Source organism: Micromonospora sp. SD19 (assembly GCF_054462275.1).
In genome coordinates this window covers 226,255-340,562 of record NZ_JBTLMN010000006.1, presented here as the reverse complement: position 1 = coordinate 340,562, position 114,308 = coordinate 226,255, and the positions used below count along the sequence as shown (strand labels likewise).

100 protein-coding genes and 1 pseudogene (2 of these 101 only partly in view) are annotated in these 114,308 nt (G+C 71.5%); 51 read left to right on the top strand and 50 right to left on the bottom strand.

Annotated features, from left to right (window positions below; all coding sequences use genetic code 11):
- On the bottom strand, positions 1-931 hold the 5' portion of the coding sequence (locus ACX27O_RS21665; RefSeq protein ID WP_458939977.1) for an ArnT family glycosyltransferase. 755 nt of this gene lie to the left of the window's left edge; the window shows 931 of its 1,686 coding nt (coding positions 1-931); it begins with the start codon at positions 929-931; its stop codon lies beyond the left edge, outside the window.
- A gap of 172 nt (positions 932-1,103) precedes the next feature.
- Here ACX27O_RS21665 and ACX27O_RS21660 point away from each other — a divergent pair, with 172 nt between their 5' ends.
- Entirely contained in the window at positions 1,104-2,144 is a 1,041-nt protein-coding gene (locus ACX27O_RS21660; protein WP_036412232.1) for an App1 family protein, read from the top strand.
- A 13-nt stretch (positions 2,145-2,157) separates the two neighbouring features.
- Here ACX27O_RS21660 and glgB read toward each other — a convergent pair whose 3' ends face one another.
- On the bottom strand, positions 2,158-4,260 hold the full coding sequence (gene glgB, locus ACX27O_RS21655; protein ID WP_458939976.1) for a 1,4-alpha-glucan branching protein GlgB: 2,103 nt from the start codon (positions 4,258-4,260) through the stop codon (positions 2,158-2,160).
- Positions 4,248-6,542, bottom strand: coding sequence for an alpha-1,4-glucan--maltose-1-phosphate maltosyltransferase (locus ACX27O_RS21650; RefSeq protein WP_458939975.1), 2,295 nt, complete (start codon positions 6,540-6,542; stop codon positions 4,248-4,250). Before ACX27O_RS21650 ends, glgB begins: the two co-directional genes overlap by 13 nt.
- 227 nt (positions 6,543-6,769) lie before the next feature.
- On the opposite strand from ACX27O_RS21650, the gene ACX27O_RS21645 reads away from it, so the two are divergent.
- The 3 genes from ACX27O_RS21645 to ACX27O_RS21635 all read left to right on the top strand — a co-directional run bounded on the left by ACX27O_RS21645 (position 6,770) and on the right by ACX27O_RS21635 (position 8,586).
- The gene (locus tag ACX27O_RS21645; RefSeq protein ID WP_458939974.1) at positions 6,770-7,714 is read left to right on the top strand and encodes an inositol-3-phosphate synthase; all 945 of its coding nucleotides are present in this window, start codon (positions 6,770-6,772) and stop codon (positions 7,712-7,714) included.
- Positions 7,715-7,792: 78 nt separating this feature from the next.
- Complete coding sequence (locus ACX27O_RS21640; RefSeq protein WP_358130754.1) at positions 7,793-8,191, top strand: fluoride efflux transporter FluC; 399 nt, start codon at positions 7,793-7,795, stop codon at positions 8,189-8,191.
- Entirely contained in the window at positions 8,191-8,586 is a 396-nt protein-coding gene (locus tag ACX27O_RS21635; RefSeq protein ID WP_458939973.1) for a fluoride efflux transporter FluC, read from the top strand. Before ACX27O_RS21640 ends, ACX27O_RS21635 begins: the two co-directional genes overlap by 1 nt.
- On the opposite strand, the gene glgA is transcribed toward ACX27O_RS21635, so the two are convergent.
- Positions 8,583-9,788, bottom strand: a complete 1,206-nt coding sequence (gene glgA, locus ACX27O_RS21630; RefSeq protein ID WP_210859028.1) for a glycogen synthase — start codon at positions 9,786-9,788, stop codon at positions 8,583-8,585. The two genes, ACX27O_RS21635 and glgA, sit on opposite strands and share 4 nt — an antisense overlap.
- Positions 9,789-9,860: 72 nt before the next feature.
- On the opposite strand from glgA, the gene glgC reads away from it, so the two are divergent.
- Together glgC and pgm are read left to right on the top strand one after the other, a co-directional pair.
- Entirely contained in the window at positions 9,861-11,093 is a 1,233-nt protein-coding gene (gene glgC, locus ACX27O_RS21625) for a glucose-1-phosphate adenylyltransferase (protein WP_030335777.1), read from the top strand.
- Between the two features lie 31 nt (positions 11,094-11,124).
- On the top strand, positions 11,125-12,768 hold the full coding sequence (pgm, locus tag ACX27O_RS21620) for a phosphoglucomutase (alpha-D-glucose-1,6-bisphosphate-dependent) (RefSeq protein WP_458939972.1): 1,644 nt from the start codon (positions 11,125-11,127) through the stop codon (positions 12,766-12,768).
- A 140-nt stretch (positions 12,769-12,908) separates the two neighbouring features.
- Here pgm and ACX27O_RS21615 read toward each other — a convergent pair whose 3' ends face one another.
- Positions 12,909-13,832 carry an NAD(+)/NADH kinase gene (locus ACX27O_RS21615; protein WP_387221958.1) on the bottom strand — a complete coding sequence of 308 codons (924 nt, stop codon included), beginning with the start codon at positions 13,830-13,832 and terminating at the stop codon, positions 12,909-12,911.
- A gap of 100 nt (positions 13,833-13,932) precedes the next feature.
- The gene (locus ACX27O_RS21610; RefSeq protein WP_458939971.1) at positions 13,933-17,040 is read right to left on the bottom strand and encodes a M14 family metallopeptidase; all 3,108 of its coding nucleotides are present in this window, start codon (positions 17,038-17,040) and stop codon (positions 13,933-13,935) included.
- A gap of 345 nt (positions 17,041-17,385) precedes the next feature.
- On the opposite strand from ACX27O_RS21610, the gene ACX27O_RS21605 reads away from it, so the two are divergent.
- The 4 genes from ACX27O_RS21605 to ACX27O_RS21590 all read left to right on the top strand — a co-directional run bounded on the left by ACX27O_RS21605 (position 17,386) and on the right by ACX27O_RS21590 (position 21,225).
- Entirely contained in the window at positions 17,386-18,066 is a 681-nt protein-coding gene (locus tag ACX27O_RS21605; protein ID WP_210857611.1) for an acyltransferase, read from the top strand.
- A 108-nt stretch (positions 18,067-18,174) separates the two neighbouring features.
- A complete protein-coding gene (locus ACX27O_RS21600) occupies positions 18,175-19,122 on the top strand; it encodes an NAD-dependent epimerase/dehydratase family protein (protein ID WP_358130738.1) in 948 nt (315 codons plus the stop codon).
- The gene (locus ACX27O_RS21595) at positions 19,122-20,645 is read left to right on the top strand and encodes a lipopolysaccharide biosynthesis protein (protein ID WP_210857612.1); all 1,524 of its coding nucleotides are present in this window, start codon (positions 19,122-19,124) and stop codon (positions 20,643-20,645) included. The genes ACX27O_RS21600 and ACX27O_RS21595 overlap by 1 nt, the downstream gene beginning before the upstream one ends.
- Positions 20,608-21,225 (top strand): DapH/DapD/GlmU-related protein, encoded by a 618-nt coding sequence (locus ACX27O_RS21590; protein ID WP_305797930.1) that lies wholly within the window; start codon positions 20,608-20,610, stop codon positions 21,223-21,225. Before ACX27O_RS21595 ends, ACX27O_RS21590 begins: the two co-directional genes overlap by 38 nt.
- A gap of 10 nt (positions 21,226-21,235) precedes the next feature.
- On the opposite strand, the gene ACX27O_RS21585 is transcribed toward ACX27O_RS21590, so the two are convergent.
- Complete coding sequence (locus ACX27O_RS21585; protein WP_358130730.1) at positions 21,236-22,540, bottom strand: glycosyltransferase; 1,305 nt, start codon at positions 22,538-22,540, stop codon at positions 21,236-21,238.
- Positions 22,541-22,702: 162 nt separating this feature from the next.
- Here ACX27O_RS21585 and ACX27O_RS21580 point away from each other — a divergent pair, with 162 nt between their 5' ends.
- Positions 22,703-23,788 carry a glycosyltransferase gene (locus ACX27O_RS21580; RefSeq protein ID WP_210857615.1) on the top strand — a complete coding sequence of 362 codons (1,086 nt, stop codon included), beginning with the start codon at positions 22,703-22,705 and terminating at the stop codon, positions 23,786-23,788.
- On the top strand, positions 23,785-25,110 hold the full coding sequence (locus ACX27O_RS21575; protein ID WP_210857616.1) for a glycosyltransferase: 1,326 nt from the start codon (positions 23,785-23,787) through the stop codon (positions 25,108-25,110). Before ACX27O_RS21580 ends, ACX27O_RS21575 begins: the two co-directional genes overlap by 4 nt.
- Here ACX27O_RS21575 and ACX27O_RS21570 read toward each other — a convergent pair.
- Positions 25,081-26,406, bottom strand: a complete 1,326-nt coding sequence (locus ACX27O_RS21570) for a hypothetical protein (RefSeq protein WP_051708717.1) — start codon at positions 26,404-26,406, stop codon at positions 25,081-25,083. The genes ACX27O_RS21575 and ACX27O_RS21570 overlap by 30 nt on opposite strands.
- 596 nt (positions 26,407-27,002) lie before the next feature.
- Here ACX27O_RS21570 and ACX27O_RS21565 point away from each other — a divergent pair.
- From ACX27O_RS21565 to wecB, 3 genes are read left to right on the top strand one after another with little or no spacing between them, the layout of a single operon-like run.
- Positions 27,003-28,043, top strand: coding sequence for an SDR family NAD(P)-dependent oxidoreductase (locus tag ACX27O_RS21565; protein WP_030335135.1), 1,041 nt, complete (start codon positions 27,003-27,005; stop codon positions 28,041-28,043).
- Positions 28,037-29,176: a polysaccharide biosynthesis C-terminal domain-containing protein gene (locus ACX27O_RS21560; protein WP_210857617.1), complete on the top strand. Its 1,140-nt coding sequence runs from the start codon at positions 28,037-28,039 to the stop codon at positions 29,174-29,176. Before ACX27O_RS21565 ends, ACX27O_RS21560 begins: the two co-directional genes overlap by 7 nt.
- Complete coding sequence (gene wecB, locus ACX27O_RS21555) at positions 29,173-30,297, top strand: non-hydrolyzing UDP-N-acetylglucosamine 2-epimerase (RefSeq protein ID WP_210857618.1); 1,125 nt, start codon at positions 29,173-29,175, stop codon at positions 30,295-30,297. Before ACX27O_RS21560 ends, wecB begins: the two co-directional genes overlap by 4 nt.
- Positions 30,298-30,500: 203 nt before the next feature.
- On the opposite strand, the gene ACX27O_RS21550 is transcribed toward wecB, so the two are convergent.
- From ACX27O_RS21550 to ACX27O_RS21530, 5 genes are all read right to left on the bottom strand, one after another.
- Positions 30,501-32,375 carry a nucleoside-diphosphate sugar epimerase/dehydratase gene (locus ACX27O_RS21550; RefSeq protein ID WP_358130721.1) on the bottom strand — a complete coding sequence of 625 codons (1,875 nt, stop codon included), beginning with the start codon at positions 32,373-32,375 and terminating at the stop codon, positions 30,501-30,503.
- A 251-nt stretch (positions 32,376-32,626) separates the two neighbouring features.
- Positions 32,627-33,877 carry a glycosyltransferase family 4 protein gene (locus ACX27O_RS21545; protein ID WP_051708716.1) on the bottom strand — a complete coding sequence of 417 codons (1,251 nt, stop codon included), beginning with the start codon at positions 33,875-33,877 and terminating at the stop codon, positions 32,627-32,629.
- Between the two features lie 100 nt (positions 33,878-33,977).
- Positions 33,978-35,078 (bottom strand): NAD-dependent epimerase/dehydratase family protein, encoded by a 1,101-nt coding sequence (locus ACX27O_RS21540; RefSeq protein WP_210857620.1) that lies wholly within the window; start codon positions 35,076-35,078, stop codon positions 33,978-33,980.
- Positions 35,047-36,084 (bottom strand): MraY family glycosyltransferase, encoded by a 1,038-nt coding sequence (locus ACX27O_RS21535; RefSeq protein WP_210857621.1) that lies wholly within the window; start codon positions 36,082-36,084, stop codon positions 35,047-35,049. The genes ACX27O_RS21540 and ACX27O_RS21535 overlap by 32 nt, the downstream gene beginning before the upstream one ends.
- A 291-nt stretch (positions 36,085-36,375) precedes the next feature.
- The gene (locus ACX27O_RS21530) at positions 36,376-36,831 is read right to left on the bottom strand and encodes a hypothetical protein (protein WP_358130713.1); all 456 of its coding nucleotides are present in this window, start codon (positions 36,829-36,831) and stop codon (positions 36,376-36,378) included.
- Positions 36,832-37,441: 610 nt separating this feature from the next.
- Between ACX27O_RS21530 and ACX27O_RS21525 the strand changes: the two genes are divergently transcribed.
- Positions 37,442-38,389, top strand: coding sequence for a DUF389 domain-containing protein (locus ACX27O_RS21525; protein ID WP_030335119.1), 948 nt, complete (start codon positions 37,442-37,444; stop codon positions 38,387-38,389).
- Between the two features lie 198 nt (positions 38,390-38,587).
- Here ACX27O_RS21525 and ACX27O_RS21520 read toward each other — a convergent pair whose 3' ends face one another.
- The gene (locus ACX27O_RS21520) at positions 38,588-41,062 is read right to left on the bottom strand and encodes a Tex family protein (protein ID WP_458939970.1); all 2,475 of its coding nucleotides are present in this window, start codon (positions 41,060-41,062) and stop codon (positions 38,588-38,590) included.
- Between the two features lie 140 nt (positions 41,063-41,202).
- On the opposite strand from ACX27O_RS21520, the gene ACX27O_RS21515 reads away from it, so the two are divergent.
- The gene (locus ACX27O_RS21515) at positions 41,203-42,714 is read left to right on the top strand and encodes a deoxyguanosinetriphosphate triphosphohydrolase family protein (protein WP_458939969.1); all 1,512 of its coding nucleotides are present in this window, start codon (positions 41,203-41,205) and stop codon (positions 42,712-42,714) included.
- A 13-nt stretch (positions 42,715-42,727) separates the two neighbouring features.
- Here the strand turns inward: ACX27O_RS21515 and ACX27O_RS21510 are convergent, their stop codons facing one another.
- From ACX27O_RS21510 to ACX27O_RS21480, 7 genes are all read right to left on the bottom strand, one after another.
- Complete coding sequence (locus ACX27O_RS21510; protein WP_030335114.1) at positions 42,728-43,822, bottom strand: MBL fold metallo-hydrolase; 1,095 nt, start codon at positions 43,820-43,822, stop codon at positions 42,728-42,730.
- 160 nt (positions 43,823-43,982) lie between these two features.
- On the bottom strand, positions 43,983-44,987 hold the full coding sequence (locus ACX27O_RS21505) for a serine hydrolase (protein WP_357638595.1): 1,005 nt from the start codon (positions 44,985-44,987) through the stop codon (positions 43,983-43,985).
- Positions 44,988-45,088: 101 nt separating this feature from the next.
- Entirely contained in the window at positions 45,089-46,018 is a 930-nt protein-coding gene (locus ACX27O_RS21500; RefSeq protein ID WP_210862300.1) for an SDR family NAD(P)-dependent oxidoreductase, read from the bottom strand.
- Positions 46,019-46,034: 16 nt separating this feature from the next.
- A complete protein-coding gene (locus ACX27O_RS21495) occupies positions 46,035-47,219 on the bottom strand; it encodes a zinc-dependent alcohol dehydrogenase (RefSeq protein ID WP_030335107.1) in 1,185 nt (394 codons plus the stop codon).
- A gap of 733 nt (positions 47,220-47,952) precedes the next feature.
- Complete coding sequence (locus ACX27O_RS21490) at positions 47,953-48,717, bottom strand: succinate dehydrogenase/fumarate reductase iron-sulfur subunit (protein ID WP_210860989.1); 765 nt, start codon at positions 48,715-48,717, stop codon at positions 47,953-47,955.
- Entirely contained in the window at positions 48,714-50,651 is a 1,938-nt protein-coding gene (locus tag ACX27O_RS21485) for a fumarate reductase/succinate dehydrogenase flavoprotein subunit (protein WP_210860987.1), read from the bottom strand. The genes ACX27O_RS21490 and ACX27O_RS21485 overlap by 4 nt, the downstream gene beginning before the upstream one ends.
- A 1-nt stretch (position 50,652) precedes the next feature.
- Entirely contained in the window at positions 50,653-51,336 is a 684-nt protein-coding gene (locus ACX27O_RS21480; protein WP_081883961.1) for a succinate dehydrogenase cytochrome b subunit, read from the bottom strand.
- 83 nt (positions 51,337-51,419) lie between these two features.
- On the opposite strand from ACX27O_RS21480, the gene ACX27O_RS21475 reads away from it, so the two are divergent.
- Positions 51,420-52,349, top strand: a complete 930-nt coding sequence (locus ACX27O_RS21475; RefSeq protein ID WP_030335099.1) for a LysR family transcriptional regulator — start codon at positions 51,420-51,422, stop codon at positions 52,347-52,349.
- A 6-nt stretch (positions 52,350-52,355) separates the two neighbouring features.
- Here the strand turns inward: ACX27O_RS21475 and hrpA are convergent, their stop codons facing one another.
- On the bottom strand, positions 52,356-56,402 hold the full coding sequence (hrpA, locus tag ACX27O_RS21470) for an ATP-dependent RNA helicase HrpA (RefSeq protein WP_458939968.1): 4,047 nt from the start codon (positions 56,400-56,402) through the stop codon (positions 52,356-52,358).
- A 155-nt stretch (positions 56,403-56,557) separates the two neighbouring features.
- On the opposite strand from hrpA, the gene ACX27O_RS21465 reads away from it, so the two are divergent.
- Positions 56,558-56,950 (top strand): cytidine deaminase family protein, encoded by a 393-nt coding sequence (locus ACX27O_RS21465; RefSeq protein WP_458939967.1) that lies wholly within the window; start codon positions 56,558-56,560, stop codon positions 56,948-56,950.
- 11 nt (positions 56,951-56,961) lie between these two features.
- Here ACX27O_RS21465 and ACX27O_RS21460 read toward each other — a convergent pair whose 3' ends face one another.
- Positions 56,962-57,321, bottom strand: coding sequence for a YciI family protein (locus ACX27O_RS21460; RefSeq protein WP_030335093.1), 360 nt, complete (start codon positions 57,319-57,321; stop codon positions 56,962-56,964).
- Positions 57,322-57,481: 160 nt separating this feature from the next.
- Here ACX27O_RS21460 and ACX27O_RS21455 point away from each other — a divergent pair, with 160 nt between their 5' ends.
- Genes ACX27O_RS21455 through ACX27O_RS21435 form a run of 5 tightly spaced genes read left to right on the top strand, consistent with a single transcriptional unit; the run spans position 57,482 to position 63,039 of the window.
- Entirely contained in the window at positions 57,482-58,930 is a 1,449-nt protein-coding gene (locus ACX27O_RS21455; RefSeq protein WP_458939966.1) for a multicopper oxidase family protein, read from the top strand.
- A gap of 60 nt (positions 58,931-58,990) precedes the next feature.
- Positions 58,991-60,037, top strand: a complete 1,047-nt coding sequence (locus tag ACX27O_RS21450; protein WP_030335090.1) for a FecCD family ABC transporter permease — start codon at positions 58,991-58,993, stop codon at positions 60,035-60,037.
- Positions 60,034-61,221 (top strand): FecCD family ABC transporter permease, encoded by a 1,188-nt coding sequence (locus ACX27O_RS21445; RefSeq protein ID WP_358126377.1) that lies wholly within the window; start codon positions 60,034-60,036, stop codon positions 61,219-61,221. Before ACX27O_RS21450 ends, ACX27O_RS21445 begins: the two co-directional genes overlap by 4 nt.
- Positions 61,222-61,240: 19 nt before the next feature.
- The gene (locus ACX27O_RS21440; RefSeq protein WP_210865520.1) at positions 61,241-62,092 is read left to right on the top strand and encodes an ABC transporter ATP-binding protein; all 852 of its coding nucleotides are present in this window, start codon (positions 61,241-61,243) and stop codon (positions 62,090-62,092) included.
- Complete coding sequence (locus ACX27O_RS21435) at positions 62,092-63,039, top strand: ABC transporter substrate-binding protein (protein ID WP_030335085.1); 948 nt, start codon at positions 62,092-62,094, stop codon at positions 63,037-63,039. Before ACX27O_RS21440 ends, ACX27O_RS21435 begins: the two co-directional genes overlap by 1 nt.
- A gap of 151 nt (positions 63,040-63,190) precedes the next feature.
- Here ACX27O_RS21435 and ACX27O_RS21430 read toward each other — a convergent pair whose 3' ends face one another.
- From ACX27O_RS21430 to trmB, 3 genes are all read right to left on the bottom strand, one after another.
- Positions 63,191-63,835 carry a hypothetical protein gene (locus ACX27O_RS21430; protein ID WP_030335083.1) on the bottom strand — a complete coding sequence of 215 codons (645 nt, stop codon included), beginning with the start codon at positions 63,833-63,835 and terminating at the stop codon, positions 63,191-63,193.
- 156 nt (positions 63,836-63,991) lie between these two features.
- Positions 63,992-66,505, bottom strand: a complete 2,514-nt coding sequence (locus ACX27O_RS21425) for a DEAD/DEAH box helicase (protein WP_210865523.1) — start codon at positions 66,503-66,505, stop codon at positions 63,992-63,994.
- Positions 66,506-66,606: 101 nt separating this feature from the next.
- Entirely contained in the window at positions 66,607-67,314 is a 708-nt protein-coding gene (gene trmB / locus ACX27O_RS21420) for a tRNA (guanosine(46)-N7)-methyltransferase TrmB (protein ID WP_210859193.1), read from the bottom strand.
- A 130-nt stretch (positions 67,315-67,444) separates the two neighbouring features.
- Here trmB and ACX27O_RS21415 point away from each other — a divergent pair, with 130 nt between their 5' ends.
- Both ACX27O_RS21415 and ACX27O_RS21410 read left to right on the top strand, forming a co-directional pair.
- A complete protein-coding gene (locus ACX27O_RS21415) occupies positions 67,445-68,152 on the top strand; it encodes a hypothetical protein (protein ID WP_210865560.1) in 708 nt (235 codons plus the stop codon).
- A 307-nt stretch (positions 68,153-68,459) separates the two neighbouring features.
- A complete protein-coding gene (locus tag ACX27O_RS21410; protein WP_358136276.1) occupies positions 68,460-69,125 on the top strand; it encodes a class F sortase in 666 nt (221 codons plus the stop codon).
- Between the two features lie 155 nt (positions 69,126-69,280).
- Here ACX27O_RS21410 and ACX27O_RS21405 read toward each other — a convergent pair whose 3' ends face one another.
- Together ACX27O_RS21405 and ACX27O_RS21400 are read right to left on the bottom strand one after the other, a co-directional pair.
- Entirely contained in the window at positions 69,281-69,508 is a 228-nt protein-coding gene (locus tag ACX27O_RS21405) for an alpha/beta fold hydrolase (RefSeq protein WP_458940016.1), read from the bottom strand.
- Positions 69,509-69,549: 41 nt separating this feature from the next.
- Positions 69,550-70,038: pseudogene (locus ACX27O_RS21400) on the bottom strand (alpha/beta fold hydrolase); the annotation flags it as partial.
- 432 nt (positions 70,039-70,470) lie between these two features.
- Between ACX27O_RS21400 and ACX27O_RS21395 the strand changes: the two are divergent.
- Complete coding sequence (locus tag ACX27O_RS21395; protein WP_210865526.1) at positions 70,471-71,439, top strand: zinc-binding dehydrogenase; 969 nt, start codon at positions 70,471-70,473, stop codon at positions 71,437-71,439.
- 191 nt (positions 71,440-71,630) lie between these two features.
- Here ACX27O_RS21395 and ACX27O_RS21390 read toward each other — a convergent pair whose 3' ends face one another.
- From ACX27O_RS21390 to ACX27O_RS21380, 3 genes are read right to left on the bottom strand one after another with little or no spacing between them, the layout of a single operon-like run.
- Positions 71,631-71,948 carry an antibiotic biosynthesis monooxygenase family protein gene (locus ACX27O_RS21390; RefSeq protein ID WP_358126389.1) on the bottom strand — a complete coding sequence of 106 codons (318 nt, stop codon included), beginning with the start codon at positions 71,946-71,948 and terminating at the stop codon, positions 71,631-71,633.
- Positions 71,949-71,965: 17 nt separating this feature from the next.
- Complete coding sequence (locus tag ACX27O_RS21385; RefSeq protein WP_030335068.1) at positions 71,966-72,763, bottom strand: exodeoxyribonuclease III; 798 nt, start codon at positions 72,761-72,763, stop codon at positions 71,966-71,968.
- Positions 72,764-72,800: 37 nt separating this feature from the next.
- Positions 72,801-73,721, bottom strand: coding sequence for a proteasome assembly chaperone family protein (locus ACX27O_RS21380; RefSeq protein WP_030335067.1), 921 nt, complete (start codon positions 73,719-73,721; stop codon positions 72,801-72,803).
- A 419-nt stretch (positions 73,722-74,140) separates the two neighbouring features.
- Between ACX27O_RS21380 and ACX27O_RS21375 the strand changes: the two genes are divergently transcribed.
- The 3 genes from ACX27O_RS21375 (at position 74,141) to ACX27O_RS21365 (ending at position 76,053) form a co-directional block, all read left to right on the top strand.
- On the top strand, positions 74,141-74,995 hold the full coding sequence (locus ACX27O_RS21375; protein WP_458939965.1) for a peptidase M23: 855 nt from the start codon (positions 74,141-74,143) through the stop codon (positions 74,993-74,995).
- A gap of 106 nt (positions 74,996-75,101) precedes the next feature.
- Entirely contained in the window at positions 75,102-75,248 is a 147-nt protein-coding gene (locus tag ACX27O_RS21370) for a hypothetical protein (protein WP_167337326.1), read from the top strand.
- Positions 75,249-75,297: 49 nt separating this feature from the next.
- Positions 75,298-76,053 carry an EcsC family protein gene (locus ACX27O_RS21365; RefSeq protein WP_210865528.1) on the top strand — a complete coding sequence of 252 codons (756 nt, stop codon included), beginning with the start codon at positions 75,298-75,300 and terminating at the stop codon, positions 76,051-76,053.
- A gap of 15 nt (positions 76,054-76,068) precedes the next feature.
- Here ACX27O_RS21365 and ACX27O_RS21360 read toward each other — a convergent pair whose 3' ends face one another.
- Entirely contained in the window at positions 76,069-76,923 is an 855-nt protein-coding gene (locus ACX27O_RS21360) for a GDSL-type esterase/lipase family protein (protein WP_030335062.1), read from the bottom strand.
- Between the two features lie 119 nt (positions 76,924-77,042).
- Entirely contained in the window at positions 77,043-77,636 is a 594-nt protein-coding gene (locus tag ACX27O_RS21355) for an antibiotic biosynthesis monooxygenase (RefSeq protein ID WP_030335059.1), read from the bottom strand.
- A 122-nt stretch (positions 77,637-77,758) separates the two neighbouring features.
- On the opposite strand from ACX27O_RS21355, the gene ACX27O_RS21350 reads away from it, so the two are divergent.
- Genes ACX27O_RS21350 through ACX27O_RS21330 form a run of 5 tightly spaced genes read left to right on the top strand, consistent with a single transcriptional unit; the run spans position 77,759 to position 82,331 of the window.
- Positions 77,759-78,022, top strand: a complete 264-nt coding sequence (locus ACX27O_RS21350; protein WP_030335057.1) for a DUF6343 family protein — start codon at positions 77,759-77,761, stop codon at positions 78,020-78,022.
- A 12-nt stretch (positions 78,023-78,034) separates the two neighbouring features.
- The gene (locus tag ACX27O_RS21345; RefSeq protein WP_357638565.1) at positions 78,035-79,450 is read left to right on the top strand and encodes an NADP-dependent succinic semialdehyde dehydrogenase; all 1,416 of its coding nucleotides are present in this window, start codon (positions 78,035-78,037) and stop codon (positions 79,448-79,450) included.
- A 52-nt stretch (positions 79,451-79,502) separates the two neighbouring features.
- Positions 79,503-80,468 carry a TIGR03885 family FMN-dependent LLM class oxidoreductase gene (locus ACX27O_RS21340; protein ID WP_030335052.1) on the top strand — a complete coding sequence of 322 codons (966 nt, stop codon included), beginning with the start codon at positions 79,503-79,505 and terminating at the stop codon, positions 80,466-80,468.
- Between the two features lie 37 nt (positions 80,469-80,505).
- A complete protein-coding gene (locus ACX27O_RS21335) occupies positions 80,506-82,077 on the top strand; it encodes a Na+/H+ antiporter (RefSeq protein ID WP_358136291.1) in 1,572 nt (523 codons plus the stop codon).
- Positions 82,074-82,331, top strand: a complete 258-nt coding sequence (locus ACX27O_RS21330; protein ID WP_279517376.1) for a UBP-type zinc finger domain-containing protein — start codon at positions 82,074-82,076, stop codon at positions 82,329-82,331. The genes ACX27O_RS21335 and ACX27O_RS21330 overlap by 4 nt, the downstream gene beginning before the upstream one ends.
- Before the next feature lie 474 nt (positions 82,332-82,805).
- Here the strand turns inward: ACX27O_RS21330 and ACX27O_RS21325 are convergent, their stop codons facing one another.
- Positions 82,806-83,720 (bottom strand): hypothetical protein, encoded by a 915-nt coding sequence (locus ACX27O_RS21325; protein ID WP_358126398.1) that lies wholly within the window; start codon positions 83,718-83,720, stop codon positions 82,806-82,808.
- A gap of 209 nt (positions 83,721-83,929) precedes the next feature.
- Between ACX27O_RS21325 and ACX27O_RS21320 the strand changes: the two genes are divergently transcribed.
- Positions 83,930-84,586 (top strand): HAD family hydrolase, encoded by a 657-nt coding sequence (locus tag ACX27O_RS21320; protein ID WP_210860168.1) that lies wholly within the window; start codon positions 83,930-83,932, stop codon positions 84,584-84,586.
- A 65-nt stretch (positions 84,587-84,651) separates the two neighbouring features.
- Here the strand turns inward: ACX27O_RS21320 and ACX27O_RS21315 are convergent, their stop codons facing one another.
- Positions 84,652-87,261, bottom strand: a complete 2,610-nt coding sequence (locus ACX27O_RS21315) for a glycoside hydrolase family 9 protein (RefSeq protein ID WP_458939964.1) — start codon at positions 87,259-87,261, stop codon at positions 84,652-84,654.
- A 273-nt stretch (positions 87,262-87,534) separates the two neighbouring features.
- Here ACX27O_RS21315 and ACX27O_RS21310 point away from each other — a divergent pair, with 273 nt between their 5' ends.
- A complete protein-coding gene (locus ACX27O_RS21310; protein WP_030335040.1) occupies positions 87,535-88,260 on the top strand; it encodes a PP2C family protein-serine/threonine phosphatase in 726 nt (241 codons plus the stop codon).
- Positions 88,261-88,268: 8 nt separating this feature from the next.
- Here ACX27O_RS21310 and hrpB read toward each other — a convergent pair whose 3' ends face one another.
- From hrpB to ACX27O_RS21295, 3 genes are read right to left on the bottom strand one after another with little or no spacing between them, the layout of a single operon-like run.
- Complete coding sequence (gene hrpB, locus ACX27O_RS21305; protein WP_458939963.1) at positions 88,269-90,809, bottom strand: ATP-dependent helicase HrpB; 2,541 nt, start codon at positions 90,807-90,809, stop codon at positions 88,269-88,271.
- 28 nt (positions 90,810-90,837) lie between these two features.
- Positions 90,838-91,038, bottom strand: a complete 201-nt coding sequence (locus ACX27O_RS21300) for a DUF397 domain-containing protein (protein WP_210863774.1) — start codon at positions 91,036-91,038, stop codon at positions 90,838-90,840.
- Positions 91,039-91,079: 41 nt separating this feature from the next.
- Positions 91,080-91,946, bottom strand: a complete 867-nt coding sequence (locus ACX27O_RS21295) for a helix-turn-helix domain-containing protein (RefSeq protein WP_280940610.1) — start codon at positions 91,944-91,946, stop codon at positions 91,080-91,082.
- A gap of 141 nt (positions 91,947-92,087) precedes the next feature.
- On the opposite strand from ACX27O_RS21295, the gene ACX27O_RS21290 reads away from it, so the two are divergent.
- From ACX27O_RS21290 to ACX27O_RS21280, 3 genes are read left to right on the top strand one after another with little or no spacing between them, the layout of a single operon-like run.
- Positions 92,088-92,714, top strand: coding sequence for a GOLPH3/VPS74 family protein (locus ACX27O_RS21290; protein WP_458939962.1), 627 nt, complete (start codon positions 92,088-92,090; stop codon positions 92,712-92,714).
- Between the two features lie 48 nt (positions 92,715-92,762).
- Entirely contained in the window at positions 92,763-94,271 is a 1,509-nt protein-coding gene (locus ACX27O_RS21285) for an APC family permease (RefSeq protein ID WP_458939961.1), read from the top strand.
- Positions 94,268-94,858: a GNAT family N-acetyltransferase gene (locus ACX27O_RS21280; RefSeq protein WP_458939960.1), complete on the top strand. Its 591-nt coding sequence runs from the start codon at positions 94,268-94,270 to the stop codon at positions 94,856-94,858. Before ACX27O_RS21285 ends, ACX27O_RS21280 begins: the two co-directional genes overlap by 4 nt.
- A 109-nt stretch (positions 94,859-94,967) precedes the next feature.
- Here the strand turns inward: ACX27O_RS21280 and ACX27O_RS21275 are convergent, their stop codons facing one another.
- Positions 94,968-95,792, bottom strand: coding sequence for a SigB/SigF/SigG family RNA polymerase sigma factor (locus tag ACX27O_RS21275; protein ID WP_030335027.1), 825 nt, complete (start codon positions 95,790-95,792; stop codon positions 94,968-94,970).
- A 377-nt stretch (positions 95,793-96,169) separates the two neighbouring features.
- Here ACX27O_RS21275 and ACX27O_RS21270 point away from each other — a divergent pair, with 377 nt between their 5' ends.
- Complete coding sequence (locus ACX27O_RS21270; protein WP_458939959.1) at positions 96,170-96,919, top strand: hypothetical protein; 750 nt, start codon at positions 96,170-96,172, stop codon at positions 96,917-96,919.
- On the opposite strand, the gene ACX27O_RS21265 is transcribed toward ACX27O_RS21270, so the two are convergent.
- On the bottom strand, positions 96,868-98,457 hold the full coding sequence (locus ACX27O_RS21265; protein WP_458939958.1) for a phospholipase D family protein: 1,590 nt from the start codon (positions 98,455-98,457) through the stop codon (positions 96,868-96,870). The two genes, ACX27O_RS21270 and ACX27O_RS21265, sit on opposite strands and share 52 nt — an antisense overlap.
- Before the next feature lie 134 nt (positions 98,458-98,591).
- Between ACX27O_RS21265 and ACX27O_RS21260 the strand changes: the two genes are divergently transcribed.
- Entirely contained in the window at positions 98,592-98,720 is a 129-nt protein-coding gene (locus ACX27O_RS21260; protein WP_285794172.1) for a hypothetical protein, read from the top strand.
- Positions 98,721-98,783: 63 nt separating this feature from the next.
- Here ACX27O_RS21260 and ACX27O_RS21255 read toward each other — a convergent pair whose 3' ends face one another.
- Both ACX27O_RS21255 and ACX27O_RS21250 read right to left on the bottom strand, forming a co-directional pair.
- Positions 98,784-99,770 carry a pirin family protein gene (locus ACX27O_RS21255; RefSeq protein ID WP_458939957.1) on the bottom strand — a complete coding sequence of 329 codons (987 nt, stop codon included), beginning with the start codon at positions 99,768-99,770 and terminating at the stop codon, positions 98,784-98,786.
- 11 nt (positions 99,771-99,781) lie between these two features.
- On the bottom strand, positions 99,782-100,264 hold the full coding sequence (locus ACX27O_RS21250) for a MarR family winged helix-turn-helix transcriptional regulator (RefSeq protein WP_458939956.1): 483 nt from the start codon (positions 100,262-100,264) through the stop codon (positions 99,782-99,784).
- Between the two features lie 157 nt (positions 100,265-100,421).
- Between ACX27O_RS21250 and ACX27O_RS21245 the strand changes: the two genes are divergently transcribed.
- The gene (locus ACX27O_RS21245) at positions 100,422-100,955 is read left to right on the top strand and encodes a GNAT family N-acetyltransferase (protein ID WP_458939955.1); all 534 of its coding nucleotides are present in this window, start codon (positions 100,422-100,424) and stop codon (positions 100,953-100,955) included.
- Between the two features lie 34 nt (positions 100,956-100,989).
- On the opposite strand, the gene ACX27O_RS21240 is transcribed toward ACX27O_RS21245, so the two are convergent.
- On the bottom strand, positions 100,990-101,478 hold the full coding sequence (locus ACX27O_RS21240) for an FBP domain-containing protein (protein WP_458939954.1): 489 nt from the start codon (positions 101,476-101,478) through the stop codon (positions 100,990-100,992).
- A gap of 48 nt (positions 101,479-101,526) precedes the next feature.
- Between ACX27O_RS21240 and ACX27O_RS21235 the strand changes: the two genes are divergently transcribed.
- Positions 101,527-102,096, top strand: a complete 570-nt coding sequence (locus tag ACX27O_RS21235) for a TetR/AcrR family transcriptional regulator (protein WP_357595416.1) — start codon at positions 101,527-101,529, stop codon at positions 102,094-102,096.
- 33 nt (positions 102,097-102,129) lie between these two features.
- A complete protein-coding gene (locus ACX27O_RS21230) occupies positions 102,130-102,717 on the top strand; it encodes a DUF1684 domain-containing protein (RefSeq protein ID WP_458939953.1) in 588 nt (195 codons plus the stop codon).
- A 45-nt stretch (positions 102,718-102,762) separates the two neighbouring features.
- Here ACX27O_RS21230 and ACX27O_RS21225 read toward each other — a convergent pair whose 3' ends face one another.
- Positions 102,763-103,353, bottom strand: a complete 591-nt coding sequence (locus ACX27O_RS21225) for a general stress protein (protein ID WP_458939952.1) — start codon at positions 103,351-103,353, stop codon at positions 102,763-102,765.
- A gap of 112 nt (positions 103,354-103,465) precedes the next feature.
- Here ACX27O_RS21225 and ACX27O_RS21220 point away from each other — a divergent pair, with 112 nt between their 5' ends.
- Complete coding sequence (locus tag ACX27O_RS21220; RefSeq protein WP_458940015.1) at positions 103,466-105,295, top strand: glycoside hydrolase family 15 protein; 1,830 nt, start codon at positions 103,466-103,468, stop codon at positions 105,293-105,295.
- A gap of 92 nt (positions 105,296-105,387) precedes the next feature.
- On the top strand, positions 105,388-105,888 hold the full coding sequence (locus ACX27O_RS21215; protein ID WP_458939951.1) for a metallophosphoesterase family protein: 501 nt from the start codon (positions 105,388-105,390) through the stop codon (positions 105,886-105,888).
- 9 nt (positions 105,889-105,897) lie between these two features.
- Here the strand turns inward: ACX27O_RS21215 and ACX27O_RS21210 are convergent, their stop codons facing one another.
- Complete coding sequence (locus ACX27O_RS21210) at positions 105,898-106,110, bottom strand: DUF3072 domain-containing protein (protein ID WP_030335005.1); 213 nt, start codon at positions 106,108-106,110, stop codon at positions 105,898-105,900.
- An 84-nt stretch (positions 106,111-106,194) separates the two neighbouring features.
- Between ACX27O_RS21210 and ACX27O_RS21205 the strand changes: the two genes are divergently transcribed.
- Complete coding sequence (locus ACX27O_RS21205; protein ID WP_030335003.1) at positions 106,195-107,148, top strand: NAD(P)/FAD-dependent oxidoreductase; 954 nt, start codon at positions 106,195-106,197, stop codon at positions 107,146-107,148.
- A gap of 76 nt (positions 107,149-107,224) precedes the next feature.
- Here ACX27O_RS21205 and ACX27O_RS21200 read toward each other — a convergent pair whose 3' ends face one another.
- From ACX27O_RS21200 to ACX27O_RS21190, 3 genes are all read right to left on the bottom strand, one after another.
- Positions 107,225-108,520 (bottom strand): cation:proton antiporter domain-containing protein, encoded by a 1,296-nt coding sequence (locus tag ACX27O_RS21200; protein WP_030335001.1) that lies wholly within the window; start codon positions 108,518-108,520, stop codon positions 107,225-107,227.
- A gap of 106 nt (positions 108,521-108,626) precedes the next feature.
- Positions 108,627-109,304 carry an HAD family hydrolase gene (locus tag ACX27O_RS21195; protein WP_030334999.1) on the bottom strand — a complete coding sequence of 226 codons (678 nt, stop codon included), beginning with the start codon at positions 109,302-109,304 and terminating at the stop codon, positions 108,627-108,629.
- Between the two features lie 31 nt (positions 109,305-109,335).
- Positions 109,336-111,465 carry an ATP-binding SpoIIE family protein phosphatase gene (locus tag ACX27O_RS21190; RefSeq protein WP_030334997.1) on the bottom strand — a complete coding sequence of 710 codons (2,130 nt, stop codon included), beginning with the start codon at positions 111,463-111,465 and terminating at the stop codon, positions 109,336-109,338.
- A gap of 198 nt (positions 111,466-111,663) precedes the next feature.
- Between ACX27O_RS21190 and ACX27O_RS21185 the strand changes: the two genes are divergently transcribed.
- Positions 111,664-112,473, top strand: a complete 810-nt coding sequence (locus tag ACX27O_RS21185) for a mechanosensitive ion channel family protein (protein ID WP_051708712.1) — start codon at positions 111,664-111,666, stop codon at positions 112,471-112,473.
- Positions 112,474-112,546: 73 nt separating this feature from the next.
- Here the strand turns inward: ACX27O_RS21185 and ACX27O_RS21180 are convergent, their stop codons facing one another.
- On the bottom strand, positions 112,547-112,900 hold the full coding sequence (locus ACX27O_RS21180; RefSeq protein WP_210860689.1) for a DUF6401 family natural product biosynthesis protein: 354 nt from the start codon (positions 112,898-112,900) through the stop codon (positions 112,547-112,549).
- A gap of 163 nt (positions 112,901-113,063) precedes the next feature.
- Here ACX27O_RS21180 and ACX27O_RS21175 point away from each other — a divergent pair, with 163 nt between their 5' ends.
- Complete coding sequence (locus tag ACX27O_RS21175) at positions 113,064-113,513, top strand: hypothetical protein (protein ID WP_210860698.1); 450 nt, start codon at positions 113,064-113,066, stop codon at positions 113,511-113,513.
- On the opposite strand, the gene ACX27O_RS21170 is transcribed toward ACX27O_RS21175, so the two are convergent.
- Positions 113,510-113,719: a hypothetical protein gene (locus ACX27O_RS21170; RefSeq protein ID WP_030334989.1), complete on the bottom strand. Its 210-nt coding sequence runs from the start codon at positions 113,717-113,719 to the stop codon at positions 113,510-113,512. The two genes, ACX27O_RS21175 and ACX27O_RS21170, sit on opposite strands and share 4 nt — an antisense overlap.
- A gap of 158 nt (positions 113,720-113,877) precedes the next feature.
- Here ACX27O_RS21170 and ACX27O_RS21165 point away from each other — a divergent pair, with 158 nt between their 5' ends.
- A protein-coding gene (locus ACX27O_RS21165; protein WP_030334987.1) for an MFS transporter crosses the window boundary here: on the top strand, positions 113,878-114,308 show its start. The gene runs 868 nt beyond the window's last position; 431 of the gene's 1,299 nt are visible here — the first part of the coding sequence; its start codon is at positions 113,878-113,880; its stop codon lies beyond the right edge, outside the window.

Genomic DNA, 114,308 nt, shown 5'->3' with positions numbered 1-114,308 from the left:
GCACCGCGAGTGCCGCGCCGGCCACCAGCAGCACCGGGTACAGCACGCCGAACCACTGTTGCCAGCGTCCGCAGCCGTCCACCGGGCAGAGCCCGTGCGCCAGCGGCACCCCCTCCAGCAGGCCACCCCGGATCCGGTCGGACCACGGTGGCTGCGGCCCGGTCTTGGTGCTGACCTCCCGGAACACCGACAACGAGTCCTCACCGGGCCCGGCCCGCAGGTTGTCGACGATCATCGGGGCCACCCCGACGACCGCCCCCGCCACCAGCAGCAGCCCGGACCAGCCGAGCAGCTCCCGCCGTACCGCCCAGAGCAGGGCCAGCCCGGCCACGGCGAGGTACGGCAGGATCAACCAGTCCGACCAGACCGACAGCCCGACGAGCAGCCCGAACAGCCCGATCGCGAGGCGTCGGCGGTGAACCGTGCCGACGGCCAGCCCCACGGTGATCAGCAGCATCAGCAGCACCGCCGGCTTCACCTCCGGCCGCCCACCGACGACGGTGAGCTGGTCGCGCACCACCCGTTCCGGCCCGAGCGCGAGCAGACCCACCACGAAGGCGGCGAACCACGGTGTGCAGAGCCGGCGGGTCAACCGGTGGATCAGATAGAGGAAGACCGCGTACAGCACGAGCATCGGCAGCCGCAGCACCGGCCAGCTCGGCCCGAACACCGCCACCAGGGGAGCGGCCAGGTACGACTCCAACACCCCCATGTAGTGCTGGCCGTAGAGGAAGATCGGGCGTTCCCGGCCTTGGGCGATGTGCAGCGCGGCGAGACCGAAGGTCGCCTCGTCGCTGTTCGACACCGGCACGGTGAAGAGCGTCAGAATCAGCCGGTAGACGACACCGGTGACCCCGAACAGCAGCGCGACGAGCGCCGGCCGGTCGAGTCGCGGACGCCATCGCCCGCGGTGCTGCTCTGGATGCGACACGACCAACGCCCCCGTCGTCGTCCCGACCGGAGTGTTTCACGTCCGGCCGGGCCGCCGAGGTGGATCGGCGCAGCCGGGGCTGGCGGGGCCGGTGCGGCCGGGGCTGGCGGGGCCGGTGCGGCCGGGGACGGCTCGCGTGGCCGTGACTGCCGACGTGTGGCAGGGTTGGCGCGTGCCACCCACTCCCGCCGGCCAGCTGGCCGTACCGAACCTGCACCGGGCCGCGCGGATCGAGGACGCCGTGCACCAGCTCGTCGAGCGTCGGCTGCGGCGCACCGGCTGGCGGATCAACATCGTCGCGTACACCGGTTACGGCGCGCCGGGGTGGGTGCGGGTGATGTGTCGGGTCCTGCTGGGCCGTCCGGACACCCGCCAGCGGGGTCGGCTGGACAAGGTCCGCGGCTGGCGCAGCTTCACCACACTGCCCGCCAAGCACGTCACGGTGACCATCGAGGCCGGCGGGGTGTGCCACGAGACGCGGGCCGACCGCAGCGGCTTCGTCGACACGCTTGTCGAGGCCGACCTGCCGCCCGGTTGGGGCACGGTCCGGCTCAGCGTCCCGGACGCCGAACCGGTCGACGCGCCGGTGCGCATCCTCGACCCGGACGTCAAGTTCGGCATCCTCTCCGACATCGACGACACGGTGATGGTGACCGCGCTGCCCCGACCGCTGCTCGCCGCCTGGAACACGTTCGTGCTCGACGAGCACGCGCGCAACGCCGTGCCCGGCATGGCGGTGCTCTACGAACGGCTGGTCACCGCGCATCCCGGCGCCCCGGTCTTCTACCTCTCCACCGGCGCGTGGAACGTGGCGCCCACGTTGACCCGCTTCCTGTCCCGACACCTCTACCCGGCCGGGCCGCTGCTGCTCACCGACTGGGGGCCGACCGCCGACCGCTGGTTCCGCAGCGGCATGGAACACAAGCGCAGCACCCTGGCCCGGCTGGCCAAGGAGTTCCCCGACGTGCGCTGGCTGCTCGTCGGCGACGACGGCCAGCACGATCAGGAGATCTACCGCGAGTTCGCCGCCGCCCACCCGGAGAACGTCGCCGGGGTGGCGATCCGCCGACTCTCCCCGACCCAGTCGGTGCTGGCCGGTAGCCTGCCCGCCCCGGCCGGCCGCCCCTCGTCGGGGCCGGTGGGGCAGAAGTGGCTCTCCGCCCCGGACGGCGCCGGCCTGTGGCAGTTGCTCCGCGACGCCGGCCTGGTCTGACCGGCGGGTCGCATCAGCTTTGGCGGAGCCAGATCGCACCCAACGGCGGCACCTGGAGGGCCGCTGACGCGACCATCCCGTGCCACGGCACGTCCTCGGCCCGCACCTCACCCAGGTTGCCCACCCCGGACCCGCCGTAGTGGTGGGCGTCGGTGTTGAGCACCTCGGTCCAGGTGCCACCGGCCGGCAGGCCGATCCGATAGTCGTGCAGCGGCTGGGCGGAAAAGTTCGCCACGCAGACCAGCGTCGAGCCGTCCGGGGCGATCCGGATGAACGACACGGTGTTGTTGGCGACGTCGTCACCGGCGATCCAGCGGAAGCCAGTCGGCTCGGTGTCCTGTGCCCAGAGCGCCGGGGTGTCCCGGTAGATCCGGTTGAGGTCACCGACGAGGCGTTGCACGCCGGCGCGGGCCGGGTCGTGCAGCAGGTACCAGTCGAGGCCGCGTTCCTCGCTCCACTCCCGGTCGTCGGCCAGCTCGGAGCCCATGAAGAGCAGTTGCTTGCCGGGGTGCGCCCACATGTACGCCAGCAGCGCCCGCACGTTCGCCAGCCGCTGCCAGGTGTCGCCGGGCATCTTGCCGGCCAGTGAGCCCTTGCCGTGCACCACCTCGTCGTGGCTGATCGGCAGCACGTAGTTCTCGCTCCAGGCGTACGCCAGGGAGAAGGTGAGCTGGTGGTGGTGGTGCTGGCGGTAGATCGGGTCCTTCGAGGTGTAGAGCAGGGTGTCGTGCATCCAGCCCATGTTCCACTTGAACCCGAAGCCGAGCCCGCCCTCGGCGGTGGGTCGGGTGACCCCCGGCCAGGCGGTGGACTCCTCGGCGATCATGACGACGCCGGCGTGGTGCTTGTAGACGGTGGCGTTGACCTCCTGAAGGAAGGCGATGGCCTCCAGGTTCTCCCGGCCGCCGTACTGGTTGGGGGCCCACTCGCCGTGGTTGCGGGAGTAGTCCAGGTAGAGCATCGAGGCGACCGCGTCGACCCGCAGCCCGTCGACGTGGAACTGGTCGCACCAGTAGAGCGCGTTGGCGACCAGGAAGTTGCGGACCTCGTTGCGGCCGAAGTCGAAGACGTACGTGCCCCAGTCGGGGTGCTCGCCGCGCCGCGGGTCGGGGTGCTCGTAGAGCGGGGTGCCGTCGAACCGGGCGAGGGCCCACTCGTCCTTGGGGAAGTGCGCGGGCACCCAGTCCAGCAGGACGCCGATGCCGGCGGCGTGCAGTTGGTCCACCAGGTACCGGAAGTCGTCCGGGTCGCCGAACCGGGAGGTCGGCGCGTAGTAGCCGGTCACCTGGTAACCCCAGGAACCGCCGAACGGGTGCTCCATCACCGGCAGGAACTCCACGTGGGTGAAGCCCAGCTCGGTGACGTACGCGGTGAGCTGCTCGGCCAGCTCGCGGTAGCCCAGGCCGGGCCGCCACGAGCCGAGGTGCACCTCGTAGACGCTCATCGGCTCCTGGTGCGGCTGCCGTTCGGCCCGCCGGGCCAACCAGTCCGCGTCGTTCCACCGGTACGTCGAGTGGTGCACCACCGAGGCGGTGGCCGGTGGCACCTCGGCGTACGCGGCGAGGGGGTCGGCCTTGTCCCGCCACTGCCCGTCGGCGCCGAGCACCCGGTACTTGTAACGGGCCCCGACCCGCGCGTTGGGGACGAACAGCTCCCACACCCCGCTGGAGCCGAGCGAGCGCATCGGCCAGCCGTCGTCGGCGCCCCAGCCGGTGAAGTCGCCGACCACCCGCACGCCCTGGGCGTTGGGCGCCCAGACGCTGAACGCCACGCCCTCGTCGAACACCCGGGCGCCGAGCGCCTCCCACAGTCGCTCGTGCCGGCCCTCGCGGATCAGGTGCAGGTCCAGGTCGCCGAGGGTCGGCGGGTAGCGGTACGGGTCGTCGTGCGCGGTGCCGTCGACCTCCACCCGGTAGTCGAGCACGACGCCGTCGACCTGCGCCTCGAAGACGCCCACGTCGTGGACCCGCTTCATCGGGTGCCGCTCGTCGCCGACGAGCAGCATCACGTCCCCGGCGCCCCGGCGCATGGTGCGGATCGTCGTCGACGAGTCGGCGGGGTGCGCGCCGAGCAACGCGTGCGGGTCGTGCGTCGCGCCGGAGATCAGCTGGTCCATCGGTCGTCCTTCGGGGCGGGAGCGGTCGGCGCGGAACGGGACGGGCGGGTGGCGGCCGCACGGGCCGCCGCCCGGGACGCCAGGGTGGCCGGCGTCGCCGCCACGCTGGCCGGGGGCCCCGGAGCGGCGGTTGGGGCCGATGGCGCGGTGGCGGGGGGAGACGGTTCGGTGGCCGGGGCCACCGGGGCGGTGGCGGGGGCCGATGGCGCGGTGGCGGGGGGCGACGGTTCGGTGGCCGGGGCCACCGGGGCGGTGCCGCCGGACAGGTCGTCCGGCACGTCGGCGACGGTGAGGTCCGCCGGTTCGGCGCCCGCCAGCGGCGGCGCGACCGGCGGGGTCGGGCGACGCACCGTCAACACGTGCGCGGGTTGCAGGTACGGGTCGAGGCGTACCGCGTTGCGTTGACCCCAGTCGTAGCTGGTGCCGGTCAGCTCGTCGTACACCGCGAAGCGCTCGTGCCAGTCGAAGCCGAGCGCCGGCATGTCGAGGGTGGTGTTGCCCCACTGCACCTCGCGCGGGTCGAACGAGCAGATCACGATGACCGTGTTGCCGGTCTCCGGGTCGTGCTTCGACCAGCACAGCAGCGCCGGGTTGTCGATCTCGTGGAACCGCAGGTTGCGCAGCTGGTGCAGGGCCGGGTTGTCCCGGCGTACCCGGTTGAGGGTGGTCAGGAACGGCGCCAGCGAGCGGCCCTGCGCCTCGGCGGCGGCCCAGTCGCGGGGGCGCAGCTCGTACTTCTCGTTGTCCAGGTACTCCTCGGCGCCCGGCCGGGCCACGTGCTCGAACAGCTCGTAACCGGCGTAGAGGCCCCAGGAGGGGGAGAGCAGGGCGGCCAGCACCGCCCGGATCTTGAACATCGGCGGGCCGCCGTGCTGCAACGACTCGTGCAGGATGTCCGGGGTGTTCGGCCAGAAGTTCGGCCGCATGTAGTCGGCCGCTTCGATCAGCTCCTCGCAGTACTCCCGCATCTGCGCGGCCGTCGTGCGCCAGGTGAAATAGGTGTACGACTGGGTGAAGCCGATCTTGCCGAGGCCGTGCATGATCGCCGGCCGGGTGAACGCCTCGGCCAGGAACAGCACGTCCGGGTCGACAGTCTTCACCTCGGCGATCAGCCAGTGCCAGAAGTCGAACGGCTTGGTGTGCGGGTTGTCCACCCGGAAGATCCGGATGCCCTCACCGACCCAGTGCAGCACCACCCGCAGCACCTCGGCCCGGATGCCCTCGGGGTCGTTGTCGAAGTTGACCGGGTAGATGTCCTGGTACTTCTTCGGCGGGTTCTCCGCGTACGCGATGCTGCCGTCGGCCCGGGTGGTGAACCACTCCGGGTGCTCGGTGACCCACGGGTGGTCGGGCGCGCACTGCAACGCCAGGTCCATCGCCACCTCCAGGCCCTGTGCGGCAGCCGCCTGGATGAAGGCTCGGAAGTCCGCCGGCGTACCCAGGTCGGGGTGGATCGTGTCGTGGCCGCCCTCGGCGGCGCCGATCGCCCACGGCGAGCCCACGTCGGTCGGGCCGGCGGTGAGCGCGTTGTTGCGGCCCTTGCGGTTGATGCGGCCGATCGGGTGGATCGGCGGCAGGTAGAGCACGTCGAAGCCCATCGCGGCGACACCCGCCAGCCGTTCGGTGGCGGTCGCGAAGGTGCCGGACCGGCCGCCCACCGCCCCTTCGGAGCGGGGGAAGAACTCGTACCAGGCCGAGTAGAGCGCCCGCTTGCGGTCAACCCAGATCGAGTACGTGTCACCGGCGGTGACCAGTTCTCGCACCGGGTGCTCCCAGAGCAGGTCGGCCAGGGCCAGAGCCGGCCCGACCCGCTGCGGCAGCGGCAGGTCGGTGTCGACTAGCGCCGTGAGCGCGTCGGCGACCCGGGGCCGGTCGGCGGCCGGGACGAGGCTGCGGGCGGCGGCGAGTACCCGAGCGCCTTCGGCCAGGTCGTTGGCCAGGTCCTCCGGGCCCTGCCCGGCGGCGACCTTCTTGGTCACCGCGTTCTGCCAGGTCAGGTACGGGTCCTGGAACGCCTCGACGGAGAAGGTCCACGAGCCGACGGCGTCGGGGCAGATGGTGGCGTGCCAACGGTCCTGACCCGGCTCGCCGGGGCGCATCCGGGTGAACGGCCGCCGCTCGCCGTCCGGGCCGGCCCACACCACGTTGCAGCCCAGCGCGTCGTGCCCCTCCCGGTAGGCGCGCGCCGACACCGGGACCGGTTCGTCGACCACCGCCTTTGCCGGGTACCGCCCGCAGGAGACGACGGGGGAGACGTCTTCGATCGGGAACCGTCCAGTCACCCCGCCAACCTACTGCGCGAGATCCGTTCGCGCGCGGCCAAGCGTGCCGCTCTGTCCCACACCCGGTGCACGGAAGGTGTCGCGACGATCCGAAGGACGCAAGATCGCGCAAAATCCTGGTTCTAGTGGTGTCGGAGCCTCGGCGATGCCACTAGATCGTGGTTCCAGCGTGATCTTGACGGCGGCGGAACGGGATCACCGAGCCGGAGGTGCCGTAGCCTCCGGCCATGATCGAACGGGTGAAGGTCGCGGTCGTCGGTGTCGGCAACAACACGTCAGCGCTGGTGCAGGGGATCGCCCTGCACCGCCACAACGGCAGCCTGGTGGGTGTCCGTAGGCCGATCGTCGACGGGATCGCGGTGGGCGACATCGAGTTCGTCGCGGCCTTCGCCACCTCCCCGGAGAAGATCGGCAAGGACCTGACCGAGGCGATCTTCCTGCCGCCCAACAACGTCCCCCGCCTCGACTGCGACCTGCCCGAGGCGGGTGTCCCGGTCACCGAGGGGCTCGTCGACGCGACCGGGGTGGACCGGGTGGCGGCGGCACTGGCCGGGGCGGAAGTGCTGCTCTACTCGGCGCCGAGCGGCCGACCGGAGACCGCCCGGGCGTACGCCGAGGCGGCGCGTACCGCGGGCGTCGCCTTCATCAACACCACCGCCGACCCGATCTCCCGCGATCCGCAGGTGATGAGCCGGTTCAAGACAGCCGGTCTGCCGCTGCTCGGAGACGACCTGGCCAGCCAGTTCGGCACCTCGGTGGTGCACAACGCGCTGTTGCGGCTGCTGCGCGAACGGGGCCTGACGCTGGTCAGTTCCTACCAGGTCAATCTGGGCGGTACCGAGGACTTCCGCAACCTGGTCGAGAACCCCAACACCAAGAAACAGTCCAAGCTCAACGCCCTGCCGGACGCCGACAAGGTCGAGGTGGCTCCGCTCGGCTACCTGCCGCACCTGCGATCACAGAAGGTGGCGCACCTCAACATCGAGGCGCAGGGCTGGGGTGAGACGACGCTGAGCCTCGACGTGAAACTGAAGGTTGACGACCCGAGTGGCGCGGCCGGGGTCAACATCGACCTGATCCGCATCGCGGCCGGCGCGCTCCGCAACGGGCACGGCGGTCACCCTGAGCAGGCGACGTCGTTGTTCAAGTCCCCGCCCGGAACGCCGATCTGACCGGGCGGACGTCGACCGTACGGGTGAGGTCCGCCCAGCCCGGGCGTCAGTGGCGTACGACGGTGAGTCAATGGGCCACTGACAATCCTCGCGATCGTCGTCGGCGGTGGTATCGGCGCCACCCTGCGGTACCTGCTGGGGCTCGGCTTCGCGCCGTCCACGCCACCTGACTTCCCCTGGGTCACCTTCGTGATCAACATGGTGGGCGCGTTCGCGCTCGGCGCCGTGATGACGCTGCTCGCGGCACACCGGCTGCCGGGCCCGTGGGGCAAGCCGTTCCTGTCGACCGGGCTCATCGGCGGGTTCACCACCTGGTCGCACTTCATCGTCGAGAGCGACCAGCTGATCGGGGCGCGGCGCAGCGGAATCGGCATCGTCTACCTGGTCGTGTCCATCGTCCTCGGAGTGCTCGCGGCGGCGCTCGGCGCCCGCCTGGTGGAACTGCGCACCGGGCGTCCAACCGGAAGGAGCGCCTGATGTGGGTGGGCATCGGGGTGTTCCTGGCCGGCGGGCTCGGAGCGCTGAGCCGCGCCGGCGTCGACGCGTTGGTGAAGCCGTGGTGGAGCAGGCGGGCCACCGGGTCCAGCAAGGCGTTCCCGGCGAGCACCTTCCTGATCAACGTGTCGGGCGCGTTCGTGCTCGGCATCGTCACCGGCTACGCGGTGAAACACACCGCTACCGGCGCGCAGGACTTCGCCACCGTCGTCGGCGTCGGCTTCCTCGGCGCGTACACCACCTTCTCCACCGAGGAGTGGCACACCCTGGGACTGCTGCGCAAGAACGCCGCCGTCGAGGCCTTCAACGTGCTCGGCAGCCTCTGCGCGAGCCTCGTGCTGACCGCACTCGGTCTGTGGCTCGGCAGCCTGATCTAGCGGGCCAGCACGGAGCGGTAGACCTCCAGGGTCTGCCCGGCGATGGCGTCCCAGGAGAAGTGCTCCACCGCGCGTCTCCGGCCGGCCAGGCCGAACCGTTCGGTGCGCGCCGGGTCCGCCAGCAGCGTGTTGATCGCCGCCGCCAGGTCGGCCACGAAACGGTCCGGGGCCAGGGGCGTGCCGGAGCCGTCGGTGGCCTGCTCGATCGGCACCAGCAGCCCCGTCTCACCGTCGGCCACGACCTCGGGGATGCCGCCGGTGGCGGTCGCCACCACCGCCGTCTCGCAGGCCATCGCCTCCAGGTTGACGATGCCCATCGGCTCGTACACCGACGGGCAGGCGAAGACGGTGGCGTGGGTGAGCACCTGGATCACCTCGGGCTTGGGCAGCATCTCGGCCACCCAGACCACCCCGGAACGGTTGGCCCGCAGCTCGGCCACCAACTCCTCGACCTCGGCGGCGATCTCGGCGGTGTCCGGCGCGCCGGCCAGCAGCACCAGTTGGGTGTCCGCCGGCAACTCCCGGGCGGCGCGCAGCAGGTACGGCAGCCCCTTCTGCCGAGTGATCCTTCCCACGTAGACCACGCTCGGCCGGGACGGGTCGATGCCGAGCCGGTCGAGCACGTCGGTGCCGGCGTCCGGGGCGTACTGGATGGTGTCGATGCCGTTGTAGACCACCCGGACCCGGTCGGGGTCGATCTGCGGGTACGCGGTGAGCACGTCGGAGCGCATCCCGCCGCTGACCGCGATGATCGCGTCGGCCGACTCGTACGCCGTGCGCTCGATCCACGAGGAGAGCGCGTAACCACCGCCGAGCTGCTCGGCCTTCCACGGCCGCAGCGGCTCCAGGCTGTGCGCGGTCACCACGTGCGGCACCCCGTGCAGCAGCTTCGCGGTGTGACCGGCCAGGTTCGCGTACCAGGTGTGGCTGTGCACCACGTCGGTGCCGGCCGTGCCGGCGGCCATCTCCAGGTCCACGCCCATGGTGCGCAGCGCGGCGTTCGCGCCGGTCAGGCCGGGCGGTTCGGGGTACGCGGTGACGCCCGGCTCGGTGCGCGGCAGGCCGAAGCAGTGCACCCGCACGTCGGTGCGGCGGCGCAACTCCCGGGCCAGGTACTCGACGTGCACGCCCGCGCCGCCGTAGACCTCCGGTGGGTACTCGCGGGTGAGCAGATCGACGCGCGGCGGGGTGGGTTCCGTCATGACCCCGCACCCTAGTGCAGAAGACTCCCCGTACGAGTGGTGAAGTGGGGCGAGGGTGGATAGCGTCGGGGCATGGCTGCCAAGGTGCTCGCGATCGTCCTGGCGGGTGGGGAGGGCAAGCGCCTGATGCCACTCACCACGGACCGGGCCAAGCCGGCCGTCCCGTTCGGCGGGATGTACCGCATGGTCGACTTCGTCCTCTCCAACCTGGCCAACGCCGGCTATCTCAAGATCGTCGTGCTGACCCAGTACAAGTCCCACTCCCTCGACCGGCACATCACCAAGACCTGGCGGATGTCCACGCTGCTCGGCAACTACGTCACCCCGGTGCCCGCGCAGCAACGTCGCGGCCCGTGGTGGTTCGCCGGCTCGGCCGACGCCATCTACCAGAGCTTCAACCTCATCAACGACGAGCAGCCCGACTACGTGATCGTCTTCGGCGCCGACCACATCTACCGGATGGACCCGCGGCAGATGGTGGAGGACCACATCGCCTCCGGCGCGGCGGTGACCGTCGCCGGCATCCGCCAGCCGCTGTCGATGGCCGACCAGTTCGGCGTCATCGAGGTCGGCGAGGACGGCAAGCGGATCCGCGCGTTCCGCGAGAAGCCCACCGACGCGGTCGGCCTGCCCGACGCGCCGGACGAGATCTACGCCTCGATGGGCAACTACGTCTTCACCACCCGGGCCCTCTGCGAGGCGGTCGAGCGCGACGCCGAAGACAAGACCAGCAAGCACGACATGGGCGGCAGCATCATCCCGATGCTCGTCGAGCGCGGCGAGGCCAACGTCTACGACTTCCGCGACAACGAGGTGCCGGGCAGCACCGACCGCGACCGCGGCTACTGGCGGGACGTGGGAACGCTCGACTCGTTCTACGACGCGCACATGGATCTGATCAACGTGCACCCCGTCTTCAACATGTACAACTTCGACTGGCCGATCTACACCGAGCAGCCGCCGTGGCCGCCGGCGAAGTTCGTCCACCAGTGGGGTGAGCGGGTCGGCCGGGCGGTCGGCTCGATGGTCTCCCCGGGTGTGGTGATCTCGGGCTCGCTGGTGGAGAACTCGATCGTCTCGCCGAAGGTGCGGGTGCACTCCTGGGCGCACGTCGAGGGCTCGGTGCTGATGGAGGGTGTGGAGATCGGCCGGCACGCGGTGATCCGACGGGCCATCCTGGACAAGAACGTGTTCGTCCCGGAGGGCGTCGAGATCGGCGTCGACCTGGAGAAGGACCGGCAGCGCTACACCGTCTCCGACAACGGCATCGTGGTGATCGGCAAGGGCCAGAAGGTCGTGCCGTGAGCGTCCCGCACTTCCCGAGGAGGATCCCGCAGTGACCCACCCCCGTGCCGGCCAGCCCGCCGAGCCCGCCGACCTGGTCGACGTGCCGCGCCTGGTGACCGCCTACTACGCCGAGCATCCGGACCCCGCGGACCCGGCCCAGCAGGTCTCCTTCGGCACCTCCGGGCACCGCGGCTCCAGCCTGCGCAACGCGTTCAACTCCGACCACATCCTCGCGGTCACCCAGGCGCTCTGCGACTACCGACGCGAGCAGGGGTTGGACGGGCCGCTCTTCCTCGCCCGGGACACCCACGCGCTCTCCGCGCCGGCCGCGGTGGACGCCCTGGAGGTGCTCGCCGCCAACGGGGTCACCGTGCTGGTGGACAGCCGCGACGGCTACACCCCGACCCCGGCGCTGTCCCACGCGATCCTCACCCACAACCGGGGGCGGACCAGCGGCCTCGCCGACGGCATCGTGATCACCCCGTCGCACAACCCGCCCGACGACGGCGGTTTCAAGTACAACCCCACCAACGGCGGGCCGGCCGACACCGACGTCACCCGGTGGATCCAGGACCGGGCCAACGCCATCCTCGCCGCCGGGCTCAAGGAGGTCCGCCGGATCACCTACGCGCGGGCGCGGGCCGCCGACACCACAGGGGAGTACGACTTCCTCGCCAGCTACGTCGACGACCTGCCGGCGGCGATCGACATCGACGCCATCCGCGACGCGGGGATCCGCATCGGCGCGGACCCGCTGGGCGGGGCGAGCGTGGCGTACTGGGGTGAGATCGCCGAGCGGCACCGGCTGGACCTGACGGTGGTCAACCCGACCGTCGACCCGACCTGGCGGTTCATGACCCTGGACGGCGACGGCAAGATCCGGATGGACTGCTCCTCGCCGAACGCGATGGCGTCGTTGATCGCCGCGCGGGCCGATTACCAGATCTCCACCGGCAACGACGCGGACGCCGACCGGCACGGCATCGTCACCCCGGACGCCGGGCTGATGAACCCCAACCACTTCCTGGCGGTGGCGATCGGACACCTGTTCCGCACCCGCACCGAGTGGGGGCCGGCGGCCGCCGTGGGCAAGACCCTGGTCTCCTCGTCGATGATCGACCGGGTTGCCGCCGACCTGGGCCGGCCGCTGCTGGAGGTGCCGGTCGGCTTCAAGTGGTTCGTACCCGGCCTGCTCGACGGCGCTGTCGGCTTCGGCGGTGAGGAGAGCGCCGGGGCGTCGTTCCTGCGCCGCGACGGCTCGACCTGGACCACCGACAAGGACGGCCTGCTGCTCTGTCTGCTCGCCGCCGAGATCCAGGCCACCACCGGCCGCAGCCCGAGCGAGCACTGGGCGGAGTTGGCCGAGCGCTTCGGCGCTCCCGCGTACGCCCGGATCGACGCCCCCGCCACCCGGGAGCAGAAGGCAGTGCTCGGCAAGCTCTCCCCGGACCAGGTCACCGCCACCGAGCTGGCCGGCGAGCCGATCACCGCGACGCTGACCACCGCCCCGGGCAACGGCGCACCGATCGGTGGCCTGAAGGTCAGCACCGAGTCCGGCTGGTTCGCCGCGCGGCCCTCCGGCACCGAGGACGTCTACAAGATCTACGCCGAGTCCTTCCAGGGCCCCGACCACCTGAAGAAGATCCAGGAAGAAGCCAAAACCCTGGTAGACCAAGCCCTAACCCAGGCCTAACCCCACGCGCCCCCTCCTGCCCCCCTCTACCCCGGTTGATCAAGAGGTTTGCGTCATGCCGACCGGCGTGTCGTGACGCAAACCTCTTGATCAACGGCGTCGCGGGGCAGGCAGCAGGGGGGCAGCGGGGTGGGGGGTATTCAGCAGGGTGGGGGGTCGGCGGGTGGGGGTAGTTGTTGGCCGCGTCGGCGCAGTTCTTCGGGGAGTAGTTCGCGGAGTTGCTCGGGGAGGAACGGCAGGTCGAGCAGCGTCATCTTCAACTGGTTGCGCTCCTGGTAACGCAGCGGATCGAAGCGGACCACCAGACCGGCGTCGCGGCGGTACGAGATGTCCACCGTCCCCTCCGTCGCCGCGTCGCGGAACACCAACCCGTCCATCTCCACGACCACCGGCGACGAGTTGGGCTGCAACTCCAACCGGATCTTCTCGTCCGGGGAGAGCACCACCGCCCGGGAGATGCCGGCCATCGGCGCCGCCGGCGTGATCACCACCGAGTCCGCCGCCGGGGAGATCAGTGGACCACCGGCGGCGTAGCTGTACGCCGTCGAGCCGATCGGAGTGCTGACCACCACGGCGTCGCTGCGGTAGTAGCCGTACTGCTGGCCGTCGATGGCGAGCGTGACGCTGACGAAGCCGGCCCCCGGCTGGCGAACCAACGCGATGTCGTTGAACGCCACGATGTCGTCACCGCAGACGTCGCAGGCGAGGCAGGCGTGCGACTCGATGGTGAAATCCTTCGACAGCAGCCGGCTCAGCGCTTCGGGCAACTCCGGCGGTTCGACTTCGACGAGAAACCCCAGACGACCCAGGTGTACGCCGAGCACCGGCTTGGGGTCGCCGATGGCGGAGCGCAGCGCACCCAACATGGTGCCGTCACCGCCGATGCTGATCAACGCGTCGGCGCGGGCCGCGACCTCACCCGCCGGCACCGGCTCGACGGCGGACGGGACACGGTGCTGGTCCTCCTCGCGCACCATCAGCGTCTTGTGGTGACGCGTCGCCCACCGCTCGATGATCCCGACCACCTCGGTGACATCCCGGGTGGGGTGCAGCACAAGTCCCAGCCCCGACACCCGTACAGCTCATCACATCGCTGGCGGGCGCACCCGGCGTACGCCGAAGGTGTGCCGGCGGCCCGCGGACCGCCGGCACACCTCGCCACCGTCAGGGGCGGGGCTGACCGGTGAGGTGGGTCAACGAGCGGGCGACCAGGTCATCGCGGGCCGCCGGAGGCAGACCCTCCAACCCGAAGCCCAGATACACCGTGTCCCCGGTGACCACCACCGAACCCTCCTCGAACGCCTGCTGGCTGCGCGACCAGTCGTTGGCGTTGCCCGCGGAGCCGGGCGGCGGACCGGCCACCGTCCAGCCCCCCAGGTCGGCCGACTCGAACGAGGTCTCCGCCACTGTCGACCCGTCGACAAGCACCCGGGCGTCGTCCAGGAAGACACCCAGCCCCTGGGTGCCCCAGTCCGAGGCGTACGTGATCGACACCTCGACCTGCTTGCCGGCGTAGCCCGACAGGTCGACCACGAACTCCTTCCAGCCACCCGACGACCCGGTCGCCGCGTTCCAGCTGCCGGTGCTCCCGGTGGGGGAGCAGTCCGCGCCCTGGTAGTGCGCGAGGAACGGGTGCAACTGCTCCACCCACCCTTCGGTGCAGCTGTCGCCGGTGACAGTGCCGGTCTTGCCGTTGACGTCCGGCAGGGTCGTCCAGTCGTCGCTGCCCACCTCGTGCGCCTCGACGAACATGAAGTCCCAGTCCTGCTCGATCTCGTAGGAGGTGAAGAAGCGCAACTCCGCGCTGCCCGCCCCGGTGAGGTCCACCGTGCGGGTGAGCCGCTTGTACGACTCGTCGGTCTGCCCGCTGTACAGGTACCACTCACCGGTACGCGGATCGAACGGCGCACCGCCCGGTCGGGTCCAGCCCACCGGCGCGGAACTGGCGAACTGCGGGAACTCGTCCGGCGGCAGGAAGCTCGACGTGGTCAGGAACGACGCGGTGTGCGCCTGGTTCTCCGCCGAGCCCGAAGCGTTCAGCTGCCCGGTGAAGCCGGTGAACGCCGCGTCGGTCCCGGCGACCGGGAACGGTTCCCCCGCCGGGCTGGTTCCGCCGTCGCTGACGTAGGTGTGCGCGCCCAGCCAGTACTGCTGGAAGTCGTTCAACAGGGGCAGACAGCTGGCGGCCCCGGCGTCGGTGCACTCCGGTGGCGCGTCCGGGTGATAGACGTACGACCCGTTGGCGCCCTGCGCGAACAACGCGTACTGGCCACTGACCAGCAGTTTGCCGCCCTCGTTCAGGTAGTCCCGAACGGCCAGCTCGGTGTCCAGGGCCGCCCTGGCCGTCGTGCCGGCCACCTGACCGGGGGAGCGCAGGATCACGTCGTCGCCGGTCTCCCAGACCACCGCCCGGTAGTGCGACAGCACGCCCAGCGGATGCGGCGCCTTGCGGCCCATGACGTCGAAGTCGTACACGTCGCTGCTGCGCCCGGCGGCGCTCAGCGACGCCGCGACCTCGTCGGCGTACTTCGCGGTGCTGCCGGTCTGCGCCGGGCTGAGGCCGGTGACGTCCTCCATCGCGAGAACCAGCACGTCACCGCCGATGTCGTCGTGCACCCGATAGGTGAAGTGGTCGCTGGCCACCACCCCGGCACGCGGTTTGTTCCCGGTGAACCAGACCTCTACCCGGTCGCCCGGCTTAGCGCCGCTGACCGTGCCGCGTAGCTCGGCGTAGTAGTCGTCGTGCGTGTCGCCGTACCGTTCGCCGCCGCGCCACTCGCGGACCGCGACAGTCTTCGGCCGTCCACCGTTGACCATGTAGTGCATCCGCACGTTCTTCAGCGCCCGACGGGTGATCGAGGCGACCTGCTGGGTGCGCCCGTACGAGGTGTCGAAGGCGTCCACCACGAAGTCCGGGGTGCTGCGACCAACCACCGACACCGGCTCGTCCGGGTCCGCCGCGGACCGGGCCACGGCCAGCGCGAACGGCAGGTTCTTGCCCACCTCGCCGGCGATCAGCGCCTCGTCGTCCGGGAAGATGAAACCGCTGACGCAGTCCTCCGGGCGCCACTGGTCGTCCGGGTCGACGGCCGAGGCGGCCTCGCAGGTCGACATCTCCGGGGTGAAGCCCAGCGTGCCGTACTTGACGGTGGCGTGGCTGTCGGTGTCCCCGTTGGTGGTGTACAGCTCCGCCGAGATGTCCGGGTCGTAGCCGGGCACCGCCGGGTGCGCGTCGTCCCCGGCCATCGCCTTGTAGATCTCGTCGTCCGGGGTGGGGGTGCTCACCTGCCAGCCGACGCCGTAGAGCAGCAGCTCGGCCGCCGAGTGGTAGTTGACGAAGAACTCGAACCCCACCCGCTTGAAGAGCCGGTCCAGGGCCACCGTCTCCGGCTCCGAGTTGGGGCCCGGACCCCGGTAGGTCTCACTGTTCGGCTCCGGCGACGAACCCTCGTTGTCGTACCCCCACTTGTAGCTGAAGTTGCGGTTCAGGTCGACGCCGTCGCCGGAGCCGATCTGCCCGTCACCGTTGTTGTCCCGCAGGTTCTTGCGCCACAACCGGTTGCCGGGGGTGAAGGTGAAGTCGTAGCCGTCCGGGTTGGCGACCGGCAGGAACCACAGCTCGGTCGTGTTCAGGAGCTTGGTGATCTCCGGGTCGGTGCCGTAGCTGTCCAGCACGTGGTGCATGAGCCGGCGGGTCATCTCCGGCGTGATCCACTCACGGGCGTGCTGCGCGCCGGCATAGAGCACCGCCGGCCGCTTGCCGTCCGCGACGGTCCGCGCGTTCTTGGTGACCTTCACCGCGACGATCGGCTGCCCCTGCTGGCTGCGACCGATCGTCTGCACCTTGGTCAGCTTCGGATATCGGGCCGCGGTGGCGTTCAGCTCGTCGCGCAGGCCGCCCGGCTCACCGTAGGGACGGAAACTCGTCCAGCCGGCCGCGCCCTGCTCCCGCAGCGCCTGCGACGCGTCCTTGCCGCGAACCTTCTTCACCGACAGCGGTACGCCCTTGTCGGTCAACCGCTTCGCCTGCCGTCGGCTGAGCACCGTCTCGACAGTCGTCCGGCCCGACGAGTCCGTCTTCGCGTCGTGGCCGAGGTCGACCCCCGCCGCGCGCAGCTGCTCCCGCTGTTTCGCGTCGACGGTGCCGACGTACACCTCCAGGCCGTCGCGGGCGCCCGGGTCGGACGGTGGCCGCGCGCTGGCCGGTGGGGTGAGTGCCAGTGCGCCGAGCAGGGTGACCACGCTGGCGATCGCCAGTCGTCTCGGTCTCATCGCGCCTCCTTGGGTGAAGGACCTGTAGGCGCGAGCCTTCGGTGCGGCGTGATCGATGTCAATGGTTCGATGGGAGGAACGTCGCTGAACGTGTCGACGTAACTTCCTGCCGTGACGACCGGTTGTGTGGGGTGGCCGCCTGAAAAAGTCGGCGCTGACGTCCGGTCCCGTGCAATGTCCCGAAGCAAGAGATGGGCATTCGTACATAAAGCCGACTATCCACACGTACGCTCGCTCCTGTCCGCAGCAGTGGTGACGAAGCCACATGGGGGAACAGGTGTCGATGCGTCAGATCCGTGGTCCGGTCCGGCAGGGCGTCATCGTCGCGGGGCGGTGCCGAGCCTGATGCGCGTGTCGTCGCAGCACCCGGGGCGGATGGTCACGGCGATTGCCCGCCTCCTCGACCTGATCTGGGTCAACGGCTCGCGGGCTCGCAGGGCCGTGCGGGGCGTGGCCAGCGCTCGCCGGTTTGCCGCCCATGGAGACAACTTCACCTTCGACCCGGACGGCGTCTACACCTACGAGACGATCGAGGTCGGCCGCAATGTCGATCTCGGTCACCGTCCGGTCATCATGGCTGCTCGATCGCGGATCCGCATCGGTGACAACGTCATGTTCGGGCCCGAGGTGACCATCCGGGGTGGCAACCACCGGATCGACCGCCTCGGCGTGCCGATGATCTCCGTCGAGAAGTGTCCCACCGACGGGGCTCTCGATCGGGGAGTGACGATCGGCGACGACGTGTGGGTGGGCACCCGTGCCGTCATCCTGCACGGAGTGACGATCGGTCGCGGTGCGGTGATCGGGGCGGGCGCCGTGGTGACCCGTCCGGTGCCGCCCTACGCGATCGCCGCCGGCAACCCCGCCCGAGTGATCCGGTTGCGCTGGCCGGTGGAGGCGATCGTCTCGCACGAAGAGCAGCTCTACCCGCCGGAACGCCGACTGACGCCAGCGGAGCTGGCGGTGCTGTCGGATCTTCCAGGGTCCGCCGCGCGGCCCGACTCGTCCGTCGCCATCGTCCCCTGACGGCGCGGCGCATCATCGTGCCGTAGTCGCACGATGACGAAGCGTGACAGTCGTTGGAGAAACTCGTTGGACCGGTTGACCAGTAAACGGGGCATGGAGGCGGGACGCATGCGACTACTCATCACCGGCGGTGCGGGATTCATCGGCTCCAATCTCGCCCGCGCCGCGGTCCTGCGGCGCAGCGTCACCGACATCCGGATTCTTGATGACCTGGCGACCGGGCGGATGAGCAACCTCGACGGCCTCGACGTGGACACGATTCCCGGTTCGATGCTCGACGACGAGGCGCTGGACCGGGCGATGGCCGGCCGCGACGCGGTGGTGCACCTGGCGGCGCTGCCGAGCGTGCCGCGCTCGTTGCGTGATCCGATCGCCTCACACCACGCCAACGCCACCGGCACGCTGCGGGTTCTGGAGGCAGCGCGCCGGCACGACGTGGGCCATGTCGTCGTCGCCTCGTCCTCGTCGGTGTACGGCGCGAACCCGGTGCTGCCGAAGACCGAGCTCGCCTGGACCCGCCCGCTCAGTCCGTACGCGGTGAGCAAGCTGGCCACCGAGGCCTACGCACTGGCGTACCAGACGTCCTTCGGTCTTCCCACCCTCGCGTTCCGGTTCTTCAACGTCTTCGGTCCGGCCCAGCGGCACGATCACGGGTACGCGGCTGTCATCCCCCGCTTCATCTACGCGGCACTGCGCGGTGAGCCGACCGAACTCCACGGAGATGGTCGGCAGTCACGCGACTTCACCTATGTCGAGACGGTCTGCGCGGTGCTGCTGGCCGCTGTCGAGCGGACGGTCACCCATCCTCAGCCGGTCAATCTCGCCTTCGGCGTTCGTGCGGAGCTGCGCACTGTGGTGTCCGAGTTGGAGCAGATCATCGGCCGCCCGATCATTCGGCGGCACGTGGCGCCCCGCCCCGGGGACGTCCGGCACTCCGAGGCCGACAACAGGGTGCTCCGTTCACTCTTTCCTGACGTGGTGCCAACTCCCCGGCTCGACGGTCTGCGGGCCACCGTCGAGTGGTTCGAGGCGCACGTGTTGAAGCAGCCCGCCTGATGGCCGACCGCCCCTCACGCGCTGGGGCGGCCCCGCCCGTGCTGGTCGACGCGGTTGACGAGGCGTCCGCTGCCACCACGCCGGCGGTACGGGCCACGACGGTGCAGGCGGAGCCACGCCAGGACGACGTGTCGGCGGCACGGCGGTCGCGTGGCCGTGCGCTGGTCACCGGCATCGCCTCGTCGCTCGCCGGCAAGGCCGTCGGCCTGGTCGCGCCGCTGCTGATCACCCCGATCGCGTTCAGCTATCTCGGCGCCGAGCGGTACGGCATGTGGATGGCGATCACGTCGCTGACCGCGATGGCGTTGTTCGCCGACTTCGGCCTGGGAAACGGTCTGCTCACCCGGCTCTCGCGGCTGTACGCCACAGGTGATCGCCGCGTGGCGGCCCGGGAGATCGCGAGCGCCTACGCCCTGCTCGCCTGCCTTGCGGTGGCGCTCCTGCTGGTGTTGGTGCTCAGCATTCAGCTGGTTGCCTGGCCGGCGTTTCTGAACGTCGTGGACCCGGTGGTGGCCCGGGACGCCCGAGCGGTCGTCTTGCTCTGCTTCGGTGCCTTCCTCATCAACATCCCGCTGGCCCTCATTCAGCGGGTGCAGTACGCCCACCAACAGGTCGGGCAGAGCAACCTCTGGCAGGCGGCCGGCAGTCTCGTCTCGGCGGCTCTGGTGGTGGCCGCCGTCGCCGTGAACGCCGCTCCGGTTCTGGTGATCGCCGCCGCGGTGCTCGCCGTGCCGCTGCTGAACCTGGCCAACTCGATCTGCTATTTCGGCTGGCAGCAGCCCGACCTCCGGCCACGCGTGAAGGACGTGCGCGCCTCGAAAGTGCGGGGGCTGCTCCGACTGGGGTTGCGGTTCTTCGGACTCTCCGTGCTGAGTTCCATCGCCCTCAACATCGACGGGTTCCTGGTCGGTCGGGTGCTCGGTCTGCACGCGGCCGCGAACTACGCGGTGATCCTGCGGATGTTCGCCGTGCTGGTTCTGTTCGTCACCTTGGTCAACCTGCCGCTCTGGCCGGCCAACGGCGAGGCGCTCGCACGGGGTGATGTGACCTGGGTCCGGCGCAGCACCCGACGGATGGTCTACCTGTCCGCTGCGGTGGTGACACTGCCCGCGCTGTGCCTCATTCTGGGCGGCAACGACATCCTGCGCCTCTGGGTGCGGTCGGACGACCTTGACCACGTGCCGGTCCCGCTGTTCGTCGCGCTCGCCGTGTGGTCGGTGTTTCTCGCTGTCGCGGCGCCGCTCTTCATGGTGCAGAACAGCGTCGGGCTGCTGGGGGCGCAGTTTCTCGGCTGGGCGGTCTGCCTTGTTGTCGCCGTACCGCTGAAGATCCTCCTTGCGGGCAGGGACGGGCTGTCCGGTGTGGCGCTCGCCTCGGCGCTGTCGTACGGGGTCACCGTGCTTCCCGCCGCCGTCGTCGGATACCGCAAGGCGTTGGCCAGCGTCTCAGCAAAGAGATCGAATCCGATCGAAATGGAGCATGATGATGAGTACATTGCGCGGCATCGTCGCCGCCCTGCGTGATCGGCGAGCGGCAGCCCGCGACCCGGAAGGGTTCGCGCGCTCGATCGGGGTGAACCTGCGTGGACGGGTGCGTTTCTACGGCGTCAACCGGAGCATGTTCGGCTCTGAGCCATGGCTGATCACCTTGGGCCACAATGTCTACATCACGGCCGGAGTGCAGTTCCTCACCCACGACGGTGGCACTCTCATTCTGCGCGGAGAGCATCCCGATCTTGAATGGACCGCGCCGATCAGTGTCGGCGACGACGTCTACATCGGTGTGCGATCGATCATCATGCCGGGGGTGCGGATCGGGGATCGGTGCATCATCGGCGCTGGTTCGGTCGTGACCCGTGACGTTCCGGGCGGCAGCGTCGCCGCGGGCGTACCCGCGCGCGTTCTCCGGAGCACCGACGAGTACCTCACCGCGATGAAGGCCAAGTCACTCGGCTGTGGACACCTGCCCGCTCAGGAAAAGGCCGCGGTGATCCGAGAGATCTACGGCGTGCCGGGGCATCAGAAGGACCGGGCGGCGCGAGCGACCTCAGCCGGCAGCAGGAGGGCGACTGAGCCGACAGCTCCCGCTGGTCCGCTGGGGTGATCGGGTCGAATCACCACCCGCCGCGCGGTGGGCGTACGTCCGTCTGCCCGCTCACGTGGTCCTGCTCGGTCCGCGCCCCGGCCACGAACGCGCTCACCGTGGGTGCCCAGGCCCGGTAGTCGAACGCCGCGGCCCGCTCCCGGGCACGCCGGCTCATCTGCCACCACTGCGCGTCGTCCAGGGTGAGCGCCCGCATGAGGCCGTCCCGCACGTCGTGCGCGCCGGGACCCGCCAGCACGATGCCCTCTCGGCCGTCATCGATGTAGGTCGCCAGGTCACTGGTGTGGTTGAGCAGAACCGGGCAGCCGGCGGCCAGACTCTCGGGGACCTTCGACGGAAAGCCCGCCTCGGCGTAACCCCCGGTGGGTCGGACCAGCACCGAGAAGTGCGCCGCGCGCAGTTCGGCGAGAACACGCTCGCGCGACACCCGCCCCAGGAAGATGACCTGGTCGCCGAGGTCCGTCACCGCCCCCTGGTCCAGGTCGGACATGGCTGCGGCCTGCTCCTGGGTCATCCCGGCTATCGTCAGCCGGACCCGCTGGCGTTCGGGTTCCGGCAGTCGACGGATGCCCTCCACCACCGCGGCGAGGTGGTCCTTGGAGCCCGCGGTGCCGGCGTACAGCAGACGCAGGCTCTTCGTCAGTGACGAGGGCGCCGGTTGGCGATAGTCGGCGCAGTCGACCTGGGGCGGAACCACCAGGACGGGCCGGTTCGGCCGGATGAGACGTCGCTGCAGCGTCGTGGAGATGGCGATGATCCGATCGGCCAGCCGCCCAGCGAGGAAGGAGTGCCACCGGTGCCGGATGAAGTAGGGCGTCAGGCGTCCACGGCGAAACTGTCGGGGGTCGTGCCGTTCGAGAACGTCAACCGTCAACGGGCAGCGCATCGTCAGCCGTAACACGATCCAGGTGGTCAGGTTCCACAACCCGAGTGGAAGGCAGACAGCAGTGACCTCACCGACGGGCACCCCCGCCTGACGCAGGGCCTTGAGTACGCGCAGTGGTCGGCTCTGCCGGCGCAGCCAGCGCCGGAGCCGGCTGCCTCCGCCTGCGGCGACCAGCGTGATCAGACGCAGTTCGGGTGGCAGGGCGAACAGCTCAGGTTGCCGTTCGTTGTCGGGCCAGTCGTTCACGATCAGGGTTGTCGCGCCCGGGGGAGTCGCGGAGCGGGCCAGCTGGAGCAGTCGGTTCGACATGGCGTCACCGTGCGGGAACCGGTACGCCGCCACCATGACCACTCGTGGCCCGGGTTCGCCGGAGGTAATGGTCGGCTGAGCTGGAGAGGTGAGGGTCTCGTAGCTTTTCATGCTTTCCATTCGTATAAAGCGTGTCTCAGGCTTTTGACGGCTATTGCCGGTGTTACTGTACGCACCGATTCGATTACTGGGGATCAGGGCACGCCGCCGGTGCCGGTCGTCGACGATGGAGTGTCAGTGGAGCCAGCCAGTCGGGACGAGCAGAGTCCGTACACCCCACCTGTGCGAGCACGGCCGATAGTCGTGCAGCACTCGGCCGGTACGCCCGGCGCCAACGGGCCACTGACCGCCGTGGGGCGGGTGCTGGATTCCCCACTCAGCGAGCGGTACGAGTTCGTCCGCATGCATCAGGTCGGCGGCAACGGCGGCCTCAACGTGCCTTTGCTGCGCCAGTGGGTCCGACTTCTGCGGGGGGTACGCCCCGACCTGGTGCACGTGCGCGGCCTGCAGAACGAGGGCTTTCATGGCGTGCTCGCCGCCCGGTTGGCCGGCTGCCCCCGAATCCTGGTCACGGTGCACGGCACCGTGCGGGACCTGAGGCACGGCGGCCACACCTGGCGGAGAACGATGGTGGTCCGTGGCGCGGAGCCGGCAACGCTGCGGATGGCCAGCCACGTCGCCACGGTCTGCGAGTACGCCGCCGACCGGGACTTCGTCCGGGCGCACGCCGGCAAGTTCGTCGGCGTGATCCCCAACGGGGTTCCGCTACCTACCGATGTCGGTGCCGTGAGGAGTAGCCGACGCGCGGCCCTCGGCCTTGCCCACGACGACGTGGCCATGATCGCGGTAGCGCGCCTGAACTGGGACAAGGGCTTCGGGGTGCTGGCGGACGCGCTGCGCCGACTGCCGCCACGCCCTGGTCGCCGGGTGCTGCTGGTCGCCGGTGACGGACCGGACCGGGCCGGAATCGCCGAGGCACTGGCCGACCTGCACGGCATCGAGGTGCGGCTGCTCGGCAATCGGCTCGACGTGCCGGACCTCCTCTCGGCCGCGGACATCTTCGTCTTTCCCACCCTGCACGAGAACCTGTCCAACGCTCTGCTGGAGGCGATGGCCCACGCTCTGCCCGTCGTAGCGTCGGCCGTCGGTGGCAACATCGAGGTGCTTCGCCAGGGCGGCGGGCATCTGGTGCCGGCCGGCGACCCTGTCGCATTCGCCACGGCCCTGGAGCCGTTGCTCGACGACGCCGCCGAACGCCGGCACCTGGGGGAGACGGGCCGCAAGGTGGTGCACGACGCGTACAGCCTGCCGGTCATGCTCCGGTCTCTCGATGGCGTCTACCGGCGCATCCTGGAAGGTGCGGTGTGACCGACGAGCGCTGTCCCCGGGTGCTACTGCTGGGCTTCACCATCGGGGACGACTTGTTCCGTCACATCGTGGCGCACGACGTCGTCATGCCCACCCAGACCCACACGTTCGCCTGGGCCCTGGTGAGGAGCATCCGCGCCGCGGGCGGTCCGGTCCGTCTGCTCTCCGCGGCCCCCGCGTCGACCTTTCCGCGCAACCGCCAGATCCGCTTCAGGTCGGGGCGGTTCGAGCAGGACAACGTGCAGGGAGAGCTGCTGGGCTTCGTCAATCTACTCGGCCTGAAACATCTGACGCGGTTCGTCGCGGTCGTCCGTGCGGGCTCGCGGACGCTGCGCCAGCACGGCGACGACGTTCTGCTCATCCACGGCGTCCACTCGCCGTTCCTGTGGTTCGGGGCCCTGGTCGCGTGGCGACGGTCGGTACGGGTGGTGCCGGTCCTGACGGATCCCCCGGGAGTGGTTCTCCCTGAGGACGGCCGGATCGTCCGGGCGTTACGGCGGCTGGATCACACGCTGGTCCGGTTGGCGTTGCGGCGGTGTTCCGGCGTCGTGGTGCTCACCACCGCGCTCGCCGAGGACTTCGCGCCCTCGCTCCCGCGTCTGGTCATGGAGGGAATCTGCGATCCGCCCCCGGCCGAGGCGTCGACGGCCCACCCCACCCGTCCGCTCGTCTCAGCTCGGCCCCGCGTGGCGCCGGACGAAGCGCCGGCGGTCTGCCGCGACGTCGTGTACGCCGGCGGGCTCACCCGGGCCTACGGTGTGGATCGTCTGGTCGAGGCGTTCCGCGGTATGGACGATCCCGATCTGCGCCTGTTCCTGTTCGGTAGGGGAGAGCTGGAGGAATGGTCCCGGACCCAGGCCGAGGCCGATCCCCGGATCGCCGCCCCGGAGCTGCTCGACCGCGCGGCGCTGATGCCGCGCCTCGCACGTGCCTCGGTTCTGGTGAACCCGCGACCGGTGGATCAGTCGTTCGTCCGCTACTCGTTTCCGTCGAAGCTCATCGAGTACCTGTCGACCGGCGTTCCGGTGGTGACCACCAGGCTGCCGGGCATTCCACCCGACTATGACCCGTACCTGTGCTTCGCCGAGTCCGACACGGCCAAGGGCCTGCGCGACGTCCTGCTCCGGGTGCTCGCCATGGCTCCCGAGGAGAGGGCCGCTCTCGGCGGCGCGGGGGCCGCGTTCGTACGACGGACGCGCGGTCCGGAGGCACAGGGCGAACGGCTCCGGTCCTTCCTGGCCGACCTGATGACCGCCTCACCGGGTGGTGGCGGGTCGGTGGAGAAGCGCGGCCTACCGCAGCACCCGCGCGGGAGGCGTTGACCCGCTCCCGCTGCGGGTGAGGGCCGTCCACACGTACAGGAACAGCAGGGTGACGACGCCGATCAGCGCTGGGCGCGACATGCCGAGCTGATTGTTCGCCGGGATGTACGCCACGAGCAGACACATCTGCACGAAGATCAAGATCGGCAGGATGCCACCCGAGAGGTTCACCTCGCGCCAGAGCCGGGCGAAGAACCAACCCAGCAGGGCCATGAAGAGCACCGTTCCCGGGAAGGTGAGATCTGAGGCCAGCCAGGGATAGATCGTCGCCCAGTACATGCCCGCAGGCCACCCCGTCCGGTATTCGGTACGGACCGGGTACGCCGGGTACTGGTCAGCGTCGATGCCGAGGTACTGGCCGGCGTACGAGGTGATCGCCGGGGTGCTGCCGAGCCCATGGGACCAGGTGAACGGCGTTTCGAGGTTGTAGGCGAGGCCGAGGTAACCGTGGGTTGGATAGATCACCAGCGCGGCCAGCCCGGTCGCCACCTGCTCGCCGGCGATCCGCTCGACCGTCGGATTCGCACGGACCCGATCCTGGGTGCCGAACTGGTCCACGCGATCTGCCTGATTGCTCATCATGTAGCCGCAGAAGAGCACGACCACGACCGCCACCAGCACCGTCGCGCGTCGCCGCTTCTGCCGCTGCGCGATGCGATCGGGATTCCGCGACGACGCGATGAGCAGCCCGGCGGCAATCATCAACACGAAGTCGCCGAGGCCCTTGAGCGTGCCGATGTAGAGGAAGAAGACGCTGTAGACGCCGATGCCGGCGAGCCCCACGAGTCGCAGGCCGCTCGACAGTCGCCGCCAGTAGACGACGAGCAGTGGCACGAGCGCGGTGCCCAGAACGCCGAGCAGGGTCAGTACCTGGATGACCGGGTTGGTCCGCCCGGCGTCCTCCTGCTGCTGGTAGACGGTGAACTTGTTGAGGTACGCCCCCGCTGGGTCCTGCAGGCTGGCAATGATGCTGCCCGGACCGGTTGCCCCGTATTCGAGTAGCAGGGCCACGCCGAAGACCATGTAGTAGATGCCACCGGCCAGCACCAACCGGCGAGCCCGCAGGATGTCGGTGGAGCGGGTCGTTCTGGCCCTGGGCGCGGAATTGCCGCGGAAGAGCTGTGCGACATAACCGACGGCAAAGGCGCCGGTCGCGCTCAACACGAACAGCCACAGCACGCCGCGGTTCGGCACCTCCTGCGCCAACGCCCCGGTCCAGAAGAGGCCGAATGTGCCCAGCATCCAGCCGCCGGCCAACAACAGTGGCAGCCACGCTCGCAGCGAACGACGGAACACGGCCGGGGGTTGTTGATTCGTTCGCGGCAACGCCGGCGTTGGCGCGAATCGACGTGTGGTGAGGTCTGGTGTTGTCGTGCTCATCCAGCTGTGCTCCCGCGTCAGTGTCCGCTCCGCCGGGTGCGTCCCGGTAGTGGTCGTTCTGCTCATCCCGGCCTGCACCGCCAAGCTGTCCGTCGGTAGGCGCACGGCAGGACCGAAGACGTGTGTCGTTCTGAAGAGCCGGCCAAGGTCGCAGGCGGACGTGCCGGATGTGTGTCACCAGTGCGTAAGGGTGTTATAGCAAGCGTCGATCCGGTAATTCGCATGTTTCATGAAATGACTGCGACAGATGCCGTTCGGGCTGCGCACTTTGGCGCGACTCGTCGCCGCGTGCGGTCCCCGGGGCGACCGACCACCCGCGATCGTTTCTTCCTTGTCATGCTTTACGGCGATTTAGCAGCGACAAGCGTATCTGCCGGCTGGACATGTCGTTGTCCCCGGTGCCGCAACCGGCCGAGCCGGCCCTTGCTGCGGATGGATCGTGGGCGACGCCCTGGCTCCACTCGCCGACTCGTCGGGTTATGGATCGGCGAATCGACGACACGGGAGGGTTTATGACTTTCGCTACCACCGGGCACCGCGTGCTCATCACCGGCGGCACCGGTTCCTTCGGTCAGACCATGGTTCGCCGGCTCCTCGCCCGCGGCGTCGGCGAGGTTCGGGTGCTCAGCCGGGACGAGGCCAAGCAGGACGCGATGCGTCGGCTGCTCGGTGACGAGCGGGTCCGCTACTACGTCGGCGACATCCGCGACTACGACTCGGTGCTCAAGGCCAGCCGAGGCATCGACTACATCTTCCACGCCGCCGCCCTCAAGCAGGTGCCGTCGTGCGAGTTCTTCCCCCTCGAGGCAGTACGGACGAACGTGCTGGGCAGCAGCAACGTCGTCGAGGCCGCCGAGCGCAACGGCGTCGGGTCGGTGGTGGTGCTCAGCACCGACAAGGCCGTCTACCCGGTGAACGCGATGGGCATGAGCAAGGCGATGATGGAGAAGGTCGTCCAGGCGCACGCCCGGAACAACCCGAACAGTGCCACCACCGTCTCCTGCGTGCGGTACGGCAATGTCATGTACTCGCGTGGGTCGGTGATTCCGCTCTTCATCGAGCAGATCAAGGCGGGCCGGGCGCCCACCGTGACCGATCCGGGAATGACCCGGTTCGTGATGTCGTTGGCGGACTCCGTCGAGCTGGTCGAGCACGCGTTCCAGCACGCGCGGCCGGGTGACATCTTCATCCGCAAGGCCGCGGCGTGCACCGTCGGCGACCTGGCCGAGGCGGTGTGTCAGCTCTTCGACGTACCCGCCAAGCTCGATGTGATCGGCATTCGGCACGGCGAGAAGCAGGCCGAGACGCTGGCCAGTCGGGAGGAACTCGCCCAGGCCGAGGACTTCGGGGATTTTCTCCGGGTGCCGCTGGACGGTCGCGATCTCAACTACGCGCTCTACGTCTCCGAGGGCGAGTTCGGTGCCGGGCTGACCGAGGACTTCAACTCGTCGAACGCGCCGCAGCTCGGCGTACCCGAGCTTGTCGAATTGCTGAAGACGCTGCCCGAGGTGCGCGCGGAGCTGGCGCTGCGAGACCCGGTGTTGGCGTGCTGAAGCTCGCCGTCACCGGCGGCGGAGGTTTTCTCGGCTGGCACGTCCGGGTGCTGCTGCGCGCGCTGGGGTGGCCGGAGCCGACAGTGCTCAGCCGTGTCGACCTGGCCGACCCGGGAGTGATCGCGGCGAAGATCGCCGGCCACGACCGCCTGCTGCACCTGGCCGGCGTCAACCGGGGCGACGCCGCCGAGGTCGCCGCCGGCAACATGCAGCTCGCCACCCAACTCGCCGACGGGCTCAAGCACTGCGCGAACCCGCCGGCGCGGGTGGTCTACGCCAATTCGGTGCAGGCCGGCAACGGCACACCGTACGGCGACGCCAAGGCCGAGGCGGCGCGGGTGCTGGCGGACACCGGCGTCGACCTCGACGACGTGTTGCTGCCGAACCTGTACGGCGAGCACGGGCGACCGCACTACAACTCGGCGGTGGCGACCTTCTGCCGGCTGCTCGCCGAGGGTGGGCGGCCCGAGGTGCACGCCGACCGTGAACTGAGCCTGGTGCACGTCACCGATGCCGCCGCCCGGCTCATCGGGCTGTCCCGCGGGGGGTCGTGGGATCCGGCCATGCCGGCGCTGCGTGTCGGCGTCCAAGCCTTGGCGGACCGGCTCGCCGGGATGGCCGCGACGTACCGGACCGGGGAGATCCCGTCCCTGCTGAACCGGCACGACGTGCGGCTGTTCAACACCTACCGGTCGCACTGCTTCCCGGCGCACTACCCGATGGCGTTGCCCCGGCGAGCGGACGCCCGCGGCGAACTGGTCGAAACGGTCAAGGCGCACGGCGGGGCGGGGCAGTCGTTCTGCTCCACCACCCGGCCCGGGATCACCCGGGGAGAACACTTCCACCTGGCGAAGGTGGAGCGGTTCGTGGTGCTGCGCGGCTCGGCCGAGATCAGCCTGCGCCGGGTCGGTGACCACGAGGTGCTGCGGTTCCCGGTGAGCGGTGCCGAGCCAACCCTCGTCGACATGCCCACGATGTGGGTGCACAAGCTGGTGAACACCGGTGTTGACGAACTGGTGACGATGTTCTGGACCAACGAGCTTTTCGACCCGGACCGGCCGGACACCTGGGCGGAGCCGGTGGAGGCGGCCCGGCCGGCGCCCCTGGCGGCAGCAGAGAGAGGGCGGGCATGACCCGGATCATGACTGTCGTCGGCACCCGGCCTGAGATCATCAGGCTCTCCCGGGTGCTCGCGCGACTCGACGACACGGTGGAGCACACGCTGGTGCACACCGGGCAGAACTGGGACAGCACCCTGTCGGACGTGTTCTTCAAGGAGCTGCGGCTGCGGGAGCCGGACCGCTTTCTCCGGGTCGACACCTCGTCGCTGGGGCGGGTCCTCGGCGGGGTGCTCGTCGGCATGGAGACCGCAATCGCCGAGGAGCGACCCGACGCCCTGCTGGTGCTCGGTGACACCAACAGTTGCATCGCCGCGCTGATGGCCCGCCGGATGCGGGTGCCGGTCTATCACATGGAGGCCGGCAACCGGTGCTTCGACCTGAACGTGCCGGAGGAGACCAACCGCCGCCTGGTCGACCACGTGGCCGACTTCAACCTCGTCTACACCGAACACGCCCGGCGTAACCTGCTCGCCGAGGGCCTGCACCCACGCCGCATCCTGCACACCGGCTCACCCATGCGGGAGGTGCTGGAGCACTACCGGACTCCGATCGCCAGCTCGACCATCCTGCGTCAACTGGAACTCGACCAGGGCCGGTACTTCCTGGTGAGCGCGCACCGGGAGGAGAACGTGGACCGCCCCGAGCGGCTCCAGCGGTTGCTGGACTGCCTGGTCGCGGTTCGCGACCGGTGGGGCTTCCCCGTGCTGGTCTCCACCCACCCGCGCACCCGTAAGCGGCTGGAGGCGCTGGCCCCGGATGCCAGCGCACTGGACGGCATCGCCTTCCACGACCCGTTCGGCCTGCTGGACTACGTGCACCTGCAGACGAAGGCGTTCTGCACCCTGTCCGACAGCGGGACGATCAGCGAGGAGGCCGCCATCCTCGGCTTCCCCGCGGTGACGTTGCGCGAGTCGATCGAACGCCCCGAGGCCCTCGACGCGGGCGGCATCATCATGACCGGCCTCGACCCGCTGGGCGTGGTCGAGGCGGTCGAGGTGACGGTGGCGCAGGTCGCCGCCGAGGGGGTGCCCTGCCCGGCCGATTACCAGGTGCCCGACACCTCCCGGCGGGTGGTGGACTTCATCCTCTCCACAGTGCGCCGGCACCACGACTGGGCGGGCATCCGCCGCTGACCAACTCGGCACCAGGGCCGGCGATCACGAACGCGTGATCGCCGGCCCTGGTCGCTGTGCGCCTGGACCTGGCCGGACTCCCGGCCCTGGGCCGCGCGCTGGTGCGCCGTGACGGCGGGACGCCCCCGTGGGCGAACGGAACGGGGTGACGCCCGCGTGGCGTCACCCCGTTCAGCCCCGCCGTGGCGACGGGGTCGATCAGATCAGTGCGACTGCAGGGGTACGCCCCGCGGGCCCTTCACCGCCGGAGCGACCGGCTGGGCGCAGAGCAGCGCGAGCTGCTCGACGATCTTCGCCGGGTCGTCGTACGGGTCGAGCCCGCTCACCTCCATCGGGTCGAGCGGCGGCACGGCCACGTGGGACACCAGGGGGTGGAACGGTCGGGTGTCGACCTCACCGACGCCGAGCAGGTCCTCGTGCAGCTTCTCGCCCGGCCGCAGCCCGGTGTAGACGATGGGCACGGAGCTGGCGGCCTGCTCGGCCATCTGACGCGCCAGGTCGACGATCCGGACCGGTTCGCCCATGTCGAGCACCAGCGCCTCGCCGTCTCGGCCGATCTCGGCGGCCTGGAGCACCAGGTGGACGGCCTCCTGAATGGTCATCAGATAGCGGGTGACGTCCGGGTGGGTGACGGTCAGTGGCTTCCCGGCCTCGATCTGCCGCTGGAAGGCCGTCACCACCGAGCCGCGGCTGCTCAGCACGTTGCCGAAGCGAACGCTGAGGAACGTGCCCGGGAACCGGGACGCGGCGTGAGCTGTCAACTGTTCGGTGATGCGCTTCGAGTAGCCGAGGACGCTGATGGGGTTGGCTGCCTTGTCGGTGGAGATGTTGACGAACTTCGCCACGTCCTGGCAGGCGTCCAGCACCGACAGGGTGCCCCAGACGTTCGCCTTGACCGCCTCGCCCGGGTGCCGTTGCAGCAGGGTCAGGTGTTTGAGCGCCGCCGCATGAAAGATGATCTCCGGACGGCGTTCCCGCATGATCCGCCGGATGCCCTCGTCGTCGCGCAGGTCGGCGAGGATCAGTTCGGGGCCGTCCAGCATGGCCCGTCCGGCGAGCGACATCTGCAGGCCGTGCAGGGCCGACTCGTCCCGGTCCAGCATCATCAGCTCGCCCGGGTTGGCCTTCATCACCTGACGGCAGAGTTCGGAGCCGATCGACCCGCCGGCGCCGGTGACGAGGATCCGTCGGCCGGTCAGGCTGTTGGTGCTCAGCGGCAGGTCGCCGACCACCTGCCGGCGGCCGAGCAGGTCGCTGACCTCCACGTCCCGGACGTCGGTGACGGTGATCCGGTGGTCGACAAGGTCCCGCACCGGGGGCAGCACCTTGAAGACCGCGCCGGCCTCGAGGGTGGCCTCGCGGATCTGGCGGATCAGCGCGGCGTCCGCGTTGGCCACCGAGAAGATGACGGCGGTGGCGCCGGTACGGCGGACCGAGGCGGCCACGTCGTGCCGTCCACCCAGCACCCGCACCCCACCGATGCGCAGGTCACGTTTGTCGGCGTCGTCGTCGAGCGCGCCGACCGGCAGGTACCGGCCGCGCGGGTCGCTGAGCATGGCGCGGAGCAGCCCTTGACCGGCGTCACCCATCCCGAACAGCAGCACCGGCGTCGACGACCTGACATCCGGGCGCATGGCGAGGTCGTGTCGGTGCCGGTACACGAACCGGCTACCGAGCATGAGCAGTAGCGCGAGTGCGCCGCCGACCAGCGGGGTGCTCGCCGGCACCGGCCGATCGCCGGACGGCAGGAGCCCGAGCAGCAGGATGGCGGCCGTCGTGATGGTGGTGCCGGCGACGCCCTGGACCTCCTGAAGGCTGCCCAGCGGGTGCCGTCCGGAGTAGAGCCGGCGCAACGCCGCCACCGCCACGTGCAGGACCGCCGCGGCCAGTCCGACCGCCGCGGCCCGGCCGAGCTGGCCGGGAGGGAGCTGGAACTCGAACCGGGTCCAGGCGGCGGCCACCAGACCACCGACCCAGGCGGCGGTGTCGGCCGCGAGAAATCCGATGGCGCGCCGGCGGGCCCTGGCCCGCCGGGTCCGCTGGTCCGGCCGCTCCGTGTGCTCCGTGTCCTGGGGCATGTACTGGCTCCCTGTCCCGATCTCCGACTCTTCCGCCGCCCGGCAGAAGGAGCTTTGCGCTCTTTGTCCTTGTTACAGGGCGAAGCAGCTGCTCTGGCCGTGTTTCGGGTTATCTGAGCTGAAGATCCGGCTATCCTATTGGCCGCCCAGTGCGCCTGGCTGCTGTAGCGGCCTCAGCCACCGCCGTTCGGCCTGGCCACTGGGTGCCACCGGGTGAGCCGTCTTCCTCGACAACGCCACCGGCACCGTGATCAGCCGGCGGCCGGGACGTGGCCCCGGACCGCCTTCTCCAGGTGCATGGCGAGCGCGACGCTGCCGACCCGCTCGGAGAGCCGTTCCAGGTAGAACTGCCGACCGCCGCGGCCCAGTTCCTCGCGTTTCTCAGCGCCCAACTCGTACATCCGACGGATCGCGTCGGCCAGTGCGTAGGGGTCGCCGGGAGGGGCGACGAACCCGGCACCGGACTCGTCGACGAGCCGGGCCGCGTCACCCGCCAGAGCGGCCACGATGGGACGTCCGCACGCCAGGGTGCTCTGCACCTTGCTGGGCATGATCGACCGGAGGAGGGGCTGATCGCGCAGGGAGATCAACTGGACGTCACCGAGCGGCATCAGCTCGACCATCCGCTCGACCGGCTGCTGGCCGAGGAACACCACCCGGCCGGGCGCGTACCGTGCCGCCGATTCGCGCAGCCGGCGTTCCTCCACACCGCTGCCGGCGAACACGAGTGTCAGGTCCGGGATGTCGGCGAGATGCTCCAGGGCGTCGACGGCGACGTCGAGCCCTTGGAGGTTTCCCATGCTCCCGGCGTACATGACGACGAAGCCCTTCAGCCCGAGGGCCGCCGCCAACTGGGGATCAGGTGTTCGCGGCCGGAAGAGGCGCTCGTCGACCCAGTTGTAGACGACCGAGAGTTTGTCCCGGGGGACACCTCGGTTGCTCAGGATGTCGGCCATGCCAGGGGCGATGACCGCCACCGAGGACGCGCCCCGGTGCGCCGCGTCGCAGAACCTGTTGAGCCACCGGACGATCAGGTCGGTGCGACGGCCCGGGCGCACGTAGTCGCTCTCCGCCAGGGTGTCCGGCCAGAGATCCTCCATGAGAATCACGTACGGGCGTCCGTGCAGCCAACGGGCCACCATCGCGGGCAGCGTCACCGTCGCCGGCGACGAGTAGACCAGCCACACGTCGACCTTGCGGAGCAGGTCCAGCCGGGCCGCGGCGGAGGCCGCGAAGCTGAGATAGTTGGCGGCCCGCCCGAGCGCCGACCGGTCGTGACTGGGCACCAGCGGCACCCGGTGCACCGAGACGCCGTTCATCATCTCGAAGCGGTAGGGGCGCAGCCGGTAGCCCGGAGACAGCCGGCCGGACGGATAGTTCGGGAAGCCGGTGAGCACGTGCACCTCGTGCCCGAGGGCGACGAGCGACCGGCTGATGATCCCCGGAACGACGGCGGAGCCACCCTCCGGGTCGTACCACTGGGTGATGATCCCGATTCTCACCGCGCTGCCACCGTGGCCGGAGCAGCAAAGGAACCGATCAGGCCGGTCGGGCCTGACCCGGGGGCGAGAGCCATGGAGAGCCTTCCTGTTGGGGGCGGAGCTACGTCGTCAGAGACCGGTTTTCCGCGTCCGCTCCGCTCGTGTCGACCGGTTGCCGGTCACCTGTTCGGGGCCGCGCCACGGCGTCGGCGTTCGGCGTCGCGGCGGGTGTCGGCTCGGCGCCGGCAGTCCTCAGCCGCTCCCACGCCTCGGGGCGCAGCGTGGGCGCCAACCCCTGGTCGGTGAGCCAGCCCGGCGTCTGCCGCTTGCCGAACAGGAGCATCTCCACCCGACGGGCGTGCGCGTTGGCGTGCAGACCCGTCCGCCCGTACGCGGTGACGCAGCGCGTCGCGTACCGCGCCATCAGTGGTGGGAGGTGGAGTGGCTCGCGGCCACCGAGCAGACGCAGCAGCAGCCCTGTCGTCATGCCGTTGTGCGGCTGGAGCACGATGGGCGGCACCGGGCCGTCGACGAGCCCGAGGTGGGCGATCGCCGCGGCGACGTCGTCGATGAGGACCTGGGGTGTCGGCGCGGTACCGTCCCCGGCGACGCAGCTCATCCGCGACTGCGCGAGCCGGACGAGCGCCCTGGTGTTCGGTCGATCCACGTCGTGAACCCAGGTCGACCGATAGATGACCGTATCGATGCAGTCCTCGCGTTGCAGCAGGCGTTCGCCGACCGCCTTAGAGCGGGAGTACGGCGAGAAGGGCATCGTCCGCGATGTCTCGTCGAGATCCATCGCCCCCTGCGCCGCCGCCGAGCTGACGTGGACCAGCCGGTCGGCGTTGACCAGGGCGCTGGCTCGGGCGACGAGGGTGGGCAGCAGTGCGTTTCCGCCGTACAACTCCGCGCTGTCCGGGGCGGACCCGTTCGGCAGCCCGGCCGTGTTGATCACGACGTGTGCGCCGTCGAGCTGTGCGGCGAGGGCATCGACGACGTCCCGCTGGAGATCCGCCGGCACCGAATTGCTCCGGAGTGACTCGGTGAGTGGCCACGACAGGCGCGGTGCGGAGACGAGTTGGACCTCGGCCCCCCTGCTGCGCAGCTCGGCGACGACCGCGCGGCCGACGAAGCCGCTGCTGCCCAGCACCGCGACCTTCTTCACCGGCCGGTTCCCGGGGCCGGCCGGGTCACCGGCTCGTTGAGCTGACAGTTCTGGCATGGATCGTTCTTCCTTCCGGCGAAGGCTGGGCCCGCTGTGCGGTGAGCCAGGCGGGGGCAGCGAGGTAGGCGGCGAGGATGGCGAGGGCCGTGGCGTCCAGCGCGACCCGGGTGACTGGTCCGCTGAAGGACGCGGCGACCAGGCAGCCGGCCACTGTCGCGCCGACGACGGCGGTCGTCGCGGTGACCCGCTGGTGCGACCAACCGCCGTCCGTCAGCCGCTGATAGGCGTGGTTGCGGTGGGGGCGGTACCAGGCTTCGCCCTTGCTGATGCGGCGCAGGAGCGTCCAGCCCGTGTCGGCGAGATACAACGCGAGTGGCGCCACGGCGGCCTCCGGCGGCGTGCCGCGCACGATGGCGTAGGCGGCGATCGTGCTGAGCGCACCGCCCAGGGCGTACGACCCGACATCGCCGAGAAAGACCTTCGCGACCCAGGCGTTCCAGGGCAGGAATGTCAGCGAGGCGGCGGCGATCAGACTGCCGGCCGCGATCAGTAGCGGAAGGTCCGTGAGCACTCCGAGCACGGCGTACGCCAACCCGCCGAGGATCGCGTGCACGGCCGAGATGCCGTTGATGCCGTCCATGAAGTTGAAGGCGTTCACGTACGAGGTCACCCAGGCCGCCAGGGCGAGGACGAGGAGCACGTGGAGGTACCAGGTCTGCCCGCCGGGCACCAGGATCACCGCCGTGCCCAGGCCGGCCAGCACCTGCAGGAGCAGTCGGCTGCGGATCGGGACCCCCCGCAGGTCTTCCAGGAGCCCGATCGCCGCGAAGAAGAGCAGCGGTACGGCGATGGACCGGGCGTGTTCGTTCAGGAGAAGCGCGAGCCCCGCCGCCGCGGCGACTCCCACGCCCCCGCCGCGCGGGATCGGTGTGCTGTGCGAGGACCGCTCCGACGGTATGTCGAGCACCGCTGCTGCTCTCAGCAGGCGAAGGACGAGCGGTTGCAGCAGCGTGCCGACGACGAGTGCGAGAACGATTCCGCCAGCGAGCGGAACACTCAGCATGGCGTGATTCCTGACGAAATGCAGTGAGGATCCTCTTGAATGCGTACGAGATTCACCAATTGGGCCTTTGGTTTGAACTGGTCAAACGAGGATGAATCAATCATAGGGGGTCGCTACTATGGACAAACGACCGTTCGCGCTATTCGGTGTGGAACAGGCGGCTGAAACCGCTCGCGCTGTTCTCGACGACGTCCGGCAGCCCGATGCGGGGGCTGACCTCGTCGGTCACCCCGGCGGACGTGACGGTGACGGTGGCCGGCCACCGAATGTGAGACGGGCCGGCCGGCCCGGTCAGAGTCGGGCGGCGGTCGAACCCGGCTCGCCGGTCCCGTCGTCCAGCAACCGGGTGAGCAGCGTCCGCAACGGGATCGACTCGCCGTCGCGACCGCCGGCCCCGACGACCAACGGCGCCGGGCTGGGCTCCGGGTCGACACCGAAGAGCCAGGCCCGCCAACCACCCGGCACTGTCAACAGGTGGAACCGGCCATCCACGTCCACCGCCCGGGTCTCGGCCCGGTCGACATACCAGCCGGTCAGCCTGGTCCGGTAGCGTCCACGCCCGTCGTACCCTCGGGCGGCCAACCGGGTGGTGGGCAGCCCTCGCCGGGTGGCCTCAGCCACGAACCAGGCCACCAGGTCCGCCGCCTGCGCGTGCTCGGCGGCCCGCCGCCGCGCGTCCGCGTCGGCGTGCGCCCGCACCGCCTGCCGCTGCTGATCCCGCCACTCCCGGGCGTCCCGCTCACCCACGAGGGTGACGGTACGCCACCGGCTCAGTCGAGTACGGCCCGCAGCGTGTGCCGGACGATCAGGTCCACCGCGGGGTCGACCACGCCGACCGCACTCAGGTCGATGACAGCGGCCAGCCGCCCGCTGCGCTCCTGCGGCCATTCGCTCTCCGCGCGCCGCCAGTGCCGAGCGGGTCGAGCGGGCGCTGCACGGGGTCATCCATAGCCGCCGCTGTGGACGGTCCCGTCCTCCCCTGCGCCACCTGTGTCCCGTGCCCGGTCTGGGAGTGCTTGGCGAGTCCTTTCGAGCTGACCCGTTTGTGACATCACGGCATGACCCGCTCGTCGTATCAGATCCGGAGCGACGCGGTGGCACGGGATACGGCGCGATTCGTTTGCCGCATCAGCTCCAAAGGATGCCGCAAGAGGTTCTTTGCCCGGCGCGGCTGCCCTGCCCGGCAACCCGCCGCGTGGTTGCGCCCGGCACGCGTCGCCGGGCAGGGTCGATCGACCAGGCCATTGCGGGTTCAGCAGCCGTACGCCCTCCTGCGGTCCATGCGGCCGGGCAGTAGGGTCTCGACCGGCCGGTCGGGCGGGTAGGGGACCGGCCGGTTGGGTGAGGGGGAGGACACGTGCTGCACCTGAGGGTGATCGCTTCGCCGGAGCAGTCGGCGAACGTGATCGACCTGCTGGCCGCCGAGCCCGGCGTGACCCACCTGGTGGTGCTGCCCGGCGTCGCCCGGCAGCCCCCGGGCGACCTCATCCAGTTCGACGTCGTGCGGGAGAGCGCCGACCGGGTGTTGCAGGAGTTGCAGCGGATGGGGGTTGACGACACCGGCGGCATCGCGGCCGACGATGTGGAGTTGACCGTCTCCGCCGCGGCTGACCGAGCGGCGGAGCGGGCACCGGGCAGCGGGGCGGACGCGGTGGTCTGGGACGAGATCGCCGCGAAGACCGGCGAGCAGACCGAACTGTCCGGCACCTACCTCGTACTGATCGTGGTGGCCACCATGATCGCCGGCATCGGTGTGCTGTTGGACCAGCCGATCCTCATTGTCGGGGCGATGGTGGTCGGTCCGGAGTTCGGCCCGCTCGCCGCGCTCTGCGTGGCGTTGCTACGTCGTCGGTTGGACGTGATCGGCCGCTCGGTGCTTGCCCTGACTGTCGGTTTTATGGCGGCCATGGCGGTCACCGTGCTGAGCACCTGGGCGTTGACCGCCGCCGGCCTGGTCAGTCGGGAGATGCTGCTCGCCGAACGTCCGCTCACCGACTTCATCTGGCGGCCGGACGCGCTGTCCTGGGTGGTCGGTCTACTTGCCGGCGTGGCCGGGATGCTCTCGTTGACGTCGAAGAAGTCCGGCAGCCTGGTCGGCGTGCTGATCTCGGTGACCACGGTCCCGGCCGCCGCGAACGTGGCGGTGGCCGCCGCCTACGGAGTGTGGGACGAAGCGGGCGGCTCGGCCCTCCAACTGGTGATCAACCTGTGTGCGATCGTCCTGGCCGGACTGCTCACCCTCGTGGTGCAGCAGGTCTGGTGGTGGGGTCTGGCTCGTCGGTCCCGTCGTCCAGCAACCGGGTGAGCAGCGTCCGCAACGGGATCGACTCACCGTCGCGGCCACCGGCCGCGACCACGTCATCGGCCTGGCTCGCGTTTCGCGCGGGTCGTCGCCCGGACGGACTCCGATCTTGGACAGTTTCCGTTCCGTCTGAACGGAAACTGTCCAAGATCTGCTGTGGCGGGGGCGTTTCGGTCGATCGCTCGCGCCGGTTGACCGGGGTCAGGCCAGGCCGGCGCGGCGCAGGGCTTCGGCCATCGCGTCGTTGGCCGGCGCCGGTGCGCCCTGCCGCTGCTGCCCGCCGCGACCGCCGTGCTGCCCGCCGCCGCGACCACCCTGACCGCCACGACCACCCTGCCCGCCGGCACCGCCCTGCCCGCCACGACCTCCCTGCCCGCCGCGGCCACCTTGGCCGCCGCCACCGCCCTGGCCGCCACGACCGCCCTGCGGTGCGCGCTGCGCCGGGCCGCCACGCCCCTCCTGGCTCGTCCGACCAGCACCGCCGGCCGCCGGCTCGTCGTCCAGGCGCAGGGTCAACGAGATGCGCTTGCGGGGTACGTCCACATCGAGCACCCGGACCTTGACCACGTCGCCGGACTTCACCACCTCGCGGGGGTCCTTCACGAAGGTCCGGGACATCGCCGAGACGTGCACCAGACCGTCCTGGTGCACCCCGACGTCCACGAACGCGCCGAACGCGGCCACGTTGGTGACCACCCCTTCCAGCACCATGCCGGGCGTCAGGTCGCTGATCTTCTCCACCCCCTCGACGAAGGTGGCGGTGCGGAACTCGGGGCGGGGATCGCGGCCCGGCTTCTCCAGCTCGGCGATGATGTCGGTGACGGTGGGCAGGCCGAACCGGTCGTCGACGAAGTCGGTGGCCCGCAGCCCGCGCAGGATCGTGCTCTTACCGATCACCGAGCGCAGATCCTGACCGGTGCTGGCCAGGATCCGGCGCACCACCGGGTACGCCTCGGGGTGCACGCTGGACGAGTCCAGTGGGTCGTCGCCGCCGGGGATGCGCAGGAAGCCGGCGCACTGCTCGAACGCCTTCGGGCCGAGCCGGGCCACCTTCTTCAACTCGGTACGCGAGCGGAACGGCCCGTTGGCGTCCCGGTGCAGCACGATGTTCTCGGCCAGCCCGGCGCCGATCCCGGAGACCCGGGTCAGCAGCGGCGCGGAGGCGGTGTTGACGTCCACCCCGACCGCGTTGACGCAGTCCTCCACCACCGCGTCCAGCGACCGGGACAGCTTCACCTCGGACAGGTCGTGCTGGTACTGGCCGACGCCGATCGACCGCGGGTCGATCTTGACCAGCTCTGCCAGGGGATCCTGCAGACGCCGGGCGATGGAGACCGCGCCGCGCAGCGACACGTCCATCCCGGGCAGCTCCTGCGCGGCGTACGCGGAGGCGGAGTAGACCGACGCGCCGGCCTCGGAGACCATCACCTTGGTCAGGTTGAGCTGCGGGTGCCGGGCGATCAGGTCACCGGCGAGCTTGTCCGTCTCGCGGGAGGCGGTGCCATTGCCGATCGCGATCAGCTCCACCCCGTGCGCCCCGGCCAGTCGGGCCAGGGTCTCCACCGACGCGTCCCACTGCCGGCGCGGCTCGTGCGGGTAGATGGTGTCGGTGGCGACCACCTTGCCGGTGGCGTCCACCACCGCCACCTTCACGCCGGTGCGCAGGCCCGGGTCCAGGCCCATGGTGGGCCGGGTGCCGGCCGGCGCGGCGAGCAGCAGGTCCCGCAGGTTGGTGGCGAAGACCCGCACCGCCTCCTCCTCGGCGGCCTGCCACAGCCGCATCCGCAGGTCCGCGCCGAGGTGGATGAGGATCCGGGTACGCCACGCCCAGCGGACCGTGTCGGTCAGCCAGCGGTCGGCCGGGCGGCCCGCGTCGGACACCCCGAACCGTCCGGCGATGGCCGCCTCGTACCGGGTCGGGCCGGTCGGCGCGGCGTCCGCCTCACCGGCCTCCTCCGGCTCCATGGTCAGGTCGAGCACGCCCTCCTTCTCGCCCCGGAACATCGCCAGGATCCGGTGCGAGGGCAGCTTCGGGTACGGCTCGGAGAAGTCGAAGTAGTCGGCGAACTTGGCGCCGGCGGCCTCCTGACCGTCGCGTACCCGGGAAACCAGCCGGCCCCGCGACCACATCTGCTCGCGCAGCGTGCCGATCAGGTCGGCGTCCTCGGCGAAGGTCTCGATGAGGATGGCCCGCGCGCCCTCCAGCGCGGCGGCCGCGTCGGCGACGCCCTTCTCCGCGTCGACGAACGCGGCGGCGGTGGCCTTCGGGTCCTGGGTCGGGTCGGCCAGCAGCGTCTCGGCCAGCGGGGCGAGGCCGGCCTCGCGGGCGATCTGGGCCCGGGTCCGCCGCTTCGGCTTGTAGGGCAGGTAGATGTCCTCCAGCCGCGACTTCGAGTCGGCGGCCATGATCTGCGCTTCCAGGGCCTCGTCCAACTTGCCCTGACCGCGGATCGACTCCAGGACGGCCGCCCGCCGCTCGTCCAGCTCGCGCAGGTAGCGCAGCCGCTCCTCCAGGGTGCGCAGCTGGGTGTCGTCGAGCAGGCCGGTGGCCTCCTTGCGGTAACGGGCGATGAACGGCACTGTGGCGCCGCCGTCGAGCAGCTCCACGGCCGCCCGCACCTGACGCTCGGCCACGCCGAGCTCGTCGGCGATCCGCTGATGAACAGACTGGGTCACGATCTCGATCCGCCTTCGACTCGATCCGCCTTCACAGAGCGGGTACGCCTGCATTCTGCCGGGCGGCCCCGACAGCTGTCGCCGCACCCGGCCGGGGTGACCGGCGGCGGTCCCGGCGGGCCTGCGCTAGCGTGGCGATCATGGAATCTGCTGCGGAGCCGCGCGCCCGGCGGCTTTTCGGCGGCAGCGCCCGGGCTCTCGGCGACCTCACTGCCAACCCGTTCCGCGCCGACCGGGACCGGATCGTCGGCTCGCCGTTCTTCGCCCGCCTCGGCGGTGTCACCCAGGTGATCAGCCCGGTCGGCTCCGGGCTGCTGGTGCACAACCGGCTCACCCACAGCCTCAAGGTCGCCCAGGTGGCCCGGGCCATCGCCGAGCGGCTGACGGCCGACGAGCGGTGGCGTGACCTGCTGGACAAGCTCGGCGGCCTCGACCCCGACGTGGTGGAGGCGGCGGCGCTCGCCCACGACCTCGGCCACCCACCGTTCGGGCACCTGGGGGAGCGGGTGCTGGACCGGCTGGCCCGTCAGCGCCTCGGCCTCTCCGACGGGTTCGAGGGCAACGCGCAGTCGTACCGGATCGTCACCAGCACCGAGATCCGGGGCGCGGCCACCACCGGGCTGGACCTGACGGCGGCGGTCCGCGCGGCGATGCTGAAGTACCCGTGGACCCGGCTGGACCACCCCGACCCGCACCCGCGCACGATGGATCCGCCGCCGCGCGGAGCCACCCCTCCGCCGGACGACCCGGACAGCGGCTCGTCGAAGTTCGGCGCGTACCGCACCGAGCTGGACGACCTGCGGCAGGCCCGGGAGCCGTTCGCCGGCCGCATCCCGGACTGGCAGCAGACGGTGGAGGCGTCCGTGATGGACACCGCCGACGACATCGCGTACGCCATCCACGACGTGGAGGACTTCTACCGGGTCGGTGTGCTCCAGCAGGGGTCGGTCTCCGCCGAGTTGATGGCCTGGCAGCGCGAGAGCGGGCACTTCCGGGCGATCACCGACGCGGCGTTGGCCACGTCGGCGCGGCGTCCCGGGGCGGCGATCGAGCGGTTGCGTCGACAACTGCACCGCAAGGACGCCTGGATCGCCGACGACGACGCGTTCGCCGCCGCCGTCGAGCACGTCCGCGAGGAGCTGGTCGACGGGCTGCTCGCGATGCCGTTCGACGGCTCGATCGAGGCCGAGCAGTACGTGGCGCGTTTCTCCGCCCGCTGGTCCACCCGCTTCGTCGAGGCGATCACCGTCACCGATCAGCCGTCGGTGCGCTCCGGGTACGTGCTGCTCGGCTGCGCCCAGTGGCACGAGGTGCAGGTGCTCAAGTTCGTGCACCACCGGTTCGTGCTGGCCCGCCCGGACCTCGCCCTGCACCAGCGCGGTCAGGCCCGGCTGCTGGGCACCCTGGTCGAGGCCCTCTGGGAGTGGCTGCTCGACCCGGAGGAGGAATCCCGGCTGCCCCGCCGGCTGCACGACCTGGTCGAGTTGGCCGAGGCCGAGCTGCACCCGCGTACCCCGGACCGGATCGGTCGGGCCCGGGGCCGGGCCATCGTCGATTTCGTCGCGCAGCTCACCGACGGTCAGGCGGTGGCCATGCTGGACGCCCTCTCCGGCCGGTCCGGCGCGCTCTGGACCGACGCGTTCGTGCTCTGACCGACCTGACCGCTCAGGCGATGGCCTGCCACCAGCCGTCGACGGCGGGCGGTTCGTCGACCACCACCCGCTCGCCGGGGCGGGGCACGGCGAGCCGCACGTCGCGGGCCTTCGCCTCGGCCCACAACCGGTCGACCGGCTCGGACCAGTCGTGCAGCGCCAGGTTGAACGTCGCCCAGTGCACCGGCACGAACAGCCCGCCGCGCAGGTCGAGGTGGGCGTTCACCGCCTCCTCCGGGAACATGTGGATCGTCGGCCACGCCCGGTCGTACGCGCCGATCTGCATCAGCGTCACGTCGAACGGCCCGTGCTCGGCGCCGATCTCCGCGTACCCGGCGAAGTAACCGGAGTCGCCGGTGTAGAAGACCTTGCGGCGCGCCCCGGCCACCACCCAGGAACTCCAGAGGGTGCCGTCGCGGCGCAGCCCACGGCCGGAGAAGTGCTGGGCGGCGGTGGCGGTGATCTCCAGTCCGGCGACCTGGTGCGACTCGGACCAGTCCAGCTCGATGATCCGCTCGGCGGGTACGCCCCAGCGGTCCAGGTGCGCGCCCACGCCGAGCGGGACCAGGAACGGCGCGGACTGCCCGGCGAGCAGCGCCCGCACGGTGGCCATGTCGAGGTGGTCGTAGTGGTCGTGGGAGATCAGGATGGCGTCCAGCGGGGGCAGCTCGTCGATGCCGACCGGTGGCTCGTGCAGCCGGCGCGGGCCGACCAGAGGAGACGGGGAGCACCTGTCGCTCCACACCGGGTCGAGCAGCACCCGCCGGCCCTCGATCTCGATCAGCGTCGAGGCGTGCCCGTACCAGACGATGTTCAGCTCGTCGGCCGCGTCGGCGGCGTCCGTCGTGCCGGGCCGCAGCAGCGGCACCGGTGTGGTCGGGCGCCGCTTCTGCTTACCGAAGATCAGCTCGCGGACCAGGTTGCGGCCCGGCTCGGCGACCATCGTGCGGGTGCCGGCCTGGTTGTGGAAGGTGCCGTCGCGGAACTGGGGCGAGCGGGCCGCCCGTTCGGCGCGGGCCCCGCTGAGCCGGCCGCCGAGCGCCGCCGGCACATCCCGGGCGACCCAGGCCAGGCCGGCCAGCGCGGCCAGCCCAGCCGCGCCGCGCATCCGCCGCCCGAGCGACCGTTCGATGTCCGTGCTCCGCGCTCGTGCCATTGCCGTCCCTCCGACGTGTCCGCCCTACACGGTAGTCACCCGAACCGACCCGTGCCCCGGCGGTCGCCACGCCGGGTCGGTCGCCGACGGTGGCGACCGACCCGGGATGGCGTCAGCCGCCGTTGCTGGGGCGTCGGGCGGTGATCCGGAACGTGGTCCCCACGCCGGCGATCCGGTCTACCGCGGCCAGGAACTTGGGGCCCATGGCGGCCCGGGCCTGCACCGCCGGGTGGGTCGCGCCGAAGTCCTCCGGGTTGGCCTGCCCGTCGGCGAAGAGCGCGTAGGTGAGCACCGCCGCACCGGAACGGTCGAAGATCACCCCGGCCTCGTGCCGGGCGTCGGCGAACCAGCCGGCCTTGGTGGCGACCCGGGCTCGCTCGTCGGAGGACATCGTGCGCCGGATGCCGTCGGTGAACGCCACCGGGGAGCGCAGCAGGCCCAACAGGTACGTCGTCGAGGCGGGGGAGAGCAGCGTGCCGGCGACCAGGGCGCGCAGCAGGTCGTGCGTCTCGCGCGGGGTGCTGGTGCCGAGGAAGAACCGGTTCGGGTTGGCCACCGGCTCGACCTGGGTGTTCGGGAAGCCCTTGGCGACCAGGATGGAGTTGATCTCGGCGGCCGGGGCGACCAGGCCGCACAGCCGCACCGCCGTGTCGTCCGAGACGGTCAGCAGGTTGGCCAGCACGTGCCCGATGGTCACCCGGCTCGGGTACGCGCCGTCGAGGCTGAAGATGCCGTCACCGCCCGGTACGACGATCGCCGCGCTCACCTCGACCTGCTGGTCCAGGGTGAGCAGCCCTCGGTCGACCTTGTCGAGCACCGCCGTGGCGACCGCGATCTTGTTGACGCTGTACGCCTCGATCCGCCGGTCCGCGTCGGCCTGCACCGCGACCACCGGCGCACCGGCCGGGTCGGCGACGCTGACGTACGCCTGCCAGTTGCCACCGGCCTCGGTGCTGTGCTTGGTGAAGACGGCGGCGACCCGTCGGGCGGCCCGAGCGGGGGTGGTCGGCGACGTCTCGGTGGCCTCGGCGGCGCTCGCCGGGGCGGCGGCGCCCAGCACCGTGCCGGCGGTGGCCACGGTGCCCAAACCGAGTGCCGTTCTGCGGTTCAGTCGCATGATGAATCGTCTCCCCGATCGTGGTGCGCCAGAGCGCTTGCTGGCCCACCACCCTATGCGAGTTGATCGATACACGACGCCCCCGGATCGTCCTGAGTGGCTCAGCCGAGCCGCCGGCGCAGCGCGGCGCCTACCGCGCCAACCGGTCCGAACACGAGTTGTCGCAGGTCGGGAAGGTGACCACCGTGCACCGCCTCGCCGGCCGGGTTCGGCGCGAAGACCGAGCCGTCGTGCGCGGCGACCGGGCGTCCGCTGAGCCCCGCCGCCCGCATCAGCGGTCCGACCAACACGTCATAAACCCCCGGCAGTACGGTGAAACCGGCGCGCAGCACCACGTTGAGCCGGCCCACCGACACCTCCCGGCGGGGCCGGTCCACACAGTCCACGATGGCCCGCGCCACCCGCTGCGGCCGGGCGATCGGCGCGGGCGGCCGCCCGATCCGGCCCAGGTAGTTGGCCGCCTGCTGGTACACGGGAGTGTCCACGCTGCCCGGGTTGACCAGGCACAGCCGGATCGCCGGGCGGTCGCGCAACTCCTGCTGCACCGCCCGGACGAAACCCTGCAACCCCCACTTGCTCGTCACGTACGCGCTCATGTACGGCGCGGTGATGTGCCCGAGAACCGACCCGGTGAGGATCACCGTGCCGGCCCCGGCGACCCGGAAGTGCCGCAACGCCACCCGCACCGAGGCCGCCGCGCCGAGCAGGTCGGTCCGCACCACCTGGTCGAAGACCTGTTCCGGCAGCTCGTCGAAGCGCCCGTAGGCCATCACCGCCGCCGTGTGCACCCACACGTCGATGCGGCCGAAACGCTCGACCGCCGCGCCCGCGAGCGTGCCCAGCGCGTCCGGCTCGGTCACGTCGGTCGGCACGGTCAGCACCTCAGCCTCGGCGCACTCGGCGCGTACCTCGGCCAGGGTCGTGGCGGCGCGGGCAGCGAGGACCAGGCGGTCGCCGCGCTCGGCGAACGCCCGCGCCGTCGCCCGGCCGATCCCGCTGCTCGCGCCAACGATCACGACCACCCGGCTCACGGCGCACCCCTCGCCCTCATGGTGCGAGCACGACCTTGATGCAGCCGTCCTCCTTCTTCTGGAACATCTCGTACGCCTGCGGCGCCCGGGCCAGCGGCACCCGGTGGGTACGCAGGTCCTCCACGCCCAGCGGGTCGTCGTCGCCGGCGAGCAGCGGCAGGATCTCGTCGGTCCACCGGCGCACGTGACACTGCCCCATCCGCAGCTGGACACCCCGGTCGAACATCTCCATCAGCGGCATCGGGTCCGCCTCACCGCCGTACACCCCGGAGATCGACACCGTCCCGCCGCGGCGTACCGCCTTGAGCGCGGCGTGCAGGACGGAGAGTCGGTCCACCCCCGCCCGGTCGGTCATCGTCTGGGCCACCTTGTCCGGCAGCAGCCCGGCGGCCGTCTGGGCCAGCTTGCCCATTGGCGAACCGTGCGCCTCCATACCCACCGCGTCGATCACCGCATCCGGGCCGCGGCCGTCGACCAGGTCGATCAGCGCGCCCGGCACGTCGGACAGCTCGCTGACGTCGAGCACCTCGATGCCGTGCCGGCGGGCCAGCTCCAGCCGCTCGGGCACCAGGTCCAGCCCGATCACCCGGCCCGCGCCGAGGTGGCGGCCGATCCGTGCGCAGAACTGCCCGACCGGACCCAACCCGAAGACGGCCAGGGTGCCACCCGGCGGGGTGTCCGCGTACTTCACCGCCTGCCAGGCGGTCGGCAGGATGTCGGACAGGTAGAGGTACCGCTCGTCGGCGCCGGTCTGCGGGATCTTGATCGGCCCGAAGTGGGCCTGCGGGACGCGCAGGTACTCGGCCTGCCCGCCCGGCACCGAACCGTAGAGCGAGGTGTAGCCGAACAGGGCCGCGCCCTTGCCCTCGCTGGTGACCTGGGTGGTCTCGCACTGGGCGTAGAGCTGGCGCGAACACATCCAGCAACTGCCGCAGGCGATGTTGAACGGCACCACCACCCGGTCGCCGGGCTTGAGCCCGGTCACCTCCGGCCCGACCTCCTCGACGATGCCCATCGGCTCGTGGCCCAGGATGTCACCGGGCTTCAGGTACGGCCCGAGCACCTCGTACAGGTGCAGGTCCGAGCCGCAGATAGCGGTCGAGGTGATCTTCACGATCGCGTCGGTCGGCTCCTCGATCCGAGGGTCCGGGACCTCCTCGACCCGTACGTCCCGCTTGCCCTGCCAGGTGAGTGCCTTCATGTCCCTCGTCCCCTCTCCACGCTGTCTGAGAGGACTGCTACCCGGGCTCAGGCACTTGAACCGGCCGTCCGTCCCGGATTCCTGCCTTCCGGGCCTGGTCTGCCTCGGGGTTCGCGGTGGTTGGGGTGGGGCCCGGGGTGACCATTCCCCTCGGGTTGGTGGTGGTTGCGGTGGGGGCCTGGGGGGCGGCCGTCCCCGGCTTCGGGCGGTCAGGCTTGATCCCTACGCCGGTGACGGTCGCCCCCCAGGCCTCGCTGATGGGCGTCCGTCTGTGCGTTCCTGCGGAGGTCCGTGAGCCCTGACACCGGTTGCTGCCGCTCGATGCCGCACCTCCGAAGGTCACCCGGGCGGGGGTCACCCGGGTGTGCGCGGGTCCTTGAGTGGCGGCTCGTCCGTCTTGACCCCTTTGTCGTGGTGGTGTCGGGGTCAGCTGGGCCGAGATCGGGTGGATCCACTCGGGTTTCTTGAAATCGCGGTATCCGGCGTGCGGTAACCGGCCGATTTCCTGAAACGCGAGTGGATCATGCGATGCGGACGGGCCGCGACCGGGGTCAGGCTGGGGCGGCCGTCCCCGGCGGAGGGATCAAGCCTGACCGCCCGGAGCCGGGGACGGCCGCCCCAGCCCCACCGCAACCAACGACCGAGAGTGAGCCCGCCCAGAGCCCGCCCGACCGCCGTACCCCGGAAAGAGCGTGGGGTACGGCGGTCGGGCGTTCGGTACGGGGCTGGACCCTCAGGAACCGGGGGTGTTGTTGGCGCCCTTGGCGGTGGCCGTGAGGTAGTCGCGGTTGAGGCGGCCGATGGTGTTCAGCGGGATGCCCTTCGGGCAGGCCGGGGTGCATTCGCCGGCGTTGGTGCAGCCGCCGAAGCCGGCCTCGTCGTGCGCGTCGACCATGCCGATCACCCGGGTGTAGCGCTCGGGCTGGCCCTGCGGCAGCAGCGAGAGCTGGGTGAGCTTGGCGGCGGTGAAGAGCATGCCGGAGCCGTTCGGGCAGGCGGCCACGCACGCGCCGCAGCCGATGCAGGCCGCCGACTCGAAGGCGGCGTCGGCGTTGGCCTTGGCCACCGGGGTGGAGTGGGCCTCGGGCGCGCTGCCGGTCGGCGCGGTGACGTACCCACCGGCCGCGATGATCCGGTCGAAGGCGCTGCGGTTGACCACCAGGTCCTTGACGACCGGGAAGGCGCTGGCCCGCCACGGCTCGATGTCGATCGTCTCGCCGTCCTTGAACTGCCGCATGTGCAGCTGGCACGCGGTGGTGCCGCGCTGCGGCCCGTGCGCGTCACCGTTGATCATCAGGCCGCACATGCCGCAGATGCCCTCGCGGCAGTCGTGGTCGAACGCCACCGGGTCCTCGCCGGAGAGGATCAGCCGCTCGTTGAGCACGTCGAGCATCTCCAGGAACGACATGTCCGGGGACACGTCGTCGACCGGGTAGGTCACCATCCGACCCTTGTCCTCAGGGCCCTTCTGGCGCCAGATGCGCAGGGTCAGGTTCACTTGTAGCTCCGCTGCGTGGGGTGGACGTATTCGAACTTCAGGTCTTCCTTGTGCAGCACCGAGGGCTCACCGTCGGCGGTGAACTCCCAGGCCGCCACGTACGCGAACCGGTCGTCGTCGCGCTGCGCCTCACCGTCGGGGGTCTGGTGCTCGGCCCGGAAGTGGCCGCCGCAGGACTCCTCGCGGTGCAGGGCGTCGATGCACATCAGCTCGGCCAGTTCGAAGAAGTCGGCCACCCGGCCGGCCTTCTCCAGCGACTGGTTGAGTTCCTCGCCGGTGCCGGACACCTTGACCCGCTGCCAGAACGCCTCGCGCAGCGAGCGGATCTCACCGATCGCCTTGCGCAGGCCGGCCTCGCTGCGCTCCATGCCGCAGTGTTCCCACATGATCTGGCCCAGCTCGCGGTGGAACGAGTCCACGGTCCGGTCGCCGTTGACGGCGAGCAGCCGCCGGACGCGGTCCTCGACGTCGTTGCGGGCCTCGATCGCCGCCGGGTGGCTGGCGTCGACCTTGTCAAGGGGACCGGAGGCCAGGTAGTTGGCGATGGTGGTGGGCAGCACGAAGTAGCCGTCGGCGAGGCCCTGCATCAGCGCCGAGGCGCCGAGCCGGTTCGCGCCGTGGTCGGAGAAGTTCGCCTCACCGATCACGAACAGGCCGGGGATGTTCGACTGGAGGTCGTAGTCGACCCACAGGCCGCCCATCGTGTAGTGCACGGCGGGGTAGATCCGCATCGGCACCTCGTACGGGTCCTCGCCGGTGATCCGCTCGTACATCTCGAAGAGGTTGCCGTACTTGGCCTCGATGGCCTTGCGGCCGAGCCGGTTGATCGCGTCGGCGAAGTCGAGGTAGACGCCGAGCTTGGTCGGGCCGACGCCGCGGCCCTCGTCGCAGACGTTCTTCGCGGCGCGGGAGGCGATGTCGCGGGGGACCAGGTTGCCGAAGGAGGGGTAGATCCGCTCCAGGTAGTAGTCCCGGTCGTCCTCCGGAATGTCCTTCGGGTTGCGGTCGTCGCCCTTGGCCTTCGGCACCCAGACCCGGCCGTCGTTGCGCAGCGACTCGCTCATCAGGGTCAGCTTCGACTGGTGGTCGCCGGAGACCGGGATGCAGGTCGGGTGGATCTGCGTGTAGCAGGGGTTGGCGAAGTACGCGCCCTTGCGGTGCGCCCGCCAGGTGGCGGTGACGTTGCAGCCCTTGGCGTTGGTGGAGAGGTAGAAGACGTTGCCGTAGCCGCCGGAGGCGAGCACCACGGCGTCGGCCATCTCGGTGCTGATCTCGCCGGTGACCAGGTCCCGCACGACGATGCCGCGGGCCTTGCCGTCGACCAGGACCAGCTCCAGCATCTCGTGCCGGGCGTTCATCTCCACGTTGCCCAGGCCGATCTGCCGCTCCAGGGCCTGGTACGCGCCGAGCAGCAGCTGCTGACCCGTCTGGCCCCGGGCGTAGAAGGTGCGCTGCACCTGGGCGCCACCGAAGGAGCGGGTGTCCAGCAGACCGCCGTACTCGCGGGCGAACGGCACACCCTGGGCGACGCACTGGTCGATGATGTTCACCGACACCTCGGCCAGCCGGTGCACGTTCGACTCCCGGGAGCGGAAGTCGCCGCCCTTGACGGTGTCGTAGAAGAGCCGGTGGACGGAGTCGCCGTCGTTGCGGTAGTTCTTCGCCGCGTTGATGCCACCCTGCGCCGCGATGGAGTGCGCCCGGCGCGGGCTGTCCTGGTAGCAGTAGGACTTGACGTGGTAGCCCTGCTCGGCCAGGGTGGCGGCGGCCGAGCCGCCGGCCAGGCCGGTGCCGACCACGATCACCGTCATCTTGCGACGGTTGGCGGGGTTGACCAGCTTGGCCTCGAAGCGCCGGGTCTCCCAACGCTTCTCGACCGGGCCGGCGGGAGCCTTGGTGTCGGCGATCGGGTCGCCCTCGGTGAAGAGTTCCATGTCAGGACACCAATCCGGTGAGTACGGCGAACGGGACCACCAGGTACCCGGCGCAGAGCAGCACGGCGAAGACCAGAGCTGCGGTACGCGCCCGCCGCTCGCCGCGCGGCGTCTGCTGGCCGAGGCTGCGGAACGCGCTGAACGCGCCGTGGCGCAGGTGGAAGCCCACCGTGACGATGGCGAGCGTGTAGAAGAGCGTGACGTACCAGCGCTCCGGCGCGAAGTCGGCGACGACGTTGCCGTACGGCTTGCTCTCGTTGCCGACCGGGTTCAGCGTGCCGGTGGTCAGGTCCAGGAGGTGGTAGATCACGAAGAGCAGGATGATCACGCCGCCCCAGCGCATCGTGCGCGCGGCGTAGCTGCCGTTGACCTTCTTGCGGTGGGCGTACTTGACCGGGCGGGCGGCGCGGGCCCGCCGGGCCAGCACGGTGGCGGCCACGATGTGGGCGACGACCGCCACCACCAGCACGGTGCGCAGGATCCACAGGAACCAGACGCCGGGCAGCAGTGGCTTGCCGATGTCGCGCAGCCAGTGCGCGTAGTGGTCGAACGAGGTTTCCCCCGTGAACACCTTCAGGTTCCCCAGCATGTGGGCGATGAGGAAGAGCACCAGCAGGATGCCCGTCACCGCCATGACGGCCTTGAGGCCGACGTTCGAGCGGATGGGCGACCGAGTTTTCGTCATTACCACGAGACCGACGCTAGGAGCACTTCGATCAGTCGTCCAATGCATCAAACTCGTAGCGTTGATAGCCGTAGGCTATGTAGATGCAGCTCCATCAGCTCCGGTACTTCGTCGCGGTGGCCGAAGTACGACATTTCACCCAAGCCGCCGACCTGGTCGGCATCACTCAGCCTTCTCTCAGTAAGCAAATTCACGCTCTGGAGGCCGACCTCGGGGCGCCCCTGTTCGAGCGGGTAAGGGGCAACATCGCGCTCACCGCGGCGGGTGAGGTGCTGCTGCCGTTGGCCACCCGCATCCTCGCCGACGTGGAGACGGCGACCCGGGAGGTCCAGGAGCTGGTCGGGCTGCGCCGGGGCCGGGTCCGGCTCGGGGCCACCCCCAGCCTGGCCACCTCGCTCGCCCCGCCGGTGCTGCGCCGGTTCCGCGACGCGCACCCCACGGTCGACCTGCGCGTCGAGGAGGGCGGCTCCCAGGACCTCGTCCGTGACCTGCTGCGCGGGGATCTGGACCTGGCGCTGATCATCATGCCGTCGCAGGGCGCCGACCCGGGTCTGCGGGTCGACCCGATCCTGCGGGAGAGCCTGGTGGTGGCCTCGGTGGACGAGGTGCCGACCGCCTCGGCGACGGGCGAGCTGCGCATCACCGACCTTCGGGACCAGCCGATGGTGATGTTCCGGGAGGGGTACGACCTGCGCGACGCGACCATCCAGGCCTGCCGGGAGGCGGGCTTCGAACCGAGCTTCGCGGTGGACGGCGGCGAGATGGACGCCGTGCTCAGCTTCGTCGAGGCGGGGCTCGGCATCGCGCTCGTGCCCGGCATCGTGCTGGCGCGCCGGCCGGGCGTGCGGATCACCCCGCTCGCCCCGCCCGGGGTGCGGCGGACCATCGCGGTGGCCCGCCGCCGTGACGTCGTACCCACCCACGCCGGCCGGGAGCTGCGCCGCATCCTGCTCGACTACATCCAGTCGGCCATCGACCGCGACGAGCTCCCGCCCGGGGTGGACCCGCTCTGACCGGCGTCAGCGGCCCTCGGCGTCGTCCATCGCGCGGTAGATCCGCTGCTCCGAGACGGGGTACGGGGTGCCCAGCGCCTGGGCGAAGACGTTCACCCGCAGCTCCTCGATCATCCAGCGGATCTGCCGGACCGCTGTCTCCTGCCGACGGGCCGGCGGCAGGTTGGCGAGCAGGTCGGCGTACTCCTTCTGCACCACGGCGATCCGGTCCTGCTGTTGGCGGTCGCGTTGCGGGTTGCCGCCGAGGCGGTCCAGTCGACGTTCGATGGCGGTGAGGTAGCGCAGCAGGTCGGGCAGGCGCGCGTACCCGGTCTCGGTGATGAAACCGGCGTGCACCAGCCCGGCGAGCTGGTTGCGGATGTCGGCCAGCGCCGCGACCACGGCGAGGTTGCGGGTCGCGCCGAGGCGCTGCTCGACGGCGTACGCGGCGGCGAGGACCTTGCGGACCCGGTCCATCACCTCGACGACGGTGTCGACCAGGTCGGCGCGGACCTTCTCGCGCAGGGCGGCGAAGCCCTCGGCGTCCCACGCCGGCCCACCGGCGGCGTCGATCAGCCGGTCGATGGCCGCGCCCGCCGCGTCCTCGATCAGCTCCTGGACGCCGCCGTGCGGGTTGCGGCTCAGCGCCAGCTTGGCCGCGTTGTCGAGCCGGCCCTGCAGGAACCGCGCCGGGGACGGCACGGTGAGCCGCAGCAGCCGGCGGGTGCCGGCCCAGTGCGCCGCCTCCGCCTCGGCGGGGGAGTCGAACACCTTCACCCCGACCGTCGCGCCCTCGTCGACCAGGGCCGGGTACGCGGTGACCGCGTAGCCGGCGCGGACCTGCTCGATGGTCCGGGGCAGGGTGCCGACGCTCCACTCCCGCAGGCCCGTGCGGGCCACCTCCGGGGCGGCGGCCGCCACCACCTGGCGTACCTCCTGGCGGAGTTGGCGTTGCAGGGCCGGCAGGTCCTTGCCCTCGGCGACCGGCTTCTCGTCGTCGCCGAGCACCCGGAAGGTCACCCGCAGGTGCGCCGGGAGCTTGCCCGGCTCCCAGGCGTCGCGGGGCACTGTCACCCCGGTCATCCGGCGCAGCTGCCGGGTGAGCGCGTCCAGCAGCGACTCCTCGCCGGGCGTGATCGCCGCCAGGGCGGCCCGGGCGTAGTCCGGCACCGGGACGAAGTTGCGGCGGATCGCCTTCGGCAGCGAGCGGATCAGCGCGATCACCGTCTCCTCGCGCAGCCCCGGCACCTGCCAGTCGAAGCTCTCCGCCGGCACCTGGTTGAGCAGCGGCAACGGGATGTCCACTGTGACGCCGTCGTCCGGTGTGCCCGGCTCGAACCGGTACGTCAGCGGGAGACTCACCCCGTCAGTCCGCCACTCGTCCGGGTAGTCGTCCTCGGCCACCCCCGCCCGGCCGTCGTTGATCAGCAGGTCGCGGGTGAAGGTGAGCAGGTCGGGACGCTCGCGGCGGGTCTTCTTCCACCACGAGTCGAAGTGCCGCCCGGACGAGACGTCGGCCGGGATCCGCTGGTCGTAGAAGCCGAAGATGGTCTCGTCGTCGACCAGGATGTCCCGGCGTCGGGCCCGGCTCTCCAGCTCCTCGATCTCGGCGAGCAGCCGTTTGTTGTCCGCCCAGAACTGGTGGTGGGTCTGCCAGTCACCCTCGACCAGGGCGTGCCTGATGAACAGCTCCCGGCTCAGCGCCGGGTCGATCCGACCGAAGTTGACCTTGCGGGAGCTGACCAGCGGAACCCCGTACAGGGTGACCTTCTCGTAGGCCATCACCGCGGCCTGCTTCTTCTCCCAGTGCGGCTCGCTGTAGCTGCGCTTGACCAGGTGCTGGGCGAGGGGTTCGACCCACTCCGGCTCGACCCGGCCGGCGATGCGGCCCCACAGCCGGGACGTCTCCACCAGCTCGGCGGCCATCACCCAGCGCGGCGGCTTCTTGAACAACGCCGATCCGGGGAAGATCCCGAACTTCGCCCCCCGCGCGCCCAGGTACTCGTGTTTCTGGGCGTCCTTGAGGCCGATGTGCGACAGCAGGCCGGGCAGCAGCGACTGGTGCACCTTCGGGGTGTCGATCTCCTCCGGCAGGTCCGCGCCACCACGGCGTGCCCGGCCGGCCTCCGCGTCGGCCGGGGTGTCGCGCGCCGGCCGCCCACCGCGCCGGTCGCCCTCGCCCGGGGTACGCAGCACCTGGCGCAGTTGGCTGACGATGTCCTGCCACTCGCGGATCCGCAGGTAGTTCAGGTACTCCGCCTTGCACATCCGGCGGAAGGCGCTGGAGGACAGCTCGCGCTGTTGCTCGCGCAGGTAACGCCACAGGTTGAGGTAGGCGACGAAGTCCGACTCCTTGTCGGCGAACCGGGCGTGCGCCTGGTCGGCCTGGGCCTGCTTCTCCGCCGGTCGCTCCCGCGGGTCCTGGATGGAGAGCGCGGCGGCGATCACCAGCACCTCGGTGGCGCAGCCGTTGCGCTCGCCCTCGACCACCATCCGGGCCAGTCGCGGGTCGACAGGCAGCTGGGCCAGCCGCCGACCGAGCGCGGTGAGCCGCTTCGCCGGGTCGGCCTCGGTCGGGTCCAACGCGCCCAACTCGTGCAGCAGATTGACACCGTCGGTGATGTTGCGCTTGTCCGGCGGGTCGATGAACGGGAACGCGGCGAGGTCGCCGAGCCCGATCGCTGTCATCTGGAGGATGACCGAGGCCAGGTTGGTCCGCAGGATCTCCGGGTCGGTGAACTCGGGCCGGGACGCGAAGTCCTGCTCGTCGTAGAGGCGGATGCAGATGCCGTCCGACGTACGGCCGCAGCGGCCCTTGCGCTGGTTGGCCGAGGCCTGGGAGATCGGCTCGATCGGCAGCCGCTGCACCTTGAGCCGGCTGGAGTAGCGGGAGATGCGGGCGGTGCCCGGGTCCACCACGTACTTGATGCCGGGCACTGTCAGCGAGGTCTCCGCGACGTTGGTGGCGAGCACCACCCGACGGGAGTTGTGCGCGGCGAAGACCCGGTGCTGCTCGGCGGAGGAGAGCCGCGCGTACAGCGGCAGGATCTCGGTGCCGAGCAGCGTTCGCTTCTTCTGCACCAGCTTGCCCAGCGCGTCGGCGGTGTCCCGGATCTCCCGCTCGCCGCTGAGGAAGACCAGGATGTCGCCGGGGCCCTCGGCGGCCAGTTCCTCGACGGCGTCGCCGATCGCCTGGATCTGGTCGCGGACGTTCTCCTCGTCGGCGTCGCCGTCGTCCTCGCCCTCGGCGAGCTCGACCAGCGGGCGGTAGCGGACCTCGACCGGATAGGTGCGTCCGGAGACCTCGACGACCGGCGCGGGACTGCCCTCGGTGTCAGCGAAGTGCTTGGCGAACCGGTCGGTCTCGATGGTCGCCGAGGTGATGATCACCTTGAGGTCGGGTCGGCGGGGCAGCAGCTCCCGCAGGTACCCGAGGATGAAGTCGATGTTGAGGCTGCGCTCGTGCGCCTCGTCGATGATCAGCGTGTCGTACTGGCGCAGCATCCGGTCGGTCTGCAGCTCGGCCAGCAGGATGCCGTCGGTCATCAGCTTCACCAGGCTGCGTTCGCTGACCTGGTCGGTGAAGCGCACCTTGTAGCCGACCACGTCACCCAGCTCGGTGCCCAGCTCGTCGGCGATCCGGTCGGCCACCGTGCGGGCGGCCAACCGCCGGGGCTGGGTGTGCCCGATCAGGCCGTGCACGCCGCGCCCCAGCTCCAGGCAGATCTTGGGGATCTGGGTGGTCTTGCCGGAGCCGGTCTCGCCCGCCACGATCACCACCTGGTGGTCGCGGATGGCCGTGGCGATGTCGTCCTTGCGCTCACTGACCGGCAGACCCGCCGGGTACGTGATCACGGGCACCGCGGCCTGGCGGGCGGCGAGCCGCTGCTCGGCCCGGACCAGGTCGGCGGTGATCTCGGTCAGCGCCGCCTCCCGACGCTGCGGGTCGCGCAGCTTGCGGGCACCGTCCAGCCGCCGCTGGAGTCGGCGCTGGTCGCGGAACATCAGAGGTGTGAGGCGGCGGTGCAGCTCGCGAACGGGATCGGTCGCGACGGAGGCGGTTGGATTCTGCATGTCGTGCCCAAGGATAGGCAGCCCGGCGGCGCACCGCCCCCGGGTTATCGAGCGGCCCGCTCCTCGACTGCCGTTCACCGGGGGCCTCCGGTCCCGTGACGGCCATGACCGGGACCTAGAGTTGGCGGCCGACGTCGAGCGCTGGGGGAGCCGGGATGGAGATGCGTGACACCGACCGCGCGTTGGTGCAGGCCGCCACCGCGGTCGCCAAGCTGCGGTGCCGCAGCCAGCGCCACACTGTCGCGTCGGCGGCCCGGACCGTGGACGGGCGGGTCTTCACGGGCGTGAACGTCCGGCACGCCAGCGCAGCGGTCTGCGCCGAGCTGGTCGTGATCGCCACGGCCGCGACGCAGGGCGTCACCGCGTTGGAGACGATCGTCACGGTCGCCGACCGCGGTCGCGAGGTCGTCGCGCCCTGTGCCCGGTGCCGGCAGGTGCTGGCCGACCACTTCCCGGACCTGCGGGTGATCGTCGGCCCGATGGACGTCCCGCTGGTGGTCCCGCTCGGGGAGCTGCCCGCGGAGACCGGCAGCGACTCGGCCGGCTGACCGGGCGCGCGTCAGTCTCCGGCGGCGGCCTCCAGCATCGACTGCGGCACCGGCACGCTCTCGAAGCGCAGGTTGCCCTCCGGGAGCAGCCAGGTGGTCACCCGCGCGAGCAGGCGACCGGCACGCACGGCCGGGTCGTTGGCGAAGAGCGCGCGGGCCTCGTCCGGGGCGATGGACAGCACCACGAAGCCCCGCAACCGCTCGTCGTCGGGGTGGAGGAACGGCCCGGCCGCGAGCACCAGCCCCTGCTGCACGAGGCCCGCCTGATGCGCCAGGTGGGCGTCCTGCAGGCGGTCGATGGCGTCCTGCGGCAGCTCCGGCGGATCCGACGGTCGGCTCAGCAGGACGACCGTGTGCTGGTCGAATCGCATGTTCCCACCCTATGAGGCGAATGTCCCTCTTCTGGGTGTCATCGAGCATCTGTCCGTCCTGTGGTCGTCCGCGAATCTCATTCTCATATCGGCCGGTGGCATCGAGCACCGGGACCGTCACGGGCGGTGGGACGGCAGCCCGCAGGGGTATCGCGGACCGGTGCCGCAGGTGGTGCATCTGCACGGCGCGCACAGCGCCCAGGAGAGCGACGGGCACGCCGAGGCGTGGTACCTGCCGGCGGCCCGCGACCTGCCGCCGGACTTCGCCGTGTCCGGCAGCGCGTACCGCGAGTTCCGGTCCCGGTTCGCCGAACGGTCCGGGCTGCGCTGGACGCCGGGCTCGGCCACCTTCGAGTACGCGAACGACCAGCGCCCGTGCACCCTCTGGTACCACGACCACACGCTCGGGCTCACCCGCGAGAACGTCTACGCCGGGCCCGCCGGGTTCTACCTGCTCGGCGGGGACGAGCTGCCGGAGGAAGTGCTGCCCGGCCCGGCGCCGACCCGCGCCGACCCGCCGACCGCCTCGTACCACGACATCCCGCTGATGATCCAGGACCGCAGCTTCACCGCCGACGGCGACCTGCAATACCCGAAGCGGTACTCCGGCAACGGCGACGGGCCGCCAGTGTCCGTGCCCGGGTTCTCCGGCTCCACCATCGTGGTCAACGGCCGCACCTGGCCCACGCTGACAGTGCGGCGCCGGCGCTACCGGTTCCGGCTGCTCAACGGCTGCAACAGCCGTTTCCTGCTGCTCAGCGTGGCCGCGAACGCCACCGCCCGGCCGGCCCGGCCGGTGCTGCCGGTCTTGCAGATCGGCAGCGACGGTGGCTTCCTGCCGGAGCCGGTGGCGCACGAACGCGTGTCGCTCGGCCCCGCCCAGCGGGTCGACGCGATCGTCGACTTCACCGACGTCCCGGCCGGCACCGAGCTGTACCTCGTGAACGAAGGGCCGGACGGGATGTACGCCGGCGGTCGCCCCGGGGTGGACTTCCCGCCGGCCGACCCGCAGACCACTGGGCAGGTGCTGCGGTTCGTGGTCACCGACGCCGCCGGCGCGGACCCCAGCGTCCCACCGGAACAGCTACGGCTGCCGGCGTACCCTCGGCTCGGAGCGGCCCAGCGGGTACGCCGGCTGTCGCTCAACGAGCGCGGGTCCGGCGGGTCGACGGTGATGCTGCTCGGCGTCCTCGACGAGCGCGGCCGGGGTCTGCCGTTGCGCTGGAGCGATCCGGTGACCGAACAGCCCACCCTCGGCGACACCGAGGTCTGGGAGGTGCGCAACTTCACCCGGCACGTGCACCCGGTCCACCTGCACCAGGTCCAGTTCGAGCTGCTCGGCCGGGGACACTCGGGCAGGGTGCAGCCGGGCCCGGCGGACCGGGGGTTGATGGACACGGTGCTCGCGTACCCGTGGGAGGTGACCCGGATCAAGGCGCACTTCGACCTGCCGGGTCGGTACGCCTGGCACTGCCACCTGCTTGAGCACGAGGACAACGAGATGATGCGACCGCTGAACGTGTTGCCGCGCGGTGGCGCGGAGGCCGGTGACGGTGGCGCGGCGGGCGGGGCCGGGGGAGCCCCGACGGCATCGACAGACGCCGGTTAGGCCTCTTTCTGCAGCTCGGCTAAGGTTAGGCGAACCTAAGCGTGAACGTGCAGGAGACTCGTGACCACCCTCGCCACCCGGCCGACCCCGGCCCGCAACCGGTCCGGCACCCGTACCGGCCGCCGGGTGGCCGTCACCGTCGGGGCCGCGCTGGTGCTGCTGCTCACCGTGCTGGCCAGCTTCGCGCTCGGCAGCCGACAACTCGGCGTCGACCAGGTCTGGCACGCGCTCGTCGCACCCGACGGCGGCGACGCCAGCACCATCGTCCGTGAGCTGCGGATGCCACGGACCGCGCTCGGCCTCGCCGTCGGCCTCGCGCTCGCCGTGGCGGGGGTGCTGTTCCAGGCGCTCACCCGCAACCCCCTCGCCGAGCCGCGCATCCTGGGCATCAGCGCTGGCGCGTCGTTCGGGGTGGTCCTGGCGATCTCCGTCTTCGGCGTCGGCACGCTCGCCGGGTACGTCTGGTTCGGCATCGCCGGAGCCCTGATCGCCGGGCTGTTGGTCTTCGCCATCGCCACCCGCGCCCGCGAGGGCGCCAGCCCGGTCACCCTCGCGCTGGTCGGCGCGGCGCTCGACGCCAGCCTGGCCTCCGGGGTGTACGCCCTGCTCAGCATCGACGCCCGCACCTTCGAGGAGTACCGCTTCTGGGTGGTCGGCGGTCTGTCCGGCCGGGACCTGTCGGTCACCGCGCAGGTGCTGCCGTTCGTCCTCGTCGGGTTGGTCCTGGCCGCCCTGGTGGCCCGCGGTCTGGACGCGCTGGCCCTCGGCGACGACGTGGCCCGTGGACTCGGCCACCGGATCGGCCTGGTCCGCCTCGGTGGTGGCCTCGCCGCCGTGCTGCTGACCGGTGCGGCGGTGGCCGCTGCCGGCCCGGTCGCGTTCGTCGGGCTGGCCGTGCCGCACCTGGCGCGCGCCCTGGTCGGCGCGGACCACCGCTGGACCCTGGCCGTCTCCGCCCTGCTCGGGCCGGCGCTGCTGCTCGCCGCCGACATCGTCGGTCGGCTCGTCGCCCCACCCGGCGAGATCCCGGCCGGGATCGTCACCGCGCTGATCGGTGCGCCACTGCTGGCCGTGCTGGTCCGTCGCGCCCGGGTGGTGACCGCGTGACCACCACCCAGCGCACCTCCGGCCCCTCCGACGCGTCTGACGCCGCCGCCTCGTCCGCCGCCTCCGCCGCCGGCTCGCCCGCCGCCGCCTCCGCCGCCGCCTCGCCCGGTGCCGCCGGCCTGTCGAGCACCGCCGTGCCGTCCGGTGAGTCGATCCGGCTGGCCGGGCGGTCGCTGCTGCGGATCGGCCCGGTCAGCCTGCTGATCCGCCGTCGCGCGGTCCTGGTGGCCGCCGTGCTGACCGTGCTGCTCCTGCTGGCCGTGGTGCTCAGTCTCTCGCTGGGCACCCCGTACGTCGCCCCGGCCGACGTGCTGCGTGCCCTCTCCGGGGCCGGCACCCCGTACGACCTCGTGGTCTTCGACCTTCGGCTGCCGCGCGTCGTGCTGGCCGCCGTGGCCGGCGCCGCCTTCGGCGTGGCCGGCACGCTGATCCAGAGCGTGGCCCGCAACCCGCTCGCCAGCCCGGACGTCATCGGCATCACCCAGGGCGCCGGTCTCGCCGCCACCGTGGCCCTGACCAGCGGAATGGCCGCCGTGCTGGTGGCGCCCACCGCGCTGGTGGGTGGGCTGCTCGCGGCGGCGCTGCTGTTCGCCCTCGGCGCCCGGCACGGGCTGGCGGCACAGCGGTTCGTGCTCGCCGGCGTGGCGGTCGCGTTCGGCTTCCGGGCGCTCACCGAGGTGGTCATGCTCACCGCCGACCCGATCGACGGGCTGCGCGCGCAGATCTGGCTGATCGGCACCCTGGCCGGCAAGGGCTGGACCGAGGCCGCCTGGATCGCCGGCACCCTGCTGGTGCTGCTGCCGGTGCTGGCCTGGGCCGGCTGGGCGCTGAACAGCACCGCCCTCGACGACGACACCGCCCGGGGCGTCGGGCTGCGCCCGGTGGCCCGCCGGATCGGTCTCGCCGGCACCGGTGTGCTCGTCGCCGCGATGGTCACCGCCCAGGTCGGGGCCGTGGACTTCGTGGCGCTGGTCGCCCCGCAGGTGGCCCGCCGGCTGGTACGCGCCGAACGGCCGCCGCTGGTCTGCGCGGCCCTGCTCGGCGCGCTCCTGCTGGTGCTGGCCGACCTGGCCGGCCGGCGGCTGTTCGCACCCACCCAACTGCCCGCCGGGGTGCTGACCGCCGCGATCGGTGGCCCGTACCTGATCTTCCTGCTGCTGCGTGGTCGGCGGCGGTCGTCGTGACGCCTCGAGGAGTCGTGTGATGCTCTCTACCCGCGACCTGGTCGCCGGCTACGACGACCGGACCGTGCTCGACGGGCTCGACCTGGACCTGCCGACCGACGCGTTCACCGTCATCGTCGGCCCCAACGCGTGCGGCAAGTCCACCCTGCTGCGCACGATGGCCCGGCTGCTCAACCCCCGCCGGGGCACGGTGCTGCTGGACGGCACCGCGATCCGCGACCTGCCGACCCGGGAGGTCGCCCGCCGCCTCGGCGTCCTGCCGCAGAGCCCGCTGGTGCCCGAGGGCGTCACAGTGGCGGACCTGGTCGGGCGGGGCAGGCAGCCCTACCAGCGGTGGTGGCGGCAGTGGTCGTCGGAGGACGGCGCGGCGGTGGACCACGCGATGGCCCTCGCCGACGTGACCGACCTGGCCGACCGACCGGTGGACAGCCTCTCCGGCGGTCAGCGGCAACGGGTCTGGATCGCCATGACCCTCGCCCAGGACACCGACGCCCTGCTGCTGGACGAGCCGACCACCTTCCTCGACCTGGCCCACCAGGTGGAGGTGCTGGACCTGCTGCACCGGCTGCGCGCCGAGCGGGGCCGCACCGTGGTCGCCGTGCTGCACGACCTGAACCAGGCCGCCCGCTACGCCGACCACCTGGTCGCGATGCGCGCCGGCGCCGTGGTGGCCGCCGGACCGCCCCGGGAGATCCTCACCGCCGACCTGGTCCGCGACGTCTTCGGGCTGGCCTGTGTGGTCGTGCCCTGCCCGGTGACCGGCGCACCCCTGGTGGTGCCCGCGTACACCGGTGGCACCTCCGCCAGCCCGGTCACCCCCGCCGACGCAGCGATTCCGCTCGCCGGCTCGTACCCCTCGAAAGGACTCTGATGCGTCGTCTCGTCGCCGCTCTCGCCGCGGCCGCCGCCCTCGGCGTCGGACTCACCGCCTGCGGTGAGAGCGACCCGGTCGCCGGCACCACCACCGGGGAGACCCGGGAGATCACCCACGCCATGGGCACCACCAAGGTCCCGGCGGAGCCCAAGCGGGTGGTCGTGCTCGACACCGACAAGATCGACACGGCGCTCTCACTGGGCATCACGCCCGTCGGTGCCGCCACCGCCGGTGAGGCCAAGAGCTGGCCGACCTACTTCGGCGCGGACAAGCTCGCCGGCATCAAGGAGGTCGGGGTGCTCACCGAGCCCGACCTGGAGGCGATCAACGCGCTGAAGCCGGACCTCATCCTGGGCAGCAAGTTCCGCCAGGAGAAGTTCTACGACGAACTGGCCGCCATCGCGCCAACCGTGTTCACCGACAAGGTGGGCATCACCTGGAAGGAGAACCTCCTCCTCGACGGCAAGGCGCTCGGCCGCGAGCAGCAGGCCAAGGACCTGCTCGGCGCGTACGAGAAGCGGGCCAAGGACTTCGGTGCCACCCTCGGCGACCCCGCCGCGCGCAAGGTGTCGATCGTGCGGTTCCTGCCCGGCAACATCCGGGTGTACGGCCCGGACTCGTTCTCCGGCATCGTCATCGGCGACACCGGCCTCGGCCGCCCCGAGCGGCAGATGCTCGCCAACAAGGAGGACAAGCGCTTCGACCTGGTCAGCCCCGAGCGGATCAGCGAGGTCGACGGTGACGTCATCTTCGTGACCGCGTACGGCGACAAGGCCGCCGCCGAGCAGAGCAAGGTGGCTGGCGGAACCCTCTGGAAGGGCCTGGGCGCCGTCAAGGCCGGCAAGGCGTACCCCGTCTCCGACGAGGTCTGGATGACCGGCATCGGCGTCGGCGCCGCCAACAAGATCCTCGACGACCTGGCCAAGTACCTCCCCGCCGCCTGACCCCGCCGGCACCGTCGCGAACGAACCCCAAGATCCGCGCAACGTCAGAGTTCTTGCTGCTTCCCGATCGTGGGAGGCAGCAGCATCCCTGAAGTTGCGCGGATCTTGATGGCGGCGACGGCGGCGGGGTGGGGGTGGGGGTGCGGGCGGGTTAGGCGGCGGTGGACCAGATGGCGCGGAAGGCGGCGGCTTCGCCGGCCAGCCAGCGTTCGATCTGCTCGGGCTTGGCGTCGGTGGGCATGTGGTGGGCCTGGCCACGGCGGACATCCACCAGGACCGGTTCGGCGTGCGGGAGCACCGCGTCCATGTGGCGGGCCATCAGGTGCAGGGTGGCCAGCACCGATTCCTCGCTCGGCGGGGTCTCGTCGAAGTGCAGGCGGACCGCTTCGGCGCGGCCGTCGGCGTGGCGTACACCGAAATGGGGGTTGATCTTGACGGGTAGGTCGCCCAGCATGGCCAGGGCGTCGCGGGTCTGGGCGAGGTCGACGGCGGCCGGCTCGCCGAGGGAGTGCAGCCAGGCCGTGGCGCCGGGAACGAGCGCCTGGTAGAGCGGGCGCCAGCGAGGCTTGACCACGTCGACCACCCCGGTCAGGTGGGTGCCGCCGGTGTGGAAGGCGATGTCGGCCTTGAGTGCCTTGACGAACTGCCCGTGCGGGTTGAAGCCGGACCGGCTGGCTCGCTGCTTACGCAGACCGCCCACGAAGGTCGCCTTGGTGGGGCCGGTGCGGTCGACGTAGCGGGTGAAGCCGAGCAGCGTGGCGTAGGGGGTGAGGGGCGTGGCGGCGGGCGCGGTCACGGGCGTCCTCCCGGATCGTAATCCTGCAGGTCAGGAACTCGATTAGTACATACATTCTAATCGACGGGTCTGACATCGCCCAGCGAAAGAAGGGGTGCGGAAAACGCGACAAAGGGGGCCGTCCGGCGTGCGGACGACCCCCTGCCGAGACGCCTGTTAGAGCTGGCCGACGTCGGTGATCCGGACGACCGCCGCACCGATCTCGTCCGAGGCGGCCAGGTCGACCTCGGCGCTGATGCCCCAGTCGTGGTCACCGTCCGGGTCGTCGAAGATCTGCCGTACGGTCCACCGCTCCCGGCCCTGCTCGATCATGAGCAGCGCCGGGCCGCGGGCGTCCGGCCCGACCCCGATCGAGTCGTACGCCTCGAAGTACGGCCCGAGAGCGTCGGCCCAGGCGTCGTAGTCCCAGCCGTCCTCGGCGTCCAACTCGGCGAGCAGGTCCCAGCGGCGCAGCGCGGCCAGCTCGACGCGGCGGAACAGCGCGTTGCGCACCAGCACCCGGAACGCCCGTGCGTTGCGGGTCACCGCCGGTGGCCGGTCGGCGAGGGCGGCGTGCGCCTGGGCCACCTCGGCCACGTCGGACGGGTTACGCAGCCGCTCCCACTCGTCGATCAGGCTGGAGTCGACCTGGCGGACCAACTCGCCCAACCACTCGATGAGGTCGATCAGCTCCTCGGTCTTGGCGTCCTCGGGCACGGTTTGGCGCAGCGTCTTGTACGCGTCGGCCAGGTAGCGCAGGACCAGGCCCTCCGAGCGGGTCAGCCCGTAGAACTGCACGTACTCGGTGAAGGTCATGGCCCGCTCGTACATGTCGCGGACCACGGCCTTGGGGGAGAGCTGGTGGTCGGCGACCCAGGGGTGCCCCTGCCGGTACATCTCGTACGCGGCCTCCAGCAGCTCGGCCAGAGGCTTCGGGTGGGTCACGTCCTCGAGCAGTTCGAGGCGCGCCTCGTACTCGATGCCCTCGGCCTTCATGGCGGCGACGGCCTCGCCGCGCGCCTTGAACTGCTGCGCGGAGAGGATCTGCCGGGGGTCGTCGAGGATCGACTCGATCACGCTGAGCACGTCGAGCGCGTACGACGGGGACTCGGCGTCGAGCAACTCGATGGTGGCCAGGGCGAGGGGGGAGAGCGGCTGGTTGAGGGCGAAGTCGAGCTGGAGGTCGACGGTGAGCCGGATCCGCCGGCCGGTCTCGTCCGGTTCGGGCAGCTCCTCGACGACCCCGCCGGCCCGCAGCGCCCGGTAGATGGCGATCGCCCGGCGGATGTGCCGGCGCTGTGCGGCCGGCTCCTCGTGGTTGTCGGTGAGCAGGTGCCGCATCGCGGCGAACGCGTCACCGGGCCGGCCGATGACGTTGAGCAGCATCGAGTGGCTGACCTGGAAGCTGGAGGTCAGCGGCTCCGGCTCGGCGTCGACAAGTCGGTCGAAGGTGGGCTGACCCCAGCCGATCGAACCCTCCGGCGGCTTCTTGCGCACCACCTTGCGGCGCTTCTTCGGGTCGTCGCCGGCTTTGGCGAGGGCCTTCTCGTTGTCGATGACGTGCTCGGGGGCCTGCACCACGACCCGGCCGATGGTGTCGTAACCGGCCCGACCGGCCCGCCCGGCGATCTGGTGGAACTCCCGGTTCTTGAGCAGTCGGGTGCGTACCCCGTCGTACTTGGACAGGCCGGTGAACAGCACGGTGCGGATCGGCACGTTGATGCCGACGCCGAGGGTGTCGGTCCCGCAGATGACCTTGAGTAGACCGGCCTGGGCGAGGGTCTCCACCAGGCGGCGGTACTTGGGCAGCATGCCGGCGTGGTGCACGCCGATGCCGTGCCGGACCAGCCGGGAGAGCGTCTTGCCGAAGCCGGCGGTGAACCGGAAGTTGCCGATCGCCTGGGCGATCATGTCCTTCTCGGCGCGGGTCGCGACGTTGACGCTGGTCAGCGCCTGGGCGCGTTCCAGCGCGGCGGCCTGGGTGAAGTGCACCACGTACACCGGGGCCTGCTTGGTCTCCAGCAGCTCCTCGAGCGTCTCGTGCAGCGGCGTCATCGCGTACGAGAAGATGAGCGGGACCGGCCGCTCGGCCGAGCGCACGACGGCGGTCGGCCGCCCGGTGCGCCGGGTCAGGTCGTCGACGAAGCGGGTGGTGTCCCCCAGGGTGGCGGACATCAGGATGAACTGGGCCTGCGGCAGCTCGATGATCGGCACCTGCCACGCCCAACCCCGGTCGGGCTCGGCGTAGAAGTGGAACTCGTCCATGATCACCTGGCCGACGTCGGCCCGGTCGCCCTCGCGCAGCGCCAGGTTGGCCAGGATCTCCGCGGTGCAGCAGATGATCGGGGCGTCGGCGTTGACGCTGGCGTCGCCGGTGAGCATCCCGACGTTCTCGGCGCCGAAGACCTCGCAGAGCGCGAAGAACTTTTCCGACACCAACGCCTTGATCGGCGCGGTGTAGAAGGTCGTGCGGCTGTCGGCGAGGGCCGCGAAGTGGGCCGCGATCGCCACCAGGCTCTTGCCCGAGCCGGTGGGCGTGTTCATGATCAGGTTGGCGCCGGAGACGATCTCGATGACCGCCTCTTCCTGATGCGGGTAGAGGTCGAGGCCGCGCTCCTTCGCCCAGCCGGCGAACGCGTCGAAGAGGGTGTCGGGGTCGGCGCTTGTCGGCAGCGCGGCGGTGAGCGTCATAGCCTGTCCATGGTGCCTGGATCATGCCCCGCTACGCCAACCGGGCCCGCACCGGACCCCGCCCAGACGCCCCGCCGCATGCGGTTAGGGCGTTTCGTCGGTCACCGCCGGCGGTACAGCAGGTCGGCGACCGGCCGACCGGCGGTGATCGCCCGCCGCTCGAACTTCGTCACCGGGCGGTGCGCCGGACGCGGCGCGAAGCCGCCGTACGCGTCCACCAGCTCCGGGTCGGCGTCCAGCGTTGCCTTCATCGCCTCGGCGTACTCGGCCCAGTCGGTCGCGCAGTGCAACACGCCGCCCGGGCGCAGTCGTGACCGCAGCAACGCCACGTGCGTCGGCTGGATGATCCGCCGCTTGTGGTGGCGGGACTTCGGCCACGGGTCCGGGAAGAAAACGTGCACGGCGTCCAACACATCCTCGGGCAAGCCGCTGACCAGGGACAACGCGTCGCCCTGCGCCACCCGCACATTTCGCAGGCCAGCGCGTTCCACCAGGTCGAGGAGGTTGGCGATTCCCGGCGTGTGCACCTCGACCGCCAGATAATCTCGATCCGGGTCGGCGGCGGCCATCGCGGCGGTGCTGTCGCCCATGCCCGAACCGATCTCCAGCACCACGGGCGCCCGGCGACCGAACAGGTCGGCCAGGTCGACGGGCACCACAGGTCCGTCCGGCACATCCAGGCCGTACGCGGGCCAGAGCCGGCTCAGCGCGTCGGTCTGCCGGTCGCTCATCCGACCCCGTCGGGGGTGGAACGTGCGGATCGTCCGGCTCGCGGGCGGGACGGCGGGAGAATGGTCGGTGGCGGTCACAGCGTCCCGAGCCTACGCGACGCCGCCAGCGGATCGGATGTGATGTGCGACCGGAAATGAGAGGATCCAACTGGTACGGCAGGTCGGGTGCGCCACTGCCCGACCCGGCCGCACGGCGTCGAGAGGGGGCATCGTGAGACTGACCCGCGGCGTCGTGACCCTGTCGCTGGTGACCGTGTTCGCCAGCCCTCTGCTGGCCGCCGCGCCCGCGCTCGCGGCGTCCGTGCCGGCGCTCGCGGCGTCCGTGCCCGCCCTGGCGGCACCTGCGCCCGTCCTCGCGGCATTCGCGCCGGAACGCGGCCTCGCCGCTCCTGCCGTGTTCCAGCTCGCCGCCGGCGCTGCGCCGGCCCGGCAGCCGGAAGGGCCGCCCGGTGGCCCGCCCGGTGGGGCGCCTCAACCGCCGTCGCCGGTGGACATCTTCGTCGAGGTCAGTCCCAGCACGGTGCAGCCCGGCTATCTGGTCGGCATCCGGGCCAGTTGTCGGGACAACTCGGTGGGCGCCACGGTGGTCTCCGACGCCTTCGGCGCGGTCGGCGTGCAGCCGCAACGCGGGGTGCTCACCGCCGCGCCGATGGTGCGCGAGCGCACCCGCCCCGGCAACTACCGGGTCAAGCTGGAGTGCCGCGACGGCGAGACCGCCTCGACCATGCTCCAGGTGGTCAAGAAGACGCCGTCCCCCCAGCCCAGTCGCGGTCCCGCCACCGGCTTCGGTGGCGGTGCGGGCGGCATGACCGGCGAGCTGCTGTTGCCCGCCGGTGCGGCACTGACCATCACCGGGCTGATCCTCGCCGTGGTGGCGCTGCGTCGCCCACGTCTGGTCCGTGGCGCTGGGCGCTGAGCCGGCCATGGAGATCTTCCGACCCGCCTCGCCGCCGCCAGGCCCCCGACCGTCTCCCGGCCCCCGCCCGTCGTCGAGCCCTCGCCCCTCTTCCGGGCCCCGCCCGGCGCGTGACGACCGCTCGCCTGCCAACGACCGCCGCGCCCGAGACGACCGGTGGCCGACCGACGACCGGCTTCCGCGTGACGACCGCTCGCCTGTCAACGACCGCCGCGCCCGAGACGACCGGTGGCCGACGGACGACCGCTTCGACGACGATCGCCGCCTGCCGCTGGACGACAGTCCGCTGAGCCCCGAACGTCCGACTGTGGCAGCCCGTCCGCCGACCGCCGTCGCCCCTCGGCGTAGTCGCCCCTCCGGCCGTAGCCCGTGGTCGATACCGCTGGCAGTGGTGCTGGTGTTGGCTGGGGTCTTCGCCACCGGGGCGGGGCTGGGCCGCTCGGTCGGCCCGCTCGACTTCGCCCCCGCCGGCGGTGACCGGCCGGCCCGCAGCGAGTCGGTCGGGTTGTCGGCCAGCCGCCCGGTGCGCCTCTCGGTGCCGGCGATCAAGGTGGCCGCGCCGGTGGCACCGGTCGGGCAGGCGCGCGACGGCTCGATCGCCGTACCACCGTTGGAACGGCACAACGAGACCGGTTGGTACGACCGCGGGCCCACCCCCGGTGAGCCGGGCCCCGCGGTGATCGTCGGGCACGTGGACACGAAGACCGGCCCGTCGGTCTTCTACGACCTGGGCAAGCTGAAGCCCGGCGACCTGATCGAGGTGGCCCGGGCGGACGAGTCGGTGGTGGTGTTCCGGGTCGACACCGTCGAGCACTTCCCCAAGGACCAGCTGCCCGCCGAGCGGATCTACGGCCACGACGGGCCACCCGGGCTGCGGTTGATCACCTGCGGCGGCCAGTTCATCGGCGGGCGCACCGGCTACGCCGACAACGTCATCGCCTTCGCCACCCTCCAGAGTTCCCGCACGTCCTGACCGGCAGTCGCGGCGCTTGATCCACTCGCCTTCATGGAAACCGGGGTAACCACGTCACCCGGACACCCCCGACATCAACGAACCCGAGTGGATCAAGCGCCGGTGGGATCGCACCGGCGGCCCTTCAGTTGCGGCGTCCGCAGGGCGCGCAGCCGTCAGCCCAGGAAGTCGAGGAGTTGACGGCTGGTCTCGTCGGGGGCCTCTTCGGGGATGAAGTGCCCGACCGGCACCGGCTCGCCGCGCACGTCGTCGGCCCACTCCCGCCAGATCGCCATCGGGTCGTCGTAGAGCTTCGCGACCTGGCCGCGCTGGCTCCAGAGGAACAACACCGGGCAGGCGATCTTCCGGTTGCCCCGGTCCGCCTCGTCCTGCTGGTAGTCCACCGTCGCGGCGGCGCGGAACTCCTCACAGATCGCGTGCGCCGGGCGGGGTCGCTGAACTGCTTGACGTACGCCGCCCGTACCTCGGGCGGGAAGGCATCTTTGACCTCGGGCCAGGTGTCGAGCATGAAGTCGACGAGCACTGAGGGCGCTGCCTTGATGAACTGCTCAGGCACCGGCGCCGGTGCCGCCAGGAAGGACCAGACCCAGTAGGAGAGGCTGAACGCCCTGTCCGCGCGGTTGTAGACGTCGCCGATGGGAACCACGTCCATGACGGCCAGTCGGGTGACGGCGTCCGGTTCGTCCAGGGCGAGACGGTACGCGCAGCGGGCCCCACGATCATGGCCGACGAGCCGGAACTGTTGGTAACCCAGAATCCGCATCATCTCGATCTGGTCGCGGGCGATGGCGCGCATGCTGTACGGCTCGTGATCCGAGGTGCTCGGCGGTGTGCCGCTGTCGCCCCAGCCCCGCAGGTCGGTGGCGACGACTGTGTACTTCTCGGCGAGCCGTGGCGCGACCTTGTGCCACATGAGGTGCGTCTCGGGGATGCCGTGCAGCAGCAGAACGGGCGGCCCGCTTCCACCTCGGCGGCCGTGGATCGTCGCGCCCGGCGTCTCGATGTCGAACACGTCGAAGCCATCGAACATGGCCAGAATCCCCCGAACCTTGGCAGGCGCCCCGGGCGAACGGCGTGGCGCGGCTGGCGGGGCGACTGGTGGCCGACTACCGCGCGGGCCGCCTCGACGCTATCAGCGGAGACAGCCGGTCCGGCGCGATTCGACTGTGGTGCCGGCCTGAGCACCTCCGCGGGTGTGGCGGCGCGGTTCCGGCATCCCGGTCAACTCCGCCATCGATCTCCGAACCTCTGGCTTGACCTCAACCAATGTTCAAGTCCTAGCGTCGCTGAGACGACGTGTCGAGGCGGCTCCTAGCCGTCGGACCGCGGCTGATTGGAGACATACGTGCGTGCGATCCAGGTCTCTGCGTACGGGGGTCCGGAGGTTCTGATCCTGGTGGACCTGCCCGATCCGCAGGCCGGGGAGGGGGAGGTCATTGTTCGGGCCGAAGCCGTGGACACGATCTACGTGGAGACTCAGATCCGCAGTGGCTGGGGGGAGAGGTTCGGCGTCACCCCGCCGTACGTGCCGGGCGGCGCAGCGGCCGGAACGGTCGTCTCCACCGGACCGGGCGTCTCCGCGTCCTGGCTCGGCCGCCAGGTCGTCGCGGGTGCCGGGACGCGGGGTTCGTACGCTGAACTGGTTCGGACCAGCGTCGACCGGCTGGTGCCGGTCCCCGACGGTCTGGGCCTGCGGGAAGCGGCTGGTCTCGCACACGACGGTGTGACCGCCATGGGCATCATCGACAGCCTCGGCGTCAAGCCTGGCGACCGGGTGCTGATCCTGGGGGCCGCGGGCGGCATGGGAACGCTGCTCGTTCAGCTCGCCCACGGTCTCGGTGCGCAGGTCGTGGGAGCGGCCCGTGGCGCGGACAAGCTCACACTTGTACGACGGCTCGGCGCCGACGCTGTCGTCGACTACGCCACGGAGGGGTGGGCCGACGCGGTACGCGAAGCCCTTGGTGGTCTGTCCGTCGACGTGCTGCTGGACGGTGTCGGGGGAGATCTGGGCAGCGACGCCTTTCATCTGGTGGCCGACGGCGGGCGGGTCTCGGCCCATGGGGCGGCGAGTGGCACCTTCGCCACGGTGGACCCGCAGAGTGCTCAGGCGCGCGGCGTCGACGTACACGGCATCGCGGACGTCCAGTTCAAGGCGCCGAAGATGGTGCAGCTCGCGAGCAGGGCTCTGACCGAGGCGGTGCAAGGGCGGATACGCCCGGTCATCGCACGCGAGTACCCGCTGTCCTCCGCGGCCGACGCTCACCGCGCGATGGAGGCGCGCTCGATCCCAGGCAAGGCCCTGCTCATTCCCTGAGGCGGGTTGGTCGGAAGCGGTGGCCCGCGACCCGGACCGTTGCCGAGGTCGCAACAACTGTCCGCAGCTTGACTGGGCGATCGAGCTGACTGCCGAAGTGGCTTCGGTCAATCCTTGAAATCGGGGTGTCCCACTGATTCGGACACCCCGATTTCCCTGAAACCGAGTCGATCAAGCGCCGCGAGGGTCAACTAGGGCTGGGGGACGTGCAGGGCCACCTCGAACTCCAGGAGGCTGGCGCCGGTGGCGACCGGGGGGCGGGGCTTGTCGCCGGGCGCGCTCGCGTGCGCGGCGCGGGACGGGCCGGCGGCCCAGGCCTGGTACGCCTCTTCGCTCTCCCACTTCGTGTAGACGAAATAGCGGGTCTCGCCGGCCACCGGGCGGAGCAGTTCGAAGCCGAGGAAGCCGGGGGAGTTCTCCACCGTGCCGGCTCGGGCGGCGAACCGCTTCTCCAACTCCGCGCCGCCGCCGGCCGGGACGTCGATTGCGTTGATCTTCACGACTGCCATCTGCCCACCCTAGCCAGTCAGAACGCCTCGACCGCGGGCACCAGGTCCGCGTCGACAACGATCGGCGCGTGGTCGGAGGGGCCCTTGCCCTTGCGGGCCTCGCGGTCCACGTACGCGGAGCGGACCGCTCGGGCGAACGGCGCGGACGCGTACACCAGGTCGATTCTCATGCCCTTGTTCTGGTGGAACATGCCGGCGCGGTAGTCCCAGTAGGTGAAGGGGTGCGGGCCCTTCATCGGGGTCGGCACCACGTCGGTGAGGCCGAGGTCGCGCAACGCCGCGAGGGCCGCCCGTTCGGCCGGGGTGACGTGCGTCGAGTGGGTGAAGACCGCCGGGTCCCAGACGTCGGCGTCGGTCGGGGCGACGTTGAAGTCGCCGCAGACCGCCAGCGGCAACCCGGCGGCCAGCTCGGCGTCCAGGGCGTCACGCAGTGCCGCGAACCAGGCCAACTTGTACGCGTAGTGCGGGTCGTCCGGCGTCCGGCCGTTGGGCACGTACACCGACCAGACCCGCACCCCGTCGCAGGTGGCGGAGATGGCTCGGGCCTCGGGCTCGGGGAAGCCGGGCTCGTCGGCGAACCCGACCCGGACGTCACTCAGCCCGGCCCGGGACAGGATGGCGACCCCGTTCCACCGGCCGTCGCTGTGGCTCGCCACGGTGTAGCCCAGCTCGCCCACCTCGGTCACCGGGAAGGCGCCGTCCGGGCACTTGGTCTCCTGCAGGCAGACGACGTCCGGCCCGGTGTCGGCCAGCCACTGCAGCAGCCGGGGTAGGCGGGCCTTCACCGAGTTGACGTTCCAGGTCGCCAGGCGCATGCCCCCAGCCTGCCGCATTCGCCCGCGCGACGCTGGTTCAGCTGCCCGGGGTGTCGCCGGGACGGGTCTGTTCGGCCAGGAACCGTTCCAGTTCCGCACCGAGTTCGTCGGCGGTGGGCAGGGGACCGGCGTCCGGGGCGAGCAGGCTCTTCTCGCCCCGACCCCGGGCGAACGCGTCGTACTGCTCCTCCAGGGCCTGGACCAGGGCCGCGGCGTCCTCGGTCTGCGCCACCTGGCGGTCGATCTCGACCCGGACGACCTCGGCGGCCGAGCGCAGCCCGTCGCCGGGCAGCAGCAGCCCGGTGCTGCGGGACACCGAGGTGAGCAGCACCTCGGCGGCGGCCGGGTACTCGGTCTGCGCCACGTAGTGCGGCACGTGGGCGGCGAAGCCGAGCGCGTCGCGGCCCTGCTCGCCGAGGCGGAACTCCAGCAGGTGACCGACGCTGCCGGGCACCTGGACGCGTTGCAGCCAGGGCTCGTAACCGCTGATCAGCTCCGGGCGGGTGGCGTGTGCGGTCACCCCGGTCGGGCGGGTGTGCGGGACCGCCATCGGGATCGAGTTGAGCCCCACGGTGAGCCGGACGTCCAGCCGGGCGGCCAGCCCGGCGACGGCGGCCACGAAACGCTCCCACTGCAGGTCCGGCTCGGGGCCGGTGAGCAGCAGGAACGGGGTCTCGTCGTCGTCGTGCAGCAGGTGCAGCTCCAGCTTGGGCGCGTCGACGCTCTCCCAGTGGTCCTCGACGAAGGTCATCACCGGTCGTCGCGACCGGTAGTCGAAGAGCTGGTCGACGTCGAAGGTGGCGATCGGCCGACCCTCCAGCGAGGTGAGCAGCTGCTCACGCGCCAGTCGGCTGGCGTTTCCGGCGTCCACGAACCCGGTGAGGGCCTGGATCAGGACCGGCTGCCCGAGGTCGGGCAGATCGTCGGTGAGCTGGTAGAGCTCGTGTGGGTCGAGCACCGGTGCGGACCTCCCTGAAATGTGCCTGCGGGGCGCGCTCGCGACGGAGGGCACCCGTTCGGGCAACGTACCCGCCATCCTGGTGCATTCCTGCGCCGGGCGATCCGTTGGGCGGGTGGTGGGCATGACCGGACCAATCGGTTGTTTGTGCCAGCCGGTTGAGCCGCCTGGCCGATCGGTTGAGGGGCGGTTCGGCCCAAAGGCCGAGTTTGTCGATCATGTCAGGCCGGGTGGTTGAATGTCCGGCTCTGCGACTTCTGTGGCGGTCCGCGCGCGGCACCCGCTTCATCCGGTACGCGAGGTCCGTTCCCCGGGCGGGTCGACCCGCCCGGGGCGTCCACCGGTACCCGTCGAATCTGTGTCGAGGACCACGTGATCACCGTGCGTGATCGGGCTCTCGGCCTGCCTAGCCTCGGCTGATGCGTGACGACGACACCCTCGACGAGACGTACGCCCCGAGCACCCCCACTGCCGATACGGAGGATGGCGCCTCAACCGAACGGACAACCGCCGCGAGCCGGCTCCGGGCGTACGCCCGGGACCTGACCGGTCGACGCCGGGCACAGCTGGCGCTGGCGACGGGCGTGGTGTGCTGCCTCGGTCTGACCGCCGTCGTCCAGGTCCGCGACGAGGACGCCGGAGCGACGACCCGGGGCGGATCGCCCTCCAGCGCCGAGCTGGCGCAGCGCGCCGAGCAGCAGGGCGCCTCCCGCTCCCTCGACCGCCCGGCCGCCCCGAGCACCTCCGCCGCCGCCCCCACGGCAAGCCCCGCCGACCCGGACACCAGCGCGCCGGCCCGCAAGGTCGCCCCGGCTCGCCCGACCGATCCGGCACCCGTCGCCGGGCTGGACGAGGACCAGATGGAGAACGCCGAGGCGATCGTCCGTACCGGCCGCAAGATGGGTGTGCCACGCCGGGGTCTGGTGATCGCGGTGGCCACCGCCATGCAGGAGAGCAATCTCTACAACGTGGCCAGCGGCGTGCTGCCCGAGTCGCAGGACTATCCGCACCAGGGCGTTGGCTGGGACCACGACTCGGTCGGGTTGTTCCAGCAGCGTTCCAGCAGCGGCTGGGGCCCGGTGGGGCGGCTGATGGACCCCGAGTTCGCGACCCGGCAGTTCCTCAGCGCGCTGGAGCAGGTGCCCGGCTGGCAGCGGATGCGGCTCACCGACGCCGCCCAGGCGGTGCAGGTCTCCGCGTACCCCGAGCACTACCAGCAGCACGAGTGGCGGGCCACCCGGGTCGTCGACGCCATCGTGCCGGCGGGGCGGTAACCTACCGCCCACTATGGACGGTCAGGGTTGAGGCTGTCGCATCCCGGGTACATGTGTTGCGGGTACGGGGTACACATGACTGAGGGATCGTCGACAGGAGGACGTTATGTCACTGATGCAGCGGATCAGCGCGTTTTTGAAATCACCGAAGGGGCAGCAGATGGTCGACCGGGGCCGTCGCGAGATGGCCAAGCCGGGCAACCAGCAGAAGCTGAAGGGGTTGGCAGCGCGGTTCTCCAACCGCCGCCGCTGACCGCTCCATCGGCCGCCCTGTCCGCCGTTTCCACCCCTGGGGAGACCTGGTGACCGACACCCCGCCCGTCGGCGGTCAGCCCGCCGCCCCTACTCCGCAGCCGTCCGTCGACCTGCCGGCCGGGCCGGTGGACGCCCCCGAGGGTCCGCCGGCCCGACTCTGGGACCGGATGCGTGACGACCCGCAGTACGCGCCGGAGCACCTTGCCCTGGAGGCGGTGCGCCGCCTCGGGCCGGAAGCCGTGCAGTGGGCCGCCCGGGCCCGGGCCGAGCAGCCCGGGGTGTCCGCCGATGTGCTCGCCGACCAGGCGGCCCGCAAGTTCGTCAACCTGGCTCGGCTCTCCGGCGCGGTTTCCGGCGCGGCCGGGCTGCCCGGCGCCGTGATCGACGTGGGCGTGCTGGCCTGGACCCAGGCGCGGATGGTGCTGCACATCGCCGCCGCGTACGACGTCGACCCGCTGCACAGCGATCGGGCCACCGACCTGCTGGTGCTCCAGCGGGTGCACAAGGTCGCCGAGAGCGCCCGGCTGGCGCTCGGCGTGGCCGCCGGCCGGGAACGCGCCGACGCGCTCTTCGGCCTGGGCGGCCAGCGTCCGCTCGGTCGGGTCATGCTGCAACTCGGCATCCGGCTGGCCCAGATGGCCGGTGTCCGGGCCGCGAAGCGGATGGTCGCCAAGATCGTCCCCGGTGCGGCCATCGTGCTCGGCACCTGGGCCAACTCGTCGGCTACCAAGGACCTCGCCCAGCGGTCCCGGGCCCTCTACCGCTCCCGTGGCAGCGTCGTCCCGGAGCCGCGCCAGCCCTGACGTGCGTCCCGGTCCTCAGCTGGCCAGGCCGGAGGAGCGCCAGGTGACCTCGGCGATGCGGCCCTGGCCGGTGGCGTTGGGGTGGAACCAGTCCAGCGGGTTGAGCAGATCCAGCGTGAACCGGACCTTGTGCAACGCGCCGCCGTCGTGCCGGCACCGGGACCCGTACGCCCGGCAGGCCGCCGTCAACTCGGCGTTGTAGGCGGCGATCCGATCCCGGACGGCGGCCCGGCGCGCCCGGTCGGCGGGGGCGGTCGAGGTCGCCTCGGCCAGCAGGGCCGGGCAGATGCCGCCCCGCCGCCACGCGCGGGTCGCCCGGGCGTCGTCGTGCCCGACCTCCCAGAGCCGGTACAGGTCGGGGATGCTCACCACCAGCACCCGGGCCTTCGGCCGGCCGGTCCGCAGAACCCGCAGCCCCTGGTCGACGTCGGCCCGGAACTGCTTCACCGGCGTCATCGCGTCCACTCCGCCCCGGCAGACGTCGTTGGCGCCGATCAGCACCGTGACGTAGTCGGCGCGGTCGCGTACCGCCGCCTGGGCCTGACCGGCGAGAGCGTCCGCGCGGGCGCCGGGACGGGCGTGGTTGTACCTCCGGTCGCGGATCGCCGAGTTCTGGTCCAGCAGCCGTCGGTAGTGGCTCTGCACCCGCAGCCCGTCCCCGGTCGACCAGGAGTTGCGCTCGCAGGAGGTGAGCACCAGGCAGGAGGCGAAACCGGTGCTGATCGAATCGCCGAGGGCGGCGATGCCGCCGGGCCCACCCGACGGCGGGGCGCTCGTGGTGGGGCGGGGTGTCGCCGAGGTGCCACCCTCGCAGGCCAGCGCGACCAGCGCCGCGAGACAGGCCAGGGCGGCAACCCAGCGTCGAGGCATGACGTCTCCCGTTCCGCAGCACAGAGCGACAGCGCGGTAACTCTATGCGCAGGACGCGGTGTGCCGGGAAGTTGCTGTCGGGTATGCGGCAGAGCGCCGACACGGAAGCCGTCGAGGTGCTATGCGTCCCGCCAGGGTGCCGGCTGGCCGTGCAGCCACCAGTGCAACGCCCGGGTGATCCGGGGCAGCACCAGGTAGGTCATCAGCGGGGTCAGGCAGAGCGTCATCAGGAGCACCCGGGCCGCCAGCGGCACCGCGTCGAGGAAGCGGCTCGTCAGCAGGGTGGCGGTCAGGCTCAGCGGGAAGAACGCCAACCAGATGGTCACCGCCTGCTTCCAGCGGGGCGGCGACGCGGGCGCGACCGGCTCCACCGGGTCCACCGAGTGCTCCAGCGGCCTGTCGAACCAGCCCTCGATCCCGGTACGCCGCTCCACCCGGGTGTGCTCGACGATGCCCTGCGCCGAGCTGAGCCACCAGTGCCGCTGCGGCGACTCCTCCCACCGGCGCAGCGTCTCGGCGTCGGCGAAGCGGTAGAGCATGTGCCACTCCGGCGAACCGGGGCCGCTCTGCACCCAGCCGGCGCCCAGGAACCCGGGGAACGCCTCGGCCAGCGCGGTGCCGGCCCGCATCCAGGCCACCATCTCGCTGGCCCGGTCGGGGTCGACGCGGCGGGCGATGGAGACGGTCACCGGCACGGTGAGGGTCATTGACATGCGCTCATCCTCCGGCCGGCGGGGCCGCGGCGCGAACGGATGTGCCGGAGCACACCGGCGCGGCCGGGTCCGCCCGCGCGCCGTACCGGTTAAGCCGGCCGATCGGGGGTAGATCGGTGGGTATGACGAGATCGCAGCCTCGGCGTGCCCGTGGCACGGTCGGCCACGCGAACAGCGCGCTGAACCTCCGGCTCACCCTCGCCAGCTTCGGCCTGGTGATCATGGTGGTCTTCGCGGTGCTGGCGTTCTGGGCCGGTATCGCCTGGCTCGGCGTACTCTGCGCGATCTTCGCCGTGGTCGCCGTGGTCGACCTGGTCGTGATCCAGCGCCGCCGCGCCGCCCGCCGCCGCGAGGAGCCGGGCGTACGACACTCGCTGTTCGAGTGACAGGAGGACGAGATGCCCCACATCGCCACCACCAACCCCGCCACCGGCCAGGTGCTCAAGACCTATGAGGCGATGTCCACCGAGCAGCTCGACGGTGCCATCGAGCGCACCGACCTCGCGTTCCAGCAGTTGCGGGAGACGACAGTCGACCAGCGCGCCCGGTGGATGAACGCCGCCGCCGACCTGCTCGACGCCGAGCGCGACGAGATCGCCCGGATCATGACCACCGAGATGGGCAAGACGTACGCCGCGGCGCAGGCCGAGGTGACGAAGTGCGCCACTGCCGCCCGCTTCTACGCCGACAAGGCCCCCGCGTTCCTCGCCGACGAGCCGGCCGACGCCGACGCGGTGAAGGCGACCCGGGCGTTCATCCGTTACCAGCCGATCGGCGTGGTGCTCGCTGTGATGCCGTGGAACTTCCCGCTCTGGCAGGTGATGCGCTTCGCCGCGCCAGCGCTGATGGCCGGCAACACCGGGCTGCTCAAGCACGCCTCGAACGTGCCGCAGACCGCGCTGCTGCTGGAGGACGTGTTCCGCCGCGCCGGCTTCCCCGAGGGGGCGTTCACCACCGTGCTGGTCGGCTCGGACGCCGTCGACCGCATCCTCAGCGACCCCCGGGTACGCGCCGCGACGCTCACCGGCAGCGAACCCGCCGGCCGCTCCATCGCCCAGATCGCCGGACGGGAGCTGAAGAAGACGGTCCTCGAACTCGGCGGCAGCGACCCCTTCGTGGTGATGCCCTCGGCCGACGTGGACCGGGCCGCCGAGGTCGCCACCACCGCCCGCTGCCAGAACAACGGCCAGTCCTGCATCGCCGCGAAGCGGTTCATCGTGCACACCGACGTCTTCGACGCGTTCGCCGAGAAGTTCGCCGCGAACATGGCCGCACTCCGGGTCGGCGACCCGATGGACCCGGACACCGACGTCGGGCCGCTGGCCAGCGAGCGGGGCCGCGACGAGGTGCACGCCCAGGTCCGCGACGCGGTGGACAACGGCGCGACGGTGCTCTGCGGGGGCGAGCGGCCGACCGGTGACGGCTGGTTCTACCCGCCGACGGTGGTCACCGACCTCACCCCGCAGATGCGGATGTGGTCGGAGGAGGTCTTCGGCCCGGTCGCCGGCCTGTTCCGGGTGTCGTCGTACGAGGAGGCCATCGCTGTCGCCAACGGCACCAGCTTCGGGCTCGGCTCGAACGCCTGGACCCGCGACCCGGCCGAGCAGGAGCGCTTCGCCACCGACCTGGACGCCGGCAACGTCTTCATCAACGGGATGACCACCTCCTACCCCGAGTTGCCGTTCGGTGGCGTGAAGAACTCCGGGTACGGGCGCGAGTTGTCGGCGCTGGGCATGCGGGAGTTCTGCAACACCAAGACGGTCTGGGTGGGCGAGGGCGCCGCCTCGGCCGGCGCCGGCGCGCACGCCGAATAGTTCGCGGTGCGGCACGCGTCAGCCGGCGCCGTCGTGGGTAGGAAGTGTGCCCATGACGTCGTTCGGGTTTCACGCCTCCCATGAGCAGATCGGTCCGCGCGCCCTGTTGGAGGCGGTGATGCACGCCGAGCGGGCCGGCTTCGACGCCGCCATGTGCTCCGACCACTTCTCCCCGTGGAGCGCCCGGCAGGGCGAGTCCGGCTTCGCCTGGTCCTGGCTCGGCTCGGCGTTGCAGGCCACCGGTATGCCGTTCGGCGTCGTCAACGCACCCGGTCAGCGCTACCACCCGGCGATCATCGCGCAGGCGATCGGCACCCTCGGCGCGATGTACCCGGGCCGGTTCTGGGCCGCGCTGGGCACCGGCGAGGCCAGCAACGAGCACATCACCGGCGACCCGTGGCCACGCAAGGACGTGCGTTCCGCCCGGCTGCGCGAGTGCGTCGACGTGATCCGCGCCCTGCTGGCCGGCGAGGAGGTCAGCCACGACGGGCTGGTCCGGGTGGATCGCGCCCGCCTGTGGACCCGCCCCGAGCAGCCGCCCGCACTTGTCGGCGCCGCCGTCAGCGTGGCCACCGCCCGCTGGTGCGCCGAATGGGCGGACGGGCTGATCACCGTGAACGCCCCGGTGGCGCACCTCCGCGAGATGATCGACGCGTACCGGGACGCGGGCGGGCGTGGACCACTGCACCTGCAGGTGCACGTCTCCTGGGCGCCGGAACAGGCACAGGCCGAGGCGATCGCGTACGACCAGTGGCGCAGCAACGTCTTCCCCCCGCCGGTCTGCTGGGACCTGGAGACCGCCGAGCACTTCGACGTGGTCTCCGCCGACGTGCCGGCGCAGCGCGTCGCCGAGGTGGTGAACGTCTCCTCCGACCTGGGCCGGCACGTCGGCTGGCTGGAGGAGTACCTGGAACTCGGCTTCGACCAGATCGCCCTGCACCACGTCGGGCAGGAGCAGCGCGGATTCATCGACGCGTTCGGCGCGGAGGTGCTGCCGAAGCTGCGCCCGGGCGGCTGAGCAGAGCGGTGTTCACGTACCCCTAGGCTCGTACCCCATGGAAAGCCTGTTCCCGGTCGTCGTCTTCCTGGCGATCGCCACCCTGGGCGCCGCGTTGGCCCGCCGGCTCGGCCTGCTCGCGCCGATCGTGCTGGTCGTCCTCGGCCTGGCGCTCTCATTCGTGCCGGGCTTCCCGCAGGTGCACCTGGAGCCGGAGCTGGTGCTGATCGGCATCCTGCCGCCGCTGCTCTACGTGGCCGCGCTGGAGACCTCGGTGCCGGCGTTCAAGAACAACATCCGGCCGATCCTGCTGCTCGCGGTCGGCCTGGTGTTGTTCACCGCGTTCGTGGTCGGGTTGGTGCTGCACCTGCTGTTGCCCCAGGTGCCGTTCGCGATCTGCCTGGCCCTCGGCGCGGTGGTCGCCCCACCGGACGCGGTGGCCGCCACGGCCGTCGCCCGCCGGGTCGGGCTGCCCCGCCGGGTCGTCACCATCCTGGAGGGCGAGAGCCTGGTCAACGACGCCACCGCCCTGGTGCTGCTGCGGGTTGCGACGATGGCCACCGTCGGCTCGGCCGTCGGCACGGCGGAGGTCGCCGTCGAGGTGCTGCGGGCCACCGGCGGCGGCATCCTGATCGGGGCGCTCGGGGCGCTGGTGTTCGGCTTCCTGCACCGGCGCATCACCGACCCGCTGCTGGACAACGCGCTGTCGCTGATCATCCCGTTCGCGGTGGTGTTCACCGCCGAACACCTGCACGCCTCCGGCGTGGTCGCGGTGGTCGTCACCGGTCTGGTGCTCGGCCACAAGCTGCCGCAGCTGCTGTCGGCGGCGTCCCGGTTGCAGATCGGCGCGTTCTGGCGACTTGTTCGATTCCTGCTGGAGGGCCTGGTCTTCCTGCTGGTCGGGCTCCAACTGCGGGACGTGCTACGCGAACTCGACGAGCCGATCGGCTCGCTCACCCTGATCACCCTCGCGGTGCTCGCCACCGTCTTCCTGACTCGGTTCGTCTGGCTCTTCCCGGCCACCTACCTGGCCCGGTTGGTCCCCCGGGTCCGCCGCCGTGACGCCCGGCCGTCGCCGAAGGTCCCGATCATCATCGGCTGGGCCGGCATGCGCGGCGTGGTCACCCTGGCCGCCGCGCTCGCGCTGCCGCTGACCCTGGCCGGCGACGAGCCGTACCCCAGGGCGTTGTTCATCTGGCTGGCCTTCGCCGTGATTGTTTTCACCCTGGTCGGGCAGGGCGCCACCCTGCCACTCGTCGCACGCCGGTTGAAGCTGCCGCCGGACGACGCGGTGCAGGACGCGCTCTCCGCGGCCGGGGTGCAGCAGCAGGCCAGCAGGGCCGCCCAGGGCCGCCTGGACGAGTTGGCCGACACCGCCCCGGACCCGGTGGTGGCCCGGCTGCGCCGAGCGGTGGAGGACCGCACCAACATGGCGTGGGAACGACTCGGCGGCGACGAGCGGGAGACCCCGTCGCAGGCGTACGGTCGGCTGCGACAGGAGATGATCGACGCCGAGCGGGAGGTGTTCCGGGCTGCCCGGGACTCCGGTCGGATCCCTGAGGAAGTGCTGGTGCAGGCCTACCGCGACCTGGACCTGGAAGAGTCGTTGCTGCGAGAGGTTGAGAAGTGAGCTGTCAGCACCTGACCGAGGCCGGTGCCGCCGAACCACGCACCCCCGACGAGTGCGCCGACTGCGTCGCCATCGGCGACACCTACTGGGTGCACCTGCGCACCTGCCTCAGCTGCGGGCAGGTCGGCTGCTGTGACTCGTCGCCCAATCAGCACGCGAGCAAGCATTTCGCGTCCACCGGCCACCCGGTGATCCGCTCGGCGCAGCCGGGCGAGGCCTGGCGGTGGTGCTACGTCGACGAGGAGATCGGCTGAGCGCTGGCCGGAAGCGGCTCGGCGCGGTTCGTCAGGGCCCGTCGGGTCAGCGGCGGCACGATCAGCCCGGTGACCGCGAGCAGCCCGGCCAGGACCGACCAACCGATCGGACCGACAGGGTGTGCAGCCGACCAGGCGGCGGCAGCGGCGACAACGACCGCCAGCGGCCGCGGAATCCCGCGGAGGTGCCCATCCACCGACCCTAGAACCGTCACGTGCACCCCGATGCCCCGCACAGCGCGGCGCCCGTCACGTCCGTAGCCAGAACATCTGACTCCCGTGAGCGGTGGCGGCCGTCCTACGCGGCTGCCTGATCGGAACTGACGAACCAGGCACCCGACCTGACATCGACAGGCTGCGCCAACTTCTCCACCATGGACCGAAAATAGAACAGGCGTACGACAGTTTTGTGCCGGCCGCAGTGTGCTGCCGGAGGTTTCGAAGGTCCAGTCCAGCGTCCGATGCAAGCCCGTCTCACGGGACAACGTGGTCCGCCAGCCGTTCCGTGGCGAGGCAGGAGACGAGGCAGCGTTCCTTCGCGTCGCCGTTGAGCCGGGCGGTCCAGTCGGTGAGGCCGCCGTCGCCGATCTCCAGGTCGCCGCCGAGGAGGGTGATCCGAAGGGCGCAACCGGTGTAGTAGCCGCGAGCGCGGGTGCGTTCCGGCTCGTCAACGAGCGGCACGCCACCCCCGTCGAGTGCTGGTCGGACGGTGTCGGCCAGCCGTTCCCGGACGACGTCGTCGTCGAAGGTCGTGACGTGCAGCTGCGGTGCGGCGTCCGGTGCCAGCTCGGCGAGAACGGTCCGCCAGTAGGTGAGGTGGCGGGTCAGCAGTCGGGCCTGGGTGTCGCCCGAGCCGGTGTCCCGGGCGCTGGACACCAGGGCGAAGAGCCGGAAGTGCGCCGACGTCCCGGCGCCGAAGTCCTGCGCCCGCAGCACCCGGTGGACGGCGGCCAGGTGCACCTCGCTCTGCCGACGGCGACGCACCGCGGCCTCGACCGCGAGGGCGTTGGTGGGGTCGCTCAGCACCTCGCTGGCGCGCATCGTGGTGACGATCCTGTTCTGGCCGCCCCGGGCGACCGCCGAGCAGGTGCCGACCGGTACGACCGGCGACAGCTCCACACCGGAGACGTCGGCGGGCAGCATCTGCCACATCCGGGCCTCCAGCCGAGCGAGGACGCGGGGATCCGCGCCGGACGGGCGGACGAAACGGTCCTCGCGCCAGCGGCGTACCACCTCCGACGGGCGTACCGCCGCCGCCCGGTCGCGGGCCACCGCCAACAGCAGAGTCCGCAGGTCCGCCCCGGACAGTCCGGCCAGCGCGGCCCGCGTCCCTGCCGGCATCGCCGCCCACACCCGACGCTCCGCACCGGCCAGTTCGTCGCCATCCATGGGCCTCACAGTGGCTGACGCCGCCCTACCGCTCCACCGGTTTTGCCGCCGGTCCGGTGATTCATCCACGTCATCAGCTCGACAGCGCCGCCGAGAGGGTCACCGAGTGCCGGCAACCCCACCTAGGCTCCAGCGACACCGCGACCGCGCGACAGCGACAGCGACAGCGGCAGCGCCCTCAGCGACCGCGACGAGGAACGGGGACAAACATGATCAGCACGGTCTTCTTCGATGTGGGCGGCACCATTCTCGACGAGTCCCGCGAGTTCGCCGACTGGGCCGACTGGCTCGGCGTGCCCCGACACACGTTCTCGGCGGTCTTCGGCACGGTGATCGCCAGGGGGCTGGACTATCAGGAGGTGTTCCGGGTCTTCCGGCCCGACTTCGATCTCACCACCGAGCTGGCCCGTCGGGAGGCCGCCGGCCGGCCGGAGTCGTTCGCCGAGGAGGACCTGTACCCGGACGCGCGTGAGTGCCTGACGTCCTTGAAGGACCAGGGCCTGTTTGTCGGCCTGGCCGGCAACCAGCCGGCTCACGCGGAGGCGACCCTGCGCGATCTCGACCTTCCTGTGGACGTGATCGGCACGTCGCACCGGTGGGGCGTGGCGAAGCCGGCACCGGCGTTCTTCGAGCGGGTTGTCGACGCGGGCGGCGGGGTCGCGTCGTCGATCCTGTACGTCGGGGACCGACCCGACAACGACGTCCGCCCGGCCCTGGAGGTTGGCATGAAGGCGTGCCTGATCCGGCGGGGTCCGTGGGGGTACATCCTCGACCCCTCCGAGGTGGCCGAGCGGTGCCTGTTCCGGATCGACTCGCTTGTCGAGTTGCCGAGCCTCGTCGCGACGCACAACGCGGCCGGCGGTTGACCCGCCGACCGCGTGTTCGTGCCGTCCTGGTGGCCGCCTTCCCCGGGCGGCCACCAGGACGGGGATCAGGTCAGCGAGCAGGCCGCGCCGTTGACGGTGATCAGGCCAGGGCTCGGGTTGGCGCCGCCGCTGGTCGTCGCATTGAAGCCGAACATCACCGAGCCGCCAGGCGCGATCTTGGCGTTGTGCGACTCGTTGCGCGCGGTCACCGTCGCGCCGGACTGGGTGACCTTCGCCAGCCACGCCTCGCGGACCCGCTGACTGCCGGTGAACGCGAAGCGCACGTTCCAGCCGTTGACGACGGTGGACCCGGTGTTGCGGATGGTCAGCTGGGCGGTGAACCCGGTGCCGCCCTGCCAGGCGCCGTAGTTGGTGTACGCCACCGAGCAGGTGGTGGCCGGTACCGCGCCGGCGTCACCCTGGTCGGCCAGGAACGAGGCGATCCAGGTCAGCGCCGAGTTCCAGTTGATCGCCACCTCGTTGGTCGAGTACGAGTTGATGTCGTCGACGTAGCAGAACATCGGCTCACAGCCAGCCAGCAACTGCGCCACGAACGGGTCCTGGAGGGCCGCGTTCGGGCCACCGGCGAGGGAACCGGCCGGCGGTCGGGGCAGGCTCGGGTCGAGCTGGTGGCCGAAGATCCGACTGTGCTGGTTCTCCGCGGCGTGCTCGCCCCACCCGGTGACGTAGGAGATGTTCAGGGCGTTGCGACCGAGGATGTAGTCCATCGCCTGCACGGCACCGTCGCGGTAGGCGGCGTTGCGGGTCAGGTCGAACGCGGTGGCCAGCACCACGGCGTTGTTGATGACGTTGCTGTTGCCGCCCCAGAAGTAGCTGTTGGCGTCACCGGGCATCGGCAGCCCGTACGCCTGGCGGCGCAGCTCGGCCAGGTACGTGTCGGCCGCGGCCGTGACCGACGCGCGGACCCGGGCCAGATCGGCGGCGGGCAGCCCGTTCGGCACGGTGGCCAGGTCGAGGCGGCCCAGCGCGGCGACGCTCTGCCAGCCGAAGCCCCGCGGGTCGAACACGTTGCCGGTGTGGTGCGGTGAGGCGGTCAGGTCGGCCAGGTAGGTCTGCGCGCCGGTGGTCAGATACAGCTCGGCCGCCGCCCAGTAGAACTCGTCGGTGACGTTGCTGTCGTCGTACGCGCCGCCGCCGGTGCCGTCGGTCGGGCTGGCGTACACCGCGGGGTGGGCCTTGGCGGCGGCGTAGGCCGTCTTCGCGGCGGTGTCGCAGCGGGCCGCGAAGGTCGCGTCGTACGGGGCGAAGAGCCGGGCGCACTGGGCGGCGGTGGCGGCGAGGTTGAGGGTGGCCGCCGTCGACGGTGCGTGCAGCTCGCGCGGCTGCGGGTCGTCCTGCGGGGCGAGCGGCAGCCCGGTCCAGTTCTGGTCGTGGATCTTGTGGTGGACCATGCCGGCGAGCGGCTTGCCGGCGGGCACCTGCATGCGCAGCAGGAACTCCAGCTCCCAGCGGGCCTCGTCGAGGATGTCCGGCACCCCGTTGTCGCGCTCGGGCACCCGCAGCGTGCCGTCGGCGAGTTCGGCGCCGCCGTTGGCGGTGGCCGCCGTCTTGGTCCGCTCGAAGGTGTTCAACAGCTGGTAGGTGGCGATGCCGCCGTTGACCACGTACTTGCCGTGGTCGCCGGCGTCGTACCAGCCGCCACGCACGTCCAGCGAGTAGTCGCAGACCCCCGGCTGGCAGGGCACGTTGGTGTCGCCCTGGTTGGGTGCGACGCCGAGGTGGCCGGCGGGTCGGGCGTACTCGTCGCCGATCAGGTCGCCGTCGATGGCGATGCCGCTGCGCTGGGCGTAGAAGAACTGCAACGAGTCGGAGCGCAGCTGGTCGTAGAGGGCGCCGGAGACGTCGAACGGGTGGCTGGTCTCGCCGTCCACGGTGAGCGTGAGCCCGGTGCCCGGGGTGCGGTAGTTGGAGAAGTCGACGGTGTGCACGTTCTGCCCGGAGGCGGCGTCGACACCGCGAGCGGTGGTGGTGCCACTGGCCACGACGGCGCCGGCGGCGCTGCGCAGCTGCCAGGGCAGCGCTTCGGTGGCCTCGGTGACGACTGTGGCGTTCTTCGGGCCGCCCGGCAGGTAGCCGACCTGGTTGACGCGCACCCGTGGCCCGGTGTCCGGCACGTACGGCTCGGGCGGCTCGCCGCCGCGCAGCGAGACGTCGTCCAGGCAGATGGTCTGCGCCTGGGCGGCACCGCCGACCTGGAAGATCAGTTGGGCGTTGGGGTTGGTGTCCGGGACGGTGAAGGTCTGCTCGACCCGCTGGGCGGTGCCGGTCGCCGTGGCGTCCACCGCCGCGTACGTGGTGTAGGGGGCGCTGCCGAGCTGCAACACGGCCTTGACCGCGGCGCCGGGGGTGGCGGAGACATCGAAGCCGAGGGTGTATTCGGCGCCGGCGATCAGCGGTACGCCGTCCTGGCCGATGCCGGCGTCCCACGGGTTGGCCAGCCCGCCCGCCACGGTGGTGCAGAGCCGGCCGTCGGTGACCGCCAGCGGGCCGGTGCCGAAGGAGAACCAGGGGCTCACCCCGGCGCTGAAGTCGCCGTTGTCGATCTGCTCGGGGGCGTCCGGTGGTGGGTCGGCGTGGGCCGCGCCGGCGCCCGCGCCGGTGAGGGCCAGAGTGGTCGCCGCAGCCAACAGGAGGCGGCGTCGGGATGGCGTCACGGGGAGTCCTTCCGGGACGGGAAGTGGGACGTGGTGGTGGCACTGTGGGGCGACGAATTCTGGGAGCGCTCCCAGTTGTCGGCTCGATGTTTCCAGCGTCGGTACCTCATGTCAATTGATCTGATTGGATGGGTTCCGGCGTGCGACGAGGGCGGTCACCCCGGCGGGTGCTCCGCGACGCGCCGCCACCCGAACGTGAGATTGGCCGCGCCACGCGCCGTCGTCCTGATCTCCTAGAGACAACTGCGCCCTTCGCCTGGCAGGCTGCCTCCCATGACCCTGAAGCTGCGTTCCGTAGGAACGAGCGACCGTGGGCTGATCCGCAGCGGAAACCAGGACGCCCTGCACGCCGGCACCTGGCTCGTCGCCGTCGCCGACGGCATGGGCGGGATGGCCGCCGGCGACCTGGCCAGCGCCCTCACCATCGACGCGGTCGCCCCGCTGGACGTCGAGACACCCGAGGACGCCCTGGTGGCCGCGCTGGAAGGCGGCATCGCGCTGGCCACCTCCCGGATCCGGCAGGCGGTCGCCGAGGATCCTGAGCGCCAGGGCATGGGCACCACGCTGACCGCCCTGCTCTTCGCCCGTACCGGCAGCTGCCTGGCCCTCGCGCACGTCGGCGACTCCCGCGCCTACCTGTTCCGTGAGGGCGTGCTCAAGCAGGTGACCCGGGACGACACGTTCGTCCAGATGCTGGTGGACCAGGGTGTGATCACCGCCGACCAGGCCAGCAGCCACCCGCGCCGCGCCGTGGTCACCCAGGCCCTGCAGGGTGACGAGGTCTCCCCGTCGTACGCGACGATGGTGCCCCGGGCCGGCGACCGGTGGCTGTTGTGCAGCGACGGCCTCTCCAACGTGGTCCGCCCGGACACCCTCACCGAGGTGCTCGGCGGCTATCCGGACCGGGGCGCCTGCGCCAGCAAACTGATCGACCTGGCCCTGCACGCCGGCGCGCCGGACAACGTCACCGTCGTGGTGGCCGACGTGGTCGAGGAGTAGGCCGGCGCTCAGCGTCGACGTGGCGTGGCGTGCCGGGTGGGCGTCGCCGTGGCCGGGTCCTCCGGCCACGGGTGCCGGGGATAGCGCCCGCGCAGCTCCGAGCGGACCTGCGGGTAGCCGGTGCGCCAGAACGACGCCAGATCGGCGGTGACCGCCACCGGCCGGCCGGCGGGGGAGAGCAGGTGCAGCAGCACCGGCACCCGACCGTCGGCGATGCGGGGGGCCGCCGGCCAGCCGAACGTCTCCTGCAGTTTCACGGCGAGCACCGGCGCGGCCGGGTCGCCGTAGTCCAGCCGGATCCGGGAGCCGCTGGGGACGTCGATCCGCTCCGGGGCCAGCTCGTCCAGGCGGGCGGCCTGCGCCCAGGGCAGCAGCCGGCGCAGCGCCGACGGCACGTCCACCCGGGCCAGGTCGGCCCGGCGTCGCGCGGCGGCCAGCTCCGGGCCCAGCCAGCTCGGCGCGGCGTCGAGCAGCGAGGTGTCGTCGACCTCCGGCCACGGATCACCCAGGTGGTGCCGCAGGAACGCGAGCCGCTCCCGCAGCGCCCGCGCCGCCGGCGTCCACTGCAGCAGCCCGAGGCCGTCCTGACGTAGGCCGGCGAGCAGCGCGGCGGCCACCTCCGCCCGGTCCGGCCGGTCCAGCCGTTTCTGGACCAGCTCGATCGCGCCCAGCCGGGTCACCTCCCGGGCCACCACGTCCCCGTCGAACCAGCCGACCTCACGGTCGGTGCGCAGCAGCGGGCCGGCCGCCTCCCGGGCCGTCGCCTCGTCCACCGGGCAGGCCCGGCGGACGCGGGCCGACGGCGCGCCGGGGGTGCGGTCCGCGACCGCGACCGCCAGCCAGTCGGACCCGGTCAGCCCCGAGCCGGCGGCCAGCTCCGCGGCGGTCCCGCCCGTCATCAGGTACGCCGAACCGCCCGGCCGCCGCACCCGGGCCAACCGTTCCGGGTACGCCAGACCAACGAGCAGCCCGGCGGCGAGATCGTCGCTCAGCCCACCCGCGCCGCGGTGGCCGGTGGCGTCGACGCGACCCGCCGCCGGGGCACCGGTCGGCAGCGCGGCGCGCAGCCGGCGTACCTCGGCACGCCAGCGGGCCGTCGCGCCCGCGTCCACGCCGGTGCGCAGCCGACGCCAACCGGCGACCAGATCGTCACCGGGGCCGGCCGCGCTCTCCTCGGCGAGCACCGCCACCACCTCGGCGGCCCGGTCGGCGCCGACCCGGTCGGCACCGTCGAGCAGCGCCCGGGCCAGCCGCGGATGCGCCCCGGCGGCGGCGATCGACCGCCCCCGTGCCGTGATCCGACCGTCGGTGTCGACGGCGCCCAGGGTCCGCAGGGTGTCCCGGGCGACAGTCATCGCGGCGGCCGGCGGCGCGTCGGGCAGCGCGAGCCCGACGCCGTCCGGTCGGCCCCAGGCGGCCAGCTCCAGCGCGAAACCGGTCAGGTCGGCGGTGGCGATCTCCGGTTCGGCGCGGGCGGGCAGCCGCTCGTGGGTCGCCGCCGACCAGCAGCGGTAGACGTACCCGGGGGCCTCCCGGCCGGCCCGGCCGGCCCGTTGGGTGGCGGCGGCCCGGGAGACCGGCACGGTGACCAGCGCGCCCAACCCACGGGCCAGGTCGATCCGGGGCACCCGGGAGAGCCCGGCGTCCACCACGATCCGCACGCCCGGGACGGTCAGACTGGTCTCGGCCAACGCGGTGGCCAGGACGACCCGCCGTCGGTCCGCGCGGCGCAGGGCGGCGTCCTGCTCGGCGCCGCGTTGACGGCCGTGCAGGGGCAGGAGCGCGACAGTGTCCCGCAGGTCGGTCAGTCGGCCGGTGACCGCCGCGACCTCGCCGGCCCCGGGCAGGAAGACCAGCACGTCGCCGTCGTGCTCGCGCAGCGCCCGCCGGACGGTGGCGGCGACGTGGTCGAGCAGGGCCCGGTCCACCGGCCCGGCCCCGGGCGCGGCGATCGGGCGGGCCGGGGGCGCCCAGACCCGCTGCACCGGATGCAATGCTGAGTCGGCGCGGACCACCGGGGCCGGGGTGGGCCCGCCCAGCAGCGCGGCGAACCGGTCGGTGTCCGGGGTCGCCGACATCGCCAGCAGCCACAGATCCGGCCGGAGGGTGGCGCGCGCCTCCACGGTGAAGGCCAGCGCGAGGTCGGCGTCGAGTTGGCGTTCGTGGCACTCGTCGAGCAGCACGGCACCCGTGCCGGGCAACTCCGGATCGTGGTGCAGCCGGCGGACCAGCAGGCCGGTGGTGACCACCTCGATCCGGGTGGCCGGGCCGACCCGGCGTTCGCCGCGTACCGCGTAGCCGACCCGCTCACCGACCCGTTCGCCGAGCAGCTCGGCCATCCGCCGGGCAGCGGCCCGCGCCGCCACCCGGCGGGGCTGGGCGATCACCACCCGACCGGTCACCCGGTCGGCCACCGCCAGCGGCGCGAGGGTGGTCTTGCCGGTGCCCGGTGGGGCCACCAGCACGCCGGCGCCGGCCTCGTCCAGTGCCGCGACCAGCGCCGGCAGCACCGGACGGACCGGCAGATCGAGGGTTACGTCGGAGAGCACGGCCCAGTCTCGCACCGGCCCGGGTGGGTCAGGGGCGACGGACCTCGCCGACGCCGCGTACGAAGGCCTGCCAGGGCGCCGCACCGAAGGCGAGCACCGGGCCGGAGCGGTCCTTGCTGTCCCGGACGGCGACCTGACCGTCGACTGTCGCGACCTCCACGCAGTTGCCGTTGCCGCTGCTGCGCGTGCTGGTGCGCCAGTCCGCTCGGGTCAGGTCGTACGCCGTCATCCGCGGTACCTCTCGTCTGCGTCGGCGTGCCGCAGGAGCGGTCACGCAAAGTTACGAGAAGCATGCTCAAGACGGGTCAACGACGCCGCCGGATCGAGCGCCATCCGGCACAGCTCCTCGTGCAGAAGGCTATACCCGAGCACATGATCGGCTTCCTCCAGAGCCAGCCCCATCGTGAGGTTATCCAGGTAAACCACTGACGCGTCGCCGGCGTCGGCAAAGTGGAGGATCACGTACGGGGTGCTCATCGCCGGATGTCCGCCGGCCGCGAACGGAAGTACCTGAATTGTCACGTTGGGTAGTTGCGCGATCCGGCTCATGTGGATCAGTTGTTCGGCCATCACCGCGGTGCCGCCGACCGGGCGCAGCAGCACCGCCTCATTGATCACCACCGACAGGTCGACCGGGTCGTCGCGGCGCAGCACCTCCTGCCGGCGCAGTCGGGCGGCGACCTTGCGCTCCAACCCGTCCTCACCAGCGGTACGCCGGAAGATCTCCCGGGCGTACGCCTCGGTCTGCAGCAGTCCGGGCACCGACTCGGCCTCGTACGTGCGCAGCGTCGCCGCCTCGGCCTCCAGCCCGACGTAGAACTCGAACCACTCGGGGAGCACGTCGCTGTAGTTCTGCCACCAGCCCCGCTGTTGGGCACCTCGGGCGATCTCGATGAGCGCCTCGGCATCCGAACCGGTCACCTCGTAGAGCGCGAGGGCGGCCCGCACGTCGCGTGGCTTGATGCCGATCTGCGCGGTTTCGATCCGGGAGAGGTTGCTCTTCGACATGTCGAGCTGACGGGCGGCCACATCGAGGGTCATGCCCGCGCGTTCCCGAAGTTGGCGGAGTTCCCGCGCGATGCGGCGTCGCCGGACGGTCGGGCTGGCAGCGGGTCGGATGGCGGGAGTGGCGGTCACCGTCCGAGTCTGCCACGACAAGATCCGCAGGTCGCATATGCACGGAGTGCAACTTTCAAATCTGGGAGTTGCGTTGCAGTAGCTGTGGGTGCATCCTTTCCCGGTCGCGATCACTGTGGACACACCTGTGCGGGAGGACCGTTGCTCATCGCCGACGAGTTCTTCCTGATCGCGCACAACGACAGTCGCGGCAAAGCCAAACTGCACCCGGCGGCGACCGGGCTCGGGCTGGCCGGCGGGCTCCTCGGCGAGCTGATCCTTTATGGACACATCACCGTCACGGCCGGGCAGATCTCCGTCATCGACCGGCGTCCGCCGGCCGATGCCCTGGCGCACACCGTGCTGGACCAGTTGGTCGGCGAGTCCCAGCACCGGGAGTTGCGCACCTGGCTGAGTTTCCTGGCGCAGAGCGCCACGACGTCGGTGGGGGAGCGGCTGGCCCGCGCCGGGGTGCTGCGCCGGCAGGAGAGCCGCCGGCTGCTGCGTACCACAGTCACCTACCTGCCGATCGACCTCAACGCGGTGGCCTGGCCGGCCACCCGGCTGCGGGCCCTGCTGGACCGGCCGGACCCGCCGGGCGTGCCGGACGCGCTGCTGCTCGGCCTGGTCGTGGCCGCCGGGCTGACCCGCGAGGTGCTGTGGAGCGCCGGCCCCCGGGCGCATCACCGGTTGAACGTCCTCATCCCCGCGCTGCCGGCCCCGCTCAAGGAACTCGTCGGGCACACCGAGGCCGCCGTCGGCGCCGCCGTGCTGCGCGGCATCCCCTGACCCGTCCCGGTAACCCCCATCCCTCCCCTCGACAACCGGAGTAGTCGTATGCCCCCGACATCGACAGTCGACCGACCCAGCAACGTCTCCGAAGCCCTGGCCCGAGGCCGTCTCGGCATCCCGTCGGTCATCTTCTTCGTCCTCTCCGCCGCCGCGCCGCTGACAGTGGTCGCCGGCGTCGTCACCACCGGCTACGGCGTCATCGGGGTGACCGGCATCCCGCTGGCCTTCCTGCTGATCGCCGCGGTGCTCGCGCTCTTCTCGGTGGGCTACGTGGCGATGTCGCGCCGGGTGGAGAACGCCGGCGCCTTCTACGCCTACGTCTCCCGTGGCCTCGGCCGACCGGCCGGTGTGGGCGCCGCCTGGGTCGCGCTGATCGCGTACAACGCGCTGCAGGTCGGGCTGTACGGCACCATCGGCGTGGCGGCCGAACCGGTGCTCGACCGGATCTTCGGCGGGCACCCGCACTGGGCCGTCGTGGCCCTGGTGGCGTGGGCGTTGGTCGGCCTGCTCGGCCTGCTCCGGGTCGACCTCAACGGCATGGTCCTGGCCGCGCTGCTGGTCGCCGAAATCGTGGTGGTCCTCGTCTTCGACCTGGGACAGCTCGGCAACCCGGCCGAGGGTGGGGTCAGCTTCGCCCCGTTCTCGCCGGACAACCTCTTCGTGCCGGGTGTCGGCGCGGTGCTGGTGCTCGCCGTCCTCGGCTTCGTCGGCTTCGAGTCGGCGGTGGTCTTCAGCGAGGAGAGCAAGGACCCGAAGCGGACGGTGCCGCTGGCCACCTACCTCTCGGTCGCGATCATCGCCGGGCTGTACGCGCTGTCGTCCTGGACCATGACCGTCGCGGTCGGGCAGGACCAGATCGTCGCCGAGGCCGGCGAGCAGAGCGTCGGGCTCATCTTCAACCTGGCCGCCGCGCACCTCGGCGACACCGCGGTCACCATCGGGCAGGTGCTCTTCCTGACCTCGGTGCTCGCCGCGATGATCTCGTTCCACAACACCACGGCCCGCTACACCTTCGCGCTCGGTCGGGAGCGGGTGCTGCCGGCGGTGTTCGGGCAGACCTCGGCCCGCACCGGCGCGCCGCGTGCCGCCTCGGTGGCGCAGAGCGTCCTCGGACTGCTGGTCATCCTGCTGTACGCGGTCAACGGCTGGGATCCGGTGGTCCAGTTGTTCTTCTGGGTCGGCACCACCGGCGGTTTCGGCGTCCTGCTGTTGATCGCCACGACCTCGGTGGCGGTCATCGCCTACTTCGCCCGCTCCGCCGGGGGCGAGAACCTCTGGCGACGGGCCATCGCGCCCGGCCTGGCCACCATCGCGCTCGTCGTGATCATCTGGTTGGCCGTGTCGAACTTCGCCAACCTGCTCGGCGTCGCGCCGGACTCGACGCTGCGTTGGGCGCTGCCCGCCGCGTACCCGGTGGCCGCCCTGCTGGGCATCGGCTGGGCCCTGCTGCTGCGCAGCAACCGCCCGGACACGTACGCCCGGATCGGCCTGGGGGCCGCGAGCGCCGCCGCGGCCGTCAAGCCGGAGGCTCCGGCCGTGGAGGTGACCCGATGAGCGTGGTCATCGAGCGGCTCGGACCGGAGGAGACCAGCCTCGTGGCAGGTCGGATCGCCGAGGCGTTCATCGTCCTGGAGGTGACGACGTGGCTGGTCCCGGACGCGAGTAAGCGGGAGGCAGTGCTGGCCGGGGACTTCGAGATCCTGGTCGAGCACGCGATGCGGCACGGCATGGTGCACGCCACGGCGGATCGCGCCTCGGTCGCCGTCTGGTTCCCGTCGGTCGGCGAGCCGGTGCCGCCGCCGGCGGACTACGACGCCCGACTGGCCGCCGCCTGCGGCGAGTGGACCGACCGGTTCCAGCACCTCGACGAGCTGTTCGCGGCGAACCATCCGCATCCGGATCACCACCACCTCGCGTTCCTGGCGACCCAGCCGGGCCGGCAGGGGCAGGGGTTGGGTAGCGCGTTGATGCGCCACCACCACGCCTGGCTGGACGCCAACGGGATGCCGGCGTACCTGGAGGCGAGCAGCCCGCGCAGCCGGGACCTGTACGCGAAGCACGGCTATCTGGCCGGCGAGCCGTTCCGGGTGCCCGACGGCACGCCGTTCTGGCCGATGTGGCGGGAGCCGGTCAGCCGCTGACCCGCCCGGCGACCGGCACGACACGGATCGCACTGTCACGTTGACGTGACGACCCCGGACAGCCAGCAGGGCCGGGTCCATCGGACCCGGCCCTGCTGGCGTGAACCGGTCAGTACGTGCCGTCGAGCTGGCCGCGCAGCTTGGTCAGCGCCCGGGTCAGCAGCCGCGAGACGTGCATCTGCGAGACGCCGATCTGGTCGGCGATCTGCGACTGGGTCAGGTTGCCGTAGAAGCGCAGGGTGAGGATCTTCTGCTCGCGCTCGTCGAGGGTGGCCAGCGCCGGGCCGAGGGCGACCCGCAGCTCAGCCAGCTCGAACTCGCTGTCCTCGCCGCCGAGCATGTCGCCCAGCTCGGTGGCGCGCTCGCCGTCGCCGGTCGGGGTGGACAGCGACACCGCGTTGTACGCGCGGGCGCCCTCCAGGCCCTCCAGCACCTCTTCCTCGGTGAGCTTGAGGTGCGCGGCGATGTCGGCGACCGTCGGCGAGCGGCCGAGGGTCTGCAGCAGCGAGCTGTTGGCGTCGGAGATGGCCAGCCGCAGCTCCTGGAGCCGGCGGGGCACCCGGATGTCCCAGGTGCGGTCGCGGAAGTGGCGCTTGAGCTCGCCGATGATGGTGGGGATCGCGTAACCGGCGAAGTCGACACCGCGCGAGGGGTCGAACTTGTCGATGGCCTTGATCAGGCCGATCGCGGCGGTCTGCGCCAGGTCGTCGTTCGGCTCGCCGCGCCCGCTGTAGCGGTGGGCCAGGTGATTGGCGAGCGGCAGCCACGCCTCGATCGCCCGGTCTCGCAGCGCGGGGCGCGACGGGTGGTTGGCGGGCAGCGCCGCCATCGCGTTGAGCACGTCGGCAGCGCTGTCGGTGAGAGCGCGTGGGTCGAGCTTGGCGCTCGCCTTGGCGGCGGTGCTCGGCTGCTCGGTGATCGTTGGCGCGGTCATGGGTGGTCCTCCCTGCACCTCGTCCACGGACAAAGAGACGTGACGCTTTGGTTTAAGTTCCAATAGGCCGTTCGGGAGTCACCTTAACCTGATCGTCTCCCCGAAATCTAGCCGAAAGGTTGATGTACTTAAGGGATGTCGGATGACAAAACGGACAGAAGGGCAGGAAGTTGAGGTCGCTGTGAGGAGCCTTACCCGCTTTCTCGGCCCCAAATGCGCTGCCCGGCCGTCCGACCGGCTCCACCGATCGGCCCCCGGGCCACGTCGACTGGTCAACACAAAATCCGACAAGTCGGCCGGAGTGTCGACTATCCGTCCTTGTCCCGTTGGCGGGACCGGCCGTAGCGTCGCCTGTACACACCCGGTTCGGAGGCACCGTGCTCGATCCAGCCGCTCCCCAGCTCGTCGTGAACAGCCGCACCCTCTACTTCAGCTGGCTGCCGGCGGATCCCGACGCCGTCGCCGCCCTGGTCCCGCCGGGGCTCTGCCCCCGCCCCGACCGGCAGGTCTTCCTCAACCAGTACGTCGTCGACGACGAGACGCAGACCTCCGGCTTCGGCGCGTACTCGCTGACCTACCTCGGCGTCTCGCTGCTGGGCGTCGACGCGCCCGGCGGCCTCAACGCGGGTGGCTGGTGGACCCACTACGTGGCCTCCAGCCGGCTGGTGCGTGAGTACGCTGTCGCCCGCGGCGCGCCGGTGTTCGCCGGGCGCACCCGGATCGAGGTGACCGGCGAGGACCTGCTCGCCGAGACGGAGATCGACGGCACGACGGTGATCCAGGCGCGGTGCCGGGTGGGGGAGACCGGGCATGCGATCAGCAGTGGGCACCACCGCTACTTCACCCGACGCGACGGCCAACTGCTCAGCTCGGCCTACCCGTTCATCGCCGAGCCGGTCGCCCCGTTCGAGATCGAGTCGGTGGAGTTCCTCCAGCGCGGCCACCCGATGTACGCGCTGCGCCCGGCCAACCCGCTGACCATCGGCTTCGGCTACTACTCACCGCGCTCGTCGTTCGCCTACCCCGGTGGGCTGAACGTGTACCGGGCCCCCGCCCCCGAGCCGACCCGGCCAGTTCACCAGGTGCCAGCCAGCCTCGCGCGCAGCGGCCTGCCGTCCGGGTCGTAGACCAACCGGTACACCGGCAGCGCCCACGCCCTGGTGTACCACGGCAGCCGTTCGGGGCGGTGCGGGCGCAGTCGCCCGGGCGGCCGGTCACCCACCTGGCCGTCGTCGTACCACCGCTGTAGTGCGTCGGCGGCGGCGGTGACAGCCGCGACGGCGTCCGCCGGGTCCAGCAGGTCCGCGTCGTCCCGGCCGTCCGGGTCACGGTCCAGGTGCTCGCGCCACAGCCGCAGTCGCAGGTCCCGGGCGAAGCTGCGCGCGCCGTCACCCCGCCCCGCCGGGTCGGTGGGCTCCCGCTGGTCCGGCGTCTCGTCGAGCACTGCGCAGGACAACTCGCTGTCGTGCGTCCAGGACCGCCGGTTGAAGTTGTCGCTGCCGACACTCGCCCAGACGTCGTCGACCACACACACCTTGGCGTGCACGTAGACCGGGCCGCCGGCCTGGTTCTCCACGTCGAACACGTGCACCCGGTCCGGTGCGGCCCGTTCACACAGCGACAGCGCCTGCTCGCGCCCGACCATGTTCGGCGGCAACGCCAGTTTGCCGTCCACGTCGGGGTGGCGGGGAACGACGGCGATCAGGTGCAACTCCGGGTTGTCCCGCAGCGCGTGCGCGAACAGGTCGGCGACCTCGGCCGACCAGAGGTACTGGTCCTCCAGGTAGATGAGTCGGCGGGCGCGACGGACCGCCTTGGTGTAACCCCGGGCCACGGTCCGCTCCCCGTCCGGTGCGAACGAGTAGCGGGGACGGACGGCCGGATAGGTGCGCAGGACCTGGATCTGGTGCGGACCGCAGGGCGGCGGATCCGCCGGCTGCTCGGGCAGCGGGTCGGGGCGCAGGTCCGAGCCGCTCAGTCGATCCCGCAGGTAGGCCATCGGGTTCTCCGAGTCCAGCGGCATCGGGTCCGTCCAGCGTTCCCGGAACAGGGTGTCCAACGCGCCGACCACCGGGCCGCGCACCGCGAGCTGCACGTCGTGCCAGGGCGGATTGGGGCCGTACCGCTGGGACATCTGCACCGGCTGCGGATCCCCGTGGTGCGCGGCGTCGTCGCGGCGGCTGTGGCACAGGTCGATCCCGCCGGCGAAGGCGATGTCCCGCTCGGGTGCGCCCGGGTGGCGCAGCACCACGAGCTTCTGGTGGTGCGAGCCGCCGCGCCGGACCCGTTGGTCCAGCAGTACCTCCCCGCCGGCGGCCGAGACCGTCTCGCTGAGGTCGCGGTTCTCCGCCTCGCTGTACGCCAGGACATCGAGGTGCGACCGCCAGATCAACCCCTTGACCACCACGCCGCGTTGGGCGGCCTGCGCGAAGAGCTGGGCCACTGTCGGGCCGTCCGGGCGCAGCAGCTGGTCCGGGTCACCCCGCCAGTCGGTGAAGAACAGGTGGTCCCCGGCGCCCAGCGCCTCGACCTCGTCGACCAGCCGGTCGAAGTAGGCGACACCGTGAATCAACGGCTCGGCGAGGTTTCCCGTGGTCCACACGGGTATGCCAGAGACCGGGTTGGCGCGTTCCTCCGCGGTGAGAAACCAGTCCTGCAACGGCACCGTCCAGCCCTCCTGGAGGTCGGCAACGTCCTCACGGTAGGACCCCCGCCGCGGGTCCGCACGCCAGGCGAACCGAGCGGTGACCTGGCCAACGCCATCGCAAGTGACGCGACAACAGCCGAGGAGGCCACACGATGCCCCGCGACACGACGAACCCCATGACCGACAACCGCGAGCCGGCGGTGGAGAGCGAGCGGGGTGCGCTGGTAGCGGTGTTGGTGATGGTGATTCTGGGTGTGGCCGGGATTTTTGCGGTCTCCTGAGACGGCGCCGACGCCCCCGGGTGAACCGGAGGCGTCGGCGCCGATCTCAGCGGTCGATCGTGGTCAGGGCCGGCCGCCCTGGCCGCCGGTGTGCGGGAGCCGCTCGGTGGGGATCACGCCGAGGCGGCCGGCCTTGAAGTCCTCGAACGCCTTGAGCAGCTCGTCGCGGGTGTTCATCACGAACGGGCCGTACTGTGCCACCGGCTCCCGGATCGGCTGACCACCCATGATGTAGAGGTCCAGCGCCGGGGTGTTGCTGTCCTGCGTGGTGTTGGCGCTGAACCGCAGCGCGTCACCCGGGCCGTGCACCGCGAGCTGGCCGGTACGCACCGGCCGCCGGTCGACGCCGACGGTGCCGCGACCGCCCAGCACGTACACCAGGGCGTTGAAGTCGGGCCGCCAGGGCAGGTCGACCTGCGCGCCCGGCTGCACGGTGACGTGCGTGATGGTGATCGGGGTGAAGGTCGAACCTGGGCCGCGGTGCCCGGCGACCTCGCCAGCGATGACCCGGATCAGCGCGCCGCCGTCGGGCGTGGTGAGCAGCGCCGACTCGCGTCCCCGGATGTCCTGGTAGCGGGGCGGGTTCATCTTGGCCGAGCGGGGCAGGTTGACCCACAGCTGGGTGCCGTGGAAGAGCCCGCCGCTGACCACCAGGTGCTCGGGTGGGGCCTCGATGTGCAGCAGGCCGCTGCCCGCTGTCATCCACTGGGTGTCGCCGTCGGTGATGGTGCCGCCACCGCCGTTGGAGTCCTGGTGGTCGAAGACGCCGTCGATGATGTACGTGACGGTTTCGAAGCCGCGGTGCGGGTGCCACGGTGTTCCCTTGGGCTCGCCCGGCGCGTAGTCGACCTCGCCCATCTGGTCGAGGTGGATGAACGGGTCCAGGTCGGTGGTCGACACCCCGGCGAAGGCGCGGCGGACCGGGAAGCCCTCACCCTCGAAGCCGCTGGGCGCGGTGGTCACCGTGCGGACCGGTCGGATCGTGGCGGCCTCGTCGAGTCGAGGCAGGCGGGGCAGGACGAGAACATTGTCAACGGTGATCGCGGGCATGTCGAAGGCTCCTAACGTGGGGCAGGGGTGGTCGAGCCGTCCCGCGATGCCCGCAGGCGCTCGCCGAGCCGATCGAAGACCCGGGTGAGGCAGGCGATCTCGGCATCGTCGAGGTCGTCCATCAGATGGGTGCGCACCGACGCCAGATGGTGGGGTGCGGCTTCCCGTAGCGCGAGCAGCCCGGCCGCGGTGAGCACCGCCTCGCTGCCGCGCCGGTCGTCCGGGCAGGGCTCCTTGCTGACCAGGCCACGACGCTGCATGGAGGAGACCTGGTAGGTGAGGCGGCTGGGCGAGAAGATCAACCGGCTCGCCAGCTCGCCCATCCGGAGCCGCTGCCCCGGTGCCTCGGAGAGCAGGACCAACACGTGGTAGTCGGCGAAACTCAGGTCGCTGTCGGCCCGCAGTTCCTCTTCCAACTGTGTGTAGAGACGCTGGCTGGCCTCGATGTAGGCACGCCAGGCGGCCTCTCGGGTGCTGTCCAGGCTCTCCGTCATGCCCACGACGATAGCACTACTTCAAAATTTAACTACTGAGGTTGGGCGTTGTCTGGGTCACTTTCCGCACGTCTTACGAGCAACTCATGCAGTTTTGAAGGAAAGCTGGGGTAATCCGGCGGTGCGGAGGCCCTGCGGTGTGCCAGACTCCGGCCTCGTGGAACACGTGGAACTCGCCGCCGGCGAGCTGTTGCTGCGCCCCTGGCGGGACGAGGACGCTCCGGCCGTGCGCGACGCTCTTCGCGACCCGGCCATCGCCCAGTGGAACCCGCAGGGTGACGGCCTGATCGACGACGAGGTGGCCTTGCTCTGGGTACGTCGCCGCGCCGACTGGTCCGCCGGGGACCACGCCTCCCTGGCGGTGACCTCGGCGGTCGACGGCGAGCTGCTGGGTTCGGTGTCGCTGCACCACATCCGGCACGGCGACGCCTCCATCGGCTACTGGACAGCGCCGGCGGCGCGCGGGCGTCACGTGGCGCTGCGCGCCGTCGTCCGGCTCACCGACTGGGCGTTCGCGGACCTCGGGCTGCACCGGGTGGAGCTGTGCCACGCGGTGGCCAACCCGGCGTCCTGCCGGGTCGCCGAGCGGGCCGGCTACCCGGCCGAGGGGACCCTGCGCGAGTCGTACCGGTACGGCGACGGCCGCCGCTACGACGAGCACCTGCACGCCCGCCTCGCCACCGACCGCTAGCCGGGGACGGGCCGGCCGCTGCCGGCGCGAACCCTCAGTCGGTGACCTTGCGGAGGAACGCCGTGAGGGTGGCCCTGGTGCGGTCGATCTTCTCCGCCAGGGTCAACGTCTCGTGCATGCGGGGCCCGGCGTGCTTCTTGCCCCGCAGGTAGAGCGAGCAGGGCAGGTCGGAGCAGACGTAGACGCCCACCGAGTTGCCCTGCCGTCCGCCGGAACCGGCCTTGCGCGCGGTCATCAGCGACACACCGTCGCCGGTGTGCGTGGTCAGGCAGAGCGAGCACATGCTGCGTCGTACCCGCCCGGTCTGCTGCGGCGCGACCCGCAGCGCCACTCCGACCAGCTCGCCGTCGGTCTCGGTGACGAGATAGGCCCGCTGCGGCGCGGCGGGGTCCCGCCAGCCGAGGAAGTCGAGGTCGCTCCAGGATCGCGCCTCAAGATCATGTGGTAGGGCCAGCCGCTTCGCCTCGCCCTGGGTGGTGTTGACGAAGGAGGCGCGGATGGCGGACTCGGTAGGGGCTAACATAGGTGCCAGCCTAGTCCTATTAGGCAAAAAGCTAGAGGGGTGTGTTGGATGGCACGTGCCGGGGTGACCGCCGAGCGCCTGACGCTGGCCGCAGCCGAGCTGGCCGACGAGGTGGGCGTGGAGAACGTCACGATCGCCGCGCTCGCCCGCCAGTTCGGGGTGAAGGACGCCAGCCTGTACTTCCACCTGAGGAACGCGCACGAGCTGCGGGTCAGGATCGCTCTGCTGGCGCTGGCGGAGCTGGCCGACCGGGTCGCCGACGCGCTCGCCGGGCGGGCCGGCAAGGACGCGCTGGTGGCGTTCGCCAACGCGTACCGCGACTATGCGCGCGAGCACCCGGGCCGGTACGCCGCCATGCAGATCGACCTCGACCCGGAGACCGCCGCCGCGAGCGCGGGCGTCCGGCACGCCGAGATGACCCGGGCGATCCTGCGCGGCTATCGACTCTCCGAGCCCGACCAGACCGACGCGGTGCGGATGATGCACAGCACGTTCCACGGGTTCGTGAGCCTGGAGCGGAGCGGCGGGTTCCGGCACACCCCGCGCCCCACCGACGACTCGTGGTCGCGCACCCTGGACGCCCTCGACGCCGTGCTCACCAACTGGCCACCGCGCTGAGCTGCCGTGGCGGCACGGCATAGGCTCGGTGCTGTGGATGATCTGGAGTTGGCCGACTGGCGGGAGCGGGTCGCCCGGCTGTACCTGTCCGACGTCGACCTGGAGGGCTTCCGGGCCGGCCGCGACGAACTCTTCGCCACCCACCCGCAGAGCCCGATCCCCGCGGCGCAGCGGCCCGACTTTCCCGGGGTGCGCTACTTCCCGCCCAATCCCGAGGCCGTGGTCGAGGCGCCGCTGCGCCCGGCCAGCGGCGAGCTGCGCATCGACACCGGTGGCCCGGACGGGGTGGTCGCGTACCGCCGGGTCGCGGTGGCCGAGACGCCGTGGGGGCCGTTGACCCTCTGGTGGATCGAGGCGTACGGGGGTGGGCTGTTCGTTCCGCTGCGCGACGGCACCTGCGGGCGGGAGAGCTACGGGGGTGGGCGGTACCTCACCGACACGGTGAAGGGCACCTTCGGTCGCGGTGTCGAGCTGCTGCCCGGCGACCGGGTCCGGCTCGACGCGAACTACCTCTACAACCCCAGCTGCGCCTACGACGACCGCTGGGCCTGCCCGCTGGCGCCCCCGGAGAACCGGGTCGACGTGCCACTGCGCGCCGGCGAGATGGCGTACCACGACTGACCGGCCGCCCGGCGTAGCTGCCGGGACGGCCGGTCGATCGTTCGCTCAGCGGGCGTTCGCCGCCGGAGAACCGGGCATCTGCATCCGACCGAGCAGCTGTCGCGCCTGGTCGGCGAGCTGGGCGTCGACTGTCACCGCGTACTGACCGGCCCGCAGTGAGCTGGCCGAGGTGAAGTCCCGCTGCCCGCCCGTCATGGCGTGCGCCACCGCACCGAACACGGCACCCCAGATCGCACCGATGACCAGCCCGACCAGGATCACCGCCAGCCAGTTGCCGACGGTGAAGATGCCGAACAACAGGCCGATGAAGAGCCCGAACCAGGCGCCGGTGCCCGCGCCGAGCAGACCGGCCCGACCGGTGGTCATGCGCCCGAGCACCGTCTCCACCAGGGTGAGGTTGGTGCCGACGATGGCGCTGTGCTCCACCGGAAAGCGGTTGTCGGCCAGATAGTCGACGACCCGCTGCGCGCTCGGATAGTCCGGGTACGAGCCGATCGTCACGGTCGGCGGGCCGGTCTGCGGCCCGTGGCCGTCCCCGGCCGGTGTCGACGGGCGGCCGGCCGGCCCGGATGGAAGCAGGTCGCCACCCTGTGTGCCGGGCCGCCAGGCGGCGGCCGGCCCCGAAGCTGACGTCATGAGCATCCTCCCTCGTCAGCTCCCCGCGTTCCCCGCCAGGCCGACCGGTAACGCGGCCGGCGCCGTCTCGGCGGCAGGGGAATGCCACCTGACAGCCCGGGTAGGCAGCCAGGTGGAGAGCGGACAGATCAGCGACTACGGTTTCCTCGCCGACGGCCGCAGCGCGGCGCTGGTGGACCCCGCGGGCTCGGTGAACTGGTGGTGCCCGGGACGGTTCGACGCCCCGTCGGTGTTCGCGCGGCTGCTCGACGACAACGCCGGGCACTGGTCCATCCAGCCCGAGGGCGACTACCGCGTCGACCGCAGCTACCTCGACGACACCCTGGTGCTGCGAACGGTCTTCCGCACCGAGAAGGGGGAGGTCGCGCTGACCGACGCGCTGGCCTTCGAGCCCGGCTCGCGCGGTCACGACATCGGCCTGCGCTCGCCGCAGGTGCTGGTCCGTTCGGTGGAAGGGCTGTCCGGTTCGGTGCCGATGCGGGTGCACTACCGGCCGCGCTTCGAGTACGGCCGCACCGTCGCGTACCTGATCGAGCGGGAGGACATGCTGGAGGCCATCGCCGGGGCCGCCCGACTCACCCTGCGCGCCAGCGTGCGGTTGACCACCGGCGACGGAGAGGCCACCGGGACGTTCACCGCCCGCGCCGGCACGAAACACACCTTCACCCTCGGGTACGCCCCGACCTACGACGCTCCGCTGCCCGAGGTGCCGGACGCCGATCAGACCATCGCCGACACCGTCGCCGGCTGGCGCTCCTGGTCGGACGAACACCCGTACGACGGGCTCTACGCCGACCAGGTGCGGCGCAGCCGGCTGGTGGTGCAGGGCATGACGTACCGGCCCAGCGGCGCTGTGGTGGCCTCGGTGACCACGTCGCTGCCGGAGAAGCTCGGCGGGGACCGCAACTACGACTACCGCTACGTCTGGGTGCGCGACTTCAGCCTGACCCTGCGGGCGTTGTGGCGGACCGCGTGCCTGGACGAGGTCCAGCGGCAGTTCGCCTGGTTGGGCCGGGCGATGGGTCGCGTCGACGACCGGCCGGTGCCCATCATGTACGGGGTGCTGGGGGAGCGGGACCTCACCGAGCACCGACTGGAACAGCTCGGCGGCTACCGCGACAGCCCACCGGTGGTGATCGGCAACGACGCGTGGCAGCAGCGGCAGACCGACATCTTCGGCGAGACGATGGACGCCGCCTGGTTGATGCGCGACAAGCTGGAGCCGTTGGACCCGGAGGTGCGGCACGTGCTCCGGGTGCTCGCCGACCAGGCCGAGCGGGACTGGTCGTTGCCCGACGCGGGCATGTGGGAGGAGCGCGGCATCCAGCACCACCACGTGTCCTCGAAGGTGCAGTGCTGGGTCGCCCTGGATCGGGCGGTCCGCTTCGGTGACACACTCGGCGAGCCGCAGGACGTGGCCCGCTGGGCGGCCGCCCGTGACGCGGTGCGCGCGGAGGTGCTCGAGCGGGGCTGGAACGAGCGGCTCCAGTCGTACACCGGGAGTTTCGAGACCGACGACCTGGACGCGTCGGTGTTGGTGATGCCGCTGGTCGGGTTTCTGCCGGCCGGCGACCCGCGGATGCGTTCGACGATCCGCGCGGTGGAGCGGCGGCTGTCCCACGACGGCCTGCTTCGACGCTGGGACGGCGACCCGGCGGGGTTTCTGATCTGCTCGTTCTGGCTGGTGTGCTGCCTGGCGCTGGCCGGTGAGCGGGATCGGGCGCACGAGTTGTTCCGGCGGCTGGCGGAGCGGGTCAACGACCTCGGCCTGTTCGCCGAGCAGATCGACCCGTTGACCGGTGAGCAGCTGGGCAACTTCCCCCAGGCGTTCTCCCACATCGGCCTGATCAACGCGGCCGGTGTGCTGACCGACGTCGAGCGGGACCCGACGGTGCAGCAGAGCGGCATGCCCCCGGCGTACTTCTCCCCGATGCAACGCTGAGCCGCGCCGTCACCGGTCTGTCGCTGCTCCCGGTGGCGCCGGTGGGTCATCGTCGCCGGGCGGACGGTCAGGGCCCGGGGGACAATGCGGGTATGCGGCTGGTGCTCACGGCGGACACCCACGTACCGAAGCGGGCCCGGGACCTACCCGGGCCCCTCTGGGCGGCCATCGAGGCGGCCGACGTGGTGGTGCACGCCGGTGACTGGGTGGACGAGACACTGCTCGACGCCATGACCGCGCGCTCGCGCCGACTGATCGGTGTGTACGGCAACAACGACGGCCCGGCGCTGCGCGCCCGGCTGCCCGAGGTGGCCCGGGTCGAGCTCGACGGTCTGCGGGTCGCGGTGGTGCACGAGACCGGGCCACGGACCGGCCGGGAGAAGCGGTGCGAGGCCCGCTTTCCCGACGTCGATCTGCTGGTCTTCGGACATTCACACATCCCCTGGGACAGCGTGGCGCCCGGTGGGCTGCGCCTGCTCAACCCGGGCTCACCCACCGACCGCCGCGCCCAACCCCAGGCCACCTACCTGACGGCCACCGTGCACAGGGGCGAGCTGAGCGAGGTGCAGCTCCACCCGCTGCCCCGCCCCTGACCGCCCCGGTTACCGGCCCCGGCCCGTCTCGGCCTGGAGTTCGTCGATGCGCTTGGACGCCTCGGCCTTGGTCAGGTCGTCCGGGAGGTCGGCATGGGCCTCCCGGGCCAGCGTGCTCAGGTAGGACTCCTGGGCGGCGGTTGGCGGTTCGTCGCCGGTGACCCACTCGTCCGGGTCCTTGATCGCGGCGTTCTGGTCGGCCTCGCTACGGCGGTCGGTCATCATCATCACCCTTTCTTCGAACAGGTGTGCCAGTACCCCGATCGCCGTGGTTCATGCCCGTCGGTCACCGCCTACGATCATCGGATGGACCGGTCGGGCGTCGTGGTGGTCGGGGCGGGCATCGCCGGGGTGGCCTGTGCTGTCGAGTTGACCCGGGCCGGGGTGCCCGTGCGGGTCAGGGAGCGGGGGCACGTCCGCGGCGGCCGGATGGCCAGCAAACGCTTCCAGGGGCGTCCCGCGGACATCGGCGCCGCCTACTTCACCGCCACCGACCCGGACTTCGTCGCACTGGTCGAGCGGTGGCGCGCCGCCGGGCTGGTCCGCGAGTGGACCGACACCTTCCGGGCGTACGACCGGAGCGGGAACCACGAGGTGACCGGGCCGATGCGCTTCGCCGCCCCCGGTGGGCTGCGGTCGCTGGTCGAGCACCTGGCCGGCGCGGTGCCGGTGACCGTCGACCGGTTGGTGCTCGGCGTGGAGCCCGGCCCGGTCGTGGACGGCGAGTCGTGCGCGGCGGTCGTCCTGGCCATGCCGGGCCCGCAGGCCGCCCTGCTGCTCGACCCGGCCCTGACCGACGCCACCCGGGTGGTGCAGGCGCAGCGGTGGTCGCCGACCCTGGCCGCGGTGCTGCGGTTCCCGCACCGGCGCTGGCCGGACTTCCGGGGGGCGTTCGTCAACGAGCACCCGGTCCTCAACCTTGTCTGCGACGACGGCGACCGACGAGGTGACGGCGCGCCGGTGCTGGTCGCGCACACGGTGCCGGAGTTCGCGGCCGGGCATTTGGCCCAACCCACCGGGGCCGGGCCGGCGATCGAGCAGGCCGTCCGGGACCTGCTCGGGCTGCCCGAACAGGCCGTCGACGTGCACGTGCACCGCTGGACGTACGCGAAGCCGACCCACGCCACCGCCGACGCCACCTACCACCTCGATGCCGACGGGATCGGCCTGGCCGGTGACGCGTTCGGCAAGCCCCGGGTGCAGAGCGCCTGGCGCTCCGGTCGGGACCTCGGCCGCGCGCTGGCCGCCCGGCTGGGCTGAAGCAGCGCTCAGGCTGGGCTGAAGGAGCGCTCAGGCTGGGCTGAGCCGGCGTGGGCGGCGGGCCTGAGGTGCCTGCTCAGGCGTGCCCGGCCGCGGCGACCGGCCGGGCGTCGGCGTCCCGCTCGGCCGGGTCGGAGGTCCGCTCTCCCTCCCGGTCGAGCAGTTGCATGACCGGGGTCGCCGCCACGCCGTGCACCACGACGGAGACGAGCACGACCAGCCCGACGGTCGCCCAGAGCAGCTCGGCCTGCGGGAAGTCGGCCTTGGTGGTGGCGTACGCGAGGTAGTAGAACGAGCCGACGCCACGAATGCCGAACAACGAGATGACCCAGTGCTCGGCCGGGCGTCCCGGGGCGCCGCGCAGCGACAACCAGCCGATCAGCGGCCGCACCAGGAACACCAGGGCCAGCCCGACGGCGGCCGCCGGCCAGGTCAGCGGGCCCAGCAGACCACCCACGATCGCGCCGCCCAGCAGCAGCAACAGCACCAGGGTGAGCAGCCGTTCGACCTGCTCGGCGAAGTCGTGCAGGACCGAGTGGAACTCGTGGGTCCGCTCGGCGGCCCGGATCGCCCGGGCGGCCACGAACACCGCCAGGAAGCCGTACCCACCGACCACCTCCACCAGCCCGTACGCCAGAAACGTGGCAGCTAGCGCCAGGAAGCCCTCGGCGTGCCGGGCCAACCGCAGCTCGCTGGGCGCGCGGAAGAACAGCTTGCCGAGCAGCCAGCCGATCAGCAGCCCACCGCCGACGCCGATGCCGACCTTCCAGAGGACGTCCACCGTGAACCATTCGGCCAACCAGTCACCCGGGGCGAGACTGGTCGAGGCGATGGCGATGGCGGCGTACACGAACGGGAACGCCAGACCGTCGTTGAGGCCGGCCTCGGAGGTCAACGCGAAGCGGACCTCGTCCTCGGAATCCTCCACATCGGTCGGCTCGCCGACCTGCACATCGGCGGCGAGCACCGGATCGGTGGGGGCCAGCGCGGCACCCAGCAGCAGCGCGGCGGCCGGCACCAGCCCCGCCCACCACCAGCCGAGCACCGCCACCGCCGCGATGCACAGCGGCATCGCGATCACCAGCAGCCGCCAGGTGGACGACCACCGCCGCCAACTCAACGGCCGGTCGATCTTCAAGCCGGCGCCCATCAGCGCGACGATCACCCCGATCTCGGTGAGGTGGGTGGCCAGCTCCGGGTGGGCCAGCGGGTCCGGTGACGGCAGCCCGACAGGCAGCAGGAACACCAGCATGCCCAGGGCGAGAAAGGCGATCGGCATGGACAGTGGGCGGCGCTCCAGCACCCGCGGCAGGACGCCCGCGAGCAGAGCGCCCACACCCACCAGCGCGAACGCCACATCAACCGGCTCCACGGCACCACCCCTCCGCCGCACCCGCGGGGCGCGGGCAGGTGGTGACACACCTTGCCCCGCAAGGGCTCCGGCTATGCGCGTCGGTGCCGGTGAACCGGAACGATCCTCACCGGGGTCGGGTGAGCGGCGAGTCCGCCAGTTCGGACAGCAGCGCGGCCGGGTCGTCGTACACCGCCACGGCACCCGCGCCGGCCAGCTCGCCGCGGCTGGTGCCGCCGCAGGTCAACCCGACACAGGGGATGTTCAACTTGCCGGCCGCGGCGACGTCCCAGACCGAGTCGCCGACGAAGACCACCCGCTCGGCGGTCAACCCGGACTGCGCCAGCGCCGCCTCCAGAATGTCTGGTGCCGGCTTGCTCTCCCGCGCGTCCGCCGAGGAGGTGACGGTGTCCACCACGTCGTCGGCGTTCAGCGCCCGGCGCAACGCCGTCACCTCGTGCTCGGCGGCGGAGGTGGCCAGCACCACCCGCAACCCCCGCTCGGCGCAGGCCCGCAACAGGTCGGCCGCCCGGGGCAGCGGCGTGAGCCGTTCCCAGTACTCGGCGTAGAGGGTGTCGTGCGCGTCGCGCAGCTTCTGGTCGGCGGCGCGGTCCCGCTCCGGGCCGAGCAGGTGGTCGAGGAGTTTGTCCGAACCCATCCCGATCGAGCGGTGCACCACCGCCATCGGCACCGGCTGGTCGGTCTGCCGTAACGCCTCCCACCAGCTCACCGTGTGCAGGTAGGTGGTGTCGACCAGGGTGCCGTCGACATCGAAGAGGACTCCGGCGAGGCGATCGGTGGCCATGGGCGTCCTCCTGCCCCTCCCGGGGCTGGTCTCAGGGCTGCGGCGTGACGATCTCGAACCAGACGGTGGAACCGCGCACCGACGGATCGGTGCCCCAGGCGTCGCTGAGCTCCTCGATCAGGCCGAGGCCGCGGCCACGACTGCTCAACGTGTCGGTACGGGCCCGGGTCACGGTGCCCCGGGTGCCGGAGTCGGCGACCGAGACGAGCAACCGCTCGGCGCTGAGGTCGATCTCCACCCGGGCGGCAGTGCCGGCGTGCAGCAACGCGTTGGTGGTCAGCTCGCTGGTGCAGAGCACCGCCGCCCCGATCACCGACTCGGGCACCTGCCACTCGGTGAGCTGGCCGGTCAGCCAGTGCCGCACCCGGCTGGGCGCGGTCGGTTCGGCCGGCACCTCCATGCTCGCCGAACGACTCGGCTTGAGGGCGTGTTCGACAGCCAGGACGGCCACGTCGTCCTCGGTGCCACCGGGGAGGGCAGCGGTGGCCACCGCGCAGAGCGCGCGCGGGTCACCACTGCCGGCCTTGGCGACGGCGTCGCTCAGCGTGGTCAACCCGACGGTCAGGCTCTGCCGGCGACGCTCCACCACCCCGTCGCTGAACAGCAGCAGAGTGTCACCGGGACGGAACGCCACGGTCGTGGTGCCCGGCCGACCGCCCAGCCCCAGCGGCGGCCCGGCGGGCACGTCGACGTACTCGGCGTGGAACCGGCCGTCCGGATCGCCGCGGCGGATCAGCGGGGCGGGATGACCGGCGCTGGACAGCGTCAGCTCCCGCCGTTCCGCGTCGATCACCCCGAACGCCACCGTCACGAACAGCTCGTGGGTGCCGGCCTCCGCGCCGAGGCTGGTCACCAGCCGGTCCAGGCCGGCCAGGACCACGTCGGGCGCCGGGTCGGCCAGGGCCAGGGCGCGCAGCGCGGCCCGGACCTGGCCCATCCGCGCGGCGGCCTGCACGTCGTGCCCGGCGACGTCGCCCAGCACCACGCCGAGCGAGCCGTTGGGCAGCAGGAACGCGTCGTAGAAGTCGCCGCCGGCCGCGTTGCCGTCCACGCCCGGGTCGTAGCGGGCCGCGATCCGCAGCCGAGGCAGATCCGGCAGGTGCTCCGGCAACATGCTGCGCTGCAACAGTTGGGCCGTGCCGTGCTGGGTCTCGAACCGGCGGGCCCGCTCCGCAGCCTGGCCGATCAGCTCGGCCGAGGCGGCCAGCAGCGCCCGCTCGGCCGGTGACCAGGTGTGCGGAACCTGGTAGCCGACCGCCAGCCCGCCGCGAACCACCGAGGTGCCCAGCGGCAGGGCCGCCATCGCGCGGATCTTCTGGTCGTGGCGGTCCACGGCGGTGTCGCGCAGCGGTTGCCCGTCGCCGGTGAACGACGGGCCGCCGGACCGGGCCGCCTGCACCACGGGGGCCGGCCAGTCCGCCGGCGCGCGCCGCCAGAGCGGGGGAAGTCGCTCGTCGGCCTCGTCCAGCAACTCGCCACGGACCCGACGCACCATGCGCCAGCCGCCGCCGCCCTCGTCGACAGCGAACGCGGCCTGGTCGGGGTCGAACGTGGTGATCGCGTACCGCAGCGCCACCCGGGCCACGTCGTCGAGGGTGAGGGTGCCGGCGAGCGCGGCGGCCACCTCACTGAGGCTCTGCAACTGCCCGGTGACGTGGGTGGTCTCGGCCGCCACCGTCAACACGCCGACGATCTGCCCGGCGCTGTCGCGGACCGGCGAGTAACCCCTGGTGAAGACCGCCTGTTCCACCGTCGCGGAGTGCCCACGCACCAGTGGCAGGGTGGACTCCTTCTCCAGGAAGGGCACGCCCTGCCGGTAGCAGCGCTCGATCACCGCACCGACGCCGGGCAGGGCCCAGATCTCCGCGAACACCTCGGCGGCCGGGCGGCCGAAGGCGCTCGGGTGTTTGCTGCCCAGCAACTCGGCGTAACCGGCGTTGTAGAGCAGGACGAAATCGTCGCCGTACGCCAGGGCCATCGGCATCGGCGAGGCGAGGATCATCTCCCCCACGGCCCGCACCGCGACGTCCCACTCGTCGGGTGGGCCCAGCGGGGTGTCGGCCCAGTCGTGGGCCAGCAGGCCGACAGCCGGGCCGGGCCCGGTGGGTGCGTCCGGGCCCGGAGTCGCTGGCGAGGGGACCCGTCCGACCGTTCCTGGCATGTTCGCAGCCTAGTCGGCCGGACGGAAAAGGCATCCGACCACGGCGGCGGGCCGTCGCCGCGTCGGTCGAGGTGGCCGTTCGGGCAGTTCAGGGCCCCTGTCCGGAGGTCTGTCGCAAAAAACGCGGCGCGCTGCGCGGACTGCCGGACCGGTTGCCGGGTATGCGCCCGGCGCAGTCCATGCGACAGGAGGGACATCATGCTGAAAACCCTCGCGGTCCGGCAGGCCGACATCGGCGATGCCATCGCCGACACCTGGAGGTCGGTGCTGCTCTTCATCCCGAAGGCAGTGGCCTTCATCGTCATCCTCGTGGTCGGCTGGCTCATCGCCAGAGCCGTCCTCAAGATCGTGGATACGGTGCTGGAACGGGTGCGCTTCGACCAGGCGGTCGAACGCGGTGGCATCAAACGGGCCCTGGAGAGAACGAAGTACGACGCCAGCGACATTCTGGCCAGACTGGCGTACTACGCCGTACTGCTGTTCACGCTGCAGTTCGCCTTCGGAGTCTGGGGGCCCAACGCGATCAGTGACCTGATCAGCGGCGTGGTGGCCTGGCTGCCGCGTGCGTTCATCGCGATCGTCATCGTGGTGGTGGCGGCGGCGATCGCCAACGCGGTGCGGGATCTGGTCACCGGGGCGCTGGGCGGGCTCTCGTACGGCAAGGTCCTGGCCGATCTGACGGCGATCTTCATCATCGCGCTCGGCGTGATCGCCGCCCTGAACCAGGTGGGTATCGCCACCACGGTGACCACTCCGGTGCTGATCGCGGTGCTCGCCACGGTGGCCGGCATCCTGATCGTCGGCGTCGGCGGTGGTCTCGTGAAGCCGATGCAGAACCGCTGGGACGGCTGGCTGCACCGGGCGGCCCAGGAGGCCCGGGCGGTGCAACAGCAGCGTCAGGCCGCGTCGGCCGGGCGTAGTGACGTGGAGCGGCAGATGGCCGACCGCGGGGGTGACCGCACCCAGGCCATGCCTCGGGTGGACGAAGCCCAGCAGTACCGTTCGTAACGGGGCGTAACGGCACGACGGTGGGGAGGGTGTTCCGCGTACGACGCGGGACGCCCTCCCTTCGCGGGTCGGGTCAGTCCCGGTCGAGTGCGCGCGCCAGCGCGCAGACCGCGAGCAGGCGGGTGAGCAGCCACTCCGGGTGGCTCCAGTCCACCGGCCCGCTGGGCGGCGTCCACCCGTGCTCCAGGGCGGCGGCGCGCACGCCCTCGGCGTAGCCGGCGAGCGCCGCCGAGGTCAGCGGCGTGCGGTCACCGTCGAGGCTGTCCCGAACGGCCGCCGCGTGCTGGTCGACCTGGGCCAGCAGCCCCGGTCGCGTGGCGGCGGCGGCGAGCCCGACAGTGCCCACGGAGACGGTGAGGGCGGCCAGGGTGGACCGCGCCGAGTCGACGGCGGTACGGGAGGCGACCCGGTTGAACGGCACACGCATGGTGACCGAGGCTAACCGACCGGTCACCACGTCGGCCTCGTCCGCTCGGTGGATGTCGCCTGCGCCACTGGGGCGATCGCCGCTGACCTGGGGGGTTGATCCGGCACAGACGGGGCAGCAGGAGAACCACCCACAGACAGCGGCACACGGCACGGAGGCACGGATGGGACAGCGGACGGACGGACCCGACGAGCGGCACCAGCGGCCGGACGGGGTCAGCGACGCCACCGTCGCGGCGCTCGGCAAGCTGAGTGAGGCGTTGGAGTGTGTGGAGCGGGCCCGGGGGCACCTCTACTCGATGCACCAGTTGATCGGCCATGCCGACCTGATGCTCGACGACGCGGTGGAGCAGTTCCGCGCCGCCGGTCACCCGCACCTCGCCGACCGGATCGGCACGGAACTGCGCGGCCGCAACGTCATCGCCGGACGGTGGACGTTCCAGATCGTCGAGGACTTCGACGACGGCTACCACGCGTTGTTCCGGGAGCTGGATCAGCAGGCCCGCGACGAACTGGTGGGCGGGCGGCGCCACCTGTACGAGGCGGAGATGAAGGAACGCCGCCGCAGCCGGGGCCAGCCAGGCCACGAGGCCCGGCCGGGCGGTGGGACCTAGTCGCTGGTCGCGTCGGCGGGGCGTCGCCGCGCCGCGTCGTCGGCGATGATCACGGTGGCCACCATCAGCGCGACGCAGAGGCTGAACAGCCACGACTCGTCGGTGACGAGCCAGGCGGACACGGGGGCCTGGAGCGCGGCGAGCAGGAAGCCGAGCCAGGCGAGCCGGCGCTGACGCGTGGAGAGGATTCCGGAGCCTTGATGCATCCCGAAATTCTTACGCGAACCCGCCGGTTTGCCGTCCTCCGATCGGCCGATTCTGGATGAGCTGTCCGTTTTCCCAACCGTACGGACACGACTTCTTTGCGCCACGAGCGGTCGGGTGCCGACAGCGCTAGGGTGCCCCTGCGGCAGGATGGTGAGTCGTGTCCACCCCGCCCGCGCGCCCCCGCGCCGCACTGCTCCTGCTCGCGTACCTCGCGTTCGTCAGTCTCGGCCTGCCCGACGGTCTGCTCGGCGTCGGTTGGCCCTCGATCCGGGCCGACTTCGACGTGCCGACGGAGGCGGTCGGGTGGGTGCTCACCGCCGGCACCGTCGGCTACCTCACCTCCAGCGTGCTGGCCGGCTTCACGCTGGCCCGGGTCGGCGTGGGCGCGCTGCTCGCGGGCAGCACCCTGCTGGCCAGCCTGGCGCTGACCGGCTATGCGACCAGCCCCGTGCTGGTGGTGCTGGTGGGCTGTGCGCTGCTGCTCGGGCTCGGCTCCGGCGCTGTCGACTCCGGGCTCAACGCGTACGCCGCCGGGGCCTTCGGGGCGCGCCACATGAACTGGTTGCACGCCTTCTTCGGCCTGGGCGT

Bases quoted from the DNA above. Each gene is read 5' to 3' on its own strand.
- ACX27O_RS21565 (WP_030335135.1), top strand. From the start codon at position 27,003: ATGACTTTCGCTACCACCGGGCACCGCGTGCTCATCACCGGCGGCACC.
- ACX27O_RS21595 (WP_210857612.1), top strand. From the start codon at position 19,122: ATGGCCGACCGCCCCTCACGCGCTGGGGCGGCCCCGCCCGTGCTGGTC.
- ACX27O_RS21600 (WP_358130738.1), top strand. From the start codon at position 18,175: ATGCGACTACTCATCACCGGCGGTGCGGGATTCATCGGCTCCAATCTC.
- ACX27O_RS21385 (WP_030335068.1), bottom strand. From the start codon at position 72,763: ATGCGCCTGGCGACCTGGAACGTCAACTCGGTGAAGGCCCGCCTACCC.
- ACX27O_RS21390 (WP_358126389.1), bottom strand. From the start codon at position 71,948: ATGGCAGTCGTGAAGATCAACGCAATCGACGTCCCGGCCGGCGGCGGC.
- ACX27O_RS21540 (WP_210857620.1), bottom strand. From the start codon at position 35,078: ATGCCAGAACTGTCAGCTCAACGAGCCGGTGACCCGGCCGGCCCCGGG.
- ACX27O_RS21475 (WP_030335099.1), top strand. From the start codon at position 51,420: ATGCAGCTCCATCAGCTCCGGTACTTCGTCGCGGTGGCCGAAGTACGA.
- ACX27O_RS21425 (WP_210865523.1), bottom strand. From the start codon at position 66,505: ATGACGCTCACCGCCGCGCTGCCGACAAGCGCCGACCCCGACACCCTC.
- ACX27O_RS21275 (WP_030335027.1), bottom strand. From the start codon at position 95,792: ATGACCGCGCCAACGATCACCGAGCAGCCGAGCACCGCCGCCAAGGCG.
- ACX27O_RS21375 (WP_458939965.1), top strand. From the start codon at position 74,141: ATGCGTGACGACGACACCCTCGACGAGACGTACGCCCCGAGCACCCCC.
- ACX27O_RS21610 (WP_458939971.1), bottom strand. From the start codon at position 17,040: ATGAGACCGAGACGACTGGCGATCGCCAGCGTGGTCACCCTGCTCGGC.
- ACX27O_RS21495 (WP_030335107.1), bottom strand. From the start codon at position 47,219: ATGAAGGCACTCACCTGGCAGGGCAAGCGGGACGTACGGGTCGAGGAG.
- ACX27O_RS21465 (WP_458939967.1), top strand. From the start codon at position 56,558: ATGGAGATGCGTGACACCGACCGCGCGTTGGTGCAGGCCGCCACCGCG.
- ACX27O_RS21250 (WP_458939956.1), bottom strand. From the start codon at position 100,264: ATGACGGAGAGCCTGGACAGCACCCGAGAGGCCGCCTGGCGTGCCTAC.
- ACX27O_RS21210 (WP_030335005.1), bottom strand. From the start codon at position 106,110: ATGACCGACCGCCGTAGCGAGGCCGACCAGAACGCCGCGATCAAGGAC.
- ACX27O_RS21370 (WP_167337326.1), top strand. From the start codon at position 75,102: ATGTCACTGATGCAGCGGATCAGCGCGTTTTTGAAATCACCGAAGGGG.
- ACX27O_RS21185 (WP_051708712.1), top strand. From the start codon at position 111,664: ATGCTGAAAACCCTCGCGGTCCGGCAGGCCGACATCGGCGATGCCATC.
- ACX27O_RS21505 (WP_357638595.1), bottom strand. From the start codon at position 44,987: ATGCGACTGAACCGCAGAACGGCACTCGGTTTGGGCACCGTGGCCACC.
- ACX27O_RS21320 (WP_210860168.1), top strand. From the start codon at position 83,930: ATGATCAGCACGGTCTTCTTCGATGTGGGCGGCACCATTCTCGACGAG.
- ACX27O_RS21175 (WP_210860698.1), top strand. From the start codon at position 113,064: ATGGGACAGCGGACGGACGGACCCGACGAGCGGCACCAGCGGCCGGAC.
- ACX27O_RS21480 (WP_081883961.1), bottom strand. From the start codon at position 51,336: ATGACGAAAACTCGGTCGCCCATCCGCTCGAACGTCGGCCTCAAGGCC.
- wecB (WP_210857618.1), top strand. From the start codon at position 29,173: ATGACCCGGATCATGACTGTCGTCGGCACCCGGCCTGAGATCATCAGG.
- ACX27O_RS21285 (WP_458939961.1), top strand. From the start codon at position 92,763: ATGCCCCCGACATCGACAGTCGACCGACCCAGCAACGTCTCCGAAGCC.
- ACX27O_RS21350 (WP_030335057.1), top strand. From the start codon at position 77,759: ATGACGAGATCGCAGCCTCGGCGTGCCCGTGGCACGGTCGGCCACGCG.
- hrpA (WP_458939968.1), bottom strand. From the start codon at position 56,402: ATGCAGAATCCAACCGCCTCCGTCGCGACCGATCCCGTTCGCGAGCTG.
- ACX27O_RS21190 (WP_030334997.1), bottom strand. From the start codon at position 111,465: ATGCCAGGAACGGTCGGACGGGTCCCCTCGCCAGCGACTCCGGGCCCG.
- ACX27O_RS21590 (WP_305797930.1), top strand. From the start codon at position 20,608: ATGAGTACATTGCGCGGCATCGTCGCCGCCCTGCGTGATCGGCGAGCG.
- ACX27O_RS21515 (WP_458939969.1), top strand. From the start codon at position 41,203: ATGGAATCTGCTGCGGAGCCGCGCGCCCGGCGGCTTTTCGGCGGCAGC.
- ACX27O_RS21460 (WP_030335093.1), bottom strand. From the start codon at position 57,321: ATGCGATTCGACCAGCACACGGTCGTCCTGCTGAGCCGACCGTCGGAT.
- glgA (WP_210859028.1), bottom strand. From the start codon at position 9,788: ATGACGGAACCCACCCCGCCGCGCGTCGATCTGCTCACCCGCGAGTAC.
- ACX27O_RS21440 (WP_210865520.1), top strand. From the start codon at position 61,241: ATGCTCTCTACCCGCGACCTGGTCGCCGGCTACGACGACCGGACCGTG.
- ACX27O_RS21510 (WP_030335114.1), bottom strand. From the start codon at position 43,822: ATGCGCGGCGCGGCTGGGCTGGCCGCGCTGGCCGGCCTGGCCTGGGTC.
- ACX27O_RS21635 (WP_458939973.1), top strand. From the start codon at position 8,191: ATGTGGGTGGGCATCGGGGTGTTCCTGGCCGGCGGGCTCGGAGCGCTG.
- ACX27O_RS21585 (WP_358130730.1), bottom strand. From the start codon at position 22,540: ATGGAAAGCATGAAAAGCTACGAGACCCTCACCTCTCCAGCTCAGCCG.
- ACX27O_RS21360 (WP_030335062.1), bottom strand. From the start codon at position 76,923: ATGCCTCGACGCTGGGTTGCCGCCCTGGCCTGTCTCGCGGCGCTGGTC.
- ACX27O_RS21240 (WP_458939954.1), bottom strand. From the start codon at position 101,478: ATGTTAGCCCCTACCGAGTCCGCCATCCGCGCCTCCTTCGTCAACACC.
- ACX27O_RS21340 (WP_030335052.1), top strand. From the start codon at position 79,503: ATGACGTCGTTCGGGTTTCACGCCTCCCATGAGCAGATCGGTCCGCGC.
- ACX27O_RS21535 (WP_210857621.1), bottom strand. From the start codon at position 36,084: ATGCTGAGTGTTCCGCTCGCTGGCGGAATCGTTCTCGCACTCGTCGTC.
- ACX27O_RS21435 (WP_030335085.1), top strand. From the start codon at position 62,092: ATGCGTCGTCTCGTCGCCGCTCTCGCCGCGGCCGCCGCCCTCGGCGTC.
- glgC (WP_030335777.1), top strand. From the start codon at position 9,861: ATGGCTGCCAAGGTGCTCGCGATCGTCCTGGCGGGTGGGGAGGGCAAG.
- ACX27O_RS21255 (WP_458939957.1), bottom strand. From the start codon at position 99,770: ATGCCCGCGATCACCGTTGACAATGTTCTCGTCCTGCCCCGCCTGCCT.
- ACX27O_RS21195 (WP_030334999.1), bottom strand. From the start codon at position 109,304: ATGGCCACCGATCGCCTCGCCGGAGTCCTCTTCGATGTCGACGGCACC.
- ACX27O_RS21645 (WP_458939974.1), top strand. From the start codon at position 6,770: ATGATCGAACGGGTGAAGGTCGCGGTCGTCGGTGTCGGCAACAACACG.
- glgB (WP_458939976.1), bottom strand. From the start codon at position 4,260: ATGGACCAGCTGATCTCCGGCGCGACGCACGACCCGCACGCGTTGCTC.
- ACX27O_RS21345 (WP_357638565.1), top strand. From the start codon at position 78,035: ATGCCCCACATCGCCACCACCAACCCCGCCACCGGCCAGGTGCTCAAG.
- ACX27O_RS21215 (WP_458939951.1), top strand. From the start codon at position 105,388: ATGCGGCTGGTGCTCACGGCGGACACCCACGTACCGAAGCGGGCCCGG.
- ACX27O_RS21280 (WP_458939960.1), top strand. From the start codon at position 94,268: ATGAGCGTGGTCATCGAGCGGCTCGGACCGGAGGAGACCAGCCTCGTG.
- ACX27O_RS21310 (WP_030335040.1), top strand. From the start codon at position 87,535: ATGACCCTGAAGCTGCGTTCCGTAGGAACGAGCGACCGTGGGCTGATC.
- ACX27O_RS21300 (WP_210863774.1), bottom strand. From the start codon at position 91,038: ATGACGGCGTACGACCTGACCCGAGCGGACTGGCGCACCAGCACGCGC.
- ACX27O_RS21225 (WP_458939952.1), bottom strand. From the start codon at position 103,353: ATGACGTCAGCTTCGGGGCCGGCCGCCGCCTGGCGGCCCGGCACACAG.
- ACX27O_RS21325 (WP_358126398.1), bottom strand. From the start codon at position 83,720: ATGGATGGCGACGAACTGGCCGGTGCGGAGCGTCGGGTGTGGGCGGCG.
- ACX27O_RS21235 (WP_357595416.1), top strand. From the start codon at position 101,527: ATGGCACGTGCCGGGGTGACCGCCGAGCGCCTGACGCTGGCCGCAGCC.
- ACX27O_RS21260 (WP_285794172.1), top strand. From the start codon at position 98,592: ATGCCCCGCGACACGACGAACCCCATGACCGACAACCGCGAGCCGGCG.
- ACX27O_RS21205 (WP_030335003.1), top strand. From the start codon at position 106,195: ATGGACCGGTCGGGCGTCGTGGTGGTCGGGGCGGGCATCGCCGGGGTG.
- ACX27O_RS21170 (WP_030334989.1), bottom strand. From the start codon at position 113,719: ATGCATCAAGGCTCCGGAATCCTCTCCACGCGTCAGCGCCGGCTCGCC.
- ACX27O_RS21335 (WP_358136291.1), top strand. From the start codon at position 80,506: ATGGAAAGCCTGTTCCCGGTCGTCGTCTTCCTGGCGATCGCCACCCTG.
- ACX27O_RS21180 (WP_210860689.1), bottom strand. From the start codon at position 112,900: ATGCGTGTGCCGTTCAACCGGGTCGCCTCCCGTACCGCCGTCGACTCG.
- ACX27O_RS21485 (WP_210860987.1), bottom strand. From the start codon at position 50,651: ATGGAACTCTTCACCGAGGGCGACCCGATCGCCGACACCAAGGCTCCC.
- ACX27O_RS21355 (WP_030335059.1), bottom strand. From the start codon at position 77,636: ATGTCAATGACCCTCACCGTGCCGGTGACCGTCTCCATCGCCCGCCGC.
- ACX27O_RS21550 (WP_358130721.1), bottom strand. From the start codon at position 32,375: ATGCCCCAGGACACGGAGCACACGGAGCGGCCGGACCAGCGGACCCGG.
- ACX27O_RS21605 (WP_210857611.1), top strand. From the start codon at position 17,386: ATGCGCGTGTCGTCGCAGCACCCGGGGCGGATGGTCACGGCGATTGCC.